At 57.2% G+C, this 115,343-nt stretch carries 80 protein-coding genes and 6 tRNA genes (2 of these 86 running past the window's edge); 42 read left to right on the forward strand and 44 right to left on the reverse strand.

Translation table 11 applies throughout. The annotated features are described in order from the left end of the window. Positions 1 to 1,346: the 3' portion of an adenylosuccinate lyase gene (gene purB / locus ABGT65_RS03165; RefSeq protein ID WP_346699709.1), read on the forward strand. Its footprint begins 1 nt before the window's first position; 1,346 of the gene's 1,347 nt are visible here — the last part of the coding sequence; the start codon is cut by the window's left edge — 2 of its three bases fall inside, at positions 1 to 2; the stop codon is at positions 1,344 to 1,346. A 328-nt stretch (positions 1,347 to 1,674) separates the two neighbouring features. On the opposite strand, the gene ABGT65_RS03170 is transcribed toward purB, so the two are convergent. From ABGT65_RS03170 to ABGT65_RS03190, 5 genes are all read right to left on the reverse strand, one after another. Then, positions 1,675 to 4,071: a TonB-dependent receptor gene (locus tag ABGT65_RS03170; RefSeq protein ID WP_346699710.1), complete on the reverse strand. Its 2,397-nt coding sequence runs from the start codon at positions 4,069 to 4,071 to the stop codon at positions 1,675 to 1,677. A gap of 140 nt (positions 4,072 to 4,211) precedes the next feature. Next, positions 4,212 to 4,286: transfer RNA gene (locus tag ABGT65_RS03175), tRNA-Val, on the reverse strand. A gap of 204 nt (positions 4,287 to 4,490) precedes the next feature. Beyond that, positions 4,491 to 4,564, reverse strand: a tRNA-Val gene (locus tag ABGT65_RS03180). Between the two features lie 67 nt (positions 4,565 to 4,631). Further along, positions 4,632 to 4,706 (reverse strand) — tRNA-Val (locus tag ABGT65_RS03185). Positions 4,707 to 4,909: 203 nt separating this feature from the next. Further along, a tRNA-Asn gene (locus tag ABGT65_RS03190) sits at positions 4,910 to 4,986 on the reverse strand. A 199-nt stretch (positions 4,987 to 5,185) separates the two neighbouring features. Here ABGT65_RS03190 and ABGT65_RS03195 point away from each other — a divergent pair. The 4 genes from ABGT65_RS03195 (at position 5,186) to ABGT65_RS03210 (ending at position 9,286) form a co-directional block, all read left to right on the forward strand. Further along, complete coding sequence (locus tag ABGT65_RS03195; RefSeq protein WP_346699711.1) at positions 5,186 to 6,232, forward strand: DUF1573 domain-containing protein; 1,047 nt, start codon at positions 5,186 to 5,188, stop codon at positions 6,230 to 6,232. An 18-nt stretch (positions 6,233 to 6,250) separates the two neighbouring features. Next, entirely contained in the window at positions 6,251 to 7,135 is an 885-nt protein-coding gene (locus ABGT65_RS03200; RefSeq protein WP_346699712.1) for a sulfide/dihydroorotate dehydrogenase-like FAD/NAD-binding protein, read from the forward strand. Between the two features lie 11 nt (positions 7,136 to 7,146). Next, positions 7,147 to 8,532 (forward strand): NADPH-dependent glutamate synthase, encoded by a 1,386-nt coding sequence (gene gltA / locus ABGT65_RS03205; protein WP_346699713.1) that lies wholly within the window; start codon positions 7,147 to 7,149, stop codon positions 8,530 to 8,532. A gap of 64 nt (positions 8,533 to 8,596) precedes the next feature. Continuing rightward, positions 8,597 to 9,286, forward strand: a complete 690-nt coding sequence (locus tag ABGT65_RS03210; protein WP_346699714.1) for a lipocalin family protein — start codon at positions 8,597 to 8,599, stop codon at positions 9,284 to 9,286. Positions 9,287 to 9,387: 101 nt separating this feature from the next. Here the strand turns inward: ABGT65_RS03210 and ABGT65_RS03215 are convergent, their stop codons facing one another. Together ABGT65_RS03215 and ABGT65_RS03220 are read right to left on the reverse strand one after the other, a co-directional pair. Continuing rightward, complete coding sequence (locus ABGT65_RS03215) at positions 9,388 to 10,422, reverse strand: glycosyltransferase family 9 protein (RefSeq protein ID WP_346699715.1); 1,035 nt, start codon at positions 10,420 to 10,422, stop codon at positions 9,388 to 9,390. After that, positions 10,406 to 11,011: a DUF4254 domain-containing protein gene (locus ABGT65_RS03220; protein ID WP_346699716.1), complete on the reverse strand. Its 606-nt coding sequence runs from the start codon at positions 11,009 to 11,011 to the stop codon at positions 10,406 to 10,408. The genes ABGT65_RS03215 and ABGT65_RS03220 overlap by 17 nt, the downstream gene beginning before the upstream one ends. Positions 11,012 to 11,086: 75 nt before the next feature. Between ABGT65_RS03220 and ABGT65_RS03225 the strand changes: the two genes are divergently transcribed. From ABGT65_RS03225 to ABGT65_RS03240, 4 genes are all read left to right on the forward strand, one after another. Beyond that, positions 11,087 to 12,091 (forward strand): glucosaminidase domain-containing protein, encoded by a 1,005-nt coding sequence (locus ABGT65_RS03225; RefSeq protein ID WP_346699717.1) that lies wholly within the window; start codon positions 11,087 to 11,089, stop codon positions 12,089 to 12,091. Between the two features lie 92 nt (positions 12,092 to 12,183). Further along, positions 12,184 to 12,870, forward strand: a complete 687-nt coding sequence (locus ABGT65_RS03230; protein WP_346699718.1) for a hypothetical protein — start codon at positions 12,184 to 12,186, stop codon at positions 12,868 to 12,870. A 166-nt stretch (positions 12,871 to 13,036) separates the two neighbouring features. Further along, the gene (locus tag ABGT65_RS03235) at positions 13,037 to 15,073 is read left to right on the forward strand and encodes a S9 family peptidase (RefSeq protein ID WP_346703049.1); all 2,037 of its coding nucleotides are present in this window, start codon (positions 13,037 to 13,039) and stop codon (positions 15,071 to 15,073) included. Continuing rightward, a complete protein-coding gene (locus tag ABGT65_RS03240) occupies positions 15,070 to 15,543 on the forward strand; it encodes a methylated-DNA--[protein]-cysteine S-methyltransferase (protein WP_346699719.1) in 474 nt (157 codons plus the stop codon). The genes ABGT65_RS03235 and ABGT65_RS03240 overlap by 4 nt, the downstream gene beginning before the upstream one ends. A 122-nt stretch (positions 15,544 to 15,665) precedes the next feature. Here ABGT65_RS03240 and ABGT65_RS03245 read toward each other — a convergent pair whose 3' ends face one another. The 15 genes from ABGT65_RS03245 to ABGT65_RS03315 all read right to left on the reverse strand — a co-directional run bounded on the left by ABGT65_RS03245 (position 15,666) and on the right by ABGT65_RS03315 (position 33,241). Continuing rightward, positions 15,666 to 17,093, reverse strand: a complete 1,428-nt coding sequence (locus ABGT65_RS03245) for an NADH-quinone oxidoreductase subunit N (protein WP_346699720.1) — start codon at positions 17,091 to 17,093, stop codon at positions 15,666 to 15,668. Between the two features lie 6 nt (positions 17,094 to 17,099). Beyond that, positions 17,100 to 18,584 (reverse strand): NADH-quinone oxidoreductase subunit M, encoded by a 1,485-nt coding sequence (locus ABGT65_RS03250; protein ID WP_346699721.1) that lies wholly within the window; start codon positions 18,582 to 18,584, stop codon positions 17,100 to 17,102. A gap of 12 nt (positions 18,585 to 18,596) precedes the next feature. Further along, positions 18,597 to 20,489: an NADH-quinone oxidoreductase subunit L gene (gene nuoL / locus ABGT65_RS03255; RefSeq protein WP_346699722.1), complete on the reverse strand. Its 1,893-nt coding sequence runs from the start codon at positions 20,487 to 20,489 to the stop codon at positions 18,597 to 18,599. Positions 20,490 to 20,505: 16 nt separating this feature from the next. Further along, positions 20,506 to 20,814, reverse strand: a complete 309-nt coding sequence (gene nuoK / locus ABGT65_RS03260) for an NADH-quinone oxidoreductase subunit NuoK (RefSeq protein WP_346699723.1) — start codon at positions 20,812 to 20,814, stop codon at positions 20,506 to 20,508. A gap of 13 nt (positions 20,815 to 20,827) precedes the next feature. Further along, a complete protein-coding gene (locus ABGT65_RS03265) occupies positions 20,828 to 21,337 on the reverse strand; it encodes an NADH-quinone oxidoreductase subunit J (protein WP_346699724.1) in 510 nt (169 codons plus the stop codon). Between the two features lie 3 nt (positions 21,338 to 21,340). After that, a complete protein-coding gene (locus ABGT65_RS03270) occupies positions 21,341 to 21,775 on the reverse strand; it encodes a 4Fe-4S binding protein (RefSeq protein ID WP_346699725.1) in 435 nt (144 codons plus the stop codon). 2 nt (positions 21,776 to 21,777) lie between these two features. Then, on the reverse strand, positions 21,778 to 22,854 hold the full coding sequence (nuoH, locus tag ABGT65_RS03275) for an NADH-quinone oxidoreductase subunit NuoH (protein WP_346699726.1): 1,077 nt from the start codon (positions 22,852 to 22,854) through the stop codon (positions 21,778 to 21,780). 17 nt (positions 22,855 to 22,871) lie between these two features. Then, positions 22,872 to 24,491: an NADH-quinone oxidoreductase subunit C gene (locus tag ABGT65_RS03280; RefSeq protein ID WP_346699727.1), complete on the reverse strand. Its 1,620-nt coding sequence runs from the start codon at positions 24,489 to 24,491 to the stop codon at positions 22,872 to 22,874. Further along, positions 24,481 to 25,140, reverse strand: coding sequence for an NADH-quinone oxidoreductase subunit B (locus ABGT65_RS03285; RefSeq protein ID WP_346699728.1), 660 nt, complete (start codon positions 25,138 to 25,140; stop codon positions 24,481 to 24,483). Before ABGT65_RS03285 ends, ABGT65_RS03280 begins: the two co-directional genes overlap by 11 nt. Further along, positions 25,131 to 25,481 (reverse strand): NADH-quinone oxidoreductase subunit A, encoded by a 351-nt coding sequence (locus ABGT65_RS03290; RefSeq protein ID WP_346699729.1) that lies wholly within the window; start codon positions 25,479 to 25,481, stop codon positions 25,131 to 25,133. Before ABGT65_RS03290 ends, ABGT65_RS03285 begins: the two co-directional genes overlap by 10 nt. A gap of 124 nt (positions 25,482 to 25,605) precedes the next feature. Further along, positions 25,606 to 25,968: a hypothetical protein gene (locus ABGT65_RS03295; protein ID WP_346699730.1), complete on the reverse strand. Its 363-nt coding sequence runs from the start codon at positions 25,966 to 25,968 to the stop codon at positions 25,606 to 25,608. Between the two features lie 427 nt (positions 25,969 to 26,395). Next, a complete protein-coding gene (locus tag ABGT65_RS03300) occupies positions 26,396 to 27,388 on the reverse strand; it encodes an aspartate-semialdehyde dehydrogenase (protein ID WP_346699731.1) in 993 nt (330 codons plus the stop codon). Between the two features lie 126 nt (positions 27,389 to 27,514). After that, positions 27,515 to 29,917: a transglycosylase domain-containing protein gene (locus ABGT65_RS03305; protein ID WP_346699732.1), complete on the reverse strand. Its 2,403-nt coding sequence runs from the start codon at positions 29,915 to 29,917 to the stop codon at positions 27,515 to 27,517. Between the two features lie 35 nt (positions 29,918 to 29,952). Continuing rightward, complete coding sequence (locus tag ABGT65_RS03310) at positions 29,953 to 32,892, reverse strand: hypothetical protein (protein ID WP_346699733.1); 2,940 nt, start codon at positions 32,890 to 32,892, stop codon at positions 29,953 to 29,955. 1 nt (position 32,893) lies between these two features. Then, a complete protein-coding gene (locus ABGT65_RS03315) occupies positions 32,894 to 33,241 on the reverse strand; it encodes a translation initiation factor (protein ID WP_346699734.1) in 348 nt (115 codons plus the stop codon). Between the two features lie 88 nt (positions 33,242 to 33,329). Between ABGT65_RS03315 and ABGT65_RS03320 the strand changes: the two genes are divergently transcribed. After that, on the forward strand, positions 33,330 to 34,430 hold the full coding sequence (locus ABGT65_RS03320; protein ID WP_346699735.1) for a DUF4435 domain-containing protein: 1,101 nt from the start codon (positions 33,330 to 33,332) through the stop codon (positions 34,428 to 34,430). Positions 34,431 to 34,613: 183 nt separating this feature from the next. Here the strand turns inward: ABGT65_RS03320 and ABGT65_RS03325 are convergent, their stop codons facing one another. Next, positions 34,614 to 35,879: an aspartate kinase gene (locus ABGT65_RS03325; protein WP_346699736.1), complete on the reverse strand. Its 1,266-nt coding sequence runs from the start codon at positions 35,877 to 35,879 to the stop codon at positions 34,614 to 34,616. A 205-nt stretch (positions 35,880 to 36,084) separates the two neighbouring features. Beyond that, positions 36,085 to 38,223, reverse strand: coding sequence for a prolyl oligopeptidase family serine peptidase (locus ABGT65_RS03330; RefSeq protein WP_346699737.1), 2,139 nt, complete (start codon positions 38,221 to 38,223; stop codon positions 36,085 to 36,087). A gap of 88 nt (positions 38,224 to 38,311) precedes the next feature. Here ABGT65_RS03330 and ABGT65_RS03335 point away from each other — a divergent pair, with 88 nt between their 5' ends. The 4 genes from ABGT65_RS03335 to mdh all read left to right on the forward strand — a co-directional run bounded on the left by ABGT65_RS03335 (position 38,312) and on the right by mdh (position 41,942). After that, positions 38,312 to 39,148, forward strand: coding sequence for a 2,3,4,5-tetrahydropyridine-2,6-dicarboxylate N-succinyltransferase (locus ABGT65_RS03335; protein ID WP_346699738.1), 837 nt, complete (start codon positions 38,312 to 38,314; stop codon positions 39,146 to 39,148). Positions 39,149 to 39,263: 115 nt separating this feature from the next. Further along, on the forward strand, positions 39,264 to 39,995 hold the full coding sequence (locus ABGT65_RS03340) for a biotin--[acetyl-CoA-carboxylase] ligase (protein ID WP_346699739.1): 732 nt from the start codon (positions 39,264 to 39,266) through the stop codon (positions 39,993 to 39,995). Between the two features lie 164 nt (positions 39,996 to 40,159). Continuing rightward, complete coding sequence (gene gcvH, locus ABGT65_RS03345) at positions 40,160 to 40,537, forward strand: glycine cleavage system protein GcvH (protein ID WP_346699740.1); 378 nt, start codon at positions 40,160 to 40,162, stop codon at positions 40,535 to 40,537. A gap of 463 nt (positions 40,538 to 41,000) precedes the next feature. Next, positions 41,001 to 41,942 (forward strand): malate dehydrogenase, encoded by a 942-nt coding sequence (gene mdh, locus ABGT65_RS03350; RefSeq protein ID WP_346699741.1) that lies wholly within the window; start codon positions 41,001 to 41,003, stop codon positions 41,940 to 41,942. A 115-nt stretch (positions 41,943 to 42,057) separates the two neighbouring features. Here the strand turns inward: mdh and ABGT65_RS03355 are convergent, their stop codons facing one another. The 3 genes from ABGT65_RS03355 to greA all read right to left on the reverse strand — a co-directional run bounded on the left by ABGT65_RS03355 (position 42,058) and on the right by greA (position 45,645). Continuing rightward, the gene (locus tag ABGT65_RS03355) at positions 42,058 to 44,367 is read right to left on the reverse strand and encodes a TonB-dependent receptor (RefSeq protein WP_346699742.1); all 2,310 of its coding nucleotides are present in this window, start codon (positions 44,365 to 44,367) and stop codon (positions 42,058 to 42,060) included. A gap of 144 nt (positions 44,368 to 44,511) precedes the next feature. After that, a complete protein-coding gene (locus ABGT65_RS03360) occupies positions 44,512 to 44,847 on the reverse strand; it encodes a hypothetical protein (protein ID WP_346699743.1) in 336 nt (111 codons plus the stop codon). A 321-nt stretch (positions 44,848 to 45,168) separates the two neighbouring features. Continuing rightward, on the reverse strand, positions 45,169 to 45,645 hold the full coding sequence (gene greA / locus ABGT65_RS03365; protein ID WP_346699744.1) for a transcription elongation factor GreA: 477 nt from the start codon (positions 45,643 to 45,645) through the stop codon (positions 45,169 to 45,171). 344 nt (positions 45,646 to 45,989) lie between these two features. Here greA and bamD point away from each other — a divergent pair, with 344 nt between their 5' ends. The 5 genes from bamD to ABGT65_RS03390 all read left to right on the forward strand — a co-directional run bounded on the left by bamD (position 45,990) and on the right by ABGT65_RS03390 (position 50,883). Beyond that, positions 45,990 to 46,808 (forward strand): outer membrane protein assembly factor BamD, encoded by an 819-nt coding sequence (gene bamD, locus ABGT65_RS03370; protein ID WP_346699745.1) that lies wholly within the window; start codon positions 45,990 to 45,992, stop codon positions 46,806 to 46,808. A 1-nt stretch (position 46,809) separates the two neighbouring features. After that, entirely contained in the window at positions 46,810 to 47,142 is a 333-nt protein-coding gene (locus tag ABGT65_RS03375; RefSeq protein WP_346699746.1) for a DNA-directed RNA polymerase subunit omega, read from the forward strand. Positions 47,143 to 47,152: 10 nt separating this feature from the next. After that, the gene (gene coaBC, locus ABGT65_RS03380; RefSeq protein WP_346699747.1) at positions 47,153 to 48,376 is read left to right on the forward strand and encodes a bifunctional phosphopantothenoylcysteine decarboxylase/phosphopantothenate--cysteine ligase CoaBC; all 1,224 of its coding nucleotides are present in this window, start codon (positions 47,153 to 47,155) and stop codon (positions 48,374 to 48,376) included. A gap of 66 nt (positions 48,377 to 48,442) precedes the next feature. Continuing rightward, entirely contained in the window at positions 48,443 to 50,086 is a 1,644-nt protein-coding gene (gene recN / locus ABGT65_RS03385; RefSeq protein WP_346699748.1) for a DNA repair protein RecN, read from the forward strand. A 197-nt stretch (positions 50,087 to 50,283) separates the two neighbouring features. Continuing rightward, positions 50,284 to 50,883, forward strand: a complete 600-nt coding sequence (locus ABGT65_RS03390) for a nucleotidyltransferase domain-containing protein (RefSeq protein ID WP_346699749.1) — start codon at positions 50,284 to 50,286, stop codon at positions 50,881 to 50,883. A 97-nt stretch (positions 50,884 to 50,980) separates the two neighbouring features. Here ABGT65_RS03390 and groL read toward each other — a convergent pair whose 3' ends face one another. Both groL and ABGT65_RS03400 read right to left on the reverse strand, forming a co-directional pair. After that, a complete protein-coding gene (gene groL / locus ABGT65_RS03395) occupies positions 50,981 to 52,609 on the reverse strand; it encodes a chaperonin GroEL (RefSeq protein WP_346699750.1) in 1,629 nt (542 codons plus the stop codon). Positions 52,610 to 52,626: 17 nt separating this feature from the next. Then, a complete protein-coding gene (locus tag ABGT65_RS03400) occupies positions 52,627 to 52,896 on the reverse strand; it encodes a co-chaperone GroES (RefSeq protein ID WP_087262782.1) in 270 nt (89 codons plus the stop codon). A 233-nt stretch (positions 52,897 to 53,129) separates the two neighbouring features. Between ABGT65_RS03400 and ABGT65_RS03405 the strand changes: the two genes are divergently transcribed. Continuing rightward, positions 53,130 to 53,206 (forward strand) — tRNA-His (locus ABGT65_RS03405). Positions 53,207 to 53,268: 62 nt separating this feature from the next. Here the strand turns inward: ABGT65_RS03405 and ABGT65_RS03410 are convergent. The 5 genes from ABGT65_RS03410 to ABGT65_RS03430 all read right to left on the reverse strand — a co-directional run bounded on the left by ABGT65_RS03410 (position 53,269) and on the right by ABGT65_RS03430 (position 61,500). Continuing rightward, a complete protein-coding gene (locus tag ABGT65_RS03410) occupies positions 53,269 to 53,691 on the reverse strand; it encodes a hypothetical protein (protein ID WP_346699751.1) in 423 nt (140 codons plus the stop codon). A 110-nt stretch (positions 53,692 to 53,801) separates the two neighbouring features. Beyond that, positions 53,802 to 54,575, reverse strand: a complete 774-nt coding sequence (locus ABGT65_RS03415) for a DUF4886 domain-containing protein (RefSeq protein WP_346699752.1) — start codon at positions 54,573 to 54,575, stop codon at positions 53,802 to 53,804. 364 nt (positions 54,576 to 54,939) lie between these two features. Then, positions 54,940 to 57,882 (reverse strand): glycosyl hydrolase 115 family protein, encoded by a 2,943-nt coding sequence (locus ABGT65_RS03420; RefSeq protein ID WP_346699753.1) that lies wholly within the window; start codon positions 57,880 to 57,882, stop codon positions 54,940 to 54,942. A gap of 75 nt (positions 57,883 to 57,957) precedes the next feature. Continuing rightward, positions 57,958 to 59,865: a glycosyl hydrolase 115 family protein gene (locus ABGT65_RS03425; protein ID WP_346699754.1), complete on the reverse strand. Its 1,908-nt coding sequence runs from the start codon at positions 59,863 to 59,865 to the stop codon at positions 57,958 to 57,960. Between the two features lie 798 nt (positions 59,866 to 60,663). Further along, positions 60,664 to 61,500 carry a beta-L-arabinofuranosidase domain-containing protein gene (locus ABGT65_RS03430; protein WP_346699755.1) on the reverse strand — a complete coding sequence of 279 codons (837 nt, stop codon included), beginning with the start codon at positions 61,498 to 61,500 and terminating at the stop codon, positions 60,664 to 60,666. Positions 61,501 to 61,853: 353 nt separating this feature from the next. Between ABGT65_RS03430 and ABGT65_RS03435 the strand changes: the two genes are divergently transcribed. Together ABGT65_RS03435 and ABGT65_RS03440 are read left to right on the forward strand one after the other, a co-directional pair. Then, positions 61,854 to 61,930, forward strand: a tRNA-Asp gene (locus ABGT65_RS03435). A 248-nt stretch (positions 61,931 to 62,178) separates the two neighbouring features. Next, a complete protein-coding gene (locus ABGT65_RS03440) occupies positions 62,179 to 63,396 on the forward strand; it encodes a site-specific integrase (protein WP_346699756.1) in 1,218 nt (405 codons plus the stop codon). A 361-nt stretch (positions 63,397 to 63,757) separates the two neighbouring features. Here ABGT65_RS03440 and ABGT65_RS03445 read toward each other — a convergent pair whose 3' ends face one another. Next, positions 63,758 to 64,177: a mobilization protein gene (locus tag ABGT65_RS03445; RefSeq protein WP_346699758.1), complete on the reverse strand. Its 420-nt coding sequence runs from the start codon at positions 64,175 to 64,177 to the stop codon at positions 63,758 to 63,760. A 418-nt stretch (positions 64,178 to 64,595) separates the two neighbouring features. Here ABGT65_RS03445 and ABGT65_RS03450 point away from each other — a divergent pair, with 418 nt between their 5' ends. Together ABGT65_RS03450 and ABGT65_RS03455 are read left to right on the forward strand one after the other, a co-directional pair. Then, positions 64,596 to 67,079 carry a hypothetical protein gene (locus ABGT65_RS03450; RefSeq protein ID WP_346699760.1) on the forward strand — a complete coding sequence of 828 codons (2,484 nt, stop codon included), beginning with the start codon at positions 64,596 to 64,598 and terminating at the stop codon, positions 67,077 to 67,079. A 132-nt stretch (positions 67,080 to 67,211) separates the two neighbouring features. Then, positions 67,212 to 68,207, forward strand: coding sequence for a transposase (locus ABGT65_RS03455; RefSeq protein ID WP_149873922.1), 996 nt, complete (start codon positions 67,212 to 67,214; stop codon positions 68,205 to 68,207). Between the two features lie 131 nt (positions 68,208 to 68,338). On the opposite strand, the gene galB is transcribed toward ABGT65_RS03455, so the two are convergent. The 8 genes from galB to ABGT65_RS03495 all read right to left on the reverse strand — a co-directional run bounded on the left by galB (position 68,339) and on the right by ABGT65_RS03495 (position 84,041). Further along, entirely contained in the window at positions 68,339 to 70,930 is a 2,592-nt protein-coding gene (galB, locus tag ABGT65_RS03460) for a beta-galactosidase GalB (protein ID WP_346699762.1), read from the reverse strand. A gap of 11 nt (positions 70,931 to 70,941) precedes the next feature. Then, positions 70,942 to 73,416, reverse strand: a complete 2,475-nt coding sequence (locus tag ABGT65_RS03465) for a glycoside hydrolase family 3 C-terminal domain-containing protein (protein WP_346699764.1) — start codon at positions 73,414 to 73,416, stop codon at positions 70,942 to 70,944. Between the two features lie 22 nt (positions 73,417 to 73,438). After that, positions 73,439 to 75,928, reverse strand: coding sequence for a glycoside hydrolase family 3 C-terminal domain-containing protein (locus ABGT65_RS03470; RefSeq protein ID WP_346699765.1), 2,490 nt, complete (start codon positions 75,926 to 75,928; stop codon positions 73,439 to 73,441). Between the two features lie 24 nt (positions 75,929 to 75,952). After that, a complete protein-coding gene (locus tag ABGT65_RS03475) occupies positions 75,953 to 77,884 on the reverse strand; it encodes a glycoside hydrolase family 97 catalytic domain-containing protein (protein WP_346699767.1) in 1,932 nt (643 codons plus the stop codon). 42 nt (positions 77,885 to 77,926) lie between these two features. After that, entirely contained in the window at positions 77,927 to 79,747 is a 1,821-nt protein-coding gene (locus ABGT65_RS03480; protein WP_346699769.1) for a sugar-binding domain-containing protein, read from the reverse strand. 159 nt (positions 79,748 to 79,906) lie between these two features. Then, on the reverse strand, positions 79,907 to 80,935 hold the full coding sequence (locus ABGT65_RS03485; RefSeq protein ID WP_346699770.1) for a FecR domain-containing protein: 1,029 nt from the start codon (positions 80,933 to 80,935) through the stop codon (positions 79,907 to 79,909). Between the two features lie 48 nt (positions 80,936 to 80,983). Continuing rightward, positions 80,984 to 81,541 carry an RNA polymerase sigma-70 factor gene (locus tag ABGT65_RS03490; protein ID WP_346699772.1) on the reverse strand — a complete coding sequence of 186 codons (558 nt, stop codon included), beginning with the start codon at positions 81,539 to 81,541 and terminating at the stop codon, positions 80,984 to 80,986. Positions 81,542 to 81,668: 127 nt separating this feature from the next. Beyond that, positions 81,669 to 84,041, reverse strand: coding sequence for a glycerophosphodiester phosphodiesterase family protein (locus ABGT65_RS03495; RefSeq protein WP_346699774.1), 2,373 nt, complete (start codon positions 84,039 to 84,041; stop codon positions 81,669 to 81,671). Between the two features lie 208 nt (positions 84,042 to 84,249). On the opposite strand from ABGT65_RS03495, the gene ABGT65_RS03500 reads away from it, so the two are divergent. The 9 genes from ABGT65_RS03500 to ABGT65_RS03540 all read left to right on the forward strand — a co-directional run bounded on the left by ABGT65_RS03500 (position 84,250) and on the right by ABGT65_RS03540 (position 100,237). Next, a complete protein-coding gene (locus ABGT65_RS03500) occupies positions 84,250 to 85,485 on the forward strand; it encodes an SGNH/GDSL hydrolase family protein (protein WP_346699776.1) in 1,236 nt (411 codons plus the stop codon). A 29-nt stretch (positions 85,486 to 85,514) separates the two neighbouring features. Next, positions 85,515 to 86,924 carry an IPT/TIG domain-containing protein gene (locus ABGT65_RS03505; protein WP_346699778.1) on the forward strand — a complete coding sequence of 470 codons (1,410 nt, stop codon included), beginning with the start codon at positions 85,515 to 85,517 and terminating at the stop codon, positions 86,922 to 86,924. A gap of 22 nt (positions 86,925 to 86,946) precedes the next feature. Continuing rightward, positions 86,947 to 88,743: an IPT/TIG domain-containing protein gene (locus ABGT65_RS03510; RefSeq protein ID WP_346699779.1), complete on the forward strand. Its 1,797-nt coding sequence runs from the start codon at positions 86,947 to 86,949 to the stop codon at positions 88,741 to 88,743. An 86-nt stretch (positions 88,744 to 88,829) separates the two neighbouring features. Next, positions 88,830 to 90,002 (forward strand): cellulase family glycosylhydrolase, encoded by a 1,173-nt coding sequence (locus tag ABGT65_RS03515; RefSeq protein WP_346699780.1) that lies wholly within the window; start codon positions 88,830 to 88,832, stop codon positions 90,000 to 90,002. A gap of 89 nt (positions 90,003 to 90,091) precedes the next feature. Then, complete coding sequence (locus ABGT65_RS03520) at positions 90,092 to 93,535, forward strand: SusC/RagA family TonB-linked outer membrane protein (RefSeq protein WP_346699782.1); 3,444 nt, start codon at positions 90,092 to 90,094, stop codon at positions 93,533 to 93,535. A 9-nt stretch (positions 93,536 to 93,544) separates the two neighbouring features. Then, positions 93,545 to 95,392: a RagB/SusD family nutrient uptake outer membrane protein gene (locus ABGT65_RS03525; RefSeq protein ID WP_346699784.1), complete on the forward strand. Its 1,848-nt coding sequence runs from the start codon at positions 93,545 to 93,547 to the stop codon at positions 95,390 to 95,392. A gap of 22 nt (positions 95,393 to 95,414) precedes the next feature. Next, positions 95,415 to 96,113 (forward strand): DUF3823 domain-containing protein, encoded by a 699-nt coding sequence (locus ABGT65_RS03530; RefSeq protein ID WP_346699786.1) that lies wholly within the window; start codon positions 95,415 to 95,417, stop codon positions 96,111 to 96,113. 84 nt (positions 96,114 to 96,197) lie between these two features. Then, positions 96,198 to 98,285, forward strand: a complete 2,088-nt coding sequence (locus ABGT65_RS03535) for a hypothetical protein (RefSeq protein ID WP_346699787.1) — start codon at positions 96,198 to 96,200, stop codon at positions 98,283 to 98,285. An 11-nt stretch (positions 98,286 to 98,296) separates the two neighbouring features. Then, positions 98,297 to 100,237 (forward strand): sialate O-acetylesterase, encoded by a 1,941-nt coding sequence (locus ABGT65_RS03540; protein WP_346699789.1) that lies wholly within the window; start codon positions 98,297 to 98,299, stop codon positions 100,235 to 100,237. Positions 100,238 to 100,820: 583 nt separating this feature from the next. On the opposite strand, the gene ABGT65_RS03545 is transcribed toward ABGT65_RS03540, so the two are convergent. Then, positions 100,821 to 101,963: a hypothetical protein gene (locus ABGT65_RS03545; RefSeq protein ID WP_346699790.1), complete on the reverse strand. Its 1,143-nt coding sequence runs from the start codon at positions 101,961 to 101,963 to the stop codon at positions 100,821 to 100,823. A gap of 580 nt (positions 101,964 to 102,543) precedes the next feature. On the opposite strand from ABGT65_RS03545, the gene ABGT65_RS03550 reads away from it, so the two are divergent. The 9 genes from ABGT65_RS03550 to ABGT65_RS03590 all read left to right on the forward strand — a co-directional run. Then, a complete protein-coding gene (locus ABGT65_RS03550) occupies positions 102,544 to 103,656 on the forward strand; it encodes a transcriptional regulator (protein WP_346699792.1) in 1,113 nt (370 codons plus the stop codon). Positions 103,657 to 103,733: 77 nt separating this feature from the next. Beyond that, positions 103,734 to 105,659: a nucleoside-diphosphate sugar epimerase/dehydratase gene (locus ABGT65_RS03555; protein ID WP_346699794.1), complete on the forward strand. Its 1,926-nt coding sequence runs from the start codon at positions 103,734 to 103,736 to the stop codon at positions 105,657 to 105,659. An 11-nt stretch (positions 105,660 to 105,670) separates the two neighbouring features. Further along, positions 105,671 to 107,002, forward strand: coding sequence for a nucleotide sugar dehydrogenase (locus ABGT65_RS03560; protein ID WP_346699796.1), 1,332 nt, complete (start codon positions 105,671 to 105,673; stop codon positions 107,000 to 107,002). Between the two features lie 169 nt (positions 107,003 to 107,171). Then, the gene (locus ABGT65_RS03565) at positions 107,172 to 108,263 is read left to right on the forward strand and encodes a polysaccharide biosynthesis protein (protein ID WP_346699798.1); all 1,092 of its coding nucleotides are present in this window, start codon (positions 107,172 to 107,174) and stop codon (positions 108,261 to 108,263) included. 3 nt (positions 108,264 to 108,266) lie between these two features. Continuing rightward, positions 108,267 to 109,475 carry an NAD-dependent epimerase/dehydratase family protein gene (locus tag ABGT65_RS03570; protein WP_346699800.1) on the forward strand — a complete coding sequence of 403 codons (1,209 nt, stop codon included), beginning with the start codon at positions 108,267 to 108,269 and terminating at the stop codon, positions 109,473 to 109,475. 34 nt (positions 109,476 to 109,509) lie between these two features. Next, positions 109,510 to 110,706 (forward strand): UDP-N-acetyl glucosamine 2-epimerase, encoded by a 1,197-nt coding sequence (locus ABGT65_RS03575; RefSeq protein ID WP_346699802.1) that lies wholly within the window; start codon positions 109,510 to 109,512, stop codon positions 110,704 to 110,706. A 910-nt stretch (positions 110,707 to 111,616) separates the two neighbouring features. Next, a complete protein-coding gene (locus ABGT65_RS03580) occupies positions 111,617 to 113,128 on the forward strand; it encodes a lipopolysaccharide biosynthesis protein (RefSeq protein ID WP_346699803.1) in 1,512 nt (503 codons plus the stop codon). Continuing rightward, positions 113,125 to 114,273 (forward strand): hypothetical protein, encoded by a 1,149-nt coding sequence (locus ABGT65_RS03585; RefSeq protein ID WP_346699805.1) that lies wholly within the window; start codon positions 113,125 to 113,127, stop codon positions 114,271 to 114,273. The genes ABGT65_RS03580 and ABGT65_RS03585 overlap by 4 nt, the downstream gene beginning before the upstream one ends. Continuing rightward, positions 114,263 to 115,343 carry the 5' portion of a hypothetical protein gene (locus ABGT65_RS03590; protein ID WP_346699806.1) on the forward strand. It continues 197 nt past the right edge of the window, so 1,081 of the gene's 1,278 nt are visible here — the first part of the coding sequence; it begins with the start codon at positions 114,263 to 114,265; the stop codon falls past the right edge of the window. The genes ABGT65_RS03585 and ABGT65_RS03590 overlap by 11 nt, the downstream gene beginning before the upstream one ends.

A 115,343-nucleotide genomic window follows, 5' to 3' on the forward strand; every position in this document is an offset into this window, starting at 1 on the left:
TGTTAACGCCTCTGACAGCCATTTCGCCCGTCGACGGACGCTACCGTAACAAAACGGAAAAACTCGCCGATTATTTTTCGGAACAGGCGCTGATCCGCTACCGGATCCGTGTCGAAGTGGAATATTTCATCGCGCTGTGCGAACTCCCGCTGCCGCAGCTCGCAGACATCGACCACACGAAATTCGCCGACCTGCGCGCCCTCTACACCGATTTCTCCGCGGCCGACGCCGAACGGGTCAAGGAGATCGAGTCGGTCACGAACCACGACGTCAAGGCCGTCGAGTACATCATCAAGGAGAAGATGGACGCCCTGGGGCTGGAGCGCTACAAGGAGTTCGTTCACTTCGGCCTCACCTCGCAGGACATCAACAACACGGCCATCCCGCTCTCGATCAAGGAGGCGCTGGCCGGGGTCTACTACCCCGCCGTCGAGGAGGTCCGCGACAAGCTGGCGTCGTTCGCCGAGGAGTGGCGCACGGTGCCGATGCTGGCCCGCACCCACGGGCAACCCGCCTCGCCCACGTCGCTCGGCAAGGAGTTTTCGGTATTCGTCGAGCGTCTTGAAAAGCAGTTGGTCATGCTTCACGACATCCCCGTCCCGGCGAAGTTCGGAGGCGCCACGGGCAACTTCAACGCCCACCACGCCGCCTATCCCGCATACGACTGGGTGGCCTTCGCCAACCGCTTCGTGAACGGGACGCTGGGGCTGAGCCGTTCGCAATACACGACGCAGATCGAGCACTACGACAACCTGGCGGCCATCTTCGACGCCATGAAGCGCATCGACACCATCCTGATCGACCTCTCGCGCGACATGTGGACCTACATCTCGATGGAGTACTTCAAGCAGCGCATCAGGGCCGGCGAAGTCGGGTCGAGCGCCATGCCCCACAAGGTCAACCCCATCGATTTCGAGAATGCCGAGGGCAACTTCGGCATCGCCAATGCCGTCTTCGAGCACCTGTCGTCGAAACTCCCCGTCTCGCGCCTGCAGCGCGACCTGACGGACTCGACCGTCCTGCGCAACGTCGGCGTCCCGATGGCCCACGCCCTGATCGCCCTGCAGTCGCTCATGAAGGGGCTCGGGAAGGTGATCCTCAACCCCGAAGCACTGGAGCGCGACCTGGAGAACAACTGGGCCGTGGTGGCCGAGGGCATCCAGACGATCCTGCGCCGCGAGGGCTACCCGAAACCCTACGAGGCACTGAAGGCCCTGACGCGCACCAACACCCACATCACCCGCGAGGCGATCACCGCGTTCATCGAGACGCTCGACGTCCCGGAGGAGGTGAAGGAGGAGTTGCGCGCCCTCTCGCCCTCGACCTACACGGGTGTCTTCCGGTAGCATCCGAAATAGCCACAGCAGACGCAAGAACATTCCGAAAAAGCCGCCGATGGGATAAGATCCATCGGCGGCTTTTCGTTTGGCACGCTCCTTGCCCGTTCCTGAATCAACTGCGGATCAGCAACCGCAGTGAGGTTTCTTCATTTATTTAAGTTTGGGTTAGTAGTTTAGGAGGCCAAACCTCCGGGACAGCAGGCAGTCGAGAGATTCCCTGCTGTTCTCATGTTGTCCGGACCGAACACCGGAAGTGACCCGTTCGAAAGCGAACCGGTCCGTCACCGATCCGCCCCAACCAGACCCGGCCCCGCTCTTTCCGGCCCCGGGTCGCCTAAAACTCGACCGTGATGCCCAGCGTCGGCAGCAGCGTGCCGCTCACCTGTTCGATCGGCTTCATGACATATTTCTGCTCCCCGACCGGCGCCTCGGGATTCGCAATCACCCCGGTCGACATCCAGACATCCGGCGAACGGTACTTGCTCACCGTAACGTTCTGCAGGTCGATGTAGAAACCCAGCATGCAGCGCTTGAAGTAGAAAACCTTGTCGAGGCGCACGTCCAGTTGCGCGAAGGCGTCGAGCCGTCCGGCGTTGTACTGCGTGTAATCGTAATAGGGGCGTCCCTGGGCATCCCAGGCCGCCACGAGCGACGACTTCTCCTCATCATAGGGCGTAAAGGGCGCTCCGCCCACGGCGCTCAGCTTCGCCCCGAAACTCCAGTGGCGCGGGAAATCGTAGGTACCGCTGATATTCACCACAAAGCGGTTGTCCCAGGCCGAGGCGATCCACGGCGCCGACGAGTTGTTACGATACTCCGAGCGGTAGAGCGTCACCGACCCCACGACATTCAACCGCCCGGGGATCTGCCACCGCGCCATCGCCTCCAGGCCGTAGGCGCGCCCCTGCGCCGACGATACCAGCGCCTCGTTGCCCACCGTGCCGTAATCGTCGCCCTTGCACGAGAGCGGAATCCCGTCGACAAGCGACAGCGGAACGTTGCCGTAGCGTTTGTAGAAGCCTTCAAGGGTGACGATCAGCCGGTCGCCGTGGCGCCAGTCGAACCCGGCACTGAAAGCCCCGACGTGCATGTACTCCAGCGAACGGTTCACGAAGGCCTCCGCCTCACGGAATCCCAGGGCCGTGTAGGGCGGCAGCTGGTAATAGAGCCCGGCGGCTCCGCTCACCGACCAGGCGTCGCTCAGTGCATAGGAGACCGATGCCCGGGGCGACAGCTGCCGCCAGAAGCGCGCCATGCGTCCCGAATAGTCGCAGCCGTCGGTGCGCAGTCCCGCCGAAGCCTTCAGCCGCTTGTTCGGCGAAACGTACTCCGACGAGACAAAGAGGCCCCAACCGATGATCCCCAGCCGGGTACGGTAGTCGGAGAGCATCGATTGATCCGCCGCGTAGAGCCGCTGGAAGGTCCGGTTCGTATAGTTGGACCAGGTCAGTTCGACCCCCTCGCGCACCGACCAGCTGCCCAGGTAGGTGCGGTTCTCGCCCCGCAGCGTGCTCTTCTGCTCCACGGAGCGCAGCCGCAGCATCAGGTTCTCCTCCGACGAAGAGTCGTTGTTCCGATATTTCAGGTTGCGGTTGTTCAGGTAGTTGTGGCTCAGCGTCACCGTCTGCACGTGCCGCCCGGCGTAGTGCCGCCACACGGCCCCCACCGTAAAGGTCTCCTGCCGGATCCGCGGCAGGTAGCTCAGCAGGTATTCGGCATCCTCGCCCTCCTCGTCGACGTTGAGCTTCATGTTGTCGATCCCGGCCAGCCCCAGCACCGTCAGTTCGTCACGCTCCGAGAGGCGCGTCTTGATCTTCACCTGTCCGTCGATGTAGTTCGGCAGGAAGGGGAGCCCCAGCAGCTTGAAGAGCATCTGCAGGTAGGACTGCCGCAGCGAAAAGAGATAGGTGGTCTTCCGGCCGATATGGCCGCTGCCGCTCACCCCCACCTCCGAAGCGCCCAGCGTCGCCTTGAAGGTCTGCCGCTCGGGGTTTCCGTCGCGCAGCTGGAAATCCAGCACCGAACTCATCGCTCCGGCGCGGTCGGCCGGGAAGGCCCCCGTATAAAAGCTGATCTCCCGCACGAGGTCGGCATTCACGATGCTCACCGGACCGCCCGTGGCGCCCTGCGTGGCGAAATGGTTGATGTTCGGGATCTCGATGCCGTCCATGTAGAACTTGTTCTCCGAGGGTCCGCCGCCCCGCACGATCAGGTCGTTGCGGTAACCCACGGGCGAAAAGGAGACGCCCGGATAGGAGCGCACGATGCGCGAGACATCGCGGTTCGAACCGGGGCTCTTCTCGATCTCCTGCAGGCCGATAACCTTCAGGCTCACGGGACTCTCGGTCGTTACGCGGAAGGGCGTCGGACGCACCGTCACGGCCTCGACCTGCGTGGCATCCTCGTCGAGTTCGACCTCGATGAAGGGTGTGGCGGCCGAAACCAGGTATTCGGGAGTCGTCGTGCTCCTGTAACCCATCGAGGAGACCGTCAGGCGCCAGATGCCGGGTTTTACCCGTTCGATCCGGAAACGCCCCAGCGAATCGGTCGAAACGCCGGTCCGCTCCTGCCCGGCCAGCACCACGGCGGCATAGGGCACCGGCTGGCGGGTCAGACGGTCGATCACCCGCCCGCTGACGGGATAGACGGCCGACTGCGCCCGGACTTCGGGCCCTGCAAACACCGCAAGGAGGCCGCAGAGTACAAGAAGATGGATTTTCAGCAGTTTCATACGGCAAAGATAGCGCATATTCGAATGGAATGTTTCGCCGAAACCGGACAAACCTCCGGAGGAGGCCCGTTTCCCGGAGCCGAGGTCCGCAAAAATCGGGTAAAAAAATATCGCCGTCCCATGCTGAGGCGGCGATCCTGTGGGAGCTGAGGGAGTCGAACCCCCGACCCTCTGCTTGTAAGGCAGACGCTCTGAACCAACTGAGCTAAGCTCCCCGTTCGGTTTGCAGGTGCAAATATAGTACAAATAAATCATACCAGCAAATCCATTTCCCATTTTCCGGGGCTCTATTTTTCGGGGGCTTTCCCCGCGACCGGCAGAGGGGCCGGCGGAGAGGCTGCCGACGCTGCCGGAAGCGCAGAAGGTCAAAACCGGGCACAAAAAAAACGATCTGCAAAAGTGCAAACCGTTTCATTTTGTGGGAACATGCAGATTTGAACTGCAGACCTCCTGCTTGTCAAGCAGGCGCTCTGAACCCCTGAGCTATGCTCCCGATTTTTCCAAAGCCCCCCGCTTCAAAAAAAAAGCCCCTTGCATCGCTGTAAGTGGCTGTCATCGTGTGGGAGCTGAGGGAGTCGAACCCCCGACCCTCTGCTTGTAAGGCAGACGCTCTGAACCAACTGAGCTAAGCTCCCGTAAAAATGGCTTGGGACTGCAAAGGCAATCTTCCGAATTGCTGCTGCAACCTGTTCCGTGCAACGGATCGCACCGCGGATCTTCCTCCAGCGAACTCTCCGGTATTCCGTTTCGAGAAAGCGATCCTTCCGGACCCGCCCCTCTCTCTTCGGCCGCCCCTTGCAGACGTTTTGAAAGAACCTTTACGCAACCCTCGCGCATCTGGCGCCTGAACAAGGACTTGAACCTAGGACCCCATGATTAACAGTCATGTGCTCTAACCAACTGAGCTATTCAGGCATTCGATCCGGCTACCCTCCTCCCCGGTCTCCCGGTTGTTTCACCGGCCCCGGTTGTTTCACCGTTTCGGAGTGCAAATATATAGCAATTTTTCTTTCCCGCAAAATAATCGTACATTTTTTTCCAGAAAAAAGTATCTTTGCAGAAAATCATCAACTCCGAGAAAGAAATGGCCAAACAGATTATAATTCTCATTTTATTGACATTATACGGACTCCAGTCCCCGGCTCAGGGCTCGCTGACCTTCGATACGCCCCGCTGGGACTTCGGGACCATCCAGGAACTCGACGGCCCCGTGAGCCACACCTTCACGGGCGAAAACCGCGGCGACAAGCCCCTGGTGATCCTCGACGTGGTGACCTCCTGCGGCTGTACGGTTCCCCGCTTCTCGAAACGCCCGATCCTCCCCGGCGAAAAGACCGAAATCACCGTCACCTACGACCCCGCAAACCGCCCGGGAGTCTTCTCCAAAGAGCTGACGGTCTACTCCAGCGAGCGGAAAAAGATCGCCGCTCTCACCGTACAAGGCAACGTCGCACCGCGCCCGAAAAGCATCGAGGAGCTCTATCCGGTCGATGCCGGAGGCGGACTGCGGCTGGCCTCGACACTCAACGCCTTCGCCTATATCCATGTCGGGGAGCCGGTACAGGGGGCCATCGGCTACGTCAACGACTCCGACCGTCCGATCCGCCTCACCCTGCGGCCGCTGACCGTCAGCGGGCTGCTCCGCACGGAGGCCCCGGCCACAATCGCCCCCCGCGAACGGGGTTCGATCAACTTCTCGTACCTCATCCCCGCGGACCGGCCCCGTTACGGGACCCTGCGTGACGCCCTGGAGGTCGCGGTTGACGGCCGCAGCAACGGCACAACCCTCGTCACCCACGGAATCGGGGTGGACCCGCGGCCCGAAAACGAGGGAAAAGCGGGCCCCCGGAGCGAATATTCGGGAAATATCCTTAAATTCGGCCCTGTAAAACAGCGCGAAAGCGTCCGAAAACTCGGATTCACGCTCTCGAATACCGGCACGGCCGAGCTGATCGTCCGCGCCGTCGAGGGTGAGGGGCACGTGGCCACGACACTCGCTCCCGGCACCCGGATCGCTCCCGGCGATTCGCTGCGGGCCGAGGTCCTGCTCAACCCCAAGGACCAGGAGTTCGGCGTGCTGAGCGAACACCTCGTCGTGGTGACCAACGACCCGATCCGCCCCATGCGGCGGATCCGTGTCACGGCAATCATCGAAGAGTAACACACTAATTCATATATAATGTATCCCATTCTCGAAAAAAGACTCCTCGCAGAAGGCATCTGGCTGATGAAGATCCATGCCCCGCGCGTCGCCCGTTCGGCACATCCCGGACAGTTCGTCATCGTGCGGGCCGACGCTCACGGTGAGCGCATTCCGCTCACGATCTCCGATTTCAACGCCACGGAAGGCAGCGTCACCATCGTTACGCAGGCCATCGGGGCCTCGACGCGCAAGATCTGCGCCCTGGAGCAGGGTGAAGCCCTGGCCGACTTTGCCGGGCCGCTGGGCCGTCCGTCGGAGTTCGTGCACCTGCCCCTCGAAGAGTTGCGCCGACGCCGTTACCTCTTCGTGGCCGGAGGCGTGGGAACCGCCCCGATCTACCCGCAGGTCAAGTGGCTCCACGAACACGGTGTGCGCGCCGACGTCATCATCGGCGCCAAGAACAGCCGGATGCTCATCTACACCGACGCCATGCGCGCCGTGGCCGAAAACCTCTACATCGCCACCGACGACGGTTCGGAGGGGTTCAAGGGGATGGTCACGGGGATGATCGAGGAGCTCGTCGAACAGCGCGGCGAGCGTTACGACGAGTGCGTGGCCATCGGCCCGATGATCATGATGAAGTTCGTGGCCCTGACGACCCGCAAGTACAACCTGAAGACCACCGTCTCGCTCAACGCCCTGATGGTCGACGGTACGGGCATGTGCGGCGCCTGCCGCGTGACGGTCGGCGGGAAGACGCGCTTCACGTGCGTCGACGGTCCGGAGTTCGACGGCCACGAGGTCGATTTCGACGAAGCGATGCGCCGTCAGGGGATGTACCGCACCCAGGAGCAGCGCGCCGCAGCCATCGAGGCCGAACGCGAAGCGGGACACGTATGCAGAATCGGTTTGGACAAATAACAGCGTAAAACATGGCGAACAAGATACCGCGCGTGCCGGTGCGCGAACAGGATCCGGCAATCCGGGCAACCAACTTCGAGGAGGTCTGCTACGGCTACAACCAGGAGGAGGCTCTCCTCGAAGCCTCGCGCTGCCTGCGCTGCAAGAAACCCCGCTGCGTGGAGGCCTGCCCCGTGGGGATCAACATCCCCGAGTTCATCGCGGCGCTGCACGAGGGCAAACTGCAGGAGGCAGCCGACATCATCTCCGAGGACAGTTCGCTGCCCTCGATCTGCGGGCGCGTCTGCCCGCAGGAGACGCAGTGCGAGGGTTCGTGCATCCTCGGCATCAAGGGCGAACCGGTGGCCATCGGCAAGCTGGAACGCTTCGTCGGCGACTGGAAACTCGAACACGGCACCGCGGCGAAAGCAACAGCCGCCCGCAACGGCCGCAAGGTGGCCGTTATCGGCAGCGGCCCCGCCGGACTGGCCTGCGCCAGCGACCTGGCCCGCATGGGCTACGGCGTGAAGATCTTCGAGGCGCTTCACGAGGCGGGCGGCGTGCTGGTCTACGGCATCCCGGAATTCCGGCTTCCGAAGCAGCGGGTCGTGGCCCGCGAAATCGAGGAGGTGAAGGCGCTGGGCGTGGAGATCGAGACCGACGTCATCGTGGGCCGCACCGTGACGATCGACTCGCTGCTGGACGAGGAGGGTTACGATGCCGTCTTCATCGGCTCGGGGGCCGGGCTGCCGCGCTTCATGGGCATCCCGGGCGAGAACCTCAACGGCGTGGTCTCGGCCAACGAGTTTCTCACGCGCGCCAACCTCATGCACGCCTACGACGCCGAGTACGACACGCCGATCTATGTCGGGCAGCGCGTGGTCGTCGTGGGCGGCGGCAACGTGGCCATGGACGCCGTGCGCACGGCCAAGCGGCTGGGTGCCGACGCAACGATCGTCTACCGCCGTTCGGAGAAGGAGCTCCCGGCCCGCGTCGAGGAGGTCCACCACGCCCGGGAGGAGGGCATCTGCTTCCGGATGCTGACCAACCCCACCGAGGTGTTGGGCGACGAGCGCGGCTGGGTTCGGGGCGTGCGCTGCGTGGAGATGGAATTGGGCGAACCCGACGAGAGCGGACGCCGCTCGCCGGTCGTAAAACCCGGCTCGGAGTTCGAGATTCCCTGCGACGTGGTGATCATGGCGCTGGGCACCTCGCCCAACCCGCTGCTGGCCGCCACGACCAAAGGGCTCGAAACCTCGCGCCGCGGCTGCATCACGGCCGACGAGCACGGTGCCACGACCCGCAAAGGGGTCTTTGCCGGAGGCGATGCCGTGACGGGTGCCGCCACGGTGATCCTCGCCATGGGGGCCGGACGCACCGCCGCAAAGGCCATCGACGAATATATCCGGTCGCTGTGATACCGGGAGAGGGAAAAACCGTTATTTTTGCCGCGAAAAAACGACAATCAAAAAAGTCAGAACCATGAAAAACAGAAAACTGTGGCTGGCCGCCCTGGCTGCACTCGGGCTGGCGGCCTGCGGGGAACGGGAGCCCAAGACGTTCACGGGCTTCATCACCGACGCCACGATGAACACCGTCACGGTGCAGGATCAGTCGGCCGAATCGACCTACACGTTCTCGACCGAAGGGGCCGACCGGAGCGAAGCCCACGGGCTGCTCGTGGGGGCGCCGGTGGTCGTGGACTACAAGGGCCGTCTGGAGGAGGGTGCCCAGGCCCTGAAGGTGGCCACGAACCCCACCTATGCGGAGGCTGTCGGACGCTGGATGCTCTACGACACGGAGAATCCGGAGTTCACGATGGGAATCGACATCCGCGTCGAGGGCGAAGCCGCCTCGATCAACTCGGCGACGCTGGTCTACACGGGCTGGGAGCTGCTCGACGAGGCCGGGAAGATTCTGCTCAAGGGGCAGAGCATCGGCAACGGCGGAAGCTTCGACTTCTCCCAGACGGGCATCATCTCGAAGGATGCCGCCGGGAACTACACGCTGACGATCGAGGGGACGGAGATCGTCTACACCAAAGTATCCGAGGAGGCGGAGACTGCCGCTACGGAAGACGCGGAGGCGGCCGCAACGAAACCGGGCGCAGACGCGGAAGACGCTGATGCCGCTGCAACCCCGGAAGAGGAGACTACTCCTGCGCAGGAGTAGTTCGAGGATCGGCACGAAAGCAAAACAGCCCGCAGACTGATGCTGCGGGCTGCTTTATTGTTTTTTAGAGGGAGGGGGGGGTCACGGCCTCTTACAGCCCCTCAGGATCGCCGGGCGACCAGCCGTTCGACCCGTTCGACAACGGATTCGGGCGTGATGGCCGTCAGGCAGTGCCAGTCGCCGTAGCGGCAGGGCTTGCTGCCGAAGACCGAGCAGGGGCGGCAGTCGAAATCGGCCTGCACGATCCCCTCCTCCGGGACGCCGTAGCCGAGGAAACCCAACCCGGGATGGGTGGCGCCCCAGACCGAGACCACGGGAGTACCGACCAGCGCCGCAAGGTGCATGACCAGCGAATCCATCGCCACCACGCAGTCGAGGTTCGACACGAGTGCCATCTCCCCCGCCAGCCGGACCTTTCCGGCAAGGGCCGTCACATTGGGATACGTCCGTTCCATCTCCTCGGCAAAGGCCCGCTCGGCCCCGCCGCCGCTGTGGATGAAGACCCGGTCGAAACGTGCCGCAAGCAGCCCGACCAGTTCACGGCTCTGCGCTTCGGGGTAGGTCTTGCCCCGGTGGGCGGAGAAGGGGGCGAAGCCCACCCAGCGGCCCTGCTTCTCGCCGAAGGGATTTTCGAGCGTGCGGGGCTCGGCAGGCGCCGGGTCATCGAACACAAAGCCCAGCCGCCGGAAAACATCGCAATAGCGCAGCACGGTATGCCGCAGCGGCTCCATGCCGCGGCCGCCGCAGCGGATGAAGCGGCGTTTCTCGGCGCGTCCCTTGTCGATATGGGCCGTGGGGATGCCGTGCAGCCGCATCGAAAAGCGGAAGGCCTGCGAGCGCAGCACGTCGTGGACATCGGCCACGGCATCCACGCCGAGCCGTCGCGCCTCGGCGGCCAGGCACCACATTCCCCGCAGGGAGTGGTGCACACCCTTCGTATCGACCTCCAGGATCTCGACCCGGAGCCCCTCGAAGAAGGGACGGAAGAGTTTCTGCGTCGCCACGGTGACCTTCAGGTCGGGGTAGGCCGCGAGCAGCGCCCGCAGGGCGTGGGGCAGCATCGCCACGTCGCCCATGGCCGAAGTCCGCAGGACCAGCAGGTGACGGGGCAGACCGCCGTTATTTTTTCTGCCCATAGAGCACGGGGTTCAACGACGGGTCGTTGTACATCTTCATCTGCTTGTAGGTCTTCATGTATTTGCGCCCCGCCTCAATATCCTCGATCAGCTCCTCGATGGCCCGCGAAAGGTCCGTCTGCTGCGTGAGCAGTACCTCCAGCTTGCGGCGGCACGCCTCGCGGTGCGCCTCGTCGACATCCGTACGTTCGGTCTCCCGCGCCATGTGGTAGATCTTCAGCGCCAGGATCGACAGCCGGTCGATGGCCCACGCCGGGGTCTCCGTATTGAGCCGCGCATCGGCCGCCGGACGGATCTCCTTATATTTGTCCAGCAGGTAGGAGTCCACATACTCCACCATGTCCGTGCGGTCCTGGTTCGACTTGTCGATCCGCCGCTTGATCCGGAGCGCCTCCACCGGGTCGATCGCCGGGTCGCGGATGATGTCCTCCAGATGCCACTGCACGGTGTCGATCCAGTTCTTGTGGTAGAGCAGGTGGTCGAGCGTACCGGGTTCGTAAGGGTTCTCGATCGGGTGGTCCACATCGTCCCAACGGTGGTAGTCCTCGATGGAACGGTTGAAAATGCGGTTCGCGTTTTCGGTAAACATAGCTTCGGTTTTAGGGGAATATTGTTATTTTCAACGGAAAATTATACCTTTGTCGGTAATCATCAAACAAAGATAATGAATATTTCCAGAAAAGCAATACTCCTCGCCGGGATCCTCCTCGCCTGCACGGCCCAGCTCCCGGGCCAGGTGCGCCAGACCCGCGAAGAGTACATCGACCGATACATGCACATCGCCGTGGCACACATGGAGCGCTACGGAATCCCCGCCAGCATCACCATGGCTCAGGGAATCCTCGAATCCGACTGCGGAAACAGCCTCCTGTCGATGAAGTCCAACAACCACTTCGGCATCAAGTGCAAGACCAACTGGAAGGGCGAACGGGTCTATCACGACGACGACGCCAAGGGCGAATGCTTCCGCGCCTACCCCACCGTCGAAGCCTCCTACGAGGACCATGCCGAATTCCTCGACTCGCAGCCCCGTTACGATTCGCTCTTCGCCTACGCCTCCGACGACTACAAGAGCTGGGCCCGTGGCCTGAAGGCGGCCGGTTACGCCACGGCCTCCGACTACGCCCAGCGGCTGATCCGCATCATCGAGGAGAGCCAGCTCTACCTGCTCGACCGACCCAACGGCCAACAACTCTACGCCAAACGGTTCGGCCTGGAGCGCAATCCCGAAGAGTGGTTCTCGTCGCAGTCGAGCGTCGAGGAGGTCGCCCGCACCGAAACGGCCGTCGACCCGGACAACTACCGCGTGACGATCAACGCCCACGAGGGCTACAACGTCTACATGACCAACGGCGTGCACTACGTCACGGCCAAGGAGAACGACACCTATGAGAATATCGGCCGCAAGTTCCGCATCTCGGCCCGGAACCTGCGGAAGTTCAACGACCTGAAGGACAAGCAGGCCCAGCCGATGACCGGCGAGGTGGTCTACATCGAGCGCAAGAAGAAGCGCTGGGAGGGCAATGCCCGCCACCACATCTGCCGCCAGGGCGAGACGGTCTACGCCGTCGGGCAGTCCTACGCAATCCGGAGCCGCTCGATCGAACGCCTCAACAAGCTCAAACCCGGCGAACGGCTCGAGGAGGGCCGGCAGCTGCGGATCAAATAACCTCCGGCCGCAAAACGCATGAGAGCGCGGCTCCCAGCCCCGGACCGCCGCCCCGGCAAAACAGGAAACAACGACAGACCAGATACCAGACCATGGAAACAACCCCCTTGCGGGCCAGGATCCTCGATACGATCGTCCGCAAATCAACCCTCAAACAGAAGGTGTTCGACAATACGTTCGCAGCCTTCAACCTCTTGAAAGAGACCCTGCTGGAGATCGCCGCCGAGATGGACGACGAGCTCGACGGGAAACTCGACCGCCGCGTGCGGCTCGAATACCGAGACCGCGGGAAGTTCGAAGCCCAGCTGCAGGTGGCCAACGACCTGCTGATCTTCCAGATGCACACCGACGTCTTCGAATTCGACGCCAACCACCTCATCTGGCAGAACCCCTACGTGCAGGCCGACCAGGAGAACTCCTACTGCGGACTGATCAACATCTACAACTTCCTCTCCGATTCGTTCAAGTTCAACCGCAACGCCGACGAAGGATACCTCATCGGGCGGATCTTCATCAACCGCGAACGCCGCTACTTCGTCGAGGGAAAACAGCAGACCTCGATGCGGGCCATGAGCTTCGGAAAGGCCGAAATCGACCGCGACGCGCTGGTCGACGTACTGGAGGCCGCCATTGCCTTCTCGCTGAACTTCGACCTGCTGATGCCCCCCTACGAGGAGAACAAACGCGTCACGGTCGACCAGTTCAACACGAAGATGGACAACTCGAAGTTCGTCACCGGCAAGCGCCTGGGCTACGACTTCGAGGTCGAGGACATTTAACCCGACAGCTACAACAGAAACCGAGGAACAGCACTACACGATGAAGAGATTGACGACACGGAGCGCACGGCGTGCAGCCCAGGGGCTGTTCGCAGCGGCGCTCCTTTTCACGGCCGGCCCCGCCGCAGCCGAAGGAGAGTATGCCGAGATCGCCCGCCTGAAGGGGATGAACCAGACGGTGCGGGGCATCCGCTCGATGAACGACGGCGAACACTACACCGTCCTCGCGGGCAACGACATCCGCCGCTACGCCTATGCCTCGGAAGGCCCGGGCGAAAGCCTGCTTCCGTCACCGACGCCGAATCTGGCGATCTCCGACTATACGCTTTCGCCCGACGAGCGCTCGATCCTCATCGCCTCGGGACGTCACCCCATCTACCGACACTCCTACACCACGAGTTACTCGCTCATCCGCGACGGACGCGTCATCCCGGTTCTGCGCGACGCCGAGGCGCCGCGCGACGCTTCGTTCTCGCCCGACGGACGCCGCATCGCCTACTCCGACCACAACGACCTCTACGTCTATGACATCGAGACGCAGCGCACGCGCCGCATCACCGACGACGGACGCTGGAACGAGGTGATCAACGGCACGACCGACTGGGTCTACGAGGAGGAGTTCGGCATCACGCGCGCCTACGCCTTCTCGCCCGACGGACAGAAACTGGCCTATCTGCGTTTCGACGAGAGTCAGGTGCCCCTGATGGAGATGATGCGCTTCGACGGGAAACTCTACAACCGGGCCTACTCGTTCAAATACCCGAAGGCCGGGGAGGCGAACTCCGTGGTCCAATTGTGGATCGCCGACCTCGCAACGGGTGCGAAAACCCGGATCGACACCGGACCCGAAACCGACCAGTATATCCCCCGCATCGGCTGGACACCCGACGGACGGCCCTGGTACTACCGGCTGAACCGCCGCCAGAACACCTTCGAGATGGTGGTTTGCGAGCCCCACGGCGCCCAGCGGACGGTCTATGAGGAGCGCTCGCAGCAATACGTCGAACGGGTCGACGACAAGACCGTGACGTTCGTCGACCGCGACCGCTTCCTCGTGCGGCAGGAGAGCCATACGGGGTACATGCACCTCTACCTCTACAGCCTGCGCCGCGGCCTGCTCGAACAGGTGACCAGGGGGGCCTGGGAGGTGACCGACGTGGTGGGAACCGACGGCAAGCGCGTCTGGTACCTCTCGACCGAGACCTCGCCGCTGCGCCGCAACCTCTACAGCGTGCGGCTCGACGGGAAGGACAAACAGCGGCTCACGCAGGGCGAGGGCTACTACACCGTCTCGCCGAGCAAGGGGATGAAGTATTTCATCACGACCTTCTCGAACGCCACGACCCCCAACCTCACCGAAGTCCGCGACGCCGCAGGACAATGGCTCCGCACGCTGGCCGACAGCCGCGAGCTGCGGGCCGAACTGATGGCTGCGGACCGGCCCGTCAAGGAGTTCTTCACCTTCGTGACCGAACGCGGCGACACGCTCAACGCCTACCGCATCCTGCCCCGCGGGTTCGATCCCGCGAAGCGTTACCCGGTGCTGCTGACGCAATATTCGGGTCCCGGTTCGCAGTCGGTGGCCGACCGCTGGTCGATGGACTGGGAGGATGCCCTCGCCGAAAAGGGCTACATCGTGGTCTGCGCCGACGGCCGCGGCACCGGATTTCGGGGCGAGAAGTTCAAGAAACTCACCTACGGACGGCTCGGCGCCCTGGAGGTCGAGGACCAGCTCTCGACGGCCCGCTACATGGCTGCACAGCCCTGGGTCGACCCCGACCGGATCGGGATTTACGGCTGGTCCTACGGCGGTTTCATGGCCCTGAGCTGCGCCCTCAAGGGACACGGGCTCTTCCGCATGGCCATCGCCGTGGCTCCCGTCACCTCGTGGCGCTACTACGACACGATCTACACCGAGATCTACAACAACCTGCCGCAGTTCAATGCCGAAGGGTATGACAAATACTCCCCGATCCACTTTGCACAGATGCTCGACGACCGGCGCACCCGGTTGCTCATCATCCACGGCACGGCCGACGACAACGTGCATTTCCAGAACACCGTGGAGATGACCCGCGCCCTGAACCGAGCCGGGAAGCAGTATGACATGATGGTGTACCCCGATCAGAACCACTCGATGTGGCCCGACGCAACAGCACACATAAGACAGAAGATGATTGACTACACCCTGAAGAATTTATGACGCACTCCCTGCAACTCGAAACGCCCGTCGGACCGGTCACGGTGACGGCCTCGGACGATGCCGTCACCGGGCTCTGCTTCGGGACGGAGCTCCCGGAGGATTCGCTTCTCTGTCGGGAAGAGGATGCCACGCCGCTGCTGCGGGAAGCCGCCGCACAACTCCGGGAGTACTTCGCCGGAACGCGCCGGGCGTTCACCCTTCCGCTCGCACCGGCCGGCACGGCGTTCCAGCAGCGGGTCTGGAAGGCCCTGCGGACCATTCCCTGCGGAGAGACGCGCACCTACAAGCAGATCGCCGAACAGATCGGCCGCAACCGGGCTTACCGGGCCGTAGGGATGGCCAACAACCGCAATCCGATCGCCATCCTGATCCCCTGCCACCGGGTCATCGGCCACGACGGGCGGCTCACCGGATATGCCGGCGGGCTCGGCATCAAGGAGCGGCTGCTGGACCTGGAAAAAAAGCGATAGCCGCCCCCGCCATTGCGCCGCCGGACGATTTTCGGAAAGAACGTCATTGCGCCGCCGGACGGTTGCGGAAAAAGAGGGAAGACCCCGCGCGGGGTTTTCCCTCTTCTCGTCCGGCAGGCTCGTCAGAGCCCGAAGGAGAGGGCGTTGATGCCCTCGTAGACGGAGCTGACGAGCCCCAGCAGCAGCACGCCGGCCATGCAGAGAGCCAGGCTGATGCGCGTACCGACATCGCTGCGGAATGCGGCGATCGGCTCATCGGACGGGGTGATGAACATCGCCTTGACAATCAGCAGGTAGTAGTAGAGCGAGATCACCGTATTGAGCAGGGCGATGAAGACCAGCACGTAGAAACCGGCCTTGAAGGCCGCGGCAAAGACGAAGAACTTCGAGAAGAAGCCCGCGAAGGGCGGAATCCCGGCCAGCGAGAAGAGCGCCAGCATCATCATCACGGCCAGCCGGGGGTTGGTGCGGTAGAAGCCGTTGTAATCCTCCAGCGAGACCTTGCCCCCCGAGTGCTGCTCGACGGTCGACAGCACGCCGAAGACCGCGAGGTTCGCGGCCAGGTAGACCAGCACGTAGAAGACCAGCGAGGTCATGCCCTGAGCGCTGCCGCCGATAACGGCCAGCATGATGTACCCGGCCTGGGAGATCGACGAGAAGGCCATGAAGCGCTTCAGGTTCCGCTGACGCAGGGCGAAGAGGTTCGCCACGGTAATGCTCAGCACCGTGACGACCCACAGCAGCGTCTGCCACTCCTCGACCAGCGGTGCGAAGACCTTGACCAGCGTCGTGAAGAGCACGAACGCCGCAGCGGCCTTCGAGACCACCGAGAGGTACGACGTGACGGCCGTCGGGGCGCCCTGGTAGGCGTCGGCCGTCCAGAGGTGGAAGGGCACGAGCGAGATCTTGAAGCCCAGTCCCGAGAAGAAGAAGACCATCGACAGGATCACGAGCGGCGAGGCGGTCAGCCGGGCCGCCATGTCGTCGAAGTAGAGCGTGCCGGTCGTACCGTAGAGGAACGAGATGCCGAAGAGCATCAGCCCGCTCGAAAAGAGCGCGCAGAGGATGTATTTCGCCCCGGCCTCGGCCGAGTGGTGCCTGTACTTGTCGAAGGCCACCAGGCAGGCCATCGGCACCGAAGCCAGCTCCAGGCCGATGAAGAACAACAGGAAGTGCCCCGCCGAGATCATGAAGTACATGCCCAGCAGCGTCGAAAGCGTCAGGATGTAGAATTCACCCTGCTTGTGGTGCGTATCCTCGCGCCGCAGCCACGGGTCGGCCTGCAGGCAGACGATCAGCGCTCCGATCGAAAGGATGCTCTTCACCACGCCGTCCATCGCGGCGTAACGGAACATCCCGCCGAAGAGTTCGCCCTCCGGGCCCGGGATGAGATTCACCGCGACCTGCACGGCCAGCAGTCCGCATGCCACGGCCGAAAACCAGCGGCGCCCGCGTTTGCCCGCAAGGAGGTCGTAGAGGAAGAGAAGAATGAGGATCGCCGTGAGGGTCAGTTCGGCCCGCATCAGCGGAAATATCATCGTGTAATCCATAGTCGCTTAGCTCAAGATGTGTGCAATGAGTTCCGAGACGCTGCCGCGGATCAGGTCGCTCACCCACAGCGGCGCGAGTCCCATCCCGGCGATGGCCACGACGAGGCAGATGACCGCAAGGCGTTCGTCCCACGTGGCGTCGGAGAGTTTCAGGTGTTCGGGGTTTTCGCACGTGCCGTAGAGGATCCGCCCGACGACGCGCAGGATGTAGACCGCCGTGATGACGATCGACGTGCAGGCGATGACGGTCACCACGCGGTGGAACGTGTCGGCGTTCATGAAGGCGCCGTTGAAGATCGTCATCTCGGCCACAAAGCCGCTCAGGCCCGGCAGTCCGAGGTTCGCCAGACCGGCGATCACGTACCCCACGGCGAGGAAGGGCATCACCTTCATCAGACCGCTCAACTGGCGCACGTCGCGCGTGTGGGTGCGTCCGTAGATCATACCGATCAGCGCGAAGAAGAGCGCCGTCATCAGACCGTGGCTCAGCATCTGCAGGATGGCACCCGTCGAGGCCGTGGTGTTCATCATCAGGATGGCGAAGAGCACCAGCCCGCAGTGCGAGACGGACGAATAGGCGTTGATGTACTTCAGGTCGGTCTGCACGCAGGCCGAGAAGGCGCCATAAACCACCGAGATGGTCGTCAGGATGATGAAGATCCAGCTCAGCTCGTGGGCGGCGTCGGGCAGCAGGTACATCGCCACGCGGAAGCAGCCGTAGCCGCCGAGCTTCATCAGCACCCCGGCGTGGAGCATCGAGACGGCCGTCGGGGCCGAGGCGTGGCCGTCGGGGCTCCACGTGTGGAAGGGGAACAGGGCCCCCAGGACGCCGAATCCCACGAAAACCAGCGGGAACCAGATCCGCTGCAGCGCGACGGGAATGTTGTGCAGCGCGGCGATCTCCTGGACGTTCATCGTCGTGGCCCCGGCGCCGAAGTAGATGCCCAGAATGCCGATCAGCAGCAGCGCCGAACCGCCCATGAGCATCAGCGTCAGCTTCATGGCCGAATACTCCTTGCGGCCGCTGCCCCAGACGCCGATCAGGAGGTACATCGGGATCAGCGCCACCTCGTAGAACATGAACATCGTGAACAAGTCCACCGAGATGAAGAAGCCGAAGACCCCGACACTCAGCAGGCAGTACCAGAGGAAGTAGGCCTTCACGTCCTTCTGCATCTGCCACGAGGCGAAGGTTCCGGTGAAGACGATGATGGCCGACAGCAGGAGCATGGCCACCGAGATGCCGTCGACGCCCACGGCGTAGTGGATGTTGAGCGGGGCGTACCACACGACGCTGTCGGTCAGGAGCATCTGGGCCGTTTCACCCGCCTCGCGCAGCCCGAGGTAACGGAAGACGAGCACCACGGCCAGCGCCAGCAGCACCGACGCGCCCGTGACCATCACGGCATGGATCTGCCGCCGCGACTTCGAGAGCCACAGCCCCAGCATCATCACCAGGGGCACGGCAGGAAACAGGGATAGTATATTCATAACACGTTCCGATTAGCAGATGAGAAGAATCAGGATCGTCAGCCCCAGCGCACCGCCGAGGAACCACATGCAGTAGCGCTGCACACTGCCGCTCTGCATCTCGCGGATCAGGCAGGCGGCGCCGTTCGTGACGCTGGCCAGCAGGTTCAGGAAGCCGTCGACAACATGGCGGTCGAACCACGCAATCGGGGTCGAGATACAGGCGAAGATCACCCGGTGGGTGATGAACTGATAGATTTCGTCGATGTAGAAGCGGTGATAAGCCGCGCGGTGCAGACCGCTGAACCTTTCGGCCAGCCGGTCGGCCACGGGCTGCTTCTCCCGGGCGTACATCCACGTAGCCAGCGCAATGGCCGCCACGGCCACGCAGAGGCTGATGGTCGCCACGCCGCCGTCGATGTGGATCGTGTAGGCCAGCCCGTCGGACGAGACGAACTGTCCGAAGGGGATGAAGCCCGCCACGCAGGTTACGGCCGCCAGGACCAGCAGCGGAAGGGTCATCGTCACGGGAGCCTCGTGGGGCGTATGCGCGGCGTGGAGCTCGCGGTTCTCACGCCCCCAGAAGATGCCGTAGTAGAGACGGAACATGTAGAAGGCCGTCAGGCCCGCGATGGCCGTCATCACCCACCCCATGACGGGGCTGAACGCAAAGCAGGCCGTGAGGATCTCATCCTTGGAGAAGAAGCCGCTGAAGGGCCAGATCCCCGCGATGGCCAGGCACGCCACGAGGAACGTCGCGTGCGTCAGTGGCATATACTTGCGCAAGCCGCCCATCGCCGACATCTCGTTCGAGTGCACGGCGTGGATGATCGCCCCGGCGCCGAGGAAGAGCAGCGCCTTGAACATCGCGTGGGTGAAGAGGTGGAACATCGAGGCCATGTAGCCCAGACCGCCCGTGTGGGGGTCGTTCGACGTACAGACGCCCAGCGCCACGATCATGAAGCCGATCTGCGAAATGGTACTGAAGGCCAGCACACGCTTGATGTCGCTCTGCACGCAGGCCACCACGGCGGCGTACAGCGCCGTGAAGGCCCCGATATAGGCGGTCCAGTGCAGCACCTCGGGGGCATAGCCGATGAAGAGGGGGAACATCCGCGCCACGAGGTAGACCCCCGCGACGACCATCGTCGCCGCATGGATCAGCGCCGAAACGGGCGTCGGGCCCTCCATGGCGTCAGGCAGCCAGATGTGCAGCGGGAACATGGCGCTCTTGCCCGCACCGCCGATGAACATCAGCCCCAGGGCCAGCGGAATCATCGCACCGGCGGCGGCGATGGTCGTCGCGGCGGGCGTGAAGGTGAAGGTCCCGGCGTAGTAACCGTAGACGAGAATGCCGATAAGGAATCCCAGGTCGGCGAAGCGCGTCACGATGAAGGCCTTCTTCGAGGCGGCAATCGCCGCGGGTTTCGTGTAGTAGAAGCCGATCAGCAGGTAGGAGCTCACGCCCACCAGCTCCCAGAAGAGGTACATCTGGAAGATGTTCGTCGCCACGACCAGCCCCATCATGCTCATCGTGAACAACGACAGGAAAGCGTAGTAACGCTGGAAGCCCCGCTCGCCCTTCATGTAGCCCAGCGAGTAGATGTGGACCATGAGCGAGACCGTGGAGATCACCACCAGCATCATCACCGAGATCGGATCGAGCAGCACGCCCAGGTCGATGTGCAGGTCGCCCGCGATGGGCAGCCAGACCGTATTCCAGGGGATCAGCGTCGGGAAGGCCCCGGAGGCGTCACGCCCCGCTGCAAAATATTCGTAAGCCGTCGTATAGCTCAGCACCGTAACCACGGCCAGCACAGCCGTTCCGATGGCCCCCGCCACCACGGGCCGGAGCTTCATGCCTGCGAGCCCCAGCAGAAGGAAGCTCACGAAGGGCAGCAACAGAATCAAAATCGTATATTCCATAAGCTTGCGTACACGGTTACCACTTCATCTCCCGCAGGTTCTTGACCTCGATGTTGCGGATGTTGCGGTAGATGTTGATGATGATGGCGATGGCCACGGCGGTCTCCGCGGCGCTCACGCCGATGGCAAAGAGCGTAAAGAAGAATCCTTCGAGCTGCCCCGGAAAGAGAAAGCGATTGAAGACCACGAAGTTGATATCCACCGAATTAAGGATCAACTCTACGGAGATCAGCATCGCCAGCAGGTTGCGGCGCGTGACGAATCCGTAGATGCCTACGAACATCAGGATCGTGGAGACGACGAGGTAATATTCCATTTTTATCATAGCCGTACATTTTTTAGCGTTTGCGAGCGATCAGGATGCCGCCGACGATGCAGGCCAGCAGCAGTATGCTGATGACCTCGAAGGGCAGCACGTAACCGTACTTGTCGGCACTCATCAACGCATGCCCGATCTCCTGGACATTGAGTTCGCCGTGTTCGAAGTGCTGGGGCAGGAAGTCGTGGCGGAGCATCACCCAGAGGCAGATGCCCAGACTCACGACCGTGGCGATCAGTCCCGCCACGAGTTTGTAGCCCTTCAGGTCGGAGGCCTTGTCGCCTTCGCTCGACGTCAGCAGAATCGAAAAGACGTAGAGCACCGTGATACCGCCGGCATAGATCAGCAGCTGCACGGCCCCGAGGAACGAATAGTTGAGCTGGAAATAGATACCGGCCGTGCCGAACAACACAAACAGCAGATAGGTCGCGGCACGCAAAATACGTTTGGTTGTCACGGCCAGCACGGCATTCACGCTGATAAAAAGCGCAAGAATGATGAAAACGATCAGTTCGAGTGTGATCTCCATGGCTTAGCGGTTGAGTTGTTTGACGAGTTTTTCGCGGGTGAAGACCGCGTGTTCGAACTTCTGGGAGAAGCGGATGGCGCCCGTTGGGCAACTGTTCACGCACAGGTGGCAGAACATGCACGAACCCAGATCGTACTCATAGCGTACGAGACGTTTTCGGGTTTTTCCCGTTTCGGGATCGGTGACCATCTCGGTCGTAAGGCGGATCGTGCCGTTCGGGCAGTTCGTCTGGCACAGCCCGCAGGCGATGCACTTGTTGTGTCCCTCGGCATCGTGCGGCATGGTCAGTTCGCCGCAGAAGCGGTCGTACATCCGCAGCGTCGCCCGGTTCTCGGGATACTGTTCCGTGACCTTCGGCGTGAAGAACTCCCTGAAAGTAACTTTCAGGCCCGTAGCCAGGCTGCCGATCCCCTGGAAGAGTCCTTTGATATAGCTCATAATCAGAAATGCAGTTTGAATACGACGACAATGACCATCAGCAGCAGGTTCACCAGCCCGATCGGCACGAGGTATTTCCATTCGAGGGTCAGGATCTGGTCGACGCGCAGCCGCGGGAAGGTCCACTTGATCCACATCAGCAGCCACACCACGAAGAAGGCCTTGGCAAAGAACCATACGAAGCCCGGGATGTAGTCCATGACGGTGTTGAAACCCTCCCAGCCGGGGATGTGCAGCGGCATCCAGCCCCCGAGGAAGATCGTGGCCGCCACGCCCGAGATGATGAACAGGTTGACGAACTCCGCGACGTAGAACAGCCCGAAGTGCATTCCCGAATACTCGGTGTGGTAACCGGCCGTCAGTTCCGATTCGGCCTCCGGGAGGTCGAACGGCCCGCGGTTGACCTCGGCGTTGCCCGCGATGAGGTAGATCACGAAGGCGATCAGCGCCGGGATGTGACCCTTGAAGAGGAACCAGCCGTCGGCCTGCCGCAGGACGATCTCCGAGAACTGCATCGTGTCGGTCAGCACGACGATCGTGAGGATCGACAGGCCGATCGACAGCTCGTAGGAGATCATCTGGGCGCCGCTGCGCATGGCACCGATGAGCGAATACTTGTTGTTCGAGCCCCAGCCGGCCAGCAGGATGCCCACCACGCCGATCGACGAGGCGGCCATCAGGAAGAAGACGCCGACGTTGAAGTCGAGGATCTCCAGCCCGCGCGACATGGGCAGGCAGGCGAAGGCCAGCACCGAGGCCAGGATGACGATGTAGGGGGCCAGGTTGTAGAGGAAGCGGTCCGAATGGCGGACGGTGATGATCTCCTTGGTCAACATCTTGATAACGTCGCAGAAGACCTGCACCGTGCCCCACGGGCCCACGCGCATCGGGCCCAGACGGCACTGGAACGCCGCACAGACCTTGCGTTCCATGAAGATCATCACGATGGCGATCACGGCGTACAACAGCAGCAGGCAGACGCCCACGATCACGCATTCGAGGAAGACAGCCAGACCCAGGGGCATCCACGAGGTCAGCCAGCCGTGGATCCAACTCGTAATTATGCTGAAATCAAACATAGCTTCGGGTTTTGCGTTTAACGGTCAATATCGGGCACCACATAGTCGAGCGTGCCGCCGATGGCGATCAGGTCGGCAATCTTCGTTCCCCGGGCGATGGTCTCCAGGCAGGCGACCAGCGGAAGGCCCGTCGAGCGGAACTTCATGCGGTAGGGGTACTTGTCGCCGCGGCTCTCGATGAAGACCCCGAATTCGCCGCGGCTCCCCTCGACGGCGGCGTAGTAGCTGCCCTCGGGAATGCGGATCACGGGTTTCATCTTCAGTTGGTATTCCCCCTCGGGGATGTTGTCGATCAACTGCTCGATGATGTTCAGGCTCTGCTCGATCTCCCGCATCCGGACCATATAGCGGGCGAAACAGTCGCCCTCCGAGAAGAGTACCTCCTCGAAATCGACCTTGCCGTAGGCGGCATAGGGATGGCGCTTGCGCACGTCGCAGGCCCACCCCGAAGCACGTCCCGTACCGCCCGTGGCGCCGAACGAAATGGCATCTTCGCGCGTCAGCACGCCGGTACCCTTCAGACGCTCCTGTGCGATGACGTTGCCGGTGAAGACCTCGTGGTACTCGCGCAGCGTCGGACGCATGTAGGCGATAAACTCCTTGGTCTTGCGCACGAAATCGGGATGGATGTCGGCCTGCACGCCGCCGATCGTGTTGTAGGTCTGTATCAGACGGCCTCCGGTGGTCTGCTCCAGGATGTCGAGCACCTTCTCGCGGTCGCGGAAACCGTAAAAGAAGGCCGTCAGGGCCCCCATGTCCATGCAGAGGCACGAGAAGAAGAGCAGGTGCGAATCGATGCGCTGCAGCTCGTCCATGATCGTGCGGATGTACTGCACGCGCTCCGGCACCTCCACGCCCAGACCCTTCTCGATGCACATGCAGAGCGCGTGGCGGTTCTGCGCCGCCCCGAGGTAGTCCAGACGGTCCGTCAGGGCCAACGTCTGGGGGTAGGTCAGCTCCTCGCACATCTTCTCGATGCCGCGGTGGATGTAGCCGCAGTGGGCGTCGAGTTTGCGGATGATCTCGCCTTCGAGCGAGACGCGGAAGCGCAGCACACCGTGCGTCGCCGGGTGCTGGGGGCCGATGTTGATGACGTACTCCTCTTCGTCGAAGAGGACGTTGCGCTGGCGGATGATGCTGCCGTCGGGCATCAGCTCGAACGACGCCGTGCTGTCCCGGGCCACCTCGTTGCTCATGCGCAGGGGGTTCTGCGACGGATCATAGTCCTTGCGCAGGGGGTAACCCACCCAGTCGTCGCGCAGGAACAGACGCCGCATGTCGGGGTGGTTCAGGAAGCGGATCCCGAAATAGTCGAACGCCTCGCGTTCGTTCAGTTCGGCGGTCTTCCAGAGGTCGCAGACCGACGCCAGCACCGGATTCTCCCGGTCCGGGGTCACGGTCCGCAGGACGACGTTCTCGCCCGTGGCGGTCGATTCGAGGTGGTAGACCACGCCGAAGCCCTCCTCGCCCCAGTCCATGCCGGTGAGGCTGCGCAGGAAGTCGAAACCCTCGGCACGGAGCCGCACGGCCAGATCGCGGAACCGATCCGCCGGAACGGTGAACCATCCGTCGCCGCTCTCCGACCACACGGCCGCGGGTTCCCACGCCGTGATCTTCTCTTTCAGATTATTGTTCATGGTTCGCATCTTTTTCCACATTCAGTTCATTCTTTTCGGCCATCAGGTCACGGCGCATCAGCTCCTCATACTCCTTGCGGTCGATCTGGCGGTTCACGTCGCCGAAGAAGCGCTGCACCTTGACCTTGCGCTGCAGCTGCATCAGGCCGTAGAGCATCGCCTCGGGGCGCGGCGGGCAACCCGGGATATAAACGTCGACGGGCAGGATCTTGTCCACGCCGTTGACCACATGGTACGACTTCTTGAACGGGCCGCCGCTGATGGCGCAGCCGCCCGTGGCGATGACGTACTTCGGATCGGCCATCTGGTCGTAGAGGCGTTTCAGCACCGGGGCCATCTTGTGCGTGATGGTCCCGGCCACCATGATGAAGTCGGCCTGACGCGGGGAGGCCCGGGCCACTTCAAACCCAAACCGGGCAAAATCGTAGCGCGCGGCGCCCACAGCCATGAACTCGATGCCGCAGCAGCTCGTCGCAAAGGTCAGCGGCCAGAGGCTGTTGCTGCGGCCCCACTCGACCACCTCGTCGAGGCACCCCATGACGACGTTCGTGCCGTTCTCGCGCAACTCGCGGACCATCGACTCGATGTACTCGTTGTCGTTGAAGTCCTCGAACTTCATCGACTTGATGCGGGGATTCCTTACTTCCATTCCAAAGCTCCTTTCCGCCAGGCATAAGCCAGGCCCAAAACCAAAACGATCAGAAAAAACAGGATGCTCACCAGTCCATAGACCCCGAGATCCTGCACGACGACGGCCCACGAGAAGAGGAACACCGTCTCGACGTCGAACATCAGGAAGAGGATGGCGAAAAGGTAGTACCCCACCTTGAACTGCATCCACGAGCGTCCGCGCGTCGGGATTCCGCACTCGTAGGCTTCACCCTTCTGGGGGTTGTACGAACGCGGCGAGATCGCGCGGGCGATACCCAGCGCAACAGCAACCAGCGCAATGGCCGTAAGGATGACGACCACCAATAACGTGAAATACATATATGTCCTTGAATTTAGGGATTCGACAACGCTCCGGCCGGGCCTGCAAAGCCCCATGGCCGCAAAAAAACGGACCCGCGACACACGCTGCTCCCGACAGCACGGGCCCTTGGTCCGCCGCAGGCTAAATCAGGATGTGCTCCAGGGAGAAGACGTAGTAATCCACCGCTCCGGGGTGCAATGCGTCGAAAGGCGTCCGGGCTGCAATCCGGACTTCGAAGACGGCATCCACGGCGGCGCGCACGGCAGCACGCCGACGGACTACGGCCCTCTGGTCGAACGAGATGACCGGGGTTTCGGCCGTGGTATCGCAGGAGTGCGTCCACGCAGAGAAGTAGTTGTGAACTGCGGTCAGGTAGTCGGAGTCCGTCGACCGGGTCAGCACGGTCTGTGCGCCGCAGGCATCATCCCCGAAGGAGGCCCTGTCGAGGCCTCCCAACAGCACGAAGAGCACCAGAATCAACAAGTATTGAATTCTCTCCACCATCGGATCAGCGGTTTCGTGCTGCGAAGATACGCTCTTTCGCGCAGAAAAAAGAAACTGCAGACCAAAAAATTTAAAAAAAAGACAAAATCCCCGACAAAACGGCGAAAGGTACGACGAGGAATCGCAAAAAAGCCGTCTTCTCGAAAAGACGGCCCGGGTCCGGATCCCGAACGCTGCGGAGTGCGCGCCATAGGCATACGATAACTCCCGGACGACAAAACGGAATGCCGAAGCTTTGCTCTTCAACACCTTCGGGATCCCCGCCTCGTCGTTCCGAACCGACGACCGGGAGCTGCCGGTCAAATAGGTCCGCAACGACCGCGGGTCCGGCATCCGCACCCAACGAAACAGCCCCGGGAATCCCGGGGCTGTTTCGTCATGGGGTTGCAGGCGGCCGAATCGATCGCCGCAATGCATTCGGCCCAGATCAAATGAGCGTTTCGAGGATCTGCACGGCGTTGAGTGCCGCGCCCTTCTTGATCTGGTCGCTCACGCACCAGAATGCCAGTCCGTTGTCGCAGGTCAGGTCCTTGCGGATGCGGCCCACGTAGACGGGATCCTTCCCGGCGATGAACAGCGGCATCGGGTAGACCTTGTTCGCCGGGTCGTCCATCAGCACCACCCCTTCGGCCTTCGAGAAGGCCGCGCGCGCCTCCTCCACCGAGACCGGGCGTTCGGTTTCGAGCCAGATGCTCTCCGAGTGGGCCCGCATCACCGGCACGCGCACGCACGTCGCCGAAACCCGGATATCCGAGTGCATGATCTTGCGTGTCTCGTTGAACATCTTCATCTCCTCCTTCGTGTAATCGTTCTCCGTGAAGACGTCGATATGCGGGATGACGTTATAGGCCAGCTGGAAGGCGAATTTCTCCACCGTAGGCTCCTTCCCGGCACCCAGCTCGGCATACTGGTTCACCAGCTCGGTCATGGCCGAAGCCCCGGCCCCGCTGGCCGACTGGTAGGTCGACACGTGCACGCGGCGGATATGCGACACATCCTCGATGGCCTTCAACGCCACGACCATCTGGATCGTCGTGCAGTTCGGGTTGGCGATGATCCGCCGCGGGGCGTTCTTCGCATCTTCGGGATTGACCTCCGGGACCACCAGGGGTACATCGGCATCCATGCGGAAGGCACTCGAATTGTCGATCATCACGGCACCGTGTTTGGTGATCGTCTCCGCGAATTCGCGCGACGTCCCGGCCCCGGCCGACGTCAGGGCGAAATCCACCCCCTTGAAATCGTCGTTATGCTGCAGGAGTTTGACCGTCAGGTCTTTCCCGCGGAAGCGGTACGTCCGTCCGGCACTCCGCCGGGAACCGAACAGCAACAGTTCGTCGATCGGCAGATCGCGTTCTTCGAGAATTTGCAGGAACTCCTGACCCACGGCGCCGCTGGCGCCCACGATGGCTATTTTCATGGTTCGTTTCGTTTTATCGGTTTGGGGGCCAAACTTTTCGGGCAAAGATAGTAAAAATTTTTAAGAAACAAACCCGGCGACCCAATTCCCCCCCCCTCAGCACAAAGGGATTCTTCCGCCGAGGCGTCAATCGAAGAAGGCGTCATCGTCGCTCTCCTCCGGACCGACGGCATCCATTTCGTCCTCACAGTCGTAGCGGGGCATCATCGCCGGGCGCACGAACTGGTCCTCGCGAGTGACGCCGAGGCGTCCGTCGTCGTAGACGCGCTTCATGAACTCGCCGATGATCGGCAGGGCCGCCACGCTGCCCTCTCCGCCCGAGATGAAGTGCACCGACTGATCCTCGCCGCCGACCCACGCCCCGGCCACCAGCTTCGGGGCCACGCACATGAACCAGGCGTCGCGGTTCTTGTTCGACGTACCGGTCTTACCGCCGATCTCCATGTCCGTCAGTCCGAACTGCCACTTCAGACGCCCGGCCGTTCCGGCATTGACCACCCCTTCGAGCATCGTCAGCATCGTATAGGCCGTGCGCTCGCTGATGGCATCCTGCGACTGCGGGATGAACGTCGCGATGAGGTTGCCCTGGCGGTCTTCGATACGCGTCACGAAGATCGGATCGGTATGCACGCCCTCGTTGGCGAAGGTCGAGAAGGCGCTCACCATCTCGTAGACGTTCGACTCCGAGGTCCCGAGGCACAACGCCGGGACCGGATCGATATAGCTGCGGATACCCATGTTGTGGATGAAGTCGGCCACGGCTTCGGGCTGCTTGGCCTGCTTCATGATCCACGCCGAGTAGTTGTTGCGACTGCGGGCCAGGCCCCAGCGCAGCGGGTGCAGCACACCGTCGTACTCGACCCGTCCGGCCTCCTTCGGCGACCAGGCCGTGCCGTTGGCCGTCTCGATCGTCGTCGGGAGGTTCGGAACCATTGTACAGGGCGTAAAGCCGAGGTGGTCGATGGCGAACGTATAGATGAAGGGCTTGATCGTCGAACCGATCTGCCGCTTGCCCTGCTTGGCCATGTCGTACTTGAAATAGCGGAAGTTCGGACCGCCGACATACGCCTTGACCGCTCCCGTGCGGGGGTCCATCGCCACCATCGCGGCCCGCATGATGCGCTTGTGGTGGAGGATCGAGTCGCGCGGCGTCATCAGCGTGTCGCGCTCGCCCTTGTAGGTGAAGACCTTCATCGCACAGGGTTTGTCGAACGACGCCGCGATCTCCTTCTCGCTGCATCCGGCATTCTTCATCTCCCGGTAACGGTCCGAATAGCGGATCGCCTGGCGCATGATCCGCTCGCGCTCCGCACGGTCCGTATCGAGGAACAGCACCTTCGTATTGCGGTACTGCGCATCCATCTTGGGCTGGATGACCGTCTCCATCTGCTTCTGGACCGCCTGTTCGGCATAGGCCTGCATCCGCGAGTTGATCGTCGTATAGATCTTCAGGCCGTCGCGGTAGATGTTGTAGGGCGTACCGTCGGCCTTGGTGTTCTTGTGGCACCAGCCGTAGAGCGGATTCTCCTCGTACTCCTTCACCGCCTGGTCGTAGTCCCATTCGTTGTAGAACTGGTTGCGTTTCGGGCGCTCGGCATTCATCACCAGACGCAGCATCTCCCGGAAATAGGTCGCCGAGCCCTCGTTGTGCGAAACCGGCTTGTAGTTCAGCACGATGGGCAGCGCCGAGATCGAATCGCACTGTCCGCGGGTCAGCGCCCCGGACTCCCTCATGCGCGCAAGCACCAGATTGCGGCGGGCCAGCGCATTGTCCGGGTTCCGCACCGGCGAGTAGCGCGTCGGGGCGTTCACCACCCCCACGAGCACCGCCGCCTCCTGGACGTTGAGCTCGTGCGGCTCCTTGTTGAAGAACGTATGGGCCGCCGACTTGATGCCGTAGGCGTTCGAACCGTACTCCACCGTATTGAGGTACATCGCGGCGATCTCCTCCTTGGTGTAGTTGTATTCGAGTTTGAGGGCCGTGATCCACTCCTTGAGTTTCGCCGTCACGAGCTTCGCCGTGCGCGCGATCCGCCCGCGGTTGCGGGCCGTATCGCGCGGGAAGAGGTTCTTGGCCAACTGCTGCGTGATGGTCGAACCGCCGCCCTGGGAGGTGTTCTGCAGCAGCACGGTCTTCACGGCCACACGCGCCAGCGAGGGGATGTCGATACCCGAATGGCTGCGGAAGCGCACGTCCTCCGTGGAGATGAGCGCCGCGACGATCGGCGGCACCTCGTGTCCGTCGAGGCGGATATGGAGCGTCGAATCCGCCGGGAAAAGGTCGGCATACTGCACGTAGGAGCGGTTCTGCACGAAGAACGTGCCGATGACCTTGCCGTCCTCGGAGTAGATCTCCGTGGCGAGGTTGCTCCGGGGGTTCTCCAGCTCCTCGAACGAGGGCAGCCGCCCGAACGTCCCGAGGGCCGAGAGCAGCAGCAGGATTCCCAACAGGGCAAAGGGCGCGAAGGCCACACCCCAGATCCACTTGATCGCTTTCGGGCTGATTCCCGACGTCTTGCGTTGTGCCATAAAGCCGAATTTTGCAGCAAAGATACAAAATATTCCTAAAACGGCAGTCCGAGCGACGCCCCGATCCACACCCCGCCGCTCGACGGTCGGTAGCACGAGAGTTTGAGCGTCGAGGTCGCCGAAGCCGGTTGCCGGAAGAGGTTGAAGTCGAAGATCAGGTCGCCGCCCGCGGACCAGATGTCATACCACATCATGCCCGTCGTCCCGGGGATCCGGAAACAGGCGTAGTCGCCCCCGATATTGAGCCGGATCCGCTTGAAGTAGAGCACCGAGCCGATGCCGCCCTCGGGATACCACACCGGCAGCTGGTAGTTGGCCTCCAGGGCCGTGTAGTTGTTCGAGGCGATGTCCGCCGAGGAGAACCCCCGCGGGATCAGCCGCGTGGACTTGTAACTCAGCGGCGCATAGCCGGTCGGGAACTTGTACCCGCCGACCGACGTCTGATAGGTCGCCGCCACCGACAGCGAGTTGTGGGGTGCCACACCCGGCAGGTAGGCCTGCCCGTAGAACGAAATCAGGTCGCTGAAGTTGCTGTTCACCGGATTGAACGTGTAGTTCGTCGAGAGGGTGTAACCCCAGCGGGGTGCAATGTCGCGGTGGGCCATCCGCACCTGGTCGGAGAATCCGACGCCGAATGCCACCTGATGCAGCCCCTTGCGGAAACCGATGTGCTGGATGTTGGTGATCCCGCCGTTGACACCCCACTCGATCTTGCCCAGATCGGCCACCATGCCGTTCGAATAGTTCCAGCCAGCCGAGACCGAGAACTGCCGCGTATGGTACCCGCGCTGGAAATAGAGCGGGAGGGTGGCCGTCAGCCCCACGGAGTAGTATTTGTCGGGGGCCGGGCGCGACTGATATTCGTACTTCCCGGTCTGGGCGTTGTACTGCCCGAGCGAGTAGAAGAGCTGGTTGCCGCCGTAGGAGGCGTCGAGCTCGAAGCGCACGCCCAGCCCGAAGTAGCGAACACCGAGGTTCACGAGCGAACCTTCGTGGCGGTTCCAGCCGTAAGAGGCGTAAGCCTCGGTATTCGAGAGCAGGTTCTGCGAGATGACCGTCACGCCGGCATTCAGGTCGATCGTCTGTTCATCGACCAGCGCAAAAGGATTGAACGCCACGGGCATCCAACTGTGGACATTCACCAGATTGGGGAGCTTGCGGTAGCGTTTCGACCGGAAATCCGCACTTTGGGCCAGCGAGTCCGCCCGCGTGAAGCGCACCGTGTCGAGGTTCACCACCTCCCAGCGCCGACGCGGCGGATTGACCCGGTTCTCCGGCAGCCGCGACGCAGCCACGGGAATCAGCGCACTGTCGGACGGCTGCTCCGCCACGCGGTAACCCAGCCGGTCGTAGGTCGTCACGAGCACGTCGCCGCCGGCCGGGGCCGGATCGAACGAGCCGTAGGCGGAGGTCGTGATGCGGTATTCTCGGCGCCCGGTCAGATCGTAGCAGTGGGCCTCGTCCTTGCCCGAAGCGATCGAGCCGTAGTAGAGCCGCCCGCCCCCGGCCCGCAGGTCCGAAAGCGTGATATAAGCCCCTTCGGTCACGGCGTGCAGCCCCTCGGCGTCGATGCGGCCGATCCACATGCCGCTGTCGTCGGTCACCAGCACGTACCAGGCGCGCGTCAGGTCGTCCCACGCCAGGCCGTGCAGCTCCTTGCCGTCGGGCGCTGCGAAGCGCTGCTCCCCGGCACCGTCGCGCCGCACAACCACCGCATAGCGGCCGTCGGGGTTGTATTCGACCCAACCCAGTTCGTCGGGTGTCGAGGTCGGATAGAGCACCCGCCGCTCCCCGCCCGCGGTCCGGGGACGGCCGTCCGCCAGGTCCATGTAACAGAGCTGCGAATTGACCCGCTGTTCGAAGAGCGTCGAACGCCGGTATTCGGTCCACCAGAGACGGCCGTCGCACAGCGTCGGACGGGTCGAAACCAGTCCCGTCGGAGCGATCGTCCGCTCTTCGCCCGTGCGGCGGTCGATGCGCACGAAACGAGATACGCGGTCGAGGTCGGTTTTCAGCGCCACGACCGCCGTATCGCCCAGCGCCAGCGGCCACTGATAGGTGGTATAGTTCCGTTCGGGAAGCCCGACCAGCGGCCGGGCGCTGTCGTCCTCCTTCGGCAGGGAGTCCCAGAAGCGCCCCAGTTCATCGAACGTCTCGCGGAAAAGCCGCGAAACATTCGTCCCGTAGAATTTCCGCAGCGAGACGCTCGTCGTAAAGAGCACGTAGGGGTTGCGCGAACCGTACCAGGCGACCTTGTCCCAGATATTCTCGCCGTAGCGCTCCCAGGCATACGAACAGATCTGGTAGCCCAGTTCGTAATGGTCGGGGATGTGGTCACGGTAGGAACCGCAGAACCACCGGTCGATATTCCTCCGGTCGCGCCCCACGCTCCCCATCGCGCGATAGGCCATCGAGAAGGAGGGCTGCAGGCCGCGGCCGAACGACGACATCATCGTTTCGGACATCACCGCATCGCCCTCCATGGCCCAGATCGGCATACACAACAGGCCGATGGTCGAGCCCTGCTGCCCGAGCAGGTAGCTCAGCACACGGATCAGGCCCCGGTCGAGGTTGTTGTACTGCACGGCATGGCGGTATTCGTGTGCCACCAGCTGCTTGTACCACGGCATCGAATAGCTGTCGATGGCCGGCGAGGTGAGGAACTCCACCCGCTTCGGGAGGTACATCACCAGGCCGTTCGACTGGAAATTCTCGGGGTGCATGACGAACGGAATGCGCATCGGGCCGTGGCGGAAGCCGTAGCCGATGTCGGGCTGCACCGTACGGATGTAGCAGAGCGTCCGCCGCGCCAGGGCCGAGACCGTATCGGGATAGATCATCCGCACGTCGGGCGTGCGGATCGTCGACCACTTCTGCGGAGGGTCCGAGCCCCACGTGTAATACTGCGCCGCGGCACGCCGCACGCTGCAGAGCGCGACGGTCACCAACAGCAGGAACAACCACCCCCGACGCACCTCAGGAACCGGCTTTTTTGCAGCGGTAACCGCTGCGGGTGAGTATTTCGACGACCCGGTCGCGGTGGTCGCCCTGGATGAGGATCTCGCCATCCTTCGCGGCACCGCCCACGCCGCACTTCGTCTTGAGCAGCCGCGCCAGCGTCTGCAGGTCCTCGTCGCGCCCCACGAACCCCTTCACGAGCGTTACGACCTTCCCGGCCCGCTGCTTGCGGTCGAGCCACACGCGCAGATCCTGCTGCTGAGCCGGCAGGGTCTCCGCCTCGGGCTCTCCGGCCGTTTCGTATTTGAAATCGGGATTCGTCGAGTAGACCATCCCGAGTCTCGATTTCCAATCGTTGTCTGCCATAAAAATGTGTTCAGATGGTAGGAATTAAACGTCGTTTCGAGGGCTTTATTTTGCGCAAAAATACGAAAATATTTATCTTTGTAGAAGTATGGCCAAGAAGTTCCGCGAAAAACTGCGCAGAATGAGTCCCTTCTCGCATCAGGCATCGCCCGCCGACCTGCCGCAGCCGCTGCCCGCCGACCCCGACCAGCGGTTGGTGAAGGTCTATGTCGAAGGGTATGAGGATGTGGCCTTCTGGCGCGGAATCTTCGACCATTTCCACAACCCCTACCTGCGTTTCGAGATCTCGGTCCCCGACCGCGGCGACCTCCCGAAAGGCAAGAAGGTCCTCATGGGCATGATCCCGCAATCCTCCGAGGAGATGATCCTCTGCGTCGATTCCGACTTCGACTACCTCTTCGCCGGGCAGACGGAGCAGTCCCGGCAGGTGGCCGATGCGCGGTTCATGTTCCACACCTACGCCTACGCCACCGAGAACTACCTCTGTTACGCCCCCTCGCTGCACAACGTCTGCGTCAAGGCCACGAAGAACGACACGCGGATCTTCGACTTCGTGAAGTTCATGGACGAATATTCGCGCATCATCTACCCGCTCTTCCTCTGGTACGCCTTCTCGGCACGCCTCTCGACGGAGCATGTCTTTCCGCTGGTCGATTTCAAGGCCTCGGTGCGCCTGGGCTACCTCGAAATCGGAAACAACGGCGAACGGACCCTGGAGTGGCTCCGCCGCAACGTTGCGAAACGCGAGGATCTGCTCCGGCGCCGCAATCCGCGGATGATCGAGCCGATGAAGGAGTTCGAGGAGCAGTTGAAGCAGCGCGGCGTAAGGCCCGAAAACACGTACCTCTTCATGCACGGGCACACGCTGATGGACAACGTGGTGATGGTGCTGCTGAACACTGTCTGCGAAAAACTCCGCGACATGTCCATCGCCAGGATCACGGCTTCGCAGAAGCAGGGTGTGGCGCTCAAGAACGAGATGTCGAACTATACGAACTCCCTGCGGTCGATCCGCGACGTGCTGCTCGACAACGAGAACTACACGAAATGCCCGCTCTACCGGAGCCTCCAGCGTGACATCGAGCGCTACATCGCCCGCACGATCCTCAACATGAAGCGCCGGGGGCAGATCAAGGAGAATTCGGTCATCGGCATTCTCCACCGGCTCCGCCAGGAGGCCTTTTCGTGAGTGAGGGGGGGGGCAGAGACCCCCAGACAAGAAAAGGCCACGGATAAGGAAAAGGCCGCAGACAAGGAGAAGGGCCCAAACGGTCCGCAGGCAAGGGGAGGGTCGCAGAAAAAAAGGAGAGCCACGTTATCGGCTCTCCTTTCGGTTTTATAGACCTCCTTTCGGTTTCCGGATCGGCAGGGATCAATACGGCCCCTCTTTCTTGCGGACGACGCGCACCGTGGCCTGCGTGGCCTGCCGGATGAAGACCTGCGGCCCGCGGGCGTAGCGCCGCCACAGCTCCTCGGTATAGCCGCGCACGGTCAGCAGCTCCATGTTCTCGGACTTCATCACGTCGAAACCCGCCTCGCGCAGTGCCTCGACCACCTCGTCGATATGCCACGAATTGTCCACACAGAGGCTCAGGTTCACGGCCGAGTTGTGGATCAGGTTCGTCTTGATGCGGAAGCGCTCCAGCAGTGAGAAGATCGTCGCGAACTTCTCCTCCAGCACGAACGAGAAGTCCCGCGAACGGATCGTCAGCAACACCTGGTCCTTCTTGAGGATCAGGATCGGCACGTCGACCGGAGCCGACAGCCCGCGGATCACCGTGCCGGGCTTGCGCTTGTCGCCGAACGGCCGCACGTAGAGCGGGATGTTCTTGTTCTGGAGCGGCTTGATCGTCTTCGGGTGGATGATCTGCGCCCCGCTGTAGGCCAGTTCGATGGTATCGAGGTAGTTCAGTTCGGCAATCTGCACGGCGTCGGGGAAGATCTTCGGGTCGGCGTTCAGCACGCCGTCGACATCCTTCCACACCGACATCGACTCCGCGTCGAGGATGTTCGCCGCCACGGCCGCCGAATAGTCCGAACCTTCACGCCCGAGCGTCGTGGTCGTCCCGTCGGGTGCCCCGCCGATGAAGCCCTGGCCGATGAATACCGTCTCGGGACCGTTCGCCACGGCCACCCGCAGGCGCGGGGCCGAAGCCTCGATGTCCACCCCGGCATCCTTGTGGCGCTGCTCCGTCACGAAGCAGCGGCGCATGTCGATCCAGCGGTTCGGAACCCCGGCGTAGTTCAGGTATTCGGAGATGATCGTCGTCGAGACCAGCTCGCCGTAGGCCACGATCGTGTCGTACCACAATTCGGCATCTTCGGCCCGGTAAACCGTCTGCGTGGCGACCTGCTCCAGTTCGTCGAACAGCGCATCGACCTTCTCCAGCCGTTTGGGTTCGTGCCACAGGTCGTCGATGATCTCCGCGTGGTAGTCGCGCAGTTTGGCAATGTGCTCCAGCGACTGCTGCTTATCGCCCTTCTGAAGCCCTTCGAACACCCTCTCCAGGGCATTCGTCGTCTTGCCCATCGCCGAAACGATGATGAAGAGATGCTGTTCCTCGTCGATGATCTGGCGCAGGTTTCTCACCCCGTCGGCATTCCGGACCGACGCGCCTCCGAATTTGTAGACCTTCATATCTGTTCTGTTAATAAAGCCTAATAAAGCCGTTGAACAAAGCCGATGAAACAAAAGTCCTTCCATCGCCATCATGCTCCCGAATCCCGTGCCCGGCCTCCCCGACCGCGTATTTCAAATCTGACCCGCCTCCCTCCCCGCCTCAGGCGGGGGGGGGTACTGGGAGCGTCTCCGCAATATCGGGATGCCGGATTCCCCGGATCGGTTACTCTTTCACCGCCCTGTACGGCACCCCGATGTTCTGGAAGAGGAATGCGTACATGTCGGCCGCCTCATCGATGCGTTTCGAGGTGGGTTTCCCGGCCCCGTGCCCGGCCTTCGACTCAATGCGGATCAGCACCGGAGCATCCCCGGCCTGGCAGTGCTGCATCTGGGCGGCAAACTTGAACGAGTGGGCCGGGACGACGCGGTCGTCGTGGTCAGCCGTCATCACCAGCGTCGCGGGATACTTCACGCCCTCCCTGATATTGTGCAGCGGCGAATACTTGTAGATGTAGGGGAACTGTTCGGCATTGTCCGACGAACCGTACTCCACGGCCCAGCCCCAGCCGATCGTGAACTTGTGGTAGCGCAGCATGTCCATCACGCCGACCTGCGGCAGACACACCGCATAGAGATCCGGACGCTGCACCTCGCAGGCGCCGACCAGCAGTCCGCCGTTCGAGCCGCCGTTAATGGCGAGCCGCTCCGACGAGGTGTATTTCTGTGCAATGAGGTACTCGGCCGCCGCGATGAAGTCGTCGAAGACGTTCTGCTTGTTTTCGAGCATACCGGCCTTGTGCCACGCCTCGCCGTACTCCGAACCGCCGCGCAGGTTGGCCACGCAGTAGACACCGCCCTGCTCGACGAACATCAGCGCCGAGGGGTTGAAGCCCGGGGTCATGTTGATCTGGAAGCCGCCGTACCCGTAGAGCAGACAGGGATTCTTGCCGTTGAGCTTCATGTCCTTGCGGTGGGTGATGAACATCGGCACCTGTGTTCCGTCCTTCGAAGCATAGAAGACCTGCTCCGTCACGAAGAGCGAGGGGTCGAAGGCCACCTCGGGAGCCTTGTAGAGGGTCGATTCGCCCGAGGCGATGTCGTAGCGGTAGATCGTCGCCGGAGCCGTGTAGTTCGACAGCGAGTAGTAGAGTTCGGTATCCTCCTTCTCGCCGCTGAAGCCCCCGACCGTCCCGATGGCGGGCAGCGTGATCTCGCGCACAAGCTTGCCGTCGTAATCGTACTGGACCACCTTGTTCTGGGCATCCTGCAGGTAGGAGGCAAAGAGGTAGCCGCCGGCCGTCCCGACCCCTTCGAGCAGGTTCCTGTCATGCTCGGGGATCACCGTCTCGACCTGCGCGGGGTTGTTCAGCGCCATGCGCTTGAGGGCGTAGTTCGAGGCCCCCTCGTTGGTCATGAAGTAGAACCGGTCCTCCCGGCAGTCGACCGGTGCGTAATCGTGGGCAAAGCCGACGAGCAGCGTGCGGAACTTCTTCTCGGAGGTTTTCCGATAGAGGATCTCCGTTCCGGAAGTACCCTCCGACGCGATGATGAAGAGCCACTTGCCGTCGTCCGAAGGCCAGGCCGAGAAGTAGCGCAGCGGATGGGCCTTGTCCTCATAAATGAGGCGGTCGGCCGTCTGCGGGGTCCCCAGCTTGTGGTAGTAGACCTTCTGGAACTGGTTCTGCGACGAGTAGACACCCTCTTTGGGGGCGTCATAGGCGCTGTAATAGAAACCCTTCGAATCGGGGGCCCATACGGCGCCGGAGAATTTCACCCATTCGATGCGGTCTTCGGTCAGGGCCCTGGTTTCGGTATCCATGACGCGGATCTCGACCCAGTCCGAACCCGACGCCGCGGCGGCATAGGCGAAATAACGCCCGTCCTTCGAGAAGGAGACCGCCGAAAGGGCTACCGTGCCGTCCTCCGACAGGGTGTTGGGATCGAGGAACACCTCGCCAGCCCGGCCGGGCTCCGCCGTGCGGCAGAGCACCGACTGGTTCTGCAGCCCGTCGTTATAATAATAGTAGTACCAGTCGCCGTGCTTCGACGGGGCGCCCTCCTTGGGGTAGTTCCACAGTTGGGTCAGCCGCTCGCGGATCGCCTCGCGGAAGGGAATCTGCGAGAGGTAGTCCTCGGTCACGGCATTCTCGGCAGCAACCCACGCCGCCGTCGCCTCCGAATTGTCGTCTTCGAGCCAGCGGTAGGGATCCGGAACCTCGGTCCCGAAATAGTTGTCCACCACCTCGCCGCGGGCCGTTTCGGGGTAGGGATTGTGCTTTATCTGCTTCATGTTGCCGCAACCTGCCGTTGCCAAAGCCGCTGTGCCTGCCAGCACGGCGGTGATCCAGGAATAACGTTTCATAAATGCAACCGTTTGGGTGATATTTCGGCAAAGTTAGGAAAAATTCGATATTTTCCATACATTTGTCTGCCAGAAAACAACGCAGAACATGAACAGCAACCATAACGAACTCCGAGCGATCGTCGAGCAGGCATGGGAGAATCGCGAACTGCTGCACGACAACGCCGTACAGCAGGCCGTACGCCAAGTTATCGAATACGTGGACAAGGGCGAACTCCGCACGGCGGAGCCCGTCGATCCGGAGAACAGCCGGTGGCAGGTCAACGAATGGGTCAAGAAGGCCGTGATCCTCTACTTCCCGATCCAGCCCATGCGCAAGATGGAGGCCGGGGAGATGGAGTGGTTCGACAAGATGGAACTCAAACACGGCTACGAGGAGCTGGGCGTACGCGTCGTACCCCACGCCGTGGCCCGCTACGGCGCCTATATCGCCCCGGGGGCCATCCTCATGCCCTCCTATGTCAACATCGGCGCCTATGTCGATACGGGCACGATGGTCGACACATGGGCTACGGTCGGCTCCTGCGCCCAGATCGGACGGCACGTCCACCTCTCGGGCGGCGTCGGAATCGGCGGCGTCCTCGAACCCGTACAGGCCGCCCCGGTCATCGTCGAGGACAACTGCTTTCTCGGTTCGCGCTCGATCGTCGTCGAGGGCGCCCACATCTGCCGCGAGGCCGTGCTCGGCTCGAACACCGTCATCACCGGCTCGACCCACATCATCGACGTCACAGGCCCGGACCCCGTCACCTACAAGGGTTACGTCCCGCCCCGCTCGGTGGTCGTCCCGGGGAGCTACCGCAAGCGGTTCCCGGCCGGCGAATACAGTGTCACCTGCGCCCTGATCATCGGACAGCGCAAGGAGTCCACCGACAAGAAAACCTCGCTGAACGACGCCCTGCGCGACTTCGGCGTCTCGGTATAACCCCGGGGCAAGGGCCTTCACACAACAGCGGGAGGGGGCTGACGGCAACGATCTCCCCTCTCCTGCCTTGTTTTCCCTTTCCCCCGCCCTGCCTCCTCCGAAAACTCCCCGAAAAATGATCCACCACCTCGATACCACCACCTCGACGAACGACGACGCCCGCGATGCGAAGTACCGCCACGGCGATATTGTCTGGGCCGAGCACCAGACCGCCGGACGCGGACAGCGCGGGCACAAATGGCTCAGCCCCGAAGGCGAGAACCTCACCTTCACGATGGTCGTCGAACCGCGGTTCCTGCCCGTCGGGGAGCAGTTCCTGCTCTGCGAGGCCCTGTCGCTGGCGCTGACCGACACCTTCGCCCATTACGGCATCGACACCCGCATCAAGTGGACCAACGACATCTACGCCGGGGACCGCAAACTCGAAGGCGTGCTGATCGAACACAACTGTTCGGGACAGATGTTGTCGCGCTCGCTGCTCGGAATCGGCATCAATGTCAACCAGACGGAGTTCGACCCCACGCTGCCGAACCCCGTCTCGATGGCGCAGCTCACCGGACGCCGCTACGACCGCCGCGAGGTGCTCGAAACCTTCGAGCGGTGTATGCTCGCACGTTACGACCAGCTCGAACACGGAGACCGCAAAGCCTTGCAGCACGACTACCGCAACCGGATGTACGCCCTCGGGGAGATGCGCCCGTTCCGCTACCCCGACGGGTCGCTCACCCGCGGAGCTATTCAGGGAGTTCGCCCTTCGGGCGAGCTGATCCTCCGCCACGAGGACGGAAGCATCCGCGCATATCTCTTCAAGGAGATCGAATTCGTCCTCCCGGCACGGATCGGATAGCCTCCCCCCGCAGCCTCCTTTCCCGATCTCGAAAACCCCGGCCCGGCCCGGAAAAAATTCCGTTCCGGGCCTCGCTTTTTTGCCCTTTTCTCTTGCTGTTACAAAAATAACAGTTATATTTGCATCGAGAAAACGGTTTTTCCCAAACAAAAAACAAAAATTCCATGAATGTACCTGCAAATCTGAAATACTCGAACGACCACGAATGGTGTCGCATCGAGGGCGACGTAGCCGTTGTCGGCATCACCGATTTCGCACAAAGCCAGTTGGGCGACATCGTTTTCGTCGATGTCCCGACCGTCGGCGAAACGCTCGCTGCCGGCGAGGTCTTCGGATCGATCGAGGCCGTGAAGACCGTCAGCGACGCCTTCCTGCCCGTGGGCGGCGAAGTGTTGGAATTCAACGAGGCGGTCGATGCCGACCCCTCGATCGTCAACAAGGATGCTTACGGCGAGGGCTGGCTCGTCAAGGTGAAGATCTCCGATCCCGCCGAATACGACGCCCTGCTCAGCCCCGCCGACTATGAGAAGCTGATCGGATAGGATACGCCGGACAGCACAAAAAAGGGGCGGAGTTGCAGGCTGACCGTACCGAAGCCGGACAAACAAGGCAAGAGAGAGGCCGGTAAATGTGTGGGTAGGCGCGCCGGACGTGAAGGTTGAAGCAAGAGACGAGGTTTGAATGAGAGATCCCGCAACCGTGTGGAAGATGAGATGAGAGAGCAGAGAGAGGGAAAATGCGGGAACGTGGAGATGAGCGAAGACCGGACAAGGTGTGAAAAGGTGGTGAGAAACCCGGCCGCGCAAAGAGTGACAGGAACGGCAACGGTGAATACGGAAACAGACCGAAAGCGTGAGCAGGAGAACGGAAGAGACTGCAATCAAGAGAGAGGAGAGAATTGCAAACGAAACATCTGCCGTGTGAGATACCCGGATGCAAACCGCATGTTGCGGGCAGCTCCAGCCCCTCTAACTGAAAAAACAACTCAAACTTTCATAACCCATTATGTCAAAAGTTACTGTCGTAGGTGCAGGCGCCGTAGGCGCAACCTGTGCGAATGTGATGGCTTGCCGCGAAGTGGCAAGCGAGGTGGTCCTCATCGACATCAAGGAGGGCCTTTCGGAAGGCAAGATGCTGGACATGTACCAGACCTCCACGCTGATGGACTTCGACACGAAGCTCGTCGGCACGACCAACGACTACAAGAAGACGGCCAATTCGGACGTCGTGGTCATCACCTCGGGAATCCCCCGCAAACCGGGCATGACCCGCGAGGAACTCATCGGCACCAACGCCAATATCATGAAGGGCGTCATCGCCAACGTCATCAAATATTCGCCCCGCGCGATCATCGTCGTGGTGGCCAACCCGATGGACACGCTGACCTACCTGGCCCTGAAGGCTTCGGGACTCCCGAAGAACCGCGTCATCGGCATGGGCGGCGCCCTCGACTCGTCGCGCTTCAAGTGCTACCTGGCCAAAGCCACCGGCGCCAACATCAACAACGTCGACGGCATGGTTATCGGCGGCCACGGCGATACGACGATGATCCCGCTGCTGTCGAAGGCCACGGTTAACGGTGTGCCCGTCACGCAGTTCGCCTCGAAGAAGAAACTCCAGGAGGCCGTGCAGAACACGATGGTCGGCGGCGCCACGCTCACCAAACTCATCGGCACGTCGGCCTGGTATGCTCCGGGAGCCGCCGCTTCGATGATGGTCGAGGCCATTCTCCACGACCAGAAGAAGTTGATCCCCTGCTCGTGCTACCTCGAAGGCGAATACGGAGAGTCGGACATCTGCATCGGCGTACCCGCCATCATCGGCCGCAAGGGCGTCGAGAAGATCGTGAAGGTCGACCTCACGAAGGAGGAGAGCGAGAAGTTCGCCGCTTCGGCCGCTGCCGTGCGCAAGACGAACAACGTCCTGCACGAGATCAACGCCCTGTAAGCGTACCCGCAATCCCGAACGAAAAAAGGGCTCCGACATACGGTCGGAGCCCTTTTCGTGTATCTGCCAGCCTCGCCTGCCCGGGCAAGCGGGTCAGACAGGCAGAAAAATCGGCTCAGAAGCTGATCTTCGCCCCCACGAACCAGCTGCGCGGCAGCGACGGCCCGTAAACATAGCCCGAATCACGCTCCACGCCCCGGTCGAAATCCCGCTGATAGGCGTTGAAGAGGTTCTGCACGCCGCCGTAGAGCTGCAGCGTGAGGTCGCGGTAAAGCGGCAGATCGTAGGCCACGCGCAGGTTCACGTCGCAGAACGACGGCGTCGTAACCGCCACGTCCTGCGCAACGCCCGAACCCTTCATGTGCTGCACGAGCATCTCGCCCGTGCAGGTCCCGGTCACGTCGGCCGTCAGCCGCCGCAAGGGCTTGAACGACGCCGTAAAGTAGCCGTAGAGGTCCGGCGTGCGGAACATCCGCCGCACGGGCGGAACCTCCGGGTCCTCGCTCCACTGCTCGGGTTCCGCATAACGGCTCCGCTGCCAGGTCATGCCCGCCTGCAGCTCGAACCAGCGGGTGAAGACCGCACGCCCTTCGACATTCACCCCGGCAACCGTGGCTCCCGAACCGTTGTAACGCTCCTGGATTTTGCCGCCGTCGTCCGTATCCTCCAGGTCACGCAGCGCGAAAACATCGTCGAGGCGGGTATAGAATCCCTCGACGAGCAGGTTGGTCTGCACGCTTCCGAAATTGCGGTAGAGATCGGCCGAGAGGCTCACGCTGTGCGAGCGTTCCTCCTTCAGATCGTCGGCCAGCCGGATCCGCCGCCGCTCCCCGCCCACGATGGCGATGTGCATGTCCTCGTCGAAGGCCTGCGGAGCCCGATAGCCTCCGGCATAGCTCACCCGCAGGTTCACTGCCTCCGAAGGATTGAATCGCACGTTGACCCGCGGGCTGAAAATCACGTGATCGACCAGGTTGTGCTTATCCAACCGCCCGCCGAGCAGCAGCGACCATTTCGACGTTTTCCACTCGTTCTGAAAATAGCCGCCCACGATATGCACCCGCTGATCGGTGTCGATGGCGTAGCCGATCGAGCGGTCGTGAAGGTCGTCGTAGCTGTATTCGACCCCGAGAGTCAACTCCGAAGGCATGAACAGCAGCCGTTCGAAGGCGTGCACGTACTGCAGCCCCGAAGCCAGGACCAGATCGCGCGTCGTACCATAGGCCAGCAGGTCCTGTTTGCTGCCGTAGTAGCTCTTCCGGGCCGTATTCTGGAACGAAAAATAGGCATTGAAGCGGTCGCTGCGGTCGGCCGACGAGAGGTCGAACGCAAGGCTTCCGCCGTCGATCGTATGGTCGGTCTGTTCGGCAATGTTGGCCTCGTGGGGCGGCTGCTTGAGCAGGTCGCCGCCCCGGCGGTACTCGTTCAGATGGTGGTACTGGGCCGTGATACGCGAATAGGCCCCGGTGCGGAAGAACGACCGCATCCCCACCGAACGGCTGTCGAGCAGGGGCAGTTCGGTGAATCCGTCCCCGTCGTGGTCGTAACCCGAGCGGTGGCGGCTCTGCCCGAAGATCCCGATTCCGGCCCGCCCGCTCTCGGAGACGATCGAGGCGTTGAGCATCGAGTTGTTGTCGTAGGAGTTGCTGCCGCCGAGCGACATCAACGTGTGCGAGAACTGCGCGGAGCTGCGCGTCGGCTCTTTGGTAATGACGTTGATCGTCCCGCCGATGGCCGACGACCCGTAGAGCGCCGAGCCGCCGCCGCGCAACACCTCGACACGTTCGATCATGTTGGCCGGAATCTGCTCCAGACCGTAGACCCCCGTGAGGGCCGAAAAGACCGGGCGAGAATCGATCAGAATCTGCAAATAGTGGCCGTCGAGTCCGTTGATGCGGACCTGTGTGAAGCCGCAGTTCTGGCAATCATCCTCGACCCGCACGCCGGGTTGGAACGCGAGGCCCTGGGCCAGGCACGAAGCATTGGCCCGTTCGAAGAGTCCGGCGTCGAGGACGCTCACCAGCGCCGGAGCCTCACGCCGCAGCGTGGCCGAACGGCTCGCCGAGACCACCACCTCGTCCATCGAGATGCCGCTCTGCTCGACTTCGAAATTCAACTCCAGGGTCGCGCCCCGGGTCAGCGTCACGGCCGCCTGCCGTGTGGCATAGCCCAGAGCCCGGACCTCGACGGTCAGCTCCCCTTCGGGCAGGTTTTTCAGGAAATAGTGCCCCGAGGCATCGGTAGTCGTGCCAAGCGGGGTTCCGACCACCGAAACCGTGGCATAGGGAATGTGTTCATGGGTTGCGCGGTCGACGACGTGGCCGAAGAGGTTGGCATCGGTTCCCTTGCGCGGGACTTCGGCGCCCTGCACGCCGAAAAAGGTCAGGCACAGTGCAAACAGTGCCGACAATATGGATCGTTTCATGAAAAATGTCGTTTAACGGGTTGATGATTCCGATCCGGCATTCCGGATCGTCGCGGCCCCCGGGCCGCAGGTACGGGACTCCCGGTCCCTCGGATGCGAAGGGCCCCGATACGGCTGCAGCCGCATCGGAACAAGGAGACGGAATCACGCCCGGGGAGGTGCCCGCAGGGAGAGGCACGCCGTGCGCAGCACGCATCGGCAACGAGTGGCCTCGGGCTTCAGGACGGCCAACACCTCGGCATAGAATTCATGCGCGGGGAGGCTTTCCGAGAGGTAGGGATAGAAGTGGTAATTGTCGACGGGACAGTATTCGACAACTCTCTCCCGAGCACCGTTGTCGGGCAGCAGATCGCCGCAAAGGGCGGCGAAATGGGCATGGTCTTCAAGGTAGATATGCACCTTCTGCCCCGCATAGGCGGCAAGCAGGGCGGTGAGCAGGAATGCTGCGACGAAACGTTTAGTCCGGAGGTGCATCTTCATTGGACGCGAAGATACGAAAAAAAAGGACCGCGGCAAGCGGTCCCAGCAAAAATACCTAATTATGAGTAGGTCGTATGTCCTGTCCGGCGGTCGGGGCCCGGTTGTCTGGTTCCCGGCGGTCAGTTTCCGATGGTCAGACCCTCAAGAACCTTCTTTCCGCACCCTCCGCCCAATCAACGGCTCCAGCGGTCAGTTTCCGATGGCCGGACCCTCAAGCACCTTCTTTCCGCACCCTCCGCCCAATCAACGGCTCCGGCGGTCAGTTTCCGATGGTCGGACCCTCAAGCCCCCCGATCCGCAGGCCTCCGCGGCCTCCCGGCGTCAGATCGTGATGTCGAGGATCTCGAAATGGATCGTCCCGGCCGGAACCTCCACATCCACCCGGTCACCCTTCTTATGCCCCAGCAAAGCCTTCGCAATCGGGGTTCCGATCGCCAGTTTCCCTTCACGCAGGTTTGCCTCGTGCTCGGCGACGATCGTGTAGGTCATCTGCTTGTTGTTGTTGTGGTTCAGCAACGTCACCTTGCTCAGGATCTGCACCTTGCTCTTGTCGATCTTCGACTCGTCGATGACCCGGGCATTGGCGATCGTATCCTCCAGTTTGGCAATACGCATCTCCAGCAGCCCCTGGGCTTCACGGGCCGCATCATACTCCGCATTCTCCGAAAGGTCACCCTTGTCTCGCGCCTCCGCAATCGCGGCCGAAATCGCCGGACGCTCAACGGAACGCATGTGGTCGAGTTCATCCTTGAGCTTCTTGTAACCCTCGGCTGTCAGATAAATAATCTCTTTTGCCATAATCCGAATAATCTTCTAATCTTCCGGGAACGCCTCCGAAGAGGAATTTCCAAAACACGTAAAAAATAAGAATCCCGGCCCGTGAAGGCCAGAACCCTGCATCGTTGCACAAGCAAAGATAAGAAGGATAATCCACATTTCCAAATCTTTTTTCGGGTCCGGGTCCGGTTTCCGGACGCCTCCGCAGAAACCCGGATCCGGAAACTCCGGTCCCGGGCAGAGCCCCGGCCGCAAAAAGTCTCCGCAAAAGGGCCCGTCTCCGGCGCCGGGGACAATAATTTTTTTTTGCAAATCGTTAATTTATGCGTAACTTTGCGCGATAAAGCGCCGTAAAAGATTCTCAAATGAAGCAGACTTTCTCATACGCCCTTTGCGCCGTGGCGGCAGCAATCTTCCTCAGCGGATGCTCCGGCATGAACGCACTGCTGAAAAGCGGGCAGCCCGAACTGATCTACAGCAAGGCGCTGGAGTATTACGACAAGGGTAAATGGCAACGCGCCATCACGCTCTTCGAAGGCGTGGAACACTACTATCAGGGCACCTCGCGCGAGGATACCGTCTCGTTCTACAAGGCCTACTGCCGCTTCAAGAACCGCGACTACGACACCGCCTCGGCGGAACTCGACGACTTCCGCCGCAAATTCGGCCGCAGCGCCTTCATCGAGGATGCCGAAGGGATGTATGCCCTCTGCCACTACTACCTCTCCCCGGGCCCGACACGCGACCAGACCATGACCGGGCACGCCCTGATCGCCATCAACGAATTCATGTCGCGCTACCCCGAAAGCAGCCGCATCGAGAATTTCAAAAAGATCAACACGGAACTCACCGAACGGCTCCATGACAAGGCCTATCTGAACGCCTATACCTATTATAAGATCGGGCGTTACAAATCGGCCATCACGGCCCTGAAAAATGCCCTGAAGGAATATCCCGAAAGCAAGCACCGCGAGGAGATCATGTACCTGATCGTCGATGCCAGCTACCGCTTCGCCAGCAACTCCATCGCCAGCAAGCAGACGGACCGTTACCTGGCGATGCTCGACTCCTACCTCTCCTTCAAGGAGGAGTACCCCAAGTCGAAACACATCAAGGAGGTGGACCGCATGGCCAAGCAGGCCCGCGACTACCTCGACCGCAACAACAAGGACAACAACATATAAGATGGAAATCAAGAAGAACATCCCCAACAACACCATCACGCGCAAGCTGGTGGATCTGGACAAGGAGACCGGCAACGTCTACGAGAGCATCAACATCATCGCGCGCCGTGCCAACCAGATCTCGACCGAGCTCAAGGCCGAGTTGAACCGCAAGCTCGCCGACTTCTCGTCGCCGACCGACACCATGGAGGAGACCTTCGAAAACCGCGAGCAGATCGAGATCTCGCGCTACTACGAGCGCCTTCCCAAGCCGGTGATCATCGCCACGGAGGAGTTCCTCGACCACGAACTGGTCTACAAGGAGGGCAAGAACGACACGTTCAAGGAGATCTAAACCCACGACGATGGCATCCGGAAACGCTGCGACCGCATCCTTGGCGGGACGCCGCATTCTGTTGGGCATTACGGGCAGCATAGCAGCCTACAAGGCTGCCATGCTGTGTCGTTTATTGAAGACGGCAGGCGCCGAGGTCCGTGTGGTGATGACCCCGCTGGCCAAGCAGTTCATCACGCCGCTGACGATGGCCACCCTCTCGAAAAACCCCATTCTCGTGGAGTTCTTCGACCCCGAGAACGGCGCCTGGAACTCCCATGTCTCGCTGGGCGAGTGGGCCGACTGCTACCTGATCGCCCCCGCCACGGCCAATACGCTGGCCAAGATGGCCACGGGCGTGGCAGACAACCTGCTGCTGACGGCCTATCTCTCGGCACGCTGCCCGGTGGTCGTAGCCCCGGCCATGGACCTCGACATGTATGCCCATCCGGCCACGCAGCAGAACCTCCGCACACTGGCCGAACGCGGCGTGCGGATCGTCGAACCCGCCGAAGGAGAGCTGGCCAGCGGCCTGACAGGAAAGGGCCGGATGGCCGAACCCGATACGATCGCCGCCTTCGTCGGCGACCTGTTCACCGAAAAAAAAAAGACACTCGCCGGTAGACGGCTGATCGTCACGGCCGGCGCCACGATCGAAGCCATCGACCCCGTGCGGTTCATCTCGAACCACTCCTCGGGCAAGATGGGCTATGCCATTGCCGGCGAACTGGCCGCCCGCGGTGCGGAGGTGACGCTCATTTCGGGGCGCACGGCGCTGCCCGTACCTCCGGGTGTCGAGCGGGTGGATGTCCTCTCGGCCGAAGAGATGTACGATGCCGCGGTCCGGGCCTTCGAGGCGGCCGACGGCGCGGTGATGTGCGCCGCCGTAGCGGACTACACCCCCGCCGAATTCTCCGACACGAAACTCAAGAAGGGCGACGACGAACTGTTCATCCGCCTGCGCCGCACGCGCGACATCGCCGCAGAACTGGGTACCCGCAAGGGAGGGCGGCTGCTGGCGGGCTTCGCGCTGGAGACCGATGACGAGGAGGCGCACGCCGAATCGAAACTCACCCGCAAGAACTTCGACTTCATCGTCCTGAACTCCCTGCGGGATGCCGGAGCGGGCTTCCGCGGCGACACGAACAAGGTGACCCTGATCGACCGCACGGGGCGTGAAGCCCTGCCGCTGCTCTCGAAACGGGAGGTCGCGTCCCGCATTGCCGACCGTATCGAGGCCTTTTTCGCCCGCTGAAGAGCCGGAAGCCGCATTCGAAATACGCCGAAACCTGGATATTGAATCGCTAAAATCCGAATTGCCATGCTGCGCCGTCTGTCCGTCGAAAACTACGCGCTGATCGACAAACTCGAAATGGAACTGGACCCGCACCTGAACATCATCACGGGGGAGACGGGAGCCGGAAAGTCCATTCTGCTCGGGGCTCTCGGGCTGCTGCTGGGGGCCAAGAACGACGGGGCGGCGATGAAGGATGCCGCCCGGAACTGCACGGTGGAGGGGACCTTCAACCTCGCGGGCTGCGGGCTGGAGGCTTTCTTTGCGGAGAACGACCTCGACTACGCCGCCGAAACCACCCTGACGCGCATCATCACCCCGGCAGGCAAGAGCCGGGCCTTCGTCAACGACGTTCCGGTGCAGCTGGCACAGCTGCGCGAGCTCGGCACGCGCCTGATCGACATCCACTCGCAACACCAGAACCTGATCCTCTCGTCGGAGGAGTTCCGCACCTCGGCACTCGACACCGTGGCCGGGAACGGCGACCTGCTGGCGCAATACGCCGCGCAATACGCCCGGATGAGCGACCTGCGCCGTGAACTGGCCTCGCTGCGCGAAGCCGCCGAACGGGGCCGCCGCGACGAGGAGTGGCTGCGCTTCCAGTGCGACGAATTGGCGGCCGCGTCGCTGCGCGCGGGCGAGCAGGCCGAGCTGGAGGAGGAGTTGGCCGTACTCGAAAATGCCGACCGCATCGGCGAGGCGCTGACCGGCCTGCGCAATGCACTGGACAGCGACGAAACGGGCGTTCTGAGCCAGTTGAAAAATGCCGAAAACGCCCTCGGGCATCTGCGCGAACACTACCCTACGGCCGGAGAGTTTGCCGACCGGCTGCACGCGGTCCTGGAGGAGTTGAAAGACATCGACGCTTCGGCAACGGCCGCCAGCGAACGGGTGGATGCCGATCCCGAACGGTTGGCAAAACGCTCGGCGCGGCTCGACGCCCTGATTGCCCTGCAACAGAAATACCGCGTGGCCGACGAGGCGGAGTTGATCGCCCTGCGGGACCGGAGTGCGGCGCAGTTGGCGGCAATCGTCCACAGCGGCGAGGAGATCGCTGCGGCGGAACGCGCCCTGCAGGAGGCAACGGCCGCCGCCGAAGCGCTGGCCGACCGGCTGCACAAGGCACGCGAAAAGGCTGCCGGAGGTTTCGAAAAGGAGATCCTGGCGACGCTGGACAAACTGGGCCTGTCGGAGACCATCTTCCAGGTGGCACTGACACCCCGCCCGGAACTGGACCGCACGGGCCGCGACCAGGTGCAGTTCCTCTTCACGGCCAATGCACGCATGACGCCGCAACCCGTCGAGCGGATCGCTTCGGGCGGTGAGCTTTCACGCGTGATGCTCGCCCTGAAGGCGCTGCTGGCAAGGCGGATGCAGCTGCCGACAATCATCTTCGACGAGATCGACACGGGCGTCTCGGGGCGCATTGCCGACGCCATGGGCGAGATCATCGAATCGCTCGCGGCCTCGATGCAGGTCGTGGACATCACCCACCTGCCGCAAGTCGCCTCGAAAGGCTCGGCACACTTCGTGGTCTACAAACGCAACGGCCGCACGGAGATCACCCGTCTGAGCGACGACGACCGCATCGCCGAGATTGCCAAGATGCTCTCCGGATCGCAGATCACGCAGGCCGCCGTAGCCCAGGCACGCATCCTGCTGGGCCGATAGAAGCCCGGAGGAGGGGGAGGGAAGAGAGAGACAGAGAGAGACAGAGAGAGACAGAGAGAAACAGGGAGGGAGAGAGAAAGAGGTAAAAACAAGCTCCGGCCCCATCGGCTCCGTGGCTTTTTCAACCGGGAGAAAACAGTCCCGGCATGGACGGCGCGGCCCCCCCCGACCGACCGTTCCCGACAACCACGAAAACCATGAACAACACACACGAAATCATTGCCCTCGCCGCCGCCAACCAGCGGCGGGCACACGAAATTCTCCGCGAACTGAGGTTGCGCGAAGCGTGGCAGGCCATCGGAGCGCGGGCCGAAGTGGTGGGATCGCTCCGCTCGGGACTCCTGATGAAGCACCTCGACATCGACCTGCACATCTACTCTCCGGCTCCGCTGCGCGTGGCCGACAGTTTCGCCGCAGCAGCCCGAATTGCCGAAAGGCCCGGTATCCGGCGGATGGAGTACGGCAACCTGCTCGACGCCGAGGACTGTTGTCTCGAATGGCACGCACAATACGAAGACCGTGACGGTCGGATGTGGCAGATCGACCTGATCCACATGGCCGAAGATTCGCCCTGGGCGGGATATTTCGAACGGGTGGCCGACCGGGTCGCGGCGGTACTGACCCCGGAGACGCGCGACACGATCCTGCAACTGAAATACGAAACATCCAACGAGAAGCATATCCCGGGCATTGCCTATTATCGGGCGGTTTTGGAGGGTGGTGTGCGCAACTGCGCGGAGTTCATGGCCTGGCTGCAGGAGCACCCCGTCGACGGAATCGTGGCGTGGATACCATGACCCCTTCCGTCCCTTCCACATCTGCACAAAAAACCGGGGCACTCGAAAACGAGTGTCCCGGTTTCTACTTATGCTGTCGTCGGACAGCGGCCGATCACTACATCATGCCGCCCATGCCGCCGGCCGGCATCGCAGGTGCAGGCTGCTCCGATTTCTTCTCGGCCAGCACGCACTCCGTCGTCAGGAACATCGAGGCGATCGAGGCAGCATTCTCCAGAGCCACACGCGACACCTTCGTCGGGTCGATGATACCGGCAGCGAGCAGATCCTCATACTTGTCATCACGGGCGTTGTAACCGAAGGCACCCTGGCCCTCGCGCACCTTGTTGACAACCACCGAGCCTTCGCCTCCGGCATTGGCCACGATCTGACGCAGCGGTTCCTCAATGGCACGCTTTACGATCTGGATACCGGTCGTCTGGTCCTCGTTCTCGCCCTTCAGGCCCTCCAGGGCAGCCGTAGCGCGGATGTAGGCCACGCCGCCTCCCGGAACGATACCCTCCTCAACGGCAGCACGCGTTGCGGCCAACGCATCGTCGACACGATCCTTCTTCTCCTTCATCTCGACCTCGGTCGTGGCACCCACGTAGAGGACTGCCACACCTCCGGCCAGCTTGGCCAGACGCTCCTGCAGCTTCTCCTTGTCGTAGTCCGACGTAGCCTTCTCGATCGAGGCGCGGATCTGAGCCACACGGGCCGCAATGGCCTCCTTCTTGCCGGCGCCGTCGACGATCGTCGTGTTCTCCTTGTTGAGCGTCACCTTGTCGGCCGTACCCAGCATGTCGAGCGTAGCATCCTCGATCTTCATGCCCTTGTCGGCCGAGATGACCGTGGCACCCGTCAGCACGGCGATGTCCTCAAGCATCTCCTTGCGGCGGTCACCGAAGCCCGGCGCCTTGCAGGCGGCAATCTTCAACGTTCCGCGCAATTTATTGACAACCAGGGCCGACAGCGCCTCGCCGTCGACATCCTCGGCGATGACCAGCAGCGAACGTCCGCTCTGGGCCACCGGCTCCAGCACGCCCATCAGCTCCTTCATCGTCGAAATCTTCTTGTCCGTAATCAGGATATAGGGTTTTTCGAGCTGGGCCTCCATCTTCTCCGTATCGGTGATGAAGTAGGCCGAGATATAACCGCGGTCAAACTGCATACCTTCGACCACCTCGACATGGGTCTCGGTGCCCTTGGCCTCCTCGACGGTGATGACACCCTCCTTGTTGACCTTGGCCATCGCCTCGGCAATCAGCTTACCGATGTTCTGGTCGTTGTTGGACGAAATGGTAGCCACCTGCTCGATCTTGGCGAAATCCGAACCGACCTCCTGGCTCTGAGCGCGCAGCGACTCGACCACCTTGGCAACAGCCTTGTCGATACCGCGTTTCAGATCCATCGGATTGGCACCTGCGGTGACGTTCTTTAGGCCGACACCGATGATCGACTGGGCCAGCACCGTAGCGGTCGTCGTACCGTCACCGGCATCGTCATTGGTCTTCGAAGCGACCTCCTTGACCATCTGAGCGCCCATGTTGGCGAACGAATCCTCCAACTCGACCTCCTTGGCCACGGTGACACCGTCCTTCGTCACCTGGGGAGCACCGAATTTCTTGTCGATAATGACGTTGCGGCCTTTGGGACCGAGCGTGACCTTGACGGCGTTCGACAGCGCATCGACACCCTCCTTGAGCAGTTCGCGCGCCTCTACATTATATTTGATTTCCTTTGCCATGGTTGTTTCGAATTAAATTAGATGATTGCGAGAATATCGTTTTGTTTCATGATAAGGTAATCGACGCCGTCGATCTGGATCTCCTGACCGGCATACTTGCCATAGAGCACCTGGTCGCCGACCTTGACCTCCATCTTGACCTCCGAAGTGCCGGGGCCTACGGCCACGACCTTGCCAGCCAGCGGTTTCTCCTTGGCCGTGTCGGGAATAATCAACCCTCCGGCTGTCTTCTCTTCCGCGGGATTCGGGAGAATCAGCACGCGGTCCGATAATGGTTTTACGTTCATAGCTTTGAGTTTTTAATTTGTTATTTAGTATTGCATTCGTTTCGACTTGCACCCCTTTTTCCAACAATAGATGTGCCAACCGTTTTTTGACAGTTTCGGGGTGACAAACGAGCAGGTCGGACTGCCAAATTGTCACTCCACGCAAATTCGCCACCATTTTCCGGGCGTTTTTTTTGCACGGAACGAAAAAACGTATTACCTTTGCACTCCGATACGGGATCCGTATCGACATGGTGGATGTAGCTCAGTTGGTTAGAGCGTCGGATTGTGGTTCCGAAGGCCGAGGGTTCGAGCCCCTTCTTCCACCCCAGGAGCGCCGGAGAGAGATGAGTGGGGGGGGGTGAAGGAAAGCGCGCAAACAAACAAAAAGCCTTATGTATCAATGATATGTAAGGCTTTTTTGTTTTGCTCGGTTTCAGTGAGGGCATTTGCAGGCAGGCTGTCCGAGACCAAGTCGTGACCTGTTTTTGCATATCGGAAAAGTAAACCGAACATAAAAGCCCGGAATACCAGTTCTTCCTTGAATCCAGTAAGAATAACTTGATTATATAACACGTGAAACGTCTGCTCTGTTGAGGCCTCCGGACAAAGGAAATACAAGATAAAGAGGTGGTACGCAAGGAGTGCGATCCCGAATCCTTTGAGAATATTTCCGTTCAACCCGAGAAACGAGAACAGTTCTTTCGGCTTAATTACGACGATCGCCAAAATCAAAACAGCAAGAGTAAGGAGTAATGCCTTTATCGACAGCCCGGGGATAGGGTTGCCCGGGAAACGGATGCTTCTGAACGTCACAACGGTTCGGCAAAAACGATCCTCCCGTACGATGGAACATACGGGAGGATCGTCTGTTTTCAGCGTGGAGCTATCGCCCCGGTTATCGGGCTGAAACGAGGAGAGCCGGTTTAACGGATATTGAGCAAGACGAAATTATCAAGAACGGTCTGTTGTGCGATTTGCTGAAGGTACTCTGCCAGTGAGGTTGGCAGATCGGCTGTAAATTCCGTCCGATAAGGCTTCCGGAACAGCGTCGTGAAGATGACATTTGCCGCCAGATAGCTCCCCGGAACCGCCGGATGGTAGTTGTCGGAACGGTAGAGTTCGCACTCGGGCCGCTCCCGGCGAACCCGCTGCCAGGCCATTCCCACGGGTGCGCACCAGGCATCGTTGTCGTAAGCCATCTCCAGATAGCTGGTTTTCAGCCGCTCCTGCATATTTTCGTAATCGTTTGCCAGCGGATACCCCGCTACGGGTTTCCGGTTTCCGAATTTATGCCCCCAGGTCATGTAGAAGATTACTTTGGCTTCGGGAGAACCGACATGGGCCAGACTGTCCAGAGTGCGCGCTGCCGGATAGACCTCCCGGATGACCTGGCGTGTCGGCATGGCCGGGGCCGTGCTCTGCTCCTGCAGTACGATATAGTCCCAGTGGCCCGAGATCAGCGCCCGGATCAGCTCCGGGTTTTTCAAATGGCCCGAAAATCGCTCTCCGCCCTTCAGGAAACGGGTGCAGGAGAGTTTTACCCCCTGCGAGGCCGCAATCTCCCGGACCATGCCGGGGAGGTCATTGAAATAGGTGAAGCTGTTGCCGATCCACAACATGCGCACCGAATCCTGCGGTTGCGCCGCCAGGCTTATCGGGCACAAGACGAGCAACAATCCGAAAATCGTGCGTTTCATCTCTCTTTGCGTTTGGGTTTGTCTGTTGTATACTTGGCGGAGAGGGTGCCGAATCGGAATCCTCTCCCGCATGTAAAGATAGCGGATTTCTGCCAGAAACCGGATACGTTCCGTCTCTTAAATTGTCGGAGCCGTCTCTTTCGGGAACTTCGGCTTCTGGATCCCCCCCCCGATTCCCGATCCGGCAGATCCAGGATTTCGCCGATTGGTCGTTCCCCGGCAAAGCCGTGCTCCGGGATCGTCCGTCCCTGCGCAAAATCGCCAAATTTTGAGACGCGCGGGCAAAAGACAACTGTGCGGATGACCGCGTCACCTCGTCCAACGATGGGTTTTCCATGGGCCTGCTCCCTGTAGCCCGAAAGCATCACTCTACTCTCGTGGATGGAGGACCCATGTATGAGCGTTTCAACCCGCCGAAATCAAGAACTGTCTTTTGTATGACAATGCCCGGGTCTCCCACCCGGATACGCAATGTATGATGCCCCGGGCGGTCAACATACAATGTCGATTTGTTGATCACACAATTCCGCAGGACACTTTCGAACCAAACCTGTGAATATTCGACATGCGAGGATGAGGGTGTGGCCAAGGCTCCATTGTCGATCTGCACGCTGTATTTGGTATCCGTATTGGTATTCTCGTTCAGCCGGAAATCCCGGTCTGCATGGAGTGGGAACGTCGGCAGCACATAAGTATAGACATCCACCAGCCCCGCATCAAATGCATAAAAATCATACTCCACACAAGGCACCTCCGGAGACCGGTAGGTCTGCAGCGCCGCAACCGGATCGCCCAACTGCAGCGCCGCCCCTTCAATTCCCAAATCTTCGACAACCCGAATGTCAATATCCCCGTTCTCACGCAGGCGATGGTAACCGGCTCCGGGTATCGAAACGACACCGTTGCTCTCAACATACATTCCCCGAAGATCGTCGCGGGAGGGTGTGGCCGGATTGAACAGCGACACGATGACCCTCCGGACCTGATCTCCCGCCCGGAATTCGATCGACCCCGTAGATTCACTGCCTTGGGGTGCCTTGTCCCAGTCCACCCGCACATGGATGCGTTCCTCGGTCGTGGTTTGCCCCTCTGTCCGGTCGATAAGAATCCACTTTTCCGAAGGCTTCGCCGTCCAGGCCAGGTTTCCGCCCCCTTGATTATAAACGTCGATCCAATGACTCCTGCACAGATAGCGGTCAAAGGCCGGGAGGGCATGGAAACTTCGAGAGCCCGTCACATCCTCCCCCTCTACCTGCAACCTCAAAACCGGGCCTTCCGCCTCCGCCCGGGATTCCAGCCGAGGCATCTCGAAATAGGCACTCACCCGATCATAATTCTGTCGCATGGACATCATGTGATTCCATTTCCCGCCGAGCAGCGAGTTGTAGTTGGCCGTAATGATCTGCAGGCTGTCATAACAGTTTACCACCTCCTGCCGTACCATGTCGGTCGCCGCACGCCCCTGACGGGCATACCAGCGATTCCGCTGACCGCCAAGCGTCATCCGATTCATCAGTTCGGCGCCACGCAGGGGATAGTAAACAAGTTGATAGAATGCCGGACGCGCCGACTCTTCGATCTCGGACAACATCCCTTCGGCCGCTGCCCCAAGCCGGCGGTAGGCTTCCAGCCGCCGATCGGCCTCCTCATAGTTGACAAACGAAAACTCCGTATCCGTAAGCTGCTCGCAACTTTGGTCAAACCGGTTCCAATGGTATCCCCAACCCATATATTCGGGTTTGCGCGAAAATGCCAGCCGCAGGTGCTCGCGGGTCATGGCCTCCAGCCGGGCGTAGTATTCCGCCCCGAAAAAGCCCGACAACCAGTGCGCAGGATATTTCACCACATTGTCCGCCGTAAAACGGCCGATATCGTATGCCATGTCCAGGAAGAGCGAAACCTGCATCTCCGAACCCTTCAGATCGCCGCAGTTAAGCAGCCATACACGGTCGGCCGTGGTATCGTAGGCCTTGCGAAGCTCCTCGTACATCAAGGCCGGAGGCGTCGTGCTGAACCACAGATAGCTGTGGGGAACTCCCAGATAGGAGACATGGTAATACACCCCGGAACGCCCCGAGCGCTGCTGCTCGCGGATCCCGCTCAACCGTTTCAGATAACCGTAGTTGTCATCCGGCCAGATGATCGTGATGTCATCGGGCAGCTCCAACCCGTTGGAATAGATCTCCAGCACCTCCTTGTACGGGGTAAATGCCTGCGGTATCGTCTCGATCGGACGATCTATATTATCCTCCAGTATCTTACGCTGGTCAAGCAGCGCCGACTGGAGCATCTCGACTTTCTTCCGCATCGGGGTCCCGACGGCCATGGCCGCATCATGCAACCCCCGCAGCGCCAGGGTATAGACATTTTCATAGGCTCCATTCTCCCGGATCCGTTGTGCCAGGACCCGGTTGATGCCATCCTTGTTCCTGCCATAATCCCAAGGACCCATCGTTTCCCGATCCCATTCACTCGCCGTATTGAGCAGCAACGGTTCGCAATGTGTGGACCCCATTACAATGGCGAACGTATCGGCCACCATTTTGTTTTCCGGGATCTGATTGAAAGCCGTCGATACAGGATGCATGGCCGGGCAGAGATAGTTGGCCTTCAACCGCAGCAGCAGTTCGCAAATTCGGGCATAGGTTTTGGGGCCGATATTGCCGCGCTCCTTTTCATAGGTTTTCGATGCCCACGGTGTCAACCCCCAGTCCTCGTCATTCAAGAAAATACCCCGGTAACGGACAGAGGGGGTCTCCGACAAAGTTGCCGGAGCCTCGACATACAATGCAGGATGCTTCCGTACGGGGACATCGGCCCACCAATACCACGGAGAGACCCCGATTTGCTCCGACAATGAGAAAAGTCCGTACGCAGCCCCCCGACGATCACTCCCGGCCACAATCAGCGCCTGCGATATGCCCGGCAGGGGATTGTCGACCCGCTGGATCAGATAACGCTCCCAGGCCCCGTCCAACGCTCGGATGTCTATCTTGCCCGCCCGGGCGATCCGCTGAATCAGCGCACTCTTCTCCACCGTCCCGACGATAACCAGCTGGCCCGATTCCGGCAGCGAAGTCACAATCTGCGGACGACGGCCCGTGACCGCTTCAACATCTGCGGCGAAAAGCTCGGCACAGCGCTTGACGACTTCGGGTTCGGCCGGATCATGGAGAATCGTGGCCGTTACCCGGGGAGTGGAGAGCGGAAAGGAGTTTCCTCCTTTCGCGGGCCGTTCGCCCACCGAAATACCGGCGGACAAGGCCGTCGGCAACAACAAACCAATGACGAATAAACAAAATCTCATCCCGATCATATGACGTATTTTAAGGATTGGCGGCCGAACCCGCATAACGGATGCAGGCCGGACGGATACACAAAGTTACGATTTTTCACTGTCCCCGAGTAAGTCCCGCAGCAGTTTCAGTTTGGCGGGCAGGTTGAATTTGCCGTTCACGGCATCACCCTCATACCAGGTCCCGAAAACCCCCTCCTGCGTGGCATACAAGGCATCGCGCGCCTGCTCCAGATACTCGATGGAACGGCCGAGATCCTCGGTTCGGTTTTCGGGGTGCTTGTACGCCCGGACAAAATAATGAAGCGAAAGATTCAGTTTTTCCATATAACGGCTTTGTGCCGCCAGGTTGTCCCGGAAAAAACGGCGGGCCGAGGGCTGCAACCGTTTCATGAACCTGTCGCAACGGTCTGCAACCGCCGCAAACCGTCCGGCGGACAGTTTTGTGCCCCGCAGCAGCGAATCGACCTGGTTCTGCCCGGCAATCCGGAACGACCGGCCCGGAATGCGCTCGAAACCGATCTCATGGAGCGGATTGGACGAAAAACGGTCGAAACGGCCGCCGATCTGCTCGAAAACCCGGGAATAGCGCAGGTCCTGGAAAACGAACTGCCGATCCATACCCGGAAACTCCGATGGCTTCTGCTGCCAATAGGCTCCGTAAAATGCACGATACAGCTCCGCGGCCTCGGCGGCATGACGCGCCCCGAAATATTGCGTGCAGAAATCACGAAGAAAAGCATCCGTATCGTACTCCTCCATGTCCCACATCATACGGGCATTGGCCGCCATCTCCAGAACGAATTCCCGGAGATTGCCCACATTGACCACCGAAAAGGTCAGCGGGCCGCGACTCCCGACATAACGATAGTTGAATTCCATTTTCCAGGGTCCCTCGGCCGCAGCCAGATGGGCGCCCGTCGACGTAAACTGGAGATTCATGTAATACCCCAGTTTGACATGCTGCGTCGTATCGAAGGCTACGATGTCATCGTAAGGATAGTGGTCGCGGCGACCGGCTACGAACGTCCAGAGCATGTTCTTCCCTGTGGGCGGCTTCAAATACCCTTTGGCCAACAGATCGGAAAGTTCGTCGTAGAATGTCATGCGCACGAAAGGATCCCGCTCCCCTGTCGCCTTCCTGATCATGTCGAGCTGAATCCGGATCATCCGGTTGATGACCTCGGCACGTGCCCGATCCCCTTTCGGCGCATCCGCGAATGCCGCCCAGAAAGGCTGGTCGCCGACTCCCCGGAAGGCAATCTGCCAAAGATTCTCCTGCTCGTTGCGGCAGACCGTCTCCACACTGTACTGCCAGAATTCACGCAGGGCCTGTTCGTTCGACAGCAACAGCTTCGGAGGTTCCATCTGGCGGACCTCCCGCCAATACCCCTCCCAATTCATCAGATTGTTGTTGCAGGCGACATGGTGATGGGACGTAAGCACCAACCCGTATTTGCGCAACAAGGCCGCCTGTCGGTTCAGTTTGTAATCGGGATAGGTGACCGTAGCCTCCAGCTCCACGGTATTGAGTTTCAGACGCAGCATCGTTTCGAGCCACAACTCGTCATTTTGCCGGGACAGCCTGCGCCAGGGTGTGAACAGATCCGTATCGTTGGGAAACCACGCACGATAGCGTACCTGGGGCGATTCGCAGAAACAGTCGTAGCCGGCCGGAATCTCAATGCGCTTTTTCACCTGCGGCTCCCAGGACGAGAAATACCACAACGGCGGAACCCCGAGAAGCTGTTCGCTGAACGTGTAGATTGCATAGATGGTCCCACGCATATCCCGGCCGTAAAGATAAATGCGGCGGTGTTCCGGATCCGCATACACCCGGTGGGACTCGAAATCCCCCAGAGGCCGCAAACCGGCAATCGCTACCGGGGCATGAGATGCAGACGCGTTGACGACGATCAATTCGATCCTTCCACCTTCGGGCTTCTCCGCCAACAACGGCCTGTACGTCATGACCCGCTCAAAGTCCCGTTGCAAGGTCCGAGCGGCCAGTTTAACCGGAGCCGGTTCGGCGGGGTCCACGACCAGGCAAAAGTTCCCTCGCTTCAGAACCAGCGGATCCGAGGCAAAACCCGGCCCCGGAACAAGCAGGATAAAAACAATCCCGAAAATGTACAAACATCGTTTCATATATGATCGACTCATGGTGAAGGCTTCTGCGATCTTTTTCATGATCCGCCCGTTGGGTCTGGCCGCTCCCGCTTTTCCAAAAGTCCAGAGAAGAATCCGACGGCCTGATCCCGGAACCGGGATGCATCGTCATACTCTTTTGCCGCAATTTGAGAAGGGCCTCTTCATAGCGTTCGGAGCCGAGCCATAAGTGAAACCCGGCAGAGTCCGGTTGTGAAGGTGTGCAAGCGGTCAGCAAGGCGATGACAACCAGCATTACATGCACAATCACAACAGGAAGTTTCCTCATAAAAAGTGCCGGAGATTGATATTTCAGCAAAAAGGCCGGGAACAAAAGTAGTAAAAAAAATTGATAACACAATCCGCCCCACCCGACGGCCCCCCTGACGGGGAACGGCACTGCCCGGTGCAGGCCGAGAATATCGCGGGACAGTCGCGGTCGCGGCAATACCACGGGGATACGGTAGGTTCATGGAGGGGCCGCAGCCCCGGTTCGATACACTTGTGAAGGCCCGGACCGGCGAATGAAATCCCGGCGCTGCAAGCGGGGTCCCATGCCCCGCGAACAAAGCGGAGGGTGGGAATCTGTCAATCACCTGATTTCCGCCCTCCGTCTTGCGGGTCTCCAGGGAAGGGATTGCGGGATCACTCTTCGCGAAGATAGACACTCATTTCGGAGAGCCCGCGAACGGCATGGCCCACGGCCTCCCGCTGTTCGGTGACCGGGAGGTGATCCTGGCTGTAGGTGCCCTGCTCGCCGTCCGAACCGCGGGCATCCAGGAAGAAGCGCGCCAGGGCGAGATAGCGGGGGTCGTGCGTGGCCCGGTAGAGCTTGACCAGAGCCAGTTCGATCTCCTCGTGCCCCGGGACGATCTTCCGGTCCGGTTCGTAGAAGGTCGCATAGAGCAGGTCGGCATTCTTTACGGCCACGTCCAGCAGCGTGCGCTTCCCCGTCGCATAGTAATGGGCTACGGCCGCTTCGTAGAGGTGCCCCACGTTGTAGAGTTCGTGGCTGTAACGGATATTCGACCAGCGCTCCTCACCGGCATCCCGCGGCATTGTCCGGCCGATGGTCCGGGGCGTGTAGAGGTATCCGTCGGGCTCCTGTGCCAGGGCCACCAGCCGGATCAGGCTGTCCATGTAGCGGTCCAGCCGCGCATCATAGGAGACGGCCAGCCGGTAGGAGGCTCCCTCCATGATCTTGAAGAGATCGGAATCGTTGAACTGCAAACCCTGAAAATCCCCCTCGGCAAGGCCTGCCGCTACGGCAAAATTGGCTATGCGGCCCGTCTCCTCGCATTTGCGGAACGCGAAGGGGATCGTCCGCCCGGAGACCGTCTCGATGCGCGGGGCCCAGAAGCCGTCGGTAAACCGTGCGTCGGTAAAGGGAACCGCCTGGAAGGTGTAATCCGGGGTTGCAGTGCGGCTCCCGCAACCCGTCAGCAATCCGATCAAAACAATCAGTAATGCAGGTCGTTTCATGTTCAGTCCGAGATGTTGGGTGATACGTATGGAGTTTTCAAATGGCAACAATTGGCAAGTTTGTGTCTTCAGAGGCAATCCTGAGACCAAAAGTAAGCATAAATCGGCAATTCGACAATGAATGCAGGGGAACATCCGTCCCCTCCCTGCCATTTTGCACTTCAGAGGGCCGCCCTGCCTGTGTACGGCGGCAGCCCGCATCGTCTCCACCCCGGCCCGAATCTCCCCGATCCGGGCCGGGGTGTTCTGGAGTAGTGAGTAGGGGTTGAGGTATAAAAAAGTTATTTTTCGGGGCAAAAATATTTGTGGATTTCAAAAATAGCCTTATCTTTGCACTCGCAATACCGAAAAGGGGTGCGTTAGTTCAGCTGGTTAGAATACGTGCCTGTCACGCACGGGGTCAGGGGTTCGAGTCCCCTACGCACCGCCAGAGACCGACGAAGAGTCGGGTTAAATAAAGCAAAAGCCTTGTAAACGAATAGTTTACGAGGCTTTTTGTTTTTGGATTATCTGCATGAGAAAGCAAAAAACAACCGGTTTCGGGTGTCCAAATCGGTGGACTTTTTCCGAGGGCCGAACCGTCCACCGAATAAGCATTTAACTCATTGATTTGCATCGTATTTCATCTTGACGCAAAAGGCTCTTGAAAGTAATTTTGCAACTTGTAAATACGATGTTATGGAAAGGACAACCTGCACGCTGATTTACTACCTGCGCAAGACCCGGATCAACAAGGAAGGGAAAGCGCCGATTTATGTACGCCTCACAGTCAACGGCCAACGCGCCGAAGTTTGTGCCCGGGCCCGCATCTTGCCCCAGTATTGGAATCAATCCCGAGGCAAGGCTGTGGAAAACAACCGGGAAGGCCGTGAGATCAACCGGCTGCTGGAGGCCATCTCGTTCAATATTGCGCAAACGCGACGCACGCTGGAGGCAGAAGGGAAAGAGATTACGGCTACGGGGATTATGGATCGCTACCTGGGCAAGAACCTTCCCGAACGCCATACCCTGATGGAGGTCTTTCGGGAACACAACAAACGATGCCGGGCTTTGATCGGAATCGACTTCACCGCTTCGACCGTGCAGCGTTACGAGAGTCTGATGCGCATCACAGGGGAGTTTCTGCTAAAGAAGTATGGCTCCGAGGACCTCTATCTGGACGAATTGCCGGTCCATTTGGTCGAGGATTATGAGTTCTACATGAAGACCGTAAGGCGATGCGTTCACAATACGGTGATGAAGAATCTGAAAAACTTCAAGAAGATCATCCGCATTGCGCAAAGCAACGGCTGGGTTCCGAAGGACCCGTTTCACGGCAAACATATCCACATGGAGCCGGTCGACCGACCTTTTTTGGAGAAACAGGAGTTTTTGTCGATGCTCCACAAGGAGATCTCGATCCCTCGACTGGCGCAGGTCCGCGACATCTTCTGTTTCTGCTGCTTCACGGGGCTGGCCTTTACGGACGTGCAACAGCTCAAGGCGGAGCATCTGGTGGCGGACATCCACGGCAAGATCTGGATCCGCAAGGCGCGGCAGAAGACCAAGAACATGTGCAACATCCCGCTGCTCGACGAGGCGCAAAAAATTATCGACCGTTACAGGGATCACCCCTACTGCCAGACACACGGCGTGTTGCTTCCCGTATGCAGCAACCAGAAGACGAACTCCTACTTGAAGGAGCTGGCCGACATCTGCGGCATCCGCAAGAATCTCTCGACTCATTGCGCGCGCCATACGTTTGCAACCCTGACGCTGGCCAGTGGCGCAACGATCGACAACGTTGCCAAGATGCTCGGCCATGCCAATGTCAACATGACGCGCCGCTATGCGAAGGTCCTCGATTCGTCGATCATGCGCGACATGGAGGTCGTTGCTGAAAATATGGCGTTGTAGCCCGTCGGAACATTTGAGGACTTTTTGGAACGCCCGGACAGCAAAAGAGACAAGGCCGCCCTGTGCAAACGAGGACAAGAGCAAGTTCTCTTGGCATCTTTGCATGGGGCGGCTATCTTGCTGGATCGGGCGGCAGTGACGGGTGTTCATTGAGCCTGTGTAGTATAAATATGAGGTTGGATCAGTGCCGATTCATGGACCTTTTCTTCCTTTTCCGAATCTGCTGTTGTTGCTCTTCGTAGGTTTGTACATCGGCTAATTCCAGAACAGCGTCCAACGGATGGATGGACGGCATCGGTCTGTCCCCGGTTGGCCTTCTCTTCGTTGTAGCGGACGGCGCCGCCGACGGTCGCTCCCGTCCTTATATTCGCAACCATCCTTCGGCCTGTTTGGTAAGATTCAGAATCTCGACACTCAATGCTTTCAACTCGCGGGTATGCTGTTCCAATGCAGCGATCTGGCGCGGAATCGAGACGTTGGAGAAGTGGCTGTTGATGGTCCGGACCACCTGATTGTAGTTGTTCCCAACGCGCTGAAACTGGAAGTAAAGGTCGTTGAGACGTGCCAGAAACTCGACCTTTGAAGGATCGCGACGGATGACTTCGAAGCGCTCGGCAAAGAGTCGTTTGACGATAAACCGGCTGCGGTTGTGCTCCAATCCGGCGGCAGCAAGCATTTCCTTAAACCGAATATTCTCCGCTGTTGTCAACTTGAAATTGTAACGATGGATTCTGGGAGCGGTAGCCGTTGGCCGACCGGTTGGCTTTTGAGTCTTCATCATATTATACAGCATATTCATGTGGCGCGACTTGGGAGCGTTCCGCCTCGCAGAGCGAGGACCTTTGTCGGACAAACCGCCGGTTGTCGGACAAAGGTACACCTCGCTCCCGTCAGGCGACGGGTACAGTTCCAGCATTGGCAGAGGGCAATTTTTCTCTCGAAAAGGCATCTCCGAAACAAAAAATCATGGGCAGATTCTCCGCTGCAATATTACGAGGATCTTCGGGGATTAAAAAACGCGGTTGTCGGCCATGCGAGGCCTCCGGAGGACACCGGGAACCAACCTCTAAAAACCGCATTACCTTGCGGGCAGATGGATTCAAACCGACACATGACGGCATGTATATTCGATGGAGAAGAGATTTCTCCAAATAAATATTTCCGGATTTACAGATTTCCGGAATTCTGGAAATATCTAATTGGATTCTGCTGGTTTCAAGCTAAAAACTTCAAATGCAACATGTGTTTTTCATAATCTGAACTGTCATAATAAAAAGCAGTTACTTATTAAATCGGTGCGTATCATTCCAATTCTAATAATCCTACTTATCTTACCAGCCGGTTCGACATGGGCAACGATACCGGACACGGAGGGCCTGTATCTGTCCGGATCCGCGTGGCAAGCGGTCATCAATCCGGAAACCGGAGCACTTCTCCGATACACCCGGCAAACAGACCATGGCTCCTGGAGCATCCCGTTCCGAACCGGATCATATGCCGGACCAACATTCGAAAATGTGATCTTGCGACCATCGGAACACAACCCTTACCTGTTTTCCGGCACCCGAGGAGATCTCCATTACGACCTTCATTATCGGGAAGAAAAGGATCATCTGTGTATCGAATGCCGGATCTCCAACCAGACCGCAAAAACGTTACACGTATCCCGACGCGAACGACTTATCCTAGGCGTAGACTGCGAAATGCGTCATTTCCCGGATTGGGACGAAAAACTATTCCCAACCCTGATCCGTTGCGAAAAGGATTTTGCGTGGGGGTATTTTATGTCACCTCAGGGGAAAATACTGGCATTCGGTGTCGAAGAACCCGTAGCCTCCTATGGATTGAACTATATCTTCGAGGGAAACAAGGCATGGCTTTGGGGGCACCAGATTTACACGGCAAGCCTCGATCTTCTCCATACGCTGCCTCTCCCGGCACGCCATCCGCAACACCTCACAAAACTCGCTCCCGGGGAAAGCCGCTGCTGGACCATTCATTTGGGCATTGTCAACAAGTTGGAGCATGTAAAACCCCTTGTTACAGCATGGATCGAGGCTCCGCTTCTTGATGCTCGGAAATACACTCTTTGCGCAGGAGAACAGGCTTCGGTGAAGGTTTACGGAACGCTACCTGTCACAAATGTCTCGATCCATACCCCCGACGGCAAGCAGGAACAACTCGACTGTCCGGACGGAACGCATATCATCTCACCGCCATTAAACAGAAAAGGAATCTACCACCTTGCGGTAACAGCCGGGAACAAACAGGCGGAGGCTTCGTTTTATGTCCGGGAGCCATGGTCCTGGTATCTACGGAGAGCTCGCGATTTCATAGCAGAACATCCGCCTTTTTTCAGCGCCTCGTGCGAAACCTTTTACAGTTACTATACGGCTTTTCTTGCAACCCGTCACTTCCCCGATGCCAAACGAGACAGTCTGCTTCAAAAACGTTTCTCCAAAGGCTTGTCGCAAATGATTCTGGAAGACGGGTGCCCACGGGCACAAGCCAACCCCCGACGGATTCAGAATTTCTCCACATTAGTCGGTATACTTGTCGACTTGTGGGAAGCAACTCGAACCGATCGCTGGCTGAAAACCGCTTCCCGGCTGGGTGATTACATTGCTTCCGACTCCGTACAATGGTCCGACGGATCCTACCGTTCGGGAACAACCCACTATACAGCCGTTATCTATCCGGTCAAATCGATGTTCGAATTGGCCGATGCCGAACTGCAGGCTGGATGGACCGATCGGGCCCAACGGCATTATCAGTCTGCCATGCGCGCGGCTGAAGACCTGCGCCTCCGGCTGGACAACATAGAAACCGAAGGAGATATGACTTTCGAAGACGGCATGATCTCCTGCAGTGCCCTGCAAATGGCGCTTTGCGGCCTGCACATACCGGATTCCGAACAACGCAAAACATACGCCGATGCGGCCCGCTACATGATGGAAAAGCATCGCTGTCTCGAACAACTTTTGATTCCTGACTGCCGGATGCGCGGGGCTACTCTCCGCTATTGGGAAGCACTCGACGTCTATTTCTCGCCCAATCAGGTCATGAACTCACCACACGGTTGGACTGCCTGGAAAATCTATGCCGTCTGCTACCTCTATCTGCTGACCGGTGAAGAGCATTACCTCAATGAAATGATGGAAACGCTCGGTTGTTGCGTGCAACTGCTGGATTCCGAGGGTCGACTGCGTTGGGGATTTCTCCCCGACCCCTATATCGAGGGCGTGGTATGTACCCCTGTTGCGAACAATCCTCACGAACGGCAGATGCGTGATTCCATCGTCGGCGAACAATACCTCGGAATGATCAGTTCGTGGTTCCGACCCGCCAACGAAGAGGAGTTCACGCATTTTGGAGGTCCGGGAGGAGCTGGAGACAATACCGTTCACGAAATTTTCAAGGCCCTGGAGGAGTGTGTGCTGACAACTGTCTATGTTATTATTGACGAATCAGGGAATGTCCGTTGCCACAATGGTTCGGCACAATGGCTCGAATCAGGCCGACTGCTAATCCTTCCCGATGAGGCGTGTGCGGCACGCATCCACCTCAATACGGCCCGTGATGTCTCCATAGAGACGACCCTGCATGGAAAAGCCATTCGCAAACGGATGAAATCCGGAATGGCCTGGATCGGAGAAAACCCCTACCCGGAAATCCGCTTCTAAAAAAGATTTTAAAAACGGGGGTAATGATGCCAAAAGTGGTTGGTGGTATAAAATGTAACCGACATAATATTTGGTAGTTATAAGGATAAAATAGAGATTAGTAGAAACGGGTTTCTACTAATCTCTATTTTTATGTCAAAAAAACGAAAAATACGCTGTCCTCATTGTGGCTTTTTAGAGACAATAAAATGGGGTACTCGTAGCGGTTGCAGCCGCTATTATTGTAAGAATTGTGGCAGCTATTTTACGGATCGTCGAGACTGGATTTCCGATAAAAACAAGTTTATATGGTTCGCGCGTTGGGTTCGCGGTAAACAGCGTATTTGTGACCTTGCGAGTGAGAGCGGATACAGCGAACGCACCCTAAAAAGATACTTCTATCGGCTCTTGCCCCAGTGCCCTTTATGGCAGATACAGCGACGCGAGAAGGTAAATCTTCTGATCGACGGCACCTACTTCTCAAATAAGATTTGTCTGGTTGTATATCGGGATCACAACATCAAGATGACCCTCCTCTATCGCATAACCAGGAGTGAAACGCTGCGGGATTTGAAAGCAGACCTAACGGCTATACGCGATGTCGGCATTCAAATTGAGAGTGTCACCTGTGATGGATCTCCCAATATCATAAAAGCGGTGCGGGAAGTGTGTCCGGAGGCGATCTTGCAGCGTTGTACGGTACATGTAGCGCGAGAGATAGAGACGTGGATTACACGCAAACCACAGACCGTAGCGGCACAGGAACTCCTCGAACTGGTGCACTTGTTAAATGGAGTACAAACACATGATGAGGCACAGTTATGGATACGGGCTTTTATTGACTGGTATCGGCGACACGAACCATTTATCAATGAAAAAACCGTAGATGAGCTGTCGGGAAGATGGTGGTTTACGCATAAGATGCTGCATCGAAGTGTCTCGCATATCAAGCGTGCCATACCCGATCTGTTTTCATACACGCGATACCCTAATGTACCTAAATCTTCAAATTCTATTGAGTCGTTCTTCGGTCACTTGAAGGATAATTTAAGAATCCATCGTGGACTCTCGGAACAACATTTTAAGGACTTTGTAAAGTGGTATCTTTTCCTGAACAGCAATGATGGAATTATTAAGAAACGCAAATGACCAGAATCGTACAATTCTGGTCATTTGATCCAATACGACACCAACCACTTTTGGCATCATTACCAAAACGGGCAGCCCCGCAGGTCAATCCTACGGGGCTGCCCACAACGCGATGGCAGCAGCAGGAAAACTCATTCTGCCAGCAGTCGGAGATTCGCCGGAGCCACATCGTCTCCGCGAACTTTCAACCGAACCTCTCCCGATTCGCCCGTCGATCGCAGGATAACCAGCGCAAGTCCGTTGAACGTCCTGACCGAAGAACTCCGGAACGAAGCATGGCTCGTAGGATCACCGTTGTCCGAAGCTATGATCCGGGCCGAGCCTTCGACAGAAAAGTCAAGGAGCACGGCAGCCTGCGGGACAAAACGCCCCTCCCGATCCGTGATTTTCGCCGTAACGAAAAGCAAGTCTTCACCGTCGGCCCGCATCGTCGGCCGATCGGAAACCAGTTCGACAAATGCGGCTTCCCCGGCTGTTTCAACACGCGATTCGGCCCAAGGCGTACCATTCCGCCAGGTTACGACCCGCACTTCACCCGGTTCATAACGGACACTGTCCCAACGCAGCCGGTATTCAAACGGGCCCTTGCGCCGCACGCCCTGTGAGCGGCCGTTGACAAAAAGTTCCGCCGTATCACCCGAAGTATAGACATGGACGGGAGTCACTGCACCCTCTCGGCCGGGCCACGTCCAGTGCGGCAGGATGTGGGCCATGGGCAATTCCGGCCGCCAGCGCGCTTGATAGAGATAATAGCGATCCTTGGGAAACCCCGCCAGATCCACAATCCCGAAATAGGAACTCCGTGACGGTATACGCAGACGACCCAACCGGGCAAGCTCCTCCGCAGCCCGGGCCCGGGCTTCCGGATCGCTGAAATTTTCGAGAACGGTATAGTCATCGTTATAGGGTGTGGGTTCGCCGAGATAATCGAATCCGGTCCAGACAAACTCTCCGGCAGCCGTAGGATTGCGGTCGAGTCCCTCGAACTCCGTGTCGGGCGGCGTCGACCAGTCGGGAGACGAACGATCGTAGGAACTGACCTGAAAATCCGCACGTCCCTGACTTTTATCATCGCTCAACGGAAAAACGTAAAACCCGCGCGTACTGATGCATGAGGCCGTCTCACTCCCCAAAAAAGGCTGGAACGGACTGTCACGGCAAAACGCCGCGTAAAGCATTGGTTTATAGTTGAATCCGAACAGGTCAACCGTATGTCGGAATTCGTTGGATGCGGCCAGCCAGTAGTTGCTTCCGAAGGTCGTCGGACGGGATGGGTCTTCACGGTGCGCAAGGTCGGTCAGTTGCCGTGCAACACCGTAGGTCTGCGGATACCATTGCTCGCCCGTCTCGTTGCCGATGCTCCAGGCGATGACCGATGGATGGTTGCGGTCGCGGCGGATCATCGCCGTGAGGTCGGCCTCCCACCACTCGTCGAACAACAGCGCATAGCCGTTCGGTTTCTTGGGAATACGCCACGTATCGGTGAACTCGTCGAGCACAAACAGGCCCATGCTGTCGCAAAGTTCCAGCAGTTCCGGAGTCGGCGGATTGTGCGCCGTGCGGATCGCATTGGCTCCCATCTCCCGCAGAATACGCAACTGTCGCACAAGGGCACTGCGATTGACTGCTGCGCCCAATGCCCCGAGATCGTGATGCAAGCAGACACCCTGCAACTGCACCCGCTCGCCGTTCAGAAAAAAACCTTCGTGGGTGAATTCTGCACGCCGAATGCCGAAAGGCGTGGAATAACACTCCGTAATACGTTCGCCGCAACGTATCGTTGTGACGGCGAGATACCGATCGGGATGTGCAGGGCTCCAAAGCCGGGGCGTATCCACAACAAAAGTCTGTACAAGTGTCTGTTCGTCACGCAGGGCCTCGATTCGGGTATCGGTGCTGTCCAGGACATCCCCGACGGCTGCTCCGTCGGGCCCGAGTACAAAAAGTTCGGTCGTTACGGTCACGGATGCAGGCTCCGAACCATTATTGCGCAACTCAATGCGCAGGTTTACCGACGCGCGATCGGCAGAAACATGCGGCGTCGTAACGAAAGTTCCCTGCCAGGCCAGACCAACCGGATCGGATTTCGTGAGCCATACATTCCGGTAGATTCCGCCACCGGGATACCAGCGGCTCGATTCGGGCGGATTGTCGAGACGTATGGCCAGCGTATTCTCCCCCGGCTCAAGGGCTGGCGTCAGATCGACCCGGTAAGAGGTGTATCCATAGGGCCAGCCGCCGACCAGCCGCCCGTTACACCACACCGTAGAAAACGACATGGCCCCGTCCAGCTCCAGAAAAAAGCGTTTTCCCAGATCGGCGGCATCCACGTAGACGTTTTTGCGATACCAGGCTTGCCCCCACCAGGCCAGTTTCCCGGTCTCCCCGGGATACTCCTGCCGGAACGGACCTTCGATTCCCCAGTCATGAGGCAGATCAAGCTGCCGCCAGGATCCATCGTCGAATGCCGGATCGGCGAATGGCCCGCCGTCGGGATGGCCGGACGGACGGACATGACGACGTCCCTCTGCCAACAACGGATTGGACGTCGGTAGCAGCCACGGCTTGAGTTGGTCATAACTCAGTCTCAATGAATCTTCGGCGGAAGCGTCCCCGAGATGGAACCGCCAACCGTCATTCAGCCGGATCCGTCCCGATGGCTGGGCCACGGCCCAGCCCGTCAGGCACAGACCCCACAACGACAAACAGACAATGCGTTTCATCGGTGCGACGTTCAGCGGACGGTCAACCGCCCCGTCAGCCGGATATCCCGGGAAGAGGCTCCCACGAAGATTTCGAAATCACCCGGTTCCACGACAAAGTCGTGCCGCACACAGTCGTACTGGCGAAAAGCCTCCTCTCCGAGCCGGATCACGACACGCCGCGTCTCTCCACGCTTCAAAAAGAGTTTTTCGTACCCCTTCAGTTCCTTGGCCGGACGCACTATGGAAGATTCCACATCGCCGACATAGAGCTGAGCCACCTCGGCTCCATCGCACCGGCCCGTATTGGTCACGTCGAACGACACGTCGAACGTTCCGTTCCCCACGTCGTCGATTTGCAAATTACCGTATTCGAATGTCGTATAGGAGAGCCCGAACCCGAAGGGGAAGAGTGGTTCGATACCATTCCGTTCATATCCCCGGTACCCGACAAAAAGGCCTTCGTTATACTCGACCCGGCGGTAGGGATTATCCGCCTTGACCGAATCCGTATTGGGATAATAGTTGTCGTGAACGGGATTATCCCGCCAGCGTTTTTCCCACGTGAAGGGAAGTTTTCCGCTGGGCGATACCTTTCCCGTAAGCAATTCGGCGATAGCGTCGCCGCCCTGCTGTCCCTGATACCAGGCCATCAGTACGCCTCCCGTGCGGTCGAGCCAGGGTGCCATCTCCACTCCGCCTCCCGAGTTGATCACCACCACGGCCTTGTCGGTATGCTCAAAAATCGATTCCAGGCAGTACAGATGCCCTTCGGGCAATGCGAACGGACGGTCCCAGCTCTCCGATTCGAGATACCAGTCGTATCCCACGCAGACGATCACGGCATCGGCCGCGCGGACCGCTTCAAAAAAGACCGGGTCGTTCAGATAATCCGCATAGCGGAACATCGTCTCCTGCTCCGAACCTCCGTCGAAGTGTTCGTAGGTGATTCGATAGAGTCGTCCACCCTCAAACTTACGGAAGCCCTCCTTCTGACGGAACGGATGGCTGTACCACTGTCCAATCAACTCCTCGCTGTCGATCAGCAGGCGGTAACCGTCGTCTCCTCCCGCCGAAAAGTAGAGTACGGCATCCTGCTCCGGCTTGAAATAGATGGTATAGCGATCCGAATAGTTGTCGGAGTTCACAACTCCCGGGACCGGCGACTCCCAGCCTTTGTAGCCGATACTCCGCACGACGCTCCGATGAACGGGTTCCCCATGCAGATCGGGATTGTTGAAAAACTCAGCCGAAGCCCCCCGAACCGTACACGCCGAATCGGCATAAAAGACCGTAAGGTCCGTCTTCCACAGGTCGGGCGTATAACCGAAATGCAACTTGCGTCCCAGATTCTTCTTCATTCCTTGGGCAATACTGCTCGTGACGAACGGGAAGACCTCCCCGCTGCCGCCGCCCTTGGCCACCAACTCGGAGTTGGGACCGCAAACCACAATCCGTCCCTTCGTGACCGGCAGCAATCCGTCACGGTTCCGAAGCAGAACCGCCCCACCCCGCTCTACCTCCAACGCCACCTCCTCGGAACGGGGATTGCGCTCTGCGAAACGTTCATCCTGCTGCGGACGGTCGAAAAAACCGAATGACAACAGGGTTTGCAGAATATGCTGTACCTTGAGGTCGATGATTCGCTCGTCGATCACTCCGTTTTCAATCAGCCGCTTCATCCGCACGGGATTGAACAGCCATCCGCGGGGCATTTCCAAATCCAACCCATTGTAAGTCGCCGGAATGGTCGTGTAGGTCGACTCCCAGTCCGACATGAGGATTCCCTTGAATCCCCATCGGCGGCGTAAAACTTCGATATTGAGATAGCTGTTTTCCGTGGCATGAAGTCCGTTCACCAGTCCGTAACAATTCATCAATGCCCCGACACGCGCTCGTTTCACCCCCTTCTCGAAGGCCGGAAGGTAGATTTCATGCAACGTCCGCTCGTCGATGTCCGCCGAAATATGATGTCGGTTCCACTCCTGGTTATTGGCGGCGAAATGCTTCATACACGCCATTACACCCTCCTGCTGCATTCCCTCGATATAGGCAGCAGCCGTCTCTCCGGCCAGATAGGGGTCCTCACCGTAATATTCGAAATTCCGACCGCAAAGCGGTGAACGGTAGATATTCACCCCTGGCCCCATCATGATATGGATACCCCGGGCCCGGGCATCCTGCCCGATTCCCGATCCCATCTCGTGAGCCAGGTTCCGGTCCCAACTCGCCGCCAGCGCCACTCCACACGGATAGAGCGTGCTTCGAGAATCAATCCGGATTCCCTGAGGCCCATCGGCAAGCCAGATCTCGGGAATCCCCAGACGAGGAATCGCGCGGATGTAGAACGAATTGTAACCTCCGATGTAATCGAGTTTTTCTTCAAGGGTCATTTGCGACACAAGATCCCGGGCGTGGGACTCGTGTTCAGGCGTAACGATTTGGGCCCGAAGATTCAACGCCGCAAGTACGAAGACTGCGACAAGAAACATGCTACGTGTATTCATGCGGTTTATCGTTTTGAATTTATCAATCTACATGGATGCGTGTCCGAAGCCGGATATCGCGCGACGAGGCTCCGACCAGGATTTCGAACGCTCCGGGCTCGACAACAAATCGGTGCTGCCGGGGATCGTAGTAACGGAACGCCTCGTCGTCCAGAGAGATCTCAACCCGGCGTGTTTCGCCCCGGCGCAGGAAGAATTTTTCATAACCTTTCAGTTCCTTATCCGGGCGGGGAACCGAGGCCTCCGGATCACCGACGTAGAGTTGCGCCACTTCGGATCCGTCTCGTCTGCCCGTATTCGTCACCTCGAACGATACGACCCAGCCATCTCCCGTCTTCCGGGTTTTGAGATCCGAGTACGCGAACGTCGTATAGGAGAGACCGTACCCGAATTCAAACAGAGGGTCCACTCCCTTCCGCTCGAAACCCCGGTATCCGACGAAAATTCCTTCATTATAAGCCACTCGCTGATAGGGCGTATTGAACATGCTCATGTCTACATTGGTATGGTAGTTTCCGTAAGTGGGATTATCCTCCAGGCATTTCTCAATCGTGAAGGGCAGTTTCCCGCTCGGACAGACCTTTCCGGCAATGATCTCCGCAACGGCCTGTCCGCCCCGCTGTCCCGGATACCAGGCCTGGATCACCGCAGCAACCCGATCAAGCCACGGCTGCATTTCCACTCCTCCGCCGGCATTCAACACCACAACGACCTTCGAATTGCGACGGAGCAGGGCTTCGATCAGATCGGTCTGTCCGTCGGGGAGAGAGAAGGTCCTGTCCCCGCCTTCGTGTTCGGTCACGGCATCGAAACCCACACAGACAATCACGGCATCGGCCGTATCGAGGGCCTGCCAGAAAGCCGGATCATTCATGTGGTCCGAGTAGCGAAACATCACCCGAGAAACTGAGAAATCGTCCATGTGTTCGTAGGTAAACCGATAGATACGTCCGGCTTCGAAGCGTCGGAAAATATCCTTCGAACGATAGGCGCGGTTTTCCCAGTCGTCAATGATCGGTTCGCCGTTGATCGACAGGCGGTAGCCATCGTCTCCTCCCGCCGAGAGGTAGAGGTACGAATCGCTCGCAGGCTTGTAGTAAAACGTATAGCGGTCCGAATAGTCCTCGTCAACGATTCCCGGAAGCGGAGAAGAGGAATATTCGGCATCGATCCGCGTTATGACTGACGTATGGGCCGGTTCCCCGGAGAGATCCTTTGAATTGAAATATTCGACCCGGGCTCCCGGAACGGTGCAGGCCGAATCAGCGTAAAAGATCGTCAGGTCGGCTTTCCATCCTGAAGTATCGTAAAGCGATCGGAACCTCCGTCCCAAATTCCGAACACCTTCGGCCACGGAGCAACTCTCGAACGGATAAACCACCCCGCTGCCACCGCCCGTCACTACCCGGTGGGCATTGGGCCCGCAAACCAGAACCTTTCCTCCGGAGAGCGGCAGCAAACCGTCGTTTCGCAGCAAGACGATCCCGGCACGCGCCACCTCCAAAGCCACACTGTCGGAATAGGGGTTACGCTCACCGATGTGCGGATCCTTTTGCGGCCGATCGAAAAAACCGAACGCCAGGAGCGATTGGAGAATGTGCTGAACTTTCGTATCGATGAGCGTTTCGTCGACAACCCCGTTTTCGATGAGCGGGAGAAGTTTGGAACGGTTCATCATTCCGCCGCCCGGCATCTCGATGTCGAGCCCGTTGAACACGGGACCGAGCGTCGAATAGGTCCCGCCCCAATCCGACATGAGGATACCCTTGAAACCCCACCGGCGACGCAATACTTCGACATTGAGATAACCGTATTCCGAAGCGTGCACGCTGTTGACCAGGTGGTAGCCGCTCATCACGGCCCCCATTCCGGCCCTGCGAATGGATTTTTCGAACGACGGAAGGTAAATTTCATGTAACGTTCGTTCATCCACGTCGGACGAGACGTTATAACGGTCCCACTCCTGGTTGTTGGCTGCGAAGTGTTTCGCACAGGCCATCACTCCCTGGCTCTGGATTCCTGCGACCATACTCACGGCCGTTTCACTCACCAGATAGGGATCTTCACCGAAATATTCGAAATTCCGTCCGCAAAGCGGCGAACGGTAGATATTCACACCCGGACCCAGAAGAATATGCACGCCGCGGGCTCGGGCATCCTGGCCGATCCCAACTCCCATCTGACGGACCAGTGTACGATCCCAGGTCGCCGCAGCAGCCATCCCGCACGGATAGAGCGTACTCTTCTTGTCCCGGCCAATGAGTTGGGCGCTGGAATCGTTGCGAACGCCCTGCGGGCCGTCTGCCATGCGGATCTCTGGAATCCCGAGCCGTTCAATCGGACGAATGAAGAAGGTGTTGTAACCTCCGATGTAATCGATTTTCTCTTCGAGCGTCATTCGTTCTACCAGGTCTCGGGCCCGGGCTTCGTGCTCCGGGGTAACGGGCTGCGCCTCCGAATACATCGCGGTAATCAATACCGCAGTCAATAAAAAAAGTGTCTTTTTCTGCATATCATGTAAGAAGTTTCCGGGGTCTTATCGGATCACAAGCACAAAACCGCCATAGGCAGGCACGGAGAACGAAATGCGGCCATCGGCAGGAATATCCACCTGCAGCCGTTCGACGGCATTGCGATTCCCTGCCTTATCGCGGATTAATTCGGCTCGTCCCAAAGTGGGAAGCACAAGATCGAATTGTTTGTTGTCGCAGTTCTCTCCGTTGATGCCTGCCACATACCACGTTCCCCCTTTGCGGCGGGCCAGAACGGCATCGCGTCCTGGATATCCGCTCAGACAGCGGGTCTCGTCCCAAACGGTCGGTACATCCCGCAAATAGTCCCAAACAAAATTGGGAAATTCGGACAGATTCTCCGGAACAATGCCCAGATGCTGAATCGGCGAATGGAAAACAACGGGTAACGCCAATTCAAAGGCGGCGGTCGTAACTCGCGGAATGCGATTGCCATGGACACCCATTACGGCGTTCAACACCGTGGGCGTGAAATCCATCGGCCCCACTGCATTGCGCGTAAAAACCGCTACGGTGCTCAGGAACGGACGTGCCGCCTCCTTCGCCGCATCGTACTTGCTCGCCTCCATACCCCGGATCGCCTCGGCCGTCACCATGTTCGGGAACATGCGATCCCAGCCCCGGGGAAGCGTCGAGCCGTGGAGATTGACTGAAATGCCGAAATCATTGGCATCGGTGAGCAGATCCTCATACAAGCGCATTCCCTGCTGTTTGTCCCCTCCGAAGAAATCCACCTTGATGCCGCTGATTCCCGTCTGTCGCAACCATTGCAACTCCTCTCGCCGTGCCTCACGGGTATCCATCCGGTGCAGAGGACCCTGGGGTGCATCATTCCATGAACCGTTGGAGTTGTACCATAAAATCAGTTTCACGTTCTTCATCGCGGCATGACGGGCCAGTTCCGACATCCGGGACCGTCCGATCCGTGTATCCCAAAGCGCATCAATCAGGCAATAACGAAACTCGAGTTTGGCCGCCAAATCAATATATCGGATCGAATTCTCGAATGTCGTTCCCGGATCATCCTCCACCAGCCAGCTCCAGACCGCCTTGCCGGGAGCGTAACCCGCTCCCGCCCTGTAACGGGGCCAGACGAGATCCTGGGACAGCGTCGATTCGGCAATCCGTTCGGGCGTCCGGCCTACGACAATAGTCCGCCACGGAGTAGTGAAGGGCAGCGTTACAATCGGTGTCACGGGATCCTCCGGCCCATTGTTGTCCGCATGGGCGAATGCGACGTGAAGGTTCCCGTCAACCAGTGAATCCGAGAGGTGTGAAGCAACATAACCGCCATCTACCCCAGTTTCGGAGATCAGCAGCCAATACTCCCCGGAACGAAACAGTGACGGAAATACCCATCCCTGCCCAAACTCGGAAGGGGTTCCCGGTACGACTTCCGCAACATAACCCTCCTCATAGCCGGGATTGGTCCGGGCCCAACCCGTTTTTCCCGCAGCAAGCGGTTGCAGGTAGCCCCGCGCCTCAGGCCGAAGCCCGAATCCCGAATATTCGCACAGCACGGTGTCACATCCCGTACCGTCGACATGGTAGGCAAAGGCGGCGCCATCGTCCGAAAGCCGGAAAACAACCCCAAGACGCTGTCCGGATCGGTTCTTTACATAAATCGTCCGCTCCCGGTAGGGCTTGTGTTCGACGGTCTGGCGGCCGAGCGGAAGGTTGTAGTCGTAGAACCCATCAAAGGTTGAAGTGCAGCTGTCAAAAACAAGGTCTTGCGAAAAATCGACCCTTGAGGTTTCGAGCCCGAGCCGCGACGGCCCAAGCAACGACTCTTTCCCGGACTGCAACCGATAGTACAGCTTGCCCTGGTCGATCGAAAGAACCGCCTGCAACCGTCCGTCAGGACTCTCAACGGTTACGATCGGCTGGGAGTCGGCACACGACGAAAAAATCATCCATGCCAACAATGCGCTTGTCATGCGTATCGTCATTGGTTAAAGTTTTAGAGGTTAAATCCCGTATCAAAAATCGTCTAGGGCTCCGAGAACCGCAGCATTGGCCTGCCGGACCCGTTCCGGATCCAACTTCACAACGGCCCGGTCATAGGTCATCACGCCGTTCACCTCGATCTCCACGTCGGTGGTCTGCGTATAAATGGCTCCCGCAACTCCGGCCACAACCAATTGCCGCAACAGTTCGGCATAGCGCACGTATTCGTCCGTGGCAGTTTCCGGAGTCTTGTACTGCACATAGCCCCAATTGCGATCGGGCTGCCAGAGGTGACCCTCCAGAGCCAGCCCGATCCCGCCGTATTCTCCCAGAACCAGCGGGCGGCTGTTGTCCGTCGTATGGATCCGGGGATGGGGATAAGCGTGGATGTCAAATACGTCGCCGACACCCGGATAGTGGTTGCCGCCGCTTGCGGCATCGACCAGCCGCGACGGATCGTAAGCTTTGGTCCATGCGGCGATTTCAGGGGTCTTGAACTGCCCCCAGGCCTCATTGAACAGAACCCACATCACAATGCTCGGATAAACCCGCAACTGATCAATGATTCCACGCCATTCACTCCGGAAAATCTCCTCCGAAGCCGCCGTACGAATCAACTCCCGATCGTCAAACCAGCGGTCCGGAATCCAGCGGGGATTCGTATCCCCACTAGGCATGTCCTGCCAGACAAGGACCCCCAACCGGTCGCAATGGGCATACCAACGTGCCGGTTCGACTTTGATATGTTTGCGGATCGTATTGAAGCCCAGCTCTTTGGTTTTGATAATATCGTAGGCTAACGCCTCGTCAGTCGGTGCCGTATAGAGCCCATCGGGCCACCAGCCATGATCCAACAGACCAAACTGTATGTAATCACGATTATTCAACTGCAGACGCATGGCATCTCCAACACTGCGCCGAACCGAGATTTTGCGCATGGCTGCATAACTGCCTACCCGATCGAGAATCCGACCCTTGCGAACCAGACATAATTCCAGGTCGTAGAGGAACGGCTCTTCAGGGCTCCATAACTTCATCTCCGGAACCGGAAGCGTCAACCGCTCTCCCGCGGCACAGCTCCCCTGTGAAACGATCGTCGCACCCTCCCGCAACAAAACTTCGACGACATCCCCTTCAAGTGCCCCTTCAACCTTCGGGACGATTTCAAGTCTGCGGGTATCGATATCAGGAGTAGTATGGAGACGCTCGATTCGGGAGCTACCCACCGGTTCGAGCCACACGGTCTGCCAGATTCCAGTCACGGAGGTATACCAGATCGATTCCGGGGCAGAGTGCTGTTTGCCTCGGGGCTGCGGTCCGGCATCCGTAGGATCCCAAACCCGCACGACCAGACACTGTTCCCCCTGGGTCAGATACGGTGTGAGGTCAAGGCTGAAGGAGGTATATCCTCCACGATGGCAACCGATCTTAATGTCATTGAGATAGATCTCGGATTCGTAATCTACGGCACCAAAATGCAGCAAAATGCGTTCATTCTTCCACGAAGCAGGAAGAGTAAAGGTACGCCGATACCAAAGCGCATGATCAGGTCCTACTTCGCGCTGTACTCCGGAGAGAGCCGATTCTACCGCGAACGGCACAAGGATCCGACCTTCCCACGCTTCGGGTTCAGGTTCGGAAACCGGACGGATGGCATATTCCCACAATCCGTTCAGATTCATCCACCGGGTCCGAGTCATTGCCGGACGCGGGTATTCGGGAAGAGGACAGGACGGATCCACTTCGTCCGTCCAACGGGTCTTGATCCGGTCACCAACGGGTTGCCAGGCCGCAACCTCGGTGTACGAGAGCAACCCGGAGATCAGCACAATTGCAGAAAAAAAGTGTTTCATCGGTATTCGTTCGGGTTTGGACAAGGCCCGGGGGCGGGCCGTTGCTCTTATAAGACAACCCAGCCGACCAAGGACACAATCTCCGACGGAACTTTTTACCGCCGAGTCCGCCCGGAACTAAAAAACGCCTCCCGGTTCGACGGAAGGCGCTCATTACGGCTATTTACTGTAGACGCGGATGTGCTGTTTGGGAATTCCGGGATCCGGGGTTTCGGACTGCAGCACCTCATAACGGATTGGTGCACTGATTTTCAGCATCTCCAAAATCTCGGGCAACGTTTCGTCTGTAAAGACCGCATGATAGACGTATCGGTTAACCGAAGGATCGCAAATGGTAAACTCCACGTTGTAAAGTTGTCCGAGACGGTGGAAAACATATTCCAGCCGGTCATTTTCGAAAATGATTTCTCCATTACGCCAGGCACACCACTTGTCGGGATCGGTCCGGTCGACCGTATAGGTTCCCACCCGATAGTCATAGCAGATGCGCTCTCCGGGGGCAATCCTCCGGCGTGTGCCCTGCATGTCTACATCGACCACACCCCGCACCATCGTTACCGAAATTACGTCGTCACTGCGGAATGCATCCACATTGAAGGCGGTACCCGTGGCTGTCACAGCCACATCCTTCGTATGGACAACAAAGGGATTTGAAGGATCGGATTCCACCTCGAAATAGGCTTCGCCCGTGAGCGATACCGCACGTTCCCCAGGCTTGAAAGCCAATGGGTAGCGGAGTGTGCTGCCCCCGTTGAGCCACACTTTCGAACCGTCGGGAAGTTCCAACTGCGAATGGGTCCGGAACGGAGTGGTCACCGTCTGCCACGTCTCGGCTGCAGGTTCTGAGGCAGAACGACCCAGGAGCAGAGCCGCCGATACGAGTACCGCAGGTAAAAATAACACGGCCGCAATCCGTTCCAATCCCCGAATGAAACGCATCCGACGGATCCGACACTCATCTCTTCTCACATGGGCCAAAACTCGCTCTCGGGCCGGTTCCTCCCGAATCCCCGCTGGATCAAACGGAGGACAGGCCGCCCGATCGAAATCCACAAGCCGGGAAAACTCCCGGGCATGGCGGCGATCCGCCTCAAGCCAGGCAATCAAATCTGCCGTTTCTTCGGACGAAGCCTCTCCGGCGAGATATTTGGCCATGATTTCACTCAGACGCTCCTTTTTCTCTTCCATATTCTATCATACTTCATATAAAGACAACTCGATGGGAATTCACCACATTCACCAGACATTAAAGAACAGAATCAACGGCAGGAAATCCCTCAAATTCTCACGCAACAAAGCCAATGCCTTACCGATACGCACCTCGATCGTGCGTTTCGAAACCCCAAGCCGATCGGCAATATCCTGATACTTCATATGTTGGAACCGGTTCATCTCGAAGGCCTCGCGACAAAGCGGAGGCAAGGTCTGCAAGGCCTGTTCGAAACGTTCGTGCAGTTCGGAATAGAGGGTTGCCTCCTCCTCAATACGGGCCGGCATCCAGGTCAACGTCTCAATGGTGGTATTGAATGTCAGGCGGCGGTGTTTGAGTTCGTTCAGGCAACGGTTGCGGACAGCTCCGATCAGATAGAGTCTCAGCGAAACGGTTATTTCAAGTTGATAACGCCGGTTCCAGATCTTCAAAAACGTATCCTGCACAATATCCTCGCACTCCGTCTGATCGGACAGGTAACGTCCGGCATATAGTACCAAATCCCGATAATAGAGTGTAAACAACCGCGAAAATGCTCCCGGGCCGCCTTCTTTGAGTTGTATAAGTGTAATTCCCTCTTTCATGCCGTCGGATCGATGGAGATACAAAAGGAGATGCAAAAATAACATTTTCCCGCAAATTCCCATTCCGAAGGACAAAACTGGCGGAAGAGTCGGGTTCCGACTCTTCCGCTCTTGTCTGGAGACTTCTCTATCCGTCAATCTTTGCAAGCAGATCCCGAAGTTGATCGGGATGGTCCGTCGTAATGAAATCGACTCCCATTGCGATAAACTCCATCATGTCTGCCTGTGAATTGACCGTCCAGACGTTCACCTTCATACCGCGGGAATGGGCATCCCGAATCCACTGCGGATTACGACGCAGAACCTCCATCTGATAATCAATGCATCGGACATCGGAAGAGATCGACCACGGACTCTTGTCCCCGTTCAAATAGCCCACAAGCGCCCCCGGGAGTTTCGCCGCAAGCCGCTGGCAGATCCCGTAGTTGAACGATATGAAATCCACCCGGTCGGTCATGCCCCGCGCCACAAGAGCGGAAACAATGGCATCGACAACCCGATTGTTGTTCTCCGTCGTGCTGTGGGGCTTGATCTCGATGACGAGTTTCGTCGAAGCATCCTCAATCTCGTCCAGATAGACGTCCAATGTGGCAACCTTCTCCCCATTGGAAAGCGTAATATCCTTGATGTCGTCGTAGTCGGAATTCTCGATCCCCACTCCGTTGATATCCGGATCATGGTTCGAGACAACCACCCCGTCCCGCGTAATGTAAAAGTCGGCCTCCGAACCGTACACTTCCAAAGCGATCGCCGCCTCTAACGAAGCCAGCGAATTCTCCGCAGCACCGTTCGTGGTGTGGAATCCCCGATGTGCGATCACCTGTGGCAGATTTTCCAATGTCGGCGTATCGGAAAGCAAAAGTTCCACAACCCCGACCGGACAATGGGAGTCCCCGCGCAACAATACCATCCGATAGGTGCCGGAGACGAAACCTTCGGGGATCCTGAAACCGATCGTACCGTCGTCCACAGCAGACTCACAAACGAATGAAAGAGTTTCGTCGTTCGTGGATTCGAGACGAACCCGATCCCCCGATTCGAAACCGGTTCCGGCAATCCTGTAGGACGATCCAACCTTCACCGAGGCCGTCGGCAGGAAAAAGAGATCGGAAAGGGTAATCACACTCCCCTGGGGTTCGCAATCCTTTACTTCGTTCCACAACTCCGTCACCCGGTCGGACGACAACGGATCGCCATAGATGCGCACGATGGCAATATCACCTTTCCAGGCCGCCTCGGCCTTGTTGTCGCCGGCATCGCAGCCGATTCCGAACCAGTAGCAGCTCTCCTTGTTCGGAAAAACGAAATTCCCCGTCGCGGAGACCTCGTTTTTTTGCTCTCCGTTGATGTAGATCCGGGACTTTTTCTGTGTCTTGTCCCAGACTCCCACCAGATGATAGTAACGGCCGCGTTGGGGGACCACGCCGCTGCGCGTCCACTGCCATCCCCCGGAGTTGAGGTTCGGCAGGAACGTCAGTTCCGTTCCCCTATCCGCCTTGGTAATAAGAAATCCGGTGCCACCGGACTGCATCGAACTGAGAGGTTTGATCTCCTTCGCCCCGTCAGCCTCTGCATCGAACATCACGAGCACTTCCAGCGTATGCCCGTCGGCCAGTGCCTCCCGGAATGCCGCATTGTCCCGATAGTCGACCCGATAATAGCCCGATCCAGGATTCGAACCCGGTTCATGATTGAAGCGGGCGACATAACGTCCATAGCTGTCGTTATAATAAGTCATCAGAGATGGCCCGGCAGAGTGAACCACCGGATTGTGCATCGGCGAAATGTCGACGGCCGTACCGTCATTGTTGAAAACAATGTCAAGCAGATCGGCCGTAAATCCGCTCTGAGTCACCTCAATCTCACGGTTCAGATCCGGATAGTCCGGAACCGAAACCCTCACGGTAGCCTTCCGGATTGAAAACCGTTCATTCCGGGACGCAGTCAAAACCAGCGACGTGCGATCCTTCGATTTTTCAACAAGCCACGAACCGTCGCTTCCCGTCGCGGTATAGGTCCACTCCCCGGCATTCGTATCGACATGCAGGGTCAACTCTCCGCCTTCGGCCGGAAGACTCCCCGATTCGGGCGTCATGCTCAAATTCAGATAGGGAGCATTGGCCGCTTGTTCGAAACGAAGCGTATGGACAACCTGCGGTCCGACCTGGAACCGCAGATCAGTGCTCCGAATCTCGGGTGCATCGTTCAATGCCGTCGAGACATAGACTGTTCCGGGACCTTCACCCGACTCCGGACGAATCGACAGCCAGGACGCCTTGGCCGGTTTTTCTATACGCCACGACAACGCAGTTTCGATCGTAAAGCGTTTCGAATAGTTGCCCGGTCCGATTTTTACCGTCGAAGGGTTGACTCCGTCATCAGGTGTCTCCAGGCGGAACTCCGTTCCCGAAGCTTCGGGAGATTCGTCCTCGCACGACACGCAAACCGGCCCCGCCGCAAAAAGCGGAACCAGCAGAAGATACAGCAGTTTTTTCTTCATATCAGGTATTGGTTGTAGGTTATTTGCAACGCATTTCTATATATAATAGACAACCGACCGCGGTTTCCCCACAAAAAAAGTACGAACAAAAAAATCGAATGTTCGCATGTGTCTTTTTCAGCCCGGGATGTCTTTATTATGACTCTCCGCTCGCGGAACTTCCTCCAACGGGCGGACAGGCCAAATTCAGAACCTAAACATCCGATCTATGAACAAACCTTTGACTCTACTGTTGCTATTGTTCCTGTCGGGGAGTTCCGCCTGCACGGACGATTACGAATTCCTGCCCTACGAGCCCGAAAAGGCTGCTCCCGCAGAGACGCTTCTGTTCCGCTGCGACTTTCTCTCGGACGGAGAAACGGCCCTGAAGGAGTTCGATAATCTCGAAAACCACGGTTCGTGGAGCATCGAAGAACGGGGTCTCTACTTCGATGGAGCCTCTGAATCGGCCATCTATCTCGGGCTGAATCGGCGTATTACCTTTGAAGAACGGGTGACACGTGTCCGGGTATCGCTCTTCTCCGACACCCGTTTCGGACTCCACTGGCTCGAACGCGACGGAAAGGGCGGTTCGCTCTTTACGGTAGATGCCGCAGCCGGAACGCTCAATATCCACAAGTTCGGCGCCGAAGACAAAATTGAAACTTCGATTCCCTTTCCGGTCGAAAACGGGCACGTATACATGCTCGAAGCCGTGAAATCATTCCGCAGCAACACCTTCACCATCACCGATACCGAAACCGGCGCCTCGGCCTCCGTAGCCACAGCCTCGGAACTCGACTCCAGTAGCGGCGGCAACAGCGTCGAACAGAACGAGTTCAAGGGCGGACGGCAAAACAACCTCTTCGGAATGCGGCATCTATCCGGCAAATCTCCGTTCGTCAAACAGGTGGAAATTGTCGCTTCGGCGGCGCCCGAACCGCTGATGTACCTCATCGGGAACTCCATCACCGAAGGAGATCTCGTCCGCGAAACGGCCCGATACGGAGCGATCATGGCCTCCTGGCTCAACGGGAGGGTCGTATTCTCGGGACAGAGCGGTTCGACCATCGACGGCGTGCTGGTCCGGATCGCCAATGAGGTGCCGGCCCTGCGCCCCAAATTCGTCATGGTCACCATCGGAACCAACGGCGGCAATACTCGTGAAAAACTCGTTGAACTCGTCGAACGAATCCGCGAATACGGCTCTATACCCGTTCTCAACCGCATCCCCGTGAAGAGCGACGGAAGCAGCGACCTGATCAACGAAACGATCGCCTCCGTATGCGAGGAGCTGGAGGTCGCCAGCTGCCGGTTCGATCTGGCAACGGCCTTCGAGGGCGACACGCGCCGACAGGACACCTCCCTGTTCCAGTCCGACCTGCTGCACCCCAATGCCGAAGGACACTACGCCATGGCCAAACGGCTCTTCGACATTCCGGGAATCCTGCTTTATGTCAAATAGACGAATCTCCGATCCAAATCCGACGAACCATGAAATTTCATACGAAATACCTCCATTCCGCACTGCTGTGCGGTGTTTTGCTGGCCGCAGGCTGCAGTGACGACCGATCCGACTCCTCCGACGGAATCTACTCTCAGGCTCCGGTCTTCGAGGCGTTCTCGCCCGAACGCGGCAAAGCCGGCGACGTGATCACCATCACGGGTGAATACTTCGGCTCCGACCCTTCGGCCATCACCGTACTCATCAACTCTACGCCGGCCGCCATCCTTTCGGTAACCGATTCCGCCATCGCTGCCCTCGTTCCGGAAGAGTGCGGGTCCGGGGCAATCCGGATCGGACTGCGCCGAAACAGCGAAACCGGAAATCCAACCCTCTATGAGAAGACTTTCGAAACGCTTTTCATCTATACCGTCGAATCCAGCGTCTCAACCTTTGCGGGGCGTTCGGGCGTGACGGGACAACACTATTTCGGACCACTGCTCACCTCGTGTTTCTACGCCCCGAGCCTGCTCATCGCCGACAAGGAGGACAACTTCTATCTGGCCGAATGGGCTCGCGGCGTTCGGTTACTGTCGAACGGTGAGACTTCGTGGATGCTTCCGATGTACGGCGGGGGCTCTCCCGACCAAAACCAGGGAAATATCGCCACCGATCCCTATAACTACAATTTCCGCGGCATGGCCTTTTCAAACGACTGTTCACGTCTGTGGATTCTGGTAAACCGTCCGCAGTCCGACGGTCCCTATCTGGGTTACGCGCTCAAAAACGACGGTTATAAAATCTGGTACGCCGATTCCTCCGACGACCAACCCAACTGCGAAGGCTTGGCCGTCAATCCCGTCGACGAACAAATCGTCGTATGCCGCAACGAGAACGGATCGACCCGTATTTTCTACTATGATCCCAAGAGCCACACATCCTCCGAAGCAGCGGGATATACCCCCATCGGAGCCGAATGTCAGTCGCGGCCCGTATTTTCGAAGGACGGAAAACGACTCTACATCATCCACAAGGGACGCCATTGTATTTCCGCCTACGACTACGATCCGACAACCCATCAATTGACGGGCGAAATCCCCGTATTCGCCGGCGTGAACAGCGAAGAACGTGCCTATGCCGACGGTACGGGATCCGAAGCCCGGTTCGCCTTCCCCGAATTCGGATGCTGCGACGAGCAGGGAAATCTCTATGTAGCCGACAGCTGGAATCATTGCATCCGCAAGATTACGCCCGAGGGGGTCGTAACGACTCTGGCAGGTATTCCTGCTCCCAATACACAGGACAATCCCGCGACCTTTGCGAACGGCAAACTCTCCGAAGCGGTTTTCTCCCGGCCGAACGGAATCTGCATGGACTCGAAAGGAAACTTCTATGTTGCGGAGGAGGGCTTTGCCGACATCCGCAAAATTACAATCGGCAACGAACTCGAAAACGAATAAAACTACCTAAAACATCCAACACATGAAATTATCGTACAGATTCACGCTGCGCCATGCGGCGATACTTTGCCTGACGGCGGTCCTTGCTGTAAGTACAGCCTGCAACAAGGACGAAACCGAAGACGAAGACTCGACTTCCGGCACAACCAAAGTCCCCGAATTCGTCACCTATACACCCGAATATGCCGAAGTCGGCGTGGAAACCGAAGCGATGGTTCTGGGCCGGAATTTCGGAACCGATGCGTCGAAAATCTCGGTCACGCTCGGCGATACGCAGATGGCGATCCGGGAGGTCGGAAAGTCGGTCATCAAGTTCACGGTCCCCGCAACGCTCGACATCGGAACCTACCCGCTTCGGGCCCAGGTAACCTATGCCGATCCCGAAGGGCTGGAACAGACCGCTTCACATACGTTCGAAGTCGATTTCGAAGTCCGCGGTCGAGTCCCCGAAGTGACCGGCTACAAACCTGAAGCGGGGATCTATCCCGGCGGTGAACTGACGATCGAAGGCCGGGAATTCGGGTCCGATCCATCTCTGGTGCGTGTAACGCTCGGAGAACTGCCGCTTGAAATCAAATCCGTGGCTCCCGGTGCCATCGTCGTTACCATTCCGGAAGAGACTCCTTTCGGAACCTACGCCTTGACAATTGAAATCAAATACGGCATCGACAATGCCCAGACCGAAAGCAAAACCTTCGAGGAGTTCCGGGTTCTCAAAAAGGAGTATGTCGCAACTTCGGAAGTCTATGCCGGATCCGGCCCTCAGGGTGCCGACAACGGTGCCCGACTCTCGGCAACGTTCTTCGCTCCGCAGAGCCTGGCCTACGACGACAAAACCGGATCGCTCTATGTCGGCGAGATCTACAACGGCGTGCGGATGATCAACGCCTCGGGCAACGTCGCCTACTACCGGGCGCCGCAGGACAACAACCCCTGGTGGGACGGCGGGCGCATCACCTGTCTGGTATCGATCGAAGACGACCGTCTGGCCTACACCATCCGCGAAGCCCGGAACAGAAACTGCAAGTATATTTGGCTGGCAAGCCGCACAAGCGGCGACTTCCCCGAAGCCGTCGGATATCAGGACTACAACAGCGATTTCGAATACGAGGACGTAGCCGTCAATCCAGTCGACGGATACTGCATCGTCAGCATCTCACGTTGGTGGTACTGGCGTACCGAAACTCAATTCATGCTCGTCTCCGCTGACGGCAGTACGGCCAGCGAACCGAATATCTCCTGCTCTACCACGGACGGGCCCAATGCCGTATGGAACAGCCATATCTCCCGCGTGGTATTCTCGCCCGACGGCAAGTGGCTCTATATCGCCCGAGGCAGCAACGGCACGGATCCGGGAGCCGGAAACGGTTCGAAACCCGTAGCTTACATCGAGCGCTATCCGTATGACCCGACAACCCATACGCTGGGCGATGTCGACACGCGCGAAATCATAGCCGGAAGCACCAGCACCTCCGAAACCGGATTCACCGACGGCCCGGTGGGTACTTCACGGCTGCTGGGTCCGACACAGATGTGTTTCGATGCTGCGGGCGAGACGCTCTATTTCGTCGAACGGCATAACCATGCCCTGCGCAAAATTACCGATCTCGACGGTATCCCCACCGTCACCACCGTGGCCGGGAACGGGCAGAAAGGATCCAACGATGTCTCAAACGTCCCGACCGAAAACATGAAGGAGATTACGTTCGACACTCCGAAGGGACTCGCGCTGGGCGATGACAATACTTTCTATATCTCGGAAGACGGCGAACGAAAGATCATACGACGGATCTCCATCTCGCTCAAAGCTCAAGAGTAGCCGCCGGATTGCGGAAGGAAGGAACCCGGATTTCCGGTCCGGATCCCTCCCTTGCCTCCACTCAGTAAAAAAAAGACAACACGCATATGAAAAAATTTCTATTCCCCCTGTTGACATTCGGCGTCCTCTCGGCGATGGCGGCTTGCAGCAAGGTCGAAGGCGACGTCCGCTTCACCGAACTGCCCGACGAACCGCTCCAACCGTGGTCCCTGGAGAAGGCCCGCGACTGGTATGCCGAACAACCCTGGATCGTCGGTTGCAACTTCTTCCCGAGCACGGCCATCAATCAGATCGAGATGTGGCAATCCTCGACCTACGACCACGAGACCATCGATCGCGAATTGGGGTGGGCCGCAGAACTGGGATTCAATACCGTGCGGGTCTTCCTGCACAGCGCCGTGTGGGAGTATGAACACGACTCCTTTTTCCGCAACGTCGACGATTTCCTGACCCTGGCCGACAAACACGGCATCAAGGTCATGTTTTGCTTCTTTTCCGGCTCCGGCGACCGCGTGGACCGTTGCCAGGTTGGCCGCCAGCTCGACCCCGTGCCCGGTATCCACAACCTAGACTTCAAGGGCGATCCCGCCGTCATCGACGAAAACGAAAAGGCAATGCCCGAACGTTTCGACCTGATGCGCATGTACGTCGAGGAGGTCGTAGCCCGTTACAGAAATGACGGGCGAATCCGACTTTGGGAGGCTTGGAACGAACCCGGAAACTCTTCGACCCGGGAGGATATCGTCTCCGAACTGCTCCCGAAAACCATTCAGTGGATCCGCGGACAGCAGCCCGTGCAGCCGATCACCGTGGGAATCCATGCTCCCGACCGCGAACACGCCGCTTTCGGGACCATCGCGCTCTCGATGTCGGATATCAACTCCTTTCACAGTTACAGCCCCTGGGAGGACCTCTACACCGATGCCGGAGCTGCACTCGTCGGCATGAAACATTTCGCTCTGGAGATGCTGGCTTACGGCCGCCCGGTCATCTGCTCGGAATACATGGCCCGCGGTGGTGAATACAAGGGCACCTTCCAGAATACACTCCCTTATATGAAGCAGTATGGAATCGGAGCCATCAACTGGGGCCTGGTCTGGGGAAAGACCAATACTATCTGGCCCTGGGGGTCGACGGCCGGAACTCCGGAGCCGGAAGCCTGGTTCCACGACATCCTCTATCCCGACGGAACGCCCAGATACCCCGAAGAGGTCGAATTCCTGCACAAGATCATCGGTGTGGACGACAACGGAGAGTAGTAACACGGTGTGATGCCCGAAACCGGCGGATCGTCCGACCGCACTCGGGGTTCCCGTCCGATTTTAACCCGATTACAAAGCAATCATCCATGAAAGCATATCAAAAGACCGATTTCCGGAACAGACCGCATCTCGCACCCCTGCGCCTCATGCTCGTCCGTTTCGCCCTGCTGTGCTGGGGAGTGCTGTTCTGTGCGGGAGCCCGCGCCCAGGACGGCCGAATTACGCTTGACGTGCGGAACGTCCCCCTCGAAGAGGCGATGGCACGCATCGAACAACAAGGAGAATACTCGTTTCTCTACAACAAGACCCTGCTGGATGTCTCCCGGAAGGTGACACTCCGGGTCGAAGCGCAGCCCCTGCGCCGGGTTCTCGACCGCCTGTTTGCCGGAAGCGGAATCGACTACACGCTACGGGGGCGGCAAATCATTCTTTCGCAGCGTCCAGCAGTCCGGACGCAGGCTCCGGTTCATACCGAGCAAAACGTTATCACGGGACACGTGTTGGACAAAAACGGAACACCGCTGGTCGGAGTGAGCATCATTATCGAAGGTACGACGAACGGCACGACAACAAATACCGACGGATCATTCCGTCTGAAGGCCAACACCGGAAACGTACTGACGGTCTCCTATTTGGGGTTCGAAACAACGAAAGTCGCCGTGACGGCCGGACGCAACGCGTATGAGATCACCCTGCAGGAGAGTACCGAAGTGCTCGACGACGTGGTGGTCGTAGGTTACGGCGTGCAGAAGAAAGCCTCAATTACGGGCGCCATCACCAACATCTCCGGCGAGGCGCTGAAGGTCAATTCCACGGTAAACACCTCCACGGCGCTGGCGGGAACCATCGCCGGTATCAATAGCCGTATGAGCGACGGACGTCCGGGGGCAACCACGAAAATCAGCATCCGCGGTATGGATTCGCCCCTCTACATCATCGACGGCGTACAGCGTACCGAAGCGCAGTTCAACAACATCGACGCCAACGACATCGAATCGGTTTCGATCCTGAAGGACGCCTCGGCGGCAATCTACGGATTGAGGGCCGCAAACGGCGTGGTGGTCGTAAAGACCAAATCCGGCCGCAAAAACACGCGCCATACGGTCAACGTCAAGGCTCTCTACGGCTGGCAGGAGTTTTTCAAGTTCCCGCAACCCGCCTCGGCTGCCTCCTACGTGCGGACGAAGTATCAGTCCGATGTGATCAAAATGGCCGAAAATCCCAGCTATACACCCACATACTCCCGCGAAGAGTATCTCAAATGGCAGCAGGGGACCGAACGCGGATACGAAGGATTCGACTGGTACGACTTCGCCACAAATCCCGGAGCACAATCCTATTTCGGAGCGAACATTTCGGGAGGTTCGGACAAGGTAAGCTACTACATGTCGCTGAGCAACACGGATCAAGAGTATGCCATCCGCGATTTCGGAGGCTTCAACCGGACCAATATCCAGATCAACGTCGATGCTGCCATCACCAATCGGCTGTCACTCGGCGCCCAAGTCAGCGGCCGACTCCAATCAACGAAAGCTCCGGGCCTCGGCGGCGGAGACGAGGTGGGTTGGATGCTTTTCGGTTCCTACCGCAATCTGCCGACCGTGCGACCCTACGTAAACGACAACCCGCTATACCCGGCCAAAACGGCCCCGAGTTACATCTATACCAACTTCGCAGTCACGACACTCTCCAAAAACGGAGAGGATACCCGCCGGGAACGGGCCGTACAGATCAATCTGAATGCCGACTACAAGTTCACGGACTGGCTTTCACTGCGACTTATCGGCGGATATTCGTTTCAAGACTCATCCCGAATCAAACAGGTCAAGACATTCGACCTGTACGACTACGACGAGGCTTCTGGTGAATACTATGTGATCGACGGCGAACGCAACCCTTCGCTCTACAAATCCTACGGGAACACCGAGGATTATACGGGGCAGTTCACGCTCGATTTCCACAAGCGCATCGACCGGCACAACGTGGCCCTGACCATTGGCGGCGAAGCCTCGCACCACATCTCCCCCGGACTGGATTTCACGTCCAGACCCCAGACAGACCTGACCACGCAAACCAATACGGCAACCTTGCAGGCCATCAACGACTATCTGGAGACTCCCCAGTCCCGGGCCGGATTCATCGGCCGCTTCACCTATGACTACGACGGACGCTACCTGTTGGAACTTCTGGGCCGCTATGACGGTTCGTGGAAGTTTCCGCCCACGAAGCGTTGGGGGTTCTTTCCTTCGGTTTCAGCCGGATGGCGCCTGACCGAAGAGGCCTGGTGGACGGAAGGAATGAGACGTTGGGTCTCGAATCTGAAATTGAAAATATCCTATGGAGTCGTGGGGGATGAAAACACTTCGGGATATTCGCCCTACGACTTCCTCGAAGGCTATAACTACAACTCCGGGGGTGCGGTGCTCGATGGCGAGTGGATCCTCGGATCGAGCTACCGCGGACTTCCCGTAACGGATCTCTCGTGGCAAAAGGTCAAGATGTTCAACGTCGGCATCGAATACGGGTTCCTGGGCAACCGACTGACCGGTGAACTGAACTATTTCACCCGCACGCTCGAAGGCATTCCCGCCAGCCCGGGCATCACGCTGCCCAACGAAGCCGGATTCACGCTCCCCAATGTGAACATGGCCTCCCAGAAGATCCGCGGCATCGACGGAAGCCTGAAATGGAGCGACCGCGTCAAGGATTTCAACTACTCGATTGAAGGGAACTTCACCTTCTCGCGCAAATACGAATGGGATCGGGAGCCTTGGGTACTTAGCAATTCGTGGCAGGAATATTCCTCTTATTACAGCAAGCGTTACGCCAATCAATGGTGGGGGTTCGACTGCATCGGACAGTTTCAAAGTTGGGAACAGATCGCCGAATACCCCGTCGACATCGACGGGAAAGGAAACACCACGATGCGCCCGGGAGATCTGATCTACAAGGATCAGAACGGTGACGGTGTGATCAACGATATGGACAAACGACCGTTGGGATACCGCCAGGGAGATGTCCCCTACTTGAGTTTCAACTTCAACATCGCCTTGGAGTGGAAAGGATTCGACCTCGCCATGCTCTTCACCGGATCGTCGCTGGCTTCGTTCTACATGGATTTCGAAATGAAGAATCCCCTGCACGACGGCGGAAACAGCCCGGCATTCATGCTCAACGACGCCTGGCATCTGGCCGACATCGACAACCCCGCTAGCGAATACCTGCCGGGCAAATACCCGATGGTCCTCGACGGAAACGGAAGCCATACCAACTATCAAAAGGTCAACAATTTCTGGCTTCGCAACGTCAGCTACCTGAAGTTGCGCAACTTCGAACTGGGCTACTCGCTGCCCAGACGGATCACGCGAAAGATCGGGATCGAAAGAATCCGCGTCTTCACCTCAATGCAGAACCTCTTCTCGATCGACAATCTCGGCGAAATCGACATGGACCCCGAAATCTCGACCCAGAGCGGTCAGCAGTATCCGACGACCCGGGTCATCAGTTTCGGACTCAATCTAACCTTTTAACACAAGAATATGAAAACTTTACGAACGATCTATACGGCAGGGATCCTGTTGCTGGCAGGTTGCGGGACGGCGTGCAACGCATTTCTCGACGAGGAGGCTGACAACGTTTTTACGCCGGAACAGATATTCTCCGACAACGCCTTGATCGAATCGGCCATCGCCAATCTTTACGGCCGGGTGGAATGGGCCCAGAGTTTCAGCAGCATCACCGAGTACACGGTGCTCGACGAAGCGGCCTACGGCTGGGGCGGGCCGAGTGAAACGGCCCAGTTTTTCCAAAACCACTGGCGCATGTACGACTACGGATTGATGCGTGAAATGAACCTCTTTCTCGAAGGACTCGACTCCGGGGCTGCCGACAACAACCGCCAGTTGACCGAGGAGATGCGCCGCCACTACGAAGGAGAGGTCCGTTTCCTGCGGGCATGGCTCTATTTCAACATGTGCGAGCGTCTGGGCGGAGTCCCGCTCATCGGCGATACGGTCTACGAATATGACGGCAAATCGGAGATTCCGAAGATGTATGTGGCCCGGGCCACCGAAGAGGAGACCTATGACTACATCATCTCCGAATGCAACGCCATCGCCGACTATTTTCTGGCCGACGTCGACGACCCGATGTCAAATATCCATGCCGCACGCGCCACAAAATGGGCAGCCCTGGCCCTGAAAGCCCGAGCGGCCATCTACGCCGGTTCGATCGCCCGCTACAACATCGCCAACGATTGTCTCATCCAGACTTCGGGCCGGGAGGTCGGCATCCCCTATGAACAGGCCGCAAAATTCTACCGGATTGCCTACGAAGCCGCCACGCAGATCATCGAGGGCGGAAAATACAGCCTTTACAACCAGAACAGCGACAAGGCGCTGAACTTCTATGACCTGTTTGTCAAAAAGGACAGCAATCCCGAAGTGATCTGGGCCCTGGACTATATCTATCCGGGCAAGACCCACGACTGGACCTCGTACAACTTCGCCTCGTCGGTCAAGACGGGCGACTATGCCAATACCGTACTGCCGGTTCTGAATCTCGTGGAGGATTTCGAATATGTGAATGACCGCAACGGAGCCTTGAAGATCCGCAATGGCGGCGACTACGTTTACTACGACAATCCCGAAGATCTGTTCAAGGGAAAGGATCCGCGGCTTTGGGGCACGATCATCTATCCGGGAGCCACCTTCCGTTCGACCCGGATCGACTATCAGGCCGGAATTCTGGATAAAAGTTCCGGGGCCTTCCGCACCGTTACCGGGACGCCGGGGCAGACCGATGCCCGTTACGGCGGGGTCGTCACCAGCATCAACGGCCCGGTGGCCAACAACGACCTCTACATGAACAAGACGGGATTCAACGTCCGCAAGTATGTCTCCGAAAGCCTGGATCAGGGAACGCGCGGCAGCGACGTGTGGTTCATCCGCTTCCGCTACGCCGAAGTGCTGATGATCGCTTCGGAAGCCGCCCTCGAACTGGGTTACACGGGAGAAGCTCTCGACTACATCAATCAGATCCGGCAGCGGGCCGGAATCAGCAAACTCGAATCGGTCTCCATCGAGGACATCCAGCGTGAACGGCGTGTGGAATTCGCCTTCGAAAACCATCGCTGGTGGGATGCCAAACGTTTCCGGATCGCCCACAAGATCTGGGATGCAAGTGACAATGCCCGGCACTATGCCCTGTTCCCCTACAAGGTATTCGCTCCGGGGAACCCCGAGATCGACGGCAAATGGGTCTTCGAAAAGACTCCTTGCTACATGAAAAAGTATCCGCTTTACTTCGATCGCATGTGCTACTACAACGGAATCGACGACGCCTGGATCACGGCCAATCCGTTGCTGAAGAAAAACCCATTCCAATAACAGCTAACGCCTCGATTACAACATGAAATTAAGGATTTGCCTGCTTCTCTGCGCGGCCATCGCCCTTGCAGGATGCGAATACGACAACTACGAAGCTCCGAAAAGCCGACTCTGCGGCCGCATCGTCTACGACGACGAGCCGGTCGGTCTGCGACAAACCGGTACGGGACAAGATTATAACCTATTGGAACTCTATCAACCGGGATTCGAGGGTACGGCACCCATTCCGGTCTACGTCGCACAGGACGGAAGTTTCTCGGCAATGCTTTTCGACGGGACCTACCGGATGGTTGCCAAAAACGGTTCCGGACCGTGGGTTGACAGCGGCACGGAACTTTGGTTCGATGTCCGGGGGAACACCGTAGTCGACTTTCCGGTAACCCCCTACTATGTCATCCGCGACACCCGATTCGACACGGGAGACGGAAAACTTACCGTCTCGTTCCGCATCGACCGCGGAGCCTTTACGCTGGTTAACGGAAAACCCGACGCTCTGCTTGAAAGCATCGCGCTCTACATCAACAACACGCAGTTTGTCGACGATGCCACATTCCGCAAAAAGGTTGACGCCGCATCGCTCACCTTGGGAAGCCAGTCCATCACGGTCAACCTTCAGGATGCCGAGTTGCAGAAATACCCCGTTCTTTACGCCCGAATCGGCGTCGGGACACAAGGGATCACTCCGAAGATCTATACTCCGGGATCGGTACGGGTCAAATAAATCGTTCCGACAGTTCATCAGAGCCACCTGTATCCATCGTCCCGAAGGCGACCGGATACGGGCGGCGCATATCTTCGTTGCGGCATGAAACTCCTGCTTTTACCACTCTGTGCAGCCATACTTTTCGGATGCCGGGCTCCGATCGACCGGAAAGAGATCGTCTCCCGACACGACATTGTAACCCACGCCACGAATCCTCGCAGTCCGGCTCAAGTCGGGAACGGTGGGTTCGCGTTCGGGATGGACATCACGGGACTCCAGACGTTCGAACCTTTCAATACGCTGTCGGACTGGGGATGGCACTGTTTTCCACAGGACGAAACAACCCGGCGGCAATACTACCGGGGGGGGGTCCCTGTCGAAATCGGAGGAAAACGTATTTACATGGCTCTCCCAGATGAAACGCAACCTGAAATCTCCGACTGGCTGGCAAAGAATCCGCATCGGTTCAATCTCGGGCGTGTAGGTTTCCGTCTGCTCAAAGCCGACGGAAGCGAAGCCTCAGAGGACGATCTGCACGATGTCTCGCAACACACCGATCTTTGGAACGGTATTGTTACCAGCCGATTTTCGCTGGAAGGCATTCCTGTCGAGGTCTGTACGGCCGGCCACCCCGACCGGGACGCCGTAGGCGTGGAAGTCACCTCTCCCTTGCTGAAAGATGGGCGGTTGCAACTGTTTCTGGATTTCCCCTACGCCGACGATCGCTACATCACGGAGCATGTCGGTGATTACGACCGACCGGAACGCCATACCTCGGTATTGCTGGCGGCGACCGATACGACCGCATCGATCCGACGTTCGATGGATACGGTCGTCTACCAGGTCGCCTTACGCTGGGAAGGTGTTCCGGGTCGGATCGTACCTCCCGGAGACAAATCGCACCGCTTCATGTTGCAACCTGGTTATGGCAACCGATTTTCGCTGGTTTGTGAATTCTCCCCGGATACGGTCGTGGAGCCGGTTCCGACTATGGCGGAACTGTCGGATGGCAGTGCACGGATGTGGCACGACTACTGGCTTTCAGGAGCAGCCATTGACCTCTCCGAAAGCGAAGATTCCCGTTGGAGGGAACTCGAACGGCGAATCGTTCTCTCCCAACGACTGCTGCGCTTGAACGGTGCGGGGTCCTGGCCGCCCCAGGAGAGCGGACTGGTGAACAATGGCTGGCATGGCCGCTTCCACTTCGAAATGATCTGGTGGCATGAACTCCACTTTCTGCTTTGGGGACGTCCCGAGCTGGCTGAAAAGGCTCTCGGTATCTATCAAACATTCCTGCCGACATCGCGGCAGCGGGCCGCACGTCAGGGAATGCGAGGAGCCCGGTGGCCCAAATGCACAGCCGACCAGGATGTAGAGTGGCCCCACCTGATCCACGCCACACTCATCTGGCAACAGCCCCATCCGATCTATCTGGCCGAGACGCTTTATCGGCTCTTCCCGACAATGGAAACGCTCGACAAATGGCGCGACGTGGTTTTTGCCACAGCAGAGTACATGGCCGACTTCATACAGCTCGACACACTGCGCGGAGTGTATGTATTGGAGCCCCCACTGTGTCCGGTTTCAGAGAACACCCCCATCTTCGAGACCCGAAACCCGACTTTCGAACTCGCCTACTGGCGGTATGGGCTCCAAACGGCCCAGATCTGGCGTGAACGGTTGGGAATACCGCGTAACAAACACTGGGATAACGTACTCGCACGGCTGGCTCCGCTGCCCGTTCAGGAGGGCACTTACGTCACTTACGAGGGAATCCCCGAGATGTGGAGCCGCTACAATTTCGAACATCCCGCACTGGCGGGAATTTACGGGATGCTTCCCGGATTAGGTGTAGACCGGTCTGTTTTTGAAAGGACGCTCGATCGGATCTTCGACAACTGGCAATTCAACCGCGTATGGGGCTGGGATTTCCCGCTGCTGGCAATGGCAGCCGCCCGATGCGGACGTCCTGGACAGGCCGTAGAAATGCTGCTGTATGATTCGGAAAATTTCCAGTTCGATGTCCACGGCCTTGCAACGGGAGGTCCATTCCCCTACTTCCCCTCGAACGGAGGGCTGCTGACTGCCGTGGCCATGATGGCCGGAGGATGGGAGGGTTCGGAAGGTCCGGTTCCGGGATTCCCAAGATGCTGGCATGTAAAGGCCGAAGGATTTCAAAAAATGCAATAAAGGCTCTGCTCATGAAACGGTTTATTCTGCTGCTGGCTGTGATGACCGCCGTGCAAACCGGAACAGCGCAAATCCGGATGCCCAGTTTCTTCAGCGACAACATGGTTCTCCAACGAGAACGACCGATCCGGATCTGGGGATGGACCGCGCGAAACGAATCAATCCACATTCTATTCAACGATACGCAGGTCTCGGTGAAAGCCGATCGTGCAGGCCGTTGGGAGACGGAACTTCCGGCCATGCCTCACGGCGGCCCTTACGAAATGACGGTCCGGAGCGGAGACAACGAACTTCATTTCAGCAATATCCTCCTCGGAGACGTATGGCTCTGCAGCGGACAGTCGAACATGGAATGGCCGCTGGGCTCCACGACAGGATGCGAAGAGGAGATCGCAGCTTCGACCTGTCCGGAACTGCGGCTGCTAACTGTTGAGAAAGCCGTTTCTCCCGACGAAAAGGAAGATTTGAAAGCAGGTTCATGGGTGGAGTGCAAGCCGGAAACCGCTCGGAGTTTTTCAGCCGTAGCCTACTATTTCGGCAAATTCATACGGCAGGAAACCGGCGTGCCCGTCGGTCTTATCAACAGTTCGTGGGGCGGAACGGATATCGAACCATGGATCAGTTGGGAGACAATGCGGACGACAACGCAATACCGGGAATACGCCGATCGGCACGACACTCGGGAGGCCATGGGTGAAAGCCTGAGAAATTGGGAGCGTTACGAGATTGCCCTGCGGAATGATCCTGGAGACCGGGAGTATTGGTATCGGCCGGAGGTTGCGGCCCGACAAAAAAACTGGGCCAAGATGCAGGTCCCGAAACTCTGGGACAATGAACTCGAAGCAATCAACGGCAACGTCTGGTTTCGCACGACCGTCGTGCTTCCGGAAACGGCAGCCGGGAAACAAGCCAGGCTCTCTCTTCCCGCCGTGGACGATGCCGATGTCACCTATCTCAACGGACAACGGATCGGATTAACGAACGGATACAACCTGCCTCGCCGTTATGCGGTTCCGAAGGGAGTGCTCCGCGCAGGAGAAAATCTTATCGTAGTCAAGATATTCGACCGTGTGGCGGACGGTGGCATCTGGGGTAATGCCGCGGAATTGTACCTCGAAGTCGAAGGAAAACGTTACCTGCTGGCCGGAGACTGGGAATACCGCCCTTCGGCAACAACAGCAATGTACGGTGCCACCATCGATGCCACACATCCGAACAATTTTGCCTCGCTGCTCTACAACGGCATGATTCATCCCCTGGTCGGATACGCCATTCGGGGGGTCGTCTGGTATCAAGGTGAGAACAACGCCCCACGGGCATGGAACTATCGGGATCTTTTCCAAAAATTAATCGTAGACTGGCGAGCCAAATGGGGCTATGAGTTTCCATTTTTGTGGGTACAATTGGCCGGTTATGGAGCCATCGACATCGAGCCGTCCGAAAGTTCTTGGGCAGAATTGCGAGAGGCTCAAAATAACGCTTTGGTTCTTCCGGCTACCGGACAGGCTGTCATTACCGACCTCGGCGATGCCGACGACATCCACCCGCGCAACAAGCGAGATGTCGGCTATCGCCTCTGCCGGAGTGCCCTGAAGGTGGCCTACGGCCGGGAAGTCATTGCATCCGGACCGGTTTACCAGTCTCAGAAGCGCGACGGAAGCCGTCTTATCCTCACGTTCGAAGTCGCCGACGGCGGTTTGCGACCTGCGGACAACAACTCTTACGGTTATCTCCGGGGATTCACGATTGCCGGAGCAGACCGGAAATTCTTTCGGGCAAAAGCCTGGGTTCTCGACAAAAATCGAATCACAGTATTCAGCGAAGCGGTTCCTGAGCCTGTTGCAGTGCGTTACGGATGGGCGGACAATCCATGCGACAATGATTTGACGAATGCCTCCGGGTTATTGGCGTCGCCCTTTCGCACCGATGACTGGCCGGGCATCACCCGATGATAACTATTACTCGCTTATTATTTGCCCCCTATTCAATTTGATTACTTGCGACAGAATGAACAATACTCTTTTCTAAAAAATTGACCAAGACGACCAATAGAAAAAGACAATACTGACATCAAATGGAGACTTAATAAAACCTTGACAAATTATATAATTCGAAGATTGTAAAACTACAATAGATACACATAAAAAACATTCGTCATCTAAACAAAACCTCATTCCAATCATTTTCGCTTTATCACAAAAATGATTATTTTTATGCTATAAAAGAGCACAAGGCGAGCAAGATGCATTTCGATGCGATTGTGAAGGCACCTAATCGGTGGACAATGTTTTGCAACCGCGTATCCTGCTGATAATCTTTGCGGTGCGACGAGCGCTCGCCCCCCTACGCACCGCAATAAACATTGGAAATCAATGTTTTGCAAATCAAACACCCGATTTTACACCCAAGAATGTAAAGTCGGGTGTTTTCTATTATGAAGCAAAAACAAAGGGCTAAACTTACCTTGAAGTTTGCCCCTCAACTTGATTTTGGCATTAACGATTCCGTCTGGTATTGATTTGTCTGCCCATATCTTTATTCAACCTGCGATAGGTTATTTATTAATATTTGCTCTAATTGTGGAGCTAATGGTGTCACTATTGTACTATCCATATTCCATTCAACCTGTGTATTGTTTGATTTTAACTTTAATGTTTTTTTGTACTGTTTTATTTCGTCTTTTGTAATATACTCATGTTCCAAGACATACAGTTCATCAAAGATTTCAATCATCTGTTCTTTAGTATCTTTTTTGTGACTAAAGAACAGCTTTCTATAGTTCTTTCTGTTTATTAAATCCATATAAGACTGATACCCTGGGTTGTAGATGTAATTCTCAGTCTGGTAATAGTTTTCGAAACGCGTAGTATAACCAAAAAGTGTTTTAGGAGTCTTTTTTTTAGTTGAAAGTACATTGTATTCCACTCGTAAAACTCGTTGTATTGTATCTATTCTTATTGCGCCTCCAACCATTTTATTTAATCGAAGTCGGCTATCTATGCTATCAGTAGTAAACTTCCAGCCTTCTTTTTTCAATGTTTCCATTAAAGTGAGACCATCCAGACTGGGTGTGTAAATGTATTTATCCACAAGAGTATTTGCTCTTTCCTTGTCCATGTCTATCAATGAATCGTTTTGGAAGTTACGAATCTTGATAGCAAGTCTTTCCACATCTTTATGTTTTGTATCAATAAAGAAATCCAAATATCCATCTCTGAAATATTTCATACAGGAATCATTCAATTGATAACTTCTGAAGTATGTCTTGAGATGAATATATTCTCTATTTTCCGCCGTAACTGTTACTGCGTTCAACTGATACTCAATTGGATTTAGATAAATAGGGGTATCTTCCTTAAATAGAGATGATTTAACACTTTTAGGACTATAGGCTATATGCTGAATAGTAACAACCTCATCGTCCACGTCTTGAGGCAAATTACCATCTATATCTGTTGTACCCACGACTGCCCCTGTGTTATTTAGAATCTGCGCGTATGATATACGCTGACCGGTCGTTTTATCAAGCAGAATAGCCTGACCCGAAACGTCAAGACTCACAAAGAGTAATAAGGATAAAATTGTAAAGCCATGACATTCACATTTAGTAATCGTCCGTAAGAAATCATTGCGCATGATTCTTGCTTTTAACCTTTCTAACTTCTCTCTAATGTCCATCGCTGTGTTACTTTGTTCTTTAATATTCAGTTCATTTGGAAAATGCCTGTTTACGATGCTTAATCTACTTAGGCGACATAAAGATACGAAAAAAAGGAGCAAGCCAAAGGCATACGAATTTTGATCTTTTTTATCCTCTATTCAGTTGGCGTATTTTGTGTCGAATAATGGCGCAATCGGCTTCCTGCGTATCTGGGACGCAGATCTTGGGCCTTCTGGCAGGACCTGACTTGGCGTGACGGTTTTAATGTTCGGAATATGAACCAAATAAAGGCCACACAAGAGGATGTTGCAAGCGTAAGAAATATGATGATTTTTTTTGTACTGCCCCCCTTTTTTTCTACCTTTGCGACAGTGATGTGTGATTTCTTAGATAGAGACCTCTTCCCCGTTTGGGGGGGGGTAAAGTTCTTATTGCGAGAAGGAGAAGCGGGGATGGGCGAAAATGTGCACGATCAAGGCACACGGACAGACCTGTATGAAATTTTTAAGCATCACTCAAAAGAAATACGCAATTTACTATTTGTCAGGCTATTACATTTAGCCCGACGAGGTCGCGGAGCGCAATCTCCCGAAAAGAATGACAAAATCCGTGTCGTCCGCACTCACCCGAACCGCCGATCCAACCGAATCCGCCGCAACCCCGGTTTCCGAGGCCCAGAACCGCCATATCGTGCGCTGGTACGTGATGGTCTACCCGACCAGCAGCCGGGCCATGACCGAAGAACTGGATCGTGAACTGGCCCGTCGGCAGCGTGACAACGAGCCTCTGTTCGAATACTTTGCGCCGATCCTTGTCGAAGCGAAGAAGATAAACGGACGGCTGGTCAGGACCCGGCGTCCGCTGTTGTACAATTACCTGTTCGTACACGCCTCGGAAGCGGAGATCTACCGGATCAAGCAGCGCCTGCCCCAATACAACCTGCTACCGCGGGTAAAGGACAGCAAGGAGAGCTACCACTACCCCTATCTGACCGACAAGGCCATGCGTGATCTTCAATGGATTGCGCGTTCGTATGCCGAGCCGGTTCCGGTCTGCACCGCGGATCCCGCTTGGTTGGTCAAGGGTGACCGGATTCGTATCACGGAAGGGCGTTTTGCGGGGATTGAGGCCAAAGTCGTTACAAACGCCACCTCGCGCCACAAGGAGATTCTGGTTTCGATCGACGACTGGATGTGCGTTCCGCTGCTGAAGGTCCAGCCCGGAGCGTATGAGGTGATCGAACTGAATGCCGAAAATCCAGGTTACTATTCCCGGTTGAACAACAGCAAACTGTTCGACCGGATTCACGACGCCCTGTGCAGGCATTTAGCCGGGGGGGGGTCTGCTGAAGACCGGGCTATCGCCACCGAGGTTTTGCAGGAATACGGCAGTCTGACGCTCGACTCCGACATCATGCGCAGCAAACTCTATGTCCTGCTGCTGCAAGCCTACACGATTCTCGGCGAAACCGCGAAACGAGAGAGTCAACTCGTGACAATCCAAAAGCTGCTCCCGGCCGTACGGGCCGAACAATCCCGGGCCCTGCTGCTCGTAACGCTGTACGGCTGCACGGACAACCGGCTCTATTACGATCAGGCCCATGCCCTGATCGACCCCTGGCTCGCGGAAGAGAGCCCCAAAAAGAGTAAGGCGCAGCTGATCCGCCATTTGGCCGATTTCGACCGGCTATTCGGCCACGGGGGTGAATAAAACGCCCGGGAATGCGAGCTCATGGAATGCGCCCGCACCAACTGAATCTCAAACAAAAATCAGCCATAAATCGAATCATGTATCATTTAATTGAAAAACTGCATTTGGACCGCTATGTCAATTCGCGGTTGATTCTTGCGTTAGACTTGCTGGTTTCGACCGGAGCCTCGGCGATTTCCCTCTTGTTGGCCAGCGTTCTGCTGGGACCCGACATTTTTTCGTGGGAAACCGCAGGCTGGTGGCTCGGAGGCTCTGTCATCGTCTCCTGGATCGCCTTCATGCTGTTTCAGACCCACAAGTCAATCATCCGCCATGCTACGCTCCGGGAGTTGGCCCGCCTGAGTATTGCCGTGGTTTTCAAAGGTGTATGGATTGCCATTCTGCTGGCATCGGGGGTAACGGGCCCTACGTATCCCGCCACCTGGCTCACCTTGTTATTCGATCTGTTGCTCACGCTTTCGGGACTGGTCATCATGCGCGTCGCCATGGTCGTGATCTACGATTGGCTTAAAAACAGCCGCCAAAGACACCGCAACTGCCGTCGGATCCTGATCTACGGGACCGGCGACAAGGGCGCTTCGCTGGTCACCCAGCTCCAGAACTCGCAGGAGTATCAGGTCGTCGGCTTCCTGACCTACGGCAAGGCAATGAAGAACCACATGCTGGCCGACCTCCCGGTCTACTACTTCGAGACCGAGGAGAATGTCAAGTACCTGCACGACTGCAAGGACATTGACGCCATCCTCTTCGCCCACGTCCGCGAGGCCCGCGAAGAACAGGAGCGCCTGATCCGTTACTGCACGGAGTGCAATATCAAGGTGCTGATCGCCCCCTCGATCGACGAAGTGGTCGACGGCAAGGTGCAGAAGCAGGCGATCCGCGAGATCAAGATCGAGGACCTGCTGGGCCGCGAGGAGATCAAGATCTCGATGGAGGAGATCATCGCCAACTTCCGGGGCAAGACCATCATGGTGACCGGAGCTGCCGGATCGATCGGTTCGGAGTTGTGCCGCCAGCTGGCGACGTTCGGAATCAAGGAGCTCGTGCTGTTCGACAACTCCGAGACCCCGACGCACAACATCCGGCTCGAACTGGAGGACCGTTTCCCCAATCTGAAGTTCATCCCCGTAATCGGCGACGTGCGTATGATCCCGCGTCTGGACTTTGCCTTCCGCACCTACCGCCCTCAGGTGGTCTTCCATGCCGCGGCTTACAAGCATGTCCCGCTGATGGAAGAGAACCCCTGCGAGGCCGTGCTGGCCAACGTCATCGGTTCGCGCAATGTGGCGGACAAGTGTATCGAATACGACGTCGAGAAGATGGTCATGATCTCGACGGACAAGGCGGTGAATCCGACCAACATCATGGGTTGTACGAAACGACTGGCCGAAATCTACGTGCAGTCGCTCGGTCTGGCCATCGAGGCCGGGAAGGTGAAGGGCAAGACGAAGTTCGTCACCACACGCTTCGGTAATGTACTGGGATCCAACGGATCGGTGATCCCGCGCTTCCGCGAGCAGATTGCCAAGGGCGGCCCGGTTACGGTTACGCACCCCGACATTACGCGCTTCTTCATGACGATTCCGGAGGCCTGCCGCCTGGTGATGGAGGCCGCCACGATGTCCACGGGGACCCAGATCTTTGTCTTCGACATGGGGCAGTCGGTGAAGATCGCCCACCTGGCCAAGCGCATGATCGAGTTGGCCGGTCTGGAGGTCGACAAGGACATCAAGATCGAATACACGGGATTGCGCCCGGGCGAGAAGCTCTACGAGGAGGTGCTGTCGAATACGGAGAACACGCTTCCGACGTCGCACGACCGGATCCGCATCGCCAAGGTCCGCGAATACGACTATATCGATGCCCTCAAGGGAGCGCAGGAGTTGGAGGAGCTTTCACGAGCCGTTGTCATTCCGGACATGGTTCGCCTGATGAAGAAGATCGTCCCCGAGTTCAAGTCCAAGAACTCGCGGTTCGAGGAATTCGATAAAGAAACGAAATAAAATCAACCATAATGAACACGGAACAGAACAAAGACTTAAAGATTGCCGTAGCCGGAACGGGCTATGTTGGCTTGTCTATCGCCACATTGTTGGCACAGCATCATCAAGTAACCGCCGTTGATGTTATTCCCGAGAAGGTGGAGATGCTGAATCGAAAACAGTCTCCGATTCAAGACGAGTATATTGAAAAATATCTGGCTGAGAAATCGCTGAATCTCACAGCCACATTGGATGGTGCTGCGGCCTATCGGGATGCAGATTTTGTCGTGATTGCCGCTCCGACAAACTACGACCCCGTCAAGAACTATTTTGACACAAGCCATGTCGAAGAGGTGATCGATCTGGTCCTGGAGGTCAATCCTCAGGCCGTCATGGTTATCAAGTCTACGATTCCCGTAGGTTACTGCCGGAGTTTGTATATCAAGTACATGCAGAAGGGGGTAAAACGGTTCAATCTGCTGTTCTCGCCCGAATTCCTGCGTGAAAGCAAAGCTCTCTACGATAACCTCTACCCGAGTCGTATTATTGTGGGTATTCCCAAAATCATCAACGATGAGCGGTTCAAGGAGGAGAATGATGCTATTCGAGCCATCGCAGATATTCCGGCGCTTGAGAAGGCCGCCCATACGTTTGCCGCACTGCTGCAGGAAGGGGCCATCAAAGAGAATATCGATACACTGTTTATGGGTCTGAAAGAGGCTGAGGCTGTAAAACTCTTTGCCAATACATACTTGGCCCTTCGAGTCAGCTACTTCAATGAACTGGATACCTATGCCGAGGTCAAAGGGTTGGATTCCCAAGCTATTATTCTCGGAGTTGGTCTGGATCCCCGTATTGGAACTCACTACAACAATCCGTCGTTCGGTTATGGCGGATATTGCCTGCCGAAAGACACCAAACAGTTGCTGGCCAACTATGCCGATGTCCCGGAGAATCTGATCGAGGCCATCGTCGAATCGAATCGCACCCGCAAGGATTTCATTGCGGATCAGGTTCTGAAAAAGGCGGGATATTACAGCTACTCTTCGATAAATGGCTACAACAAGGAACAGGAGAAGCCTATCGTGATCGGCGTCTATCGTCTGACCATGAAATCGAACAGCGACAATTTCCGGCAGAGCTCGATTCAAGGCGTCATGAAGCGCATCAAGGCCAAGGGCGCAACGGTTATCATTTACGAGCCCACCCTCGAGGATGGATCGACATTCTTCGGCAGCGAGGTCGTCAACAATCTCGAAAAGTTCAAGCAGATGAGTGCGGCTATCATAGCCAATCGCTATGACCCTTGCCTGGACGATGTCGAGGCCAAGGTTTATACACGAGATATTTTCAGAAGAGATTAGTCTGTTTAGATAGGCCGTTCCAAATCAAAAATCAGACAAGAATAAGAGCCCCAAACGATCATCACTTTATCAAACAAAGGTAGCTCTACGCATAGTTGAACAAAATGGTGTTCAACTATCATTTTCGACCAAAATAAAAAAGCCACAAAACACTGTAAATCTTCATATTATGAGCATTTTCAAAGACAAAGTCCTGTTAATCACAGGCGGTACGGGAAGTTTCGGCAACGCAGTTCTGCGTCGTTTCCTCGACTCCGACATCCGGGAAATTCGTATCTTCTCCCGCGACGAGAAGAAACAGGATGACATGCGCCACTTCCTTCAGGCTAATCGTCCGGACGTTTCGAACAAAGTGAAATTCTATATTGGAAATGTACGCAACCGTGAGGCTGTAGACTTCGCAATGAACGGTGTCGACTACGTCTTCGCTGCGGCTGCCCTGAAGCAGGTACCCTCCTGCGAATTCTATCCGATGGAGGCCGTGCGTACGAATGTTGAGGGAACCAACAATGTACTTCTCTCCGCCATCGCCCACGGTGTTAAGAATGTCGTCGTCCTCTCTACGGACAAAGCGGCCTACCCGATCAACGCCATGGGTATCTCCAAGGCCATGATGGAGAAGGTGGCCATTGCCCAGGGGCGTGCTCTGGGTCCGGATGCAAAGACCACCATCTGCTGCACCCGTTACGGAAACGTAATGGCCAGCCGTGGTTCCGTAATTCCGCTTTGGGTGGAGCAGATGATGGAGGGCAAGCCGATCACCATCACGGATCCCAACATGACCCGCTTCATGATGACGCTTGATGATGCTGTCGATCTTGTCATGTATGCCTTTGAGCATGGCAACAACGGCGACCTCTTCGTTCAGAAGGCCCCGGCCGCAACCCTCGACGTGCTTGCAGAGGCCCTCAAGCAGGTTTACGCCAAGGTGAATCCCAAATACGGAGAGACCGAGGTGAAGATCATCGGCACCCGTCACGGTGAGAAACTCTATGAAACGCTCGTTACGCGTGAAGAGATGCTCCGTTCGGAAGATTGCGGCAACTACTTCCGCATTCCCTGCGACGCCCGCGACCTGAACTACGACAAATTCTTCACGGAAGGCGACGATGCCATCAGCCGCATGGAGGACTATCACAGCCACAACACCAAGCGACTCGATGTCGAAGGCATGAAGGCGCTGCTCCTCAAGCTCAATTTCATCCGCGAAGACCTCGGTCTGCAGCCCAAAGCAAAGTCCCGCGACTATAGAAGCGAATAACAGATGAAGATTCTGGTAACCGGAGCAAAGGGTTTCGTCGGTCGGAACCTTTGCTCCCAACTTAATAACATCAAAACAGGCAAGGCCAAGTGCTACGGAGACCTTCAGATCGATGAGGTCTTTGAGTATGATCTGGACAGCGCCATGGAGCAGCTGGATGCCTGGTGCTCCGAATGCGATTTTGTATTCAACCTCGCGGGTGTGAACCGGCCTCAGAACCCCGAAGAGTTCATGACCGGCAATTTCGGCTTTGCCTCAACGCTTCTGGACACGCTGAAGAGGCATGGGAACAAGGCCCCCGTCATGCTCTCGAGCTCGGCTCAGGCCTCTCTTACCGGCCGTTTCGGCAACAGCGAATACGGGCGAAGCAAGAAGGCGGGCGAAGATCTCTTTCTCCGATATGGTGAGGAAAATGGCATAAAGGTGCTTGTTTACCGGTTTCCCAATCTCTACGGCAAATGGTGCCGCCCGAATTACAACAGCGCCATCGCCACGTTCTGCAACAACATCGCCAACGAGCTGCCCATCACGGTCAATGACCCGAGCGTGGAACTTGAGGTCCTCTACATCGACGATCTTGTTGAAGAGATGATTGCCGCACTGAAAGGTCAGGAGCACCACTGCGAGTTCGAAGGGCTGACCGTATTGCCCTCGGCTGAAGGACGTTACTGCTACTGCCCCGTCACACACAAGGCTACGTTAGGTGAAATCGTCGACCTTCTGCACCAGTTCCACGACATGCCGAAGACGCTGATGATCCCCGAGATTCCGGCCGGCAGTTTTGCCAAGAGGCTCTACAGCACCTATCTGAGCTACCTCCCCAAGGACAAGGCCATTTTTGACCTGAAAATGAACTGCGACGACCGCGGCTCCTTCACCGAGCTGGTCCACACGCTCAACTGCGGACAGGTAAGCATCAATATCAGCAAACCGGGTATCACCAAAGGTCAGCACTGGCACCACACCAAATGGGAGCAATTCATCGTTGTTTCCGGCCACGGCCTGATCCAGCAACGGAAAGAGGGTACGGACGAGGTCATCGAGTTCGAAGTCTCGGGCGACAAGATTCAGAGCGTCATCATGCTGCCCGGATATACGCACAACATCATCAACCTCTCGAAGACTCAGGATCTTGTCACGGTCATGTACTGCAACGAGGTTTTCAATCCGGAGCGGCCGGACACCTTCTTCGATCCCGTAGTAAGCGAATAAAAGCCGCAAGATGGCTGAATAATCAAAACAATCTATGGAAACCAAAACTCCGAAATTCGACTACAGTGATATTCACTGGCAAAATAACGGCAAAATCAAACTCTGCATCATCGTCGGCACCCGCCCGGAGATCATCCGGCTCGCGGCCGTCATCTCCAAATGCCGCAAATATTTCGATGTGATTCTGGCCCACACGGGACAGAACTACGACTACAACCTCAACGGCATCTTCTTCCGCGACCTGAAGCTCGCCGAGCCGGAGGTCTACATGGATGCGGTCGGAGATGACCTCGGCGCGACCTGCGGCAACATCATCAACTGCAGCTACAAACTTTTCGCCGCGACCAAACCGGACGCCGTGCTCGTCCTTGGCGACACCAACAGTTGTCTGAGTGTCATCGGCGCCAAACGGCTCCACATTCCGATTTTCCACATGGAGGCCGGCAACCGTTGCAAAGACGAATGCCTGCCGGAGGAGACGAACCGCCGTATCGTAGACATTATCTCGGACGTCAATCTTGCCTACTCCGAACATGCAAGAAGATACCTGGCAGAATGCGGACTTCCCCGAGAGCGTACCTACGTCACAGGTTCGCCCATGGCAGAAGTACTCCACCAGAACCTCGCCGAGATCGAGGCATCCGATGTACACGAGAGACTCGAGCTCAAAAAGGGACACTACATCCTGTTGAGTGCTCACCGCGAAGAGAATATCGACACAGAGAAGAACTTCCTCAGCCTTTTCAATGCGATCAATGCAATGGCCGAAAAGTACGACATGCCGATTCTCTACAGCTGCCATCCTCGTAGCCGTCACCGCCTTGAAGCTACGGGCTTCAAGCTCGATCCGCGGGTACAGGTCCAGCAGCCGCTAGGATTCCACGACTACAACTGCCTTCAGATGAACGCTTTTGCCGTCGTTTCCGATTCGGGCACCCTGCCTGAAGAGAGTTCTTTCTTCACCAGCGTAGGACATCCTTTCCCGGCAGTCTGCATCCGCACCTCGACCGAACGTCCCGAGTCCCTCGACAAAGCAGGCTTCATTCTCTCCGGCATCGACACCAAGGGACTTCTCCAGTCCGTCGACACGGCAGTAGAACTTGTCAAGAACGGCGACTACGGCACTCCGGTTCCTGACTACACGGATGAAAATGTCTCCACCAAGGTAGTGAAGATCATCCAAAGCTACGTTGGCGTAGTGAACAAGATGGTGTGGAGAAAAGAACTATAGCGAACGTAGGATCTATCGAACCGGAAATTAACATCATCTTGTCAGCAATAGTGAAAAGACTAAAGATGTGGCAGTTCTATTGAATTTCAGCAGACAATCATCCTCTCAACTACGCACGAGTCTTCACAAAAGACACTATTATGTATTGCAATTTCTCTGGAAGCACTCAATAGCTCTCATTGCTTAAAATTGAGAAAACTCATGCATAGATTCTAAACCACAGTACATTCTCGGTAAATCTACAGTTATTCAGATTTTCATAATATTGTATAACATCTAATCTCTTCATATGAAATAAAATATGTAAAGTGCGTGCACAGGTGAAGTCAATGGCTTATGGTTCAATACCATCACGCACTTCAAATTAAATCTCGATATTAACAACTGAATAACAATACACTAATATAGGATAAACACATCATCCCTTATAATAAGGAGGGGGCCTCGAAAAAAGTGAGACGCATAGGACTGAGACATGAATCATGACCTATTGATTGGCTAATTCTATCTTCTACAGAAGGCTTGTTATCATTAAAAAAGACGAAACCGTTGGTTTCATGTGCAAAAATATCATGCAACAAGAAAGAACTTGATATTGTAGGTCACTCATAGATTTGAAGAAAAAATAGCTTGAATATATTTACAACAATATCAGTGCGATTAGCATTCATTCGACTCAAATAACACGAGATCTTCTTGGATAAAATACTGCCAAGATATTAAACTCGAGATCAATCTTTAGTAGCTACAATCTTAGAAACAACCGAAACATCATTTTTATCACTTGCTCTTTGAATTGATAATTCATTCATTAAGAGTCGAATATCACAAAAGATCAAAAATCACACACGTGGTTGGGCTAGAAAAGAGAGTCTCTCTCAGTGAGCCGTTTTTTGAAATAAAATCTATAATGGAAGAAAGTAGAGGATCACGCATAGCTAAAAATACAGTATTCCTATATGTCCGAATGCTGCTATCAATGATAGTAACATTATATACATCAAGAGTGGTACTAAACGCACTTGGTGTGAGCGATTTTGGAATATATAATGTTGTCACAGGATTTGTTGTGTCTTTTGGATTTCTCAATAGCGCAATGCACGCTTCTGTTCAACGCTTCTTGACTGTTGAAATGAAAGAGAATAATCATGAGAGACTCAATCAAATATTCAGTATGGGTGTAACTATACACTTTATCCTTGCATTAGTTATGGTGATAATAGCAGAACCAGTTGGATTGTATTTTGTACAAAACAAACTGGTTATTCCTCCTGATCGTATAAAGGCCGCATTATGGATCTTTCATCTATCAGTAGCTGTTTTATTTTTCGGCATTATGAATGTCCCATACAAAGCCTTGATTATTGCAAGAGAAAATATGGGAGCATTTGCTGCAATAAGTTTATTAGAAGTTTTCGCCAAACTTGCTATTGCAATTATTCTGATATATAGCACTTTTGACAAACTCATTTTGTATGGGATATCGCTGATGATTGTAGCTATTGCAATCCAACTATTTTATATGTGGTATTGCATATCCCACTATGAGGAAGGTAGATATAAACGATTCTGGAATAAAAGTCTATTTCAAGATATGAGCAGTTTTGCGGGATGGAATCTAATAGGTGTATTTGCGGGCATTGTTTATAATCAAGGCGTAAATATTGTCCTAAATATATTTGGCGGCCCAATAGTAAATGCAGCAAGAGCCATCGCTTTCCAAGTGAGTGGTGCAGCAAACCAATTGGTTACAAATTTCCAGTTGGCTGTTAATCCACCTATCATGAAAGCTTATGCCACCAAAGACGAATCAGTATTTAGACTATTATCATCCTCCTCAAAGCTGTCATACATATTACTATTATGCATCGTAATTCCTTTCTTATTGGAATGTCCATATGTACTAATGCTTTGGCTAAAAGACGTACCAGCGTATTCAATTATGTTTACCAGACTAGCTATGATTGATATCTTGGTATGTTCATTGGCCGGCTCGCTTCATATATTGATGCAAGCTACTGGCTCTATAAAAAAGTACCAAATAATTGTAAGTGGAGTCTTACTACTAAATCTCCCCCTTTCTTATCTTATGCTAAAGATGGGAATGAGTTTTGATTCTACTTTTTATGTATCAATAGCCCTCTCTTCTGTAGCTTTAATTGTACGCTATGTTCTTTTACGAACATATGTAGAATATAGTGTTAAAGAACTTGTCTTGGGATTTGTAATACCAATCGTCATATTGACGATAGCAAGTAGTATTATACCTATAATTTTATACAACCACATGAAACAAGATCTACTTAGACTTCTCATAGTCTGTGTAGCATCATGGATTTCCATTGCACTTGTATCTTGGATTTGTGTCTTGGACAAGAATGAGAAATCTCTTTTATTACAAATCATAAAAAGAGGAAAATGAAGATTGTGATTATCGCAGATAATCTGGGGAATAATGCACCTGGCGTAGTATTTAAAAATATCCTATTAGGTCTATCAAAAAAGATAGATTTTGATATTATCACCTCTACAATGGATTATCGGGCTCCGTTAGATCATAGAGGGTATGTGAACTATGTCTCTCAAAAGAAAATTTCATCCTGGAGAATAAGAACATTGTTATTTAATATTTTTGGGTTTTATCATACACAAAAGAAATGGGCAAAGGACATCCAAAATATATTGAATACCGGTTCATATGATGTTGTAATAAGTTTCATGTCGTCAACTTTCTATGCATCAGTCATGGCTGCGGATTTCTTCTCTGCTCATCGGAAAATAAAACACATTTGCTATTGCGTAGATGCCGTTCCTGCACCTTTTCCGTGGGAAAAAGAAGGCATGTACTCCTCAGCCATGAAACGTTGCGTCAAGAGATATATGCAGAGAGTTAATATCCTATGTATGACCAACCAAGAAATGCTATCATATGAATTAGGTATTATTGGCAACCCCATTATAAAACCTATTGTCTTGCCCAATCCTCCCAAAGAGACTATCTTTCAAAATTGGCCGACAACTGAAATTACTCCATCATTCGCATATGCTGGTAAAATATATGGAGCCCGCAATCCTGACGCATTACTGAATGGCTTTAAGATGCTCCTTAAGAACCATCCGACAGCAAAAATGATTTTTATAGGGTCCTGTAATTTGGATATATACATCAAAGAGCATTTTTCTGACATCCAAAATAATATTGAATTTATCCCATACACAACTGACCTCGACCAAATTTATCGAAAATGCGCGGCTTTAATTGATGTAAATGCAAATATTGATCATGACGTCTTTTTATCAAGTAAAATAATCAGTTATCTACCATATAATAGATTAATAATATCGGAGTCTGGTAATGGCAGCCCAGTTCGTTCAGTATTTAGGACCTCACAAACTATTCTACATGTACATCATAGCGCAAAAGAGTATTATGATGCCATGGAATTTTGCCTTAATAACATTGGCTCAATTGATTATTCTGAACGGAAAGTGTATCTGAAGCATATGGATATAAATGCAGCCACTAATACTTTGATTAAACAAATCTTCGATAATAATGAGAACTGAAAGTCTTATACTTAAGGTGTTATTATATTTCAATATATTTACACTTGTGATGTACATTATCAGTCCATTAAGTATAAAGTCTGGTTACCACGCTCTTAATATATTCTATATCGCTTTGAATATATTAATGATGTGGCTGGGCTTTCGAAGCGGACAAGCAAAGACAAATTACCTAGCACAACAACCAAGTCTGCAGGTTCCACCAAAAGTTCTCTACTTAATTCTGATCTTCTACTTATGTACGTTTACCGTCAGATATGCCTACATGCTGTATCTGCCTCCGTTTGATTTTAATGCCTTAATCAATCGAATTGCTATTGGAGTTGCAGATCCATATCTAGGACGTTCTTTCATGCATGGAGGAAGAACGATTCCATGGACGGTATATTTTGTTACGTCAATAATCGATTCTATCTTCTTTATTTTCTCTCTTATTTGTTGGAAACAATTAAAAACTATCATAAAAGCGGTTATTGTTATACTTCTCATATTTGAATGTTTTTATTCGATGGGGACAGGCACAAACTTCGGTGTCATTATGCTTGTATCATGCATTGGCTTAGCCATCATGATGCAGATTCCTCATGAAACGCTATCTAAAGGCAAGATCCTAAAGATATGCTCATTAGGAACAATCATGCTCCTTTTTGTATTGTATATCTTCTCTTACAATATGGAGGGACGAAGTGGCGGTAGTTTTGAGAATCTTTCCAATGAAAGCTTTTTGGCCCTTGGCCCATCTGTTTCGATTGACACAAACGCTTTTTTCAATCAACTTCCTCATAGGCTTCAGATTCTTCTTTTATTCATCTTCAGCTATCTGACACAAGGATATATGTTCTTAGAAAATATATATAAGCTTGATTTTCATTGGGGCGGTTTTTTCGGCAATAACCCAGCACTCCAGTCGCTAGCTCAGGATTTTCTATTTTTTGATCCGGAAATGAATAGCTATCAAATGCAAATGGAGAAACTAGGAGTTGATTCATATGTTAATTGGCACTCATGCTATCTTTGGTTAGCGAATGACTTTACTATTTTATTTGTTCCTATTGCTGTATACTTTATCG

It is taken from the genome of uncultured Alistipes sp., from assembly GCF_963931675.1.
Lineage (GTDB): Bacteria > Bacteroidota > Bacteroidia > Bacteroidales > Rikenellaceae > Alistipes.

What these genes read in the sequence shown, in the direction of transcription:
- ABGT65_RS03170 (WP_346699710.1), bottom strand. Translation starts at nt 4,071, where the DNA reads ATGAAACTGCTGAAAATCCATCTTCTTGTACTCTGCGGCCTCCTTGCG.
- ABGT65_RS03200 (WP_346699712.1), top strand. Translation starts at nt 6,251, where the DNA reads ATGTATCCCATTCTCGAAAAAAGACTCCTCGCAGAAGGCATCTGGCTG.
- gltA (WP_346699713.1), top strand. Translation starts at nt 7,147, where the DNA reads ATGGCGAACAAGATACCGCGCGTGCCGGTGCGCGAACAGGATCCGGCA.
- ABGT65_RS03210 (WP_346699714.1), top strand. Translation starts at nt 8,597, where the DNA reads ATGAAAAACAGAAAACTGTGGCTGGCCGCCCTGGCTGCACTCGGGCTG.
- ABGT65_RS03215 (WP_346699715.1), bottom strand. Translation starts at nt 10,422, where the DNA reads ATGGGCAGAAAAAATAACGGCGGTCTGCCCCGTCACCTGCTGGTCCTG.
- ABGT65_RS03220 (WP_346699716.1), bottom strand. Translation starts at nt 11,011, where the DNA reads ATGTTTACCGAAAACGCGAACCGCATTTTCAACCGTTCCATCGAGGAC.
- ABGT65_RS03225 (WP_346699717.1), top strand. Translation starts at nt 11,087, where the DNA reads ATGAATATTTCCAGAAAAGCAATACTCCTCGCCGGGATCCTCCTCGCC.
- ABGT65_RS03230 (WP_346699718.1), top strand. Translation starts at nt 12,184, where the DNA reads ATGGAAACAACCCCCTTGCGGGCCAGGATCCTCGATACGATCGTCCGC.
- ABGT65_RS03235 (WP_346703049.1), top strand. Translation starts at nt 13,037, where the DNA reads ATGAACCAGACGGTGCGGGGCATCCGCTCGATGAACGACGGCGAACAC.
- ABGT65_RS03240 (WP_346699719.1), top strand. Translation starts at nt 15,070, where the DNA reads ATGACGCACTCCCTGCAACTCGAAACGCCCGTCGGACCGGTCACGGTG.
- ABGT65_RS03245 (WP_346699720.1), bottom strand. Translation starts at nt 17,093, where the DNA reads ATGGATTACACGATGATATTTCCGCTGATGCGGGCCGAACTGACCCTC.
- ABGT65_RS03250 (WP_346699721.1), bottom strand. Translation starts at nt 18,584, where the DNA reads ATGAATATACTATCCCTGTTTCCTGCCGTGCCCCTGGTGATGATGCTG.
- nuoL (WP_346699722.1), bottom strand. Translation starts at nt 20,489, where the DNA reads ATGGAATATACGATTTTGATTCTGTTGCTGCCCTTCGTGAGCTTCCTT.
- nuoK (WP_346699723.1), bottom strand. Translation starts at nt 20,814, where the DNA reads ATGATAAAAATGGAATATTACCTCGTCGTCTCCACGATCCTGATGTTC.
- ABGT65_RS03265 (WP_346699724.1), bottom strand. Translation starts at nt 21,337, where the DNA reads ATGGAGATCACACTCGAACTGATCGTTTTCATCATTCTTGCGCTTTTT.
- ABGT65_RS03270 (WP_346699725.1), bottom strand. Translation starts at nt 21,775, where the DNA reads ATGAGCTATATCAAAGGACTCTTCCAGGGGATCGGCAGCCTGGCTACG.
- nuoH (WP_346699726.1), bottom strand. Translation starts at nt 22,854, where the DNA reads ATGTTTGATTTCAGCATAATTACGAGTTGGATCCACGGCTGGCTGACC.
- ABGT65_RS03280 (WP_346699727.1), bottom strand. Translation starts at nt 24,491, where the DNA reads ATGAACAATAATCTGAAAGAGAAGATCACGGCGTGGGAACCCGCGGCC.
- ABGT65_RS03285 (WP_346699728.1), bottom strand. Translation starts at nt 25,140, where the DNA reads ATGGAAGTAAGGAATCCCCGCATCAAGTCGATGAAGTTCGAGGACTTC.
- ABGT65_RS03290 (WP_346699729.1), bottom strand. Translation starts at nt 25,481, where the DNA reads ATGTATTTCACGTTATTGGTGGTCGTCATCCTTACGGCCATTGCGCTG.
- ABGT65_RS03295 (WP_346699730.1), bottom strand. Translation starts at nt 25,968, where the DNA reads ATGGTGGAGAGAATTCAATACTTGTTGATTCTGGTGCTCTTCGTGCTG.
- ABGT65_RS03300 (WP_346699731.1), bottom strand. Translation starts at nt 27,388, where the DNA reads ATGAAAATAGCCATCGTGGGCGCCAGCGGCGCCGTGGGTCAGGAGTTC.
- ABGT65_RS03305 (WP_346699732.1), bottom strand. Translation starts at nt 29,917, where the DNA reads ATGGCACAACGCAAGACGTCGGGAATCAGCCCGAAAGCGATCAAGTGG.
- ABGT65_RS03315 (WP_346699734.1), bottom strand. Translation starts at nt 33,241, where the DNA reads ATGGCAGACAACGATTGGAAATCGAGACTCGGGATGGTCTACTCGACG.
- ABGT65_RS03320 (WP_346699735.1), top strand. Translation starts at nt 33,330, where the DNA reads ATGGCCAAGAAGTTCCGCGAAAAACTGCGCAGAATGAGTCCCTTCTCG.
- ABGT65_RS03325 (WP_346699736.1), bottom strand. Translation starts at nt 35,879, where the DNA reads ATGAAGGTCTACAAATTCGGAGGCGCGTCGGTCCGGAATGCCGACGGG.
- ABGT65_RS03330 (WP_346699737.1), bottom strand. Translation starts at nt 38,223, where the DNA reads ATGAAACGTTATTCCTGGATCACCGCCGTGCTGGCAGGCACAGCGGCT.
- ABGT65_RS03335 (WP_346699738.1), top strand. Translation starts at nt 38,312, where the DNA reads ATGAACAGCAACCATAACGAACTCCGAGCGATCGTCGAGCAGGCATGG.
- ABGT65_RS03340 (WP_346699739.1), top strand. Translation starts at nt 39,264, where the DNA reads ATGATCCACCACCTCGATACCACCACCTCGACGAACGACGACGCCCGC.
- gcvH (WP_346699740.1), top strand. Translation starts at nt 40,160, where the DNA reads ATGAATGTACCTGCAAATCTGAAATACTCGAACGACCACGAATGGTGT.
- mdh (WP_346699741.1), top strand. Translation starts at nt 41,001, where the DNA reads ATGTCAAAAGTTACTGTCGTAGGTGCAGGCGCCGTAGGCGCAACCTGT.
- ABGT65_RS03355 (WP_346699742.1), bottom strand. Translation starts at nt 44,367, where the DNA reads ATGAAACGATCCATATTGTCGGCACTGTTTGCACTGTGCCTGACCTTT.
- ABGT65_RS03360 (WP_346699743.1), bottom strand. Translation starts at nt 44,847, where the DNA reads ATGAAGATGCACCTCCGGACTAAACGTTTCGTCGCAGCATTCCTGCTC.
- greA (WP_346699744.1), bottom strand. Translation starts at nt 45,645, where the DNA reads ATGGCAAAAGAGATTATTTATCTGACAGCCGAGGGTTACAAGAAGCTC.
- bamD (WP_346699745.1), top strand. Translation starts at nt 45,990, where the DNA reads ATGAAGCAGACTTTCTCATACGCCCTTTGCGCCGTGGCGGCAGCAATC.
- ABGT65_RS03375 (WP_346699746.1), top strand. Translation starts at nt 46,810, where the DNA reads ATGGAAATCAAGAAGAACATCCCCAACAACACCATCACGCGCAAGCTG.
- coaBC (WP_346699747.1), top strand. Translation starts at nt 47,153, where the DNA reads ATGGCATCCGGAAACGCTGCGACCGCATCCTTGGCGGGACGCCGCATT.
- recN (WP_346699748.1), top strand. Translation starts at nt 48,443, where the DNA reads ATGCTGCGCCGTCTGTCCGTCGAAAACTACGCGCTGATCGACAAACTC.
- ABGT65_RS03390 (WP_346699749.1), top strand. Translation starts at nt 50,284, where the DNA reads ATGAACAACACACACGAAATCATTGCCCTCGCCGCCGCCAACCAGCGG.
- groL (WP_346699750.1), bottom strand. Translation starts at nt 52,609, where the DNA reads ATGGCAAAGGAAATCAAATATAATGTAGAGGCGCGCGAACTGCTCAAG.
- ABGT65_RS03400 (WP_087262782.1), bottom strand. Translation starts at nt 52,896, where the DNA reads ATGAACGTAAAACCATTATCGGACCGCGTGCTGATTCTCCCGAATCCC.
- ABGT65_RS03415 (WP_346699752.1), bottom strand. Translation starts at nt 54,575, where the DNA reads ATGAAACGCACGATTTTCGGATTGTTGCTCGTCTTGTGCCCGATAAGC.
- ABGT65_RS03420 (WP_346699753.1), bottom strand. Translation starts at nt 57,882, where the DNA reads ATGAGATTTTGTTTATTCGTCATTGGTTTGTTGTTGCCGACGGCCTTG.
- ABGT65_RS03430 (WP_346699755.1), bottom strand. Translation starts at nt 61,500, where the DNA reads ATGAAACGACCTGCATTACTGATTGTTTTGATCGGATTGCTGACGGGT.
- ABGT65_RS03440 (WP_346699756.1), top strand. Translation starts at nt 62,179, where the DNA reads ATGGAAAGGACAACCTGCACGCTGATTTACTACCTGCGCAAGACCCGG.
- ABGT65_RS03445 (WP_346699758.1), bottom strand. Translation starts at nt 64,177, where the DNA reads ATGATGAAGACTCAAAAGCCAACCGGTCGGCCAACGGCTACCGCTCCC.
- ABGT65_RS03455 (WP_149873922.1), top strand. Translation starts at nt 67,212, where the DNA reads ATGTCAAAAAAACGAAAAATACGCTGTCCTCATTGTGGCTTTTTAGAG.
- galB (WP_346699762.1), bottom strand. Translation starts at nt 70,930, where the DNA reads ATGAAACGCATTGTCTGTTTGTCGTTGTGGGGTCTGTGCCTGACGGGC.
- ABGT65_RS03465 (WP_346699764.1), bottom strand. Translation starts at nt 73,416, where the DNA reads ATGAATACACGTAGCATGTTTCTTGTCGCAGTCTTCGTACTTGCGGCG.
- ABGT65_RS03470 (WP_346699765.1), bottom strand. Translation starts at nt 75,928, where the DNA reads ATGCAGAAAAAGACACTTTTTTTATTGACTGCGGTATTGATTACCGCG.
- ABGT65_RS03475 (WP_346699767.1), bottom strand. Translation starts at nt 77,884, where the DNA reads ATGACAAGCGCATTGTTGGCATGGATGATTTTTTCGTCGTGTGCCGAC.
- ABGT65_RS03480 (WP_346699769.1), bottom strand. Translation starts at nt 79,747, where the DNA reads ATGAAACACTTTTTTTCTGCAATTGTGCTGATCTCCGGGTTGCTCTCG.
- ABGT65_RS03485 (WP_346699770.1), bottom strand. Translation starts at nt 80,935, where the DNA reads ATGGAAGAGAAAAAGGAGCGTCTGAGTGAAATCATGGCCAAATATCTC.
- ABGT65_RS03490 (WP_346699772.1), bottom strand. Translation starts at nt 81,541, where the DNA reads ATGAAAGAGGGAATTACACTTATACAACTCAAAGAAGGCGGCCCGGGA.
- ABGT65_RS03495 (WP_346699774.1), bottom strand. Translation starts at nt 84,041, where the DNA reads ATGAAGAAAAAACTGCTGTATCTTCTGCTGGTTCCGCTTTTTGCGGCG.
- ABGT65_RS03500 (WP_346699776.1), top strand. Translation starts at nt 84,250, where the DNA reads ATGAACAAACCTTTGACTCTACTGTTGCTATTGTTCCTGTCGGGGAGT.
- ABGT65_RS03505 (WP_346699778.1), top strand. Translation starts at nt 85,515, where the DNA reads ATGAAATTTCATACGAAATACCTCCATTCCGCACTGCTGTGCGGTGTT.
- ABGT65_RS03510 (WP_346699779.1), top strand. Translation starts at nt 86,947, where the DNA reads ATGAAATTATCGTACAGATTCACGCTGCGCCATGCGGCGATACTTTGC.
- ABGT65_RS03515 (WP_346699780.1), top strand. Translation starts at nt 88,830, where the DNA reads ATGAAAAAATTTCTATTCCCCCTGTTGACATTCGGCGTCCTCTCGGCG.
- ABGT65_RS03520 (WP_346699782.1), top strand. Translation starts at nt 90,092, where the DNA reads ATGAAAGCATATCAAAAGACCGATTTCCGGAACAGACCGCATCTCGCA.
- ABGT65_RS03525 (WP_346699784.1), top strand. Translation starts at nt 93,545, where the DNA reads ATGAAAACTTTACGAACGATCTATACGGCAGGGATCCTGTTGCTGGCA.
- ABGT65_RS03530 (WP_346699786.1), top strand. Translation starts at nt 95,415, where the DNA reads ATGAAATTAAGGATTTGCCTGCTTCTCTGCGCGGCCATCGCCCTTGCA.
- ABGT65_RS03535 (WP_346699787.1), top strand. Translation starts at nt 96,198, where the DNA reads ATGAAACTCCTGCTTTTACCACTCTGTGCAGCCATACTTTTCGGATGC.
- ABGT65_RS03540 (WP_346699789.1), top strand. Translation starts at nt 98,297, where the DNA reads ATGAAACGGTTTATTCTGCTGCTGGCTGTGATGACCGCCGTGCAAACC.
- ABGT65_RS03545 (WP_346699790.1), bottom strand. Translation starts at nt 101,963, where the DNA reads ATGGACATTAGAGAGAAGTTAGAAAGGTTAAAAGCAAGAATCATGCGC.
- ABGT65_RS03550 (WP_346699792.1), top strand. Translation starts at nt 102,544, where the DNA reads ATGACAAAATCCGTGTCGTCCGCACTCACCCGAACCGCCGATCCAACC.
- ABGT65_RS03555 (WP_346699794.1), top strand. Translation starts at nt 103,734, where the DNA reads ATGTATCATTTAATTGAAAAACTGCATTTGGACCGCTATGTCAATTCG.
- ABGT65_RS03560 (WP_346699796.1), top strand. Translation starts at nt 105,671, where the DNA reads ATGAACACGGAACAGAACAAAGACTTAAAGATTGCCGTAGCCGGAACG.
- ABGT65_RS03565 (WP_346699798.1), top strand. Translation starts at nt 107,172, where the DNA reads ATGAGCATTTTCAAAGACAAAGTCCTGTTAATCACAGGCGGTACGGGA.
- ABGT65_RS03570 (WP_346699800.1), top strand. Translation starts at nt 108,267, where the DNA reads ATGAAGATTCTGGTAACCGGAGCAAAGGGTTTCGTCGGTCGGAACCTT.
- ABGT65_RS03575 (WP_346699802.1), top strand. Translation starts at nt 109,510, where the DNA reads ATGGAAACCAAAACTCCGAAATTCGACTACAGTGATATTCACTGGCAA.
- ABGT65_RS03580 (WP_346699803.1), top strand. Translation starts at nt 111,617, where the DNA reads ATGGAAGAAAGTAGAGGATCACGCATAGCTAAAAATACAGTATTCCTA.
- ABGT65_RS03585 (WP_346699805.1), top strand. Translation starts at nt 113,125, where the DNA reads ATGAAGATTGTGATTATCGCAGATAATCTGGGGAATAATGCACCTGGC.